The sequence below is a fragment of the Methylomonas sp. LWB genome (assembly GCF_001856095.1).
Taxonomy (GTDB): Bacteria; Pseudomonadota; Gammaproteobacteria; order Methylococcales; family Methylomonadaceae; genus Methylomonas; species Methylomonas koyamae_A.
The window spans coordinates 1-82,746 of the sequence record NZ_MKMC01000014.1 but is presented as its reverse complement, the minus strand read 5'-3'; the positions used below and the strand labels follow the sequence as shown (position 1 = coordinate 82,746).

Genomic DNA, 82,746 nt, shown 5'->3' with positions numbered 1-82,746 from the left:
GATTGGCGTGCGCAACCGATCATGGTCAACTGGCTAATCGCAATAAATTGCCGACGCCGACCAGTATCATCAAACCGGCACTGAGGTTTTCGATGCGCGGCAGCCAAACCCCCAACTGCTGACGCAAGCGTCCACCGAAGTAAGCCACGCCCAAACCGTAAACCAAGGCCGGCACCGTAATCGCGCCCAAGCCGAAACCGATTCGATTACACCAACGGCTTCCACGACGCCTCCAACATCCTTTCCGGTGTCATCGCTTCCAGAGCGATGACACCGCTTCAGGCCATGTTATTGGTCGCTATCTTCGAATTTCTCGGCCCGTTGCTGGGCGGCACCACCGTCGCCGATACCGTCGGTTCTTTGCTGGATTTGTCCGTGCCGCCGCGCCCGGTCGGCCTGACCGCCGTTCTGTCCGGATTGGCCGCGGCGGTGGCGTGGAATTTTTTCACCTGGTGGCGCGGACTACCGTCGTCATCCTCGCATGCGCTGGTAGGCGGCTTGATCGGCGCGGCCCTGGCCTCCTCCGAGCCGATCCCGATGGACTGGGGAATCGCAGCCCTCCTCCACGGCCGCATCCAAGGCTTCGCCAAGGTATTGCTGGCACTGTTTCTGTCGCCGTTCCTGGGTTTCGCGGTCGGATTCGCGCTGCAGCGCGCTACGATGTTCCTGCTGCGCGCCGCCCATCCGTCCATCAACCGCCGCCTGTGCCAAGCCCAGTGGTTGACCGCCGCAGGCTTGGCGTTCTGCCACGGCGCCAACGATGCGCAAAAAAGCATGGGCATACTGACTCTGTTGCTGCTGCTCAGCGGACAAATCGCGACCTTTCAGGTGCCGGTGTGGGTAATGGCTGCTTGCGCGACCGCGATGACGGCCGGCGCCCTAACCGGCGGCTGGCGCATCGTCCGCACCTTAGGATTTGCGATCTATAAAATTCGGCCGATACACGCCTTGAACTCGCAACTGACCGCCTGCTCGGTGATTGCGGCTTGCTCGATGCTAGGAGCGCCGGTTTCGACCACTCACGTCGTTGCGTCAGCCATTACCGGCATCGGCGCCTCGGACCGACCTAGACAGGTACGCTGGGGCAAGGCCGGCGAAATCGTGCTGGCCTGGTTGATCACGATTCCCGGCTCGGCGCTACTGGCCGCGTTGATCGGCCGGCTCGCCCAAATCTAACTCTCTAACCGACATGTCCGACTCGCAAAACCGTTTAGCCGCACGGCTGTTTCAGCGCATTTTTCCGAAAACCGCCGACTTCTACCTGTTACTGCACCAGCAATGCCAACAAGTGTGCATCACCGTGGACAATTTGGTCCGCTACATGAACGAGGAAAACCCGCAAGCCGACGAAATGTTGAAAAAGGACGAGCACGATGCCGACCGAATCCGAATGCGTAATTTGCACGAATTGAACAGTTCGTTTGCCACCCCGATAGACCGCGAAGACATTTACCGGGCCATCGCCGCGCTCGACAACATCGTGACCTATTGCAAGAGCACCTATAACGAGATGGAGGCACTGCAATTGAATCCGGACGATTATTCGAAGGCGATGGTCGCGGAATTGCAGATCGGCATCAAAGCCCTCGAGCAAGGCTTCGCGGTATTGGGCAAGCGCCCGCGCGACGCCGAAACGCACGCATTCGCCGCGCGCCATTCCGAGCGCCGGGTCGAAAAGATGTACCGCAAAGCCATTGCCGAATTGTTTCAGGGCCAGGACTACCTGGACATGTTCAAGCGCCGCGAACTATACCGCCACCTGTCCAACGCCGCCGACCGGGTCCACGCGACCGCCAACATCCTCGAAGACATCATCGTCAAGCTGGGCTAATGCCCGTCTCCGCCAGCGCCGAAGCCGGAAATTTCCTGGCCTCGACGCCCGCCCGGCGCCCTGGGGCCGCCACAATTCGCCAGGCAACCATGCTACAATTCCGGCGGTTAGAATCGTGTTCAATTAATGAGGTTCACTTCGTGGCAAACATTAGCAGCCGAAAATCCGCAATGATTCTTTTTAGCTCACAGAATTGCATCATGAGCCATTGCGCCCGCCTCGTTGTTCACGAAAAAGGCGTTCCCGCCGACATCGAATATTTCGATCCGACCGACCCGCCCGAAGACCTGCTGGAACTCAATCCGAACGGTAATGCCCCCACCTTCGTGGAGCGCGATCTGGTGCTGTACGACGCCCGCATCATCATGGAATATCTGGACGAGCGTTTTCCACACCCGGCCTTGCATCAAATGGACCCCGTCTCCCGCGCCAACGCCCGAATGCTGATCAAACGCATCGATCAGGATTGGTATCAAATGCTCGAGGAAGCGCAACTGCAAGGCGACAAACGCGCCGCCAAAGCCAAGAAAGTTCTTAGGGAAAGTCTGCTGGCGGCCGCGCCGGTTTTCGATGCCACCACTTATTTCATGGGCGAAGACTATTCGCTGATCGATTGCGCGATGGCGCCTTTTTTATGGCGCCTGGGCAGCGTCGGCATCGACATCAGCTCGCTAGGCAAGGGTATCACCGCTTACGCCAACCGGCTATTCGCGCGCAAGGCCTTTCAGGACAGCCTCAGCCACGACGAAAAAGAACTCATGCAAAGCCAAACCAAATGACGCCACTAAAACCCTACCTGATCCGCTCCATTTACGAATGGATTTTGGATAATAGTCTGACACCCCATCTATTGGTCAACGCCGAACACCCCGGCGTCGTGTTACCCACCGACTTCGTCGAGGACGGCCGCATCGTCCTGAATATTCGCCCCGAAGCCATACAAGGCTTGACCCTGGGTAACGAGGAAGTCCAGTTCAACGCCCGCTTTTCCGGCAAGGCCATGCACATTGTGGTACCCACCAAGGCGGTACTGGCGATTTACGCGAAGGAAAACGGCAAGGGTATGGTCTTCGACCCGGAAGATCAAGACGACGAAACGCCGCCCAGCGCCCCTGAACCGACACCGCCGCAGCGTCCGCAATTGCGGGTTGTGAAATAGCATCCGGCCAAGCCGCGCTCGCCGCCCCGCGTTCCAGCAACGTCCGATAGTGCCGCGCCCCCTCGGAATTCGGGCGATTCGGCTAAAGACACGCTTAACACGGTGCGATAGAATGCCGGGCTAGTTTCGACGGGGAGCTGTGATGACGCACGACACGCCCAAAGTTTTTAGCGACGCCGAAATCGTCGAGCGCTTGAGACGCGAACTGCCGCATTGGTATTACGAAAACGGCTGGATACGCCGCAAGTACAAGACCTCCGGCTGGAAAGCGACATTGATGATCGTCAACGCTGTCGGCCATTTGGCGGAAAAAGCCTGGCACCACCCGGACCTGACAGTTTCCTATGCGTTCGTGATCGTCAAACTGGTCACTCACGCCGCCAAGGGCGTTACCGACAAGGATTTCGCGCTGGCGAAAAAAATCGAGGACGTCGTGCAATGGGATGCCGCCGCCGAATCCGGCGGTATTTTCGAAGGTACGCCGGACGACCCGCGTTTCAAATACATTAAAAAAGACTGAGGACAGCACGATGACTGAAATCACCGAGGTACCCAGCCCGTTCTGCGGTATCGGCACCGACGACTTGGCGATCCGGGTGGACGGCGTTAGCTTGAAAGTGGCCGCCAACGGTTGCGCGGTCAACACGCCGGGCTTCGAACAGCCAATCACCGACACCGCGCCGCGCGTGCGGGGCCAAGCGGTCGATCTGGCAACGGCGGCGGCCAAAGCGGCCGAATTGCTGCGCGGCACCCAGCAACCGGTCATCGCCGGTTGCGCCACCGACGTCAACGGCATGCGCGCGCTGTTGGCGCTGGCCGATAAATCCGGCGCGGTAGTCGATAACGTCAATTTCCCGGCCGCCCGCCGTAACTTGTTGGCGCTGCAGGATTCCGGCTGGATGAATACCACGCTGGCCGAATTGAAAAACCGTTGTGACGTTCTGCTGATCGTCGGTACCGACCTCGAGGCGTTCGCGCCGCGCTTCTTCGAACGCTATTTGTGGAACGAACAATCCATGTTCCTCGACAACACCGCTAGCCGCGACGTGATTTACCTGGGTAAGGCACCGTCCGGCGACGCGTCGACCTCGCCCGCCGGCAAAACCGCGACCGTGCTGACTTGCGCCGACGCCGATCTTCCCGATGTCGTTGCCGTGCTGGCCGCGCTGATTAAAAAGCAACCCGTGCTCGCGCAAAACGTGGCCGGCATTGCCGTAGCCGATCTGCAAGCAGTTGCCGACAAACTGAAAACCGCCCAATACGGCGTAATACTCTGGGGCGCCGCCGCGCTAGCCTACGACCACGCCGAATTGACTGTGCAAACCCTCTGCGGCATCGTCAAGGATATCAATCTGCAAGGCACCCGCTGCTCCGGCTTTCCGCTGGGCGGCCGCGAAGGCGATCAAACCGCCAACCAAGTCTGCGGCTGGACCACCGGTTATCCGGCGCGGGTCAATTTCGCCCGCGGCTACCCGGAATACGATCCGTTTCTATACGACAGCCAAGCCATGCTCGCCAACGGCGAAGCCGACGCCTTGATCTGGGTACACGCTTTCAATGTCAACGCCAAACCGCCAAGGACCACGTTACCGACCATCGTCATCGGCCGTTCCGGCATGACCTTCGAAAAAGAACCCGATGTGTTCATCCCCGTCGGCACACCCGGCATCGACCATGCCGGCCACGCTTACCGTCTGGACAACGTGGTGGCGATTCGTCTGAAAAAACTGAGAGACTCCGGCCTGCCCAGCACCGCCGAGGTGCTGCAAGCCATTGAACAAGCCCTTTAGGATACCGACATGCTGATAAAACTCACAGGCGGCACCGTTTACGACCCGGCCAGCGGCGTAGCCGGCCAGCAACAAGACCTCTTTATTCAAGACGGCCGCATCGTCGATGCGCCAACAGACGGCCGGCCGGTCGATCAAGAATACGACTTGCGCGGCAAGGTGGTGATGTCCGGCGCGATCGACATGCACACGCACATCGGCGGCGGCAAGGGCAACATTGCCCGCACCCTGTTGCCGGAAGACCACCGCTTGGACCCGGTGCACCGCACCCCGGTCACCCGCTCCGGTAACGGTCATGCGATGCCCAGCACCTATGTCGCCGGCTACCGTTACGCCGAAATGGGTTACACCGCCTGTTTCGAACCGGCCGTGCTGCCGATCAACGCCCGCCAGGCGCACATGGAAATGGGCGACACGCCGATCGTCGATAAAGGCGGCTACGTGATGCTGGGCAGCGACGACTTTCTGCTGCGGATGCTGACCGCGAAAAAAGACCAAAAAGCCGTCAACGATTACGTGGCCTGGACCTTGAATGCGGCCAAAGGCATAGGCATCAAGGTAGTCAATGCCGGCGGCATCAACGCCTTCAAATTCAACCAGCGCAAACTGGACTTGGACGAGAAAAACAGCCACTACGACGTCACGCCACGGCAAATCCTGCAAACCCTGGCCCGTGCGGTCAAGGAACTGGGCATCACGCATCCACTGCATGTCCACGGTTGCAACTTGGGTGTACCCGGCAATCTGGAAACCACGCTGAACACCATCCAAGGCATCGAAGGCTTGCCGATGCACTTGACCCACATTCAGTTCCACAGCTACGGCACCGAAGGCGATTTCAAATTTTCGTCCGGCGCCGCGCAGATTGCCGAAGCGATCAACCAAAACAAAAACATCAGCGCCGACGTCGGTCAGATTCTGTTCGGCCAAACCGTCACCGCCTCCGGCGACAACATGCGCCAACACGCCAATCACCGCTTCGCCAGCCCCAACAAATGGGTGTGCATGGACATCGAATGCGATGCCGGCTGCGGCGTGGTGCCGTTTAAATACAAGGACCAAAACTTCGTCAATGCCCTGCAGTGGGCCATCGGTTTGGAAATTTTCCTGTTGGTCGAAGACCCGTGGCGGATATTCCTGACCACCGACCACCCCAACGGCGCACCGTTCACCAGCTACCCGCATTTGATCCGCTTGCTGATGGACCGCAGTTTCCGCAACGACATGCTGGCGACTATCCATCCGGAAGCGCAGAAAATGACCACGTTGGCTTCGATCGAACGCGAATACAGCTTGAGCGAAATCGCCATCATGACCCGCGCCGGCGCGGCCCGCATTATCGGCTTGAAAGACCGCGGCGCATTGAGCCCCGGCAACTTCGCCGACATCACCGTCTACACCGAAAACGCCGACCGCCAAGCGATGTTCACCAAGCCGGATTACGTGTTCAAGGACGGCGAATTGGTGGTCAAAGACGGCGAAGTGGTCAAAGTCACCTGGGGCACCACCCACATCGTCAAACCGGAATACGATTTGGCTATAGAAAGCGAGCTGAAACCCTATTTCGATAAATACCTGACCATGAAACTGGGCAACTTTAAAATCAGCGACGACGAAATCAGCGAAGACGGACGCGGCAGTTTGACGGCGCATCCGTTGAGAGGTGCAGCATGATCATTAATGGCGTAACCATCGACAAAACCTTCGCCGAAGCCTTCCCGATGAAGGCGACGCGAGCCATCATCACCGCCCAGAACGAGAAATGGGCGATGATTTCCGCGCAAGCCATGACCGGCTTTGCCACCTCGGTGATTGCCTGCGGCTGCGAAGCCGGTATCGAACGGGTGTTAAGCCCGGACGAAACCCCGGACGGTCGCCCTGGTGTGGCGATCATGATTTATGCGATGGGCGGTAAGGGCTTGGCCAAGCAATTGGAGACCCGTGCCGGTCAGTGCGTGCTAACTTCGCCGACATCCGCTCTGTTCGCCGGGATTGAAGGCGGCAAGCCGATTCCGTTGGGCAAAAATCTGCGCTTTTTCGGTGACGGCTTCCAGATTGCCAAGAAAATCGCCGGCAAGCGTTACTGGCGTGTACCGGTGATGGACGGCGAATTCCTGACCGAAGCCACCACCGGCATGGTCGATGCGGTCGGCGGCGGCAATTTTCTAGTATTGGCTGAATCGCAACCGCAAGCCTTGGCGGCTTGCGAAGCGGCGATCGACGCGATGAAAAAAACCCCCAACGTCATCATGCCCTTCCCCGGCGGCGTGGTGCGTTCCGGCTCCAAGGTCGGCTCCAAATACAAAGCCTTGAGTGCGTCGACCAACGATGCCTTCTGCCCGACCTTGAAGGGCGTGACCAAGACCGACCTGTCGCCGGAAATCGAGTCGGTGATGGAAATCGTCATCGACGGTTTGTCCAAAGAAGACATCGACAAGGCGATGCGGGTCGGCATTCAAGCGGTCTGCGAACTGGGCGCGGCCAACGGTATTAAGCGCATCAGCGCCGGCAACTATGGCGGCAAACTCGGCCCGTTCCACTTCCATCTACAGGAGATCATGGCATGACCACGTTGACCTTCACTCTGATAGAGACGCCACTGCCGGTGCAACGCGTAGATATGTCGCCGCTGGTCTGCCAAAAATTGGCCGGTTTGAGCCTGGACCAGATCGCCGCGATCGAATTGCCGTCCGGCAAACGCAAACTGCGGGTCGATCAATTGTTTCACATTAACGGCAGCAATCCCGACGACATCAGCATCGTCGGCAGTACCGACAAGCTGGATTTCATCGGCAAGGAACTCGCCAACGGCAGCATCAGCGTGCAAGGCGACGCGGGCGCTTATTTGGGGATGCAAATGAAGGGCGGCACGATTTCGGTGATCGGCGATGTCGGCATTTACGCGGCTTGCGAAATGAAAAACGGTTTGATCCAGATCGAAGGCAATGCCGGCGATTTCGTTGGCGGCGCATTGCCCGGCAACAAGCAAGGCATGAAGGGCGGCACGGTTTTAATCAAAGGCAACGTCGGCCAGCGTTGCGGCGACCATTTGCGCCGCGGCCAGATTCTAGTCGAAGGCGATGCCGGCGACTATTGCGGCTCCCGCATGGTGGCCGGCACGATCGCGGTGATGGGCAAGGTCGGCCGTTACGCCGGCTATGCAATGCGACGAGGCACCTTGTTGCTGTGGAATCAACCGCAATTGCCGGCCACCTTCAATGATTGCGGCTCGCATACCCTGGCATTTCTGCCCATGTTGTTCGCGTCGTTCAAAACCCTGAACTCCCGCTTTGCCGACAACGGCGTCGCTTTCAACCGGGTCAGACGCTTCGGCGGCGACATGGCGGAAACCGGACGCGGCGAAGTGTTGGTCAAGCTATAAAATCGCAGACTCCTAGCCGATTTCGTTCCTTGCCGGAGATATGGTTAGACCGCTAACCACCGCCAACCACGACCGCGACAGTGCCGGGCTAAAATACGTGTATCCGGTGATGTCGCGGCGGGCGGGTGGGCTATCGATAGGCATCAACTTCAACCCAAATAACGCTTGCAACTGGCGTTGCGTGTATTGCCAAGTCCCCAATCTTACTCGCGGTGCCGCGCCCACCCTGGATTTCGAGGTACTCGAACGGGAATTGCAGGGCTTTTTGGAGTGGGTGTTACGTGGCGACTTTTTCGATGCTTACGATGTCGCCGCCGAACAGCGCGTCGTCAAGGACATTGCGATTTCCGGCAACGGCGAGCCGACCAGTCTAAAATCCTTCGACCGAGCCATCCGCCTGATAGGGGAAATCGGCCTGGAAAGCGGCATATTGCCGACCGGCAACTTGGTATTGATCAGCAACGGCAGTCTGGTACATCAAAAACCTGTCCAAGCCGGACTGGCCGAATTGGCGAATTGCGGCGGCGAGCTTTGGTTCAAGCTGGACAGTGCCACTAGCGCTGGCCGAAACTTGCTGAACCACGCCAAATTGAGTCAAGCCAAGCTGATCGAACATCTGCAAATCGCCAGCGATTTATGCCCAACCAAATTGCAAACCTGTATTTTGCATTATCGACAGGCTTGGTCAGACGCCGAAAAAGCCGCGTATTTGGCCTTGCTGGCGGAACTAAAATCCAGAAACATTAAAATCGCGAAAATACTGTTGTACAGTCTGGCCCGACCGTCGTTGCAACCGGAGGCAGGTGAATTGAGAGGCGCAGATTTAAGTGAAATGACGCGTTTTGCCGCCGACATCGAAGCTCTGGGCTACGATGTCGGCGTCAGCCTTTAGGCCTTGACGTCGAGGAGCGCCCCGACCATTTTTTCGTGGGTCTTCAGTAATTTGACGCCTGCGGAATTCTCCAGCTCGGCTTCCTTCAAACTGACGATAGGTTTAAACAATTCGGTCGGCGCGATATCTTGCGAGCCGCCGACTTCGTCTTTTTGGACAGGCAACGTAGCGATGGTTTGAGCGGCCGTGGCCGCTTTCTGCTGAGCGTTGCTGATCAGGTTGGTGGCACTATTCAGTACATTGCTAATCATGGCGTACCTCCTGCAAATCAAGTTTGCATCATACCGCTAGTCATAGCGGCCGCCTAGGCGGAAACTTGAATTTCCGGTGGTTTATCCAATGACGATCACAAAGTCAGCTACGGGACCTATCGAACAGTTTTTTGTAAACGTCCAGTAAAACCGGCAAGCCGTGCTGATTGAACAGCCGCCAAGCGTAACCGACCAGCCGAATCAACCCGCTCATCGCGCGTTCCACCGCGCGGTCGCCACCCAGTTGCTTGAATTTGGCTTCGACAATCCTACTCCATTGCGGCTTGGGCTCGCCTTGGCTATCGACAAACACTTGGTTGTACGCCCACATTTCCAACACCGAAACCAACCACATAAACCCAAAAGAGATGGCCATGCCGGCACCGGCAAATATCACCAGCCAGGCAAACATCGGATTGAGCTTAGTCAACCACCAGGACAAGATATCCACCAGCAGAAACACATAGGGCATGCCGATCGCGATCGACTTGTATTTCAGCGTACTGGTCTCGGAAAAGCTAAAGATTAGTCCGACCAACATAAAGATAAAGCTAATGCCGAACAAGTGGATATGCGACACCCTGGTCAGCGACGTGAACGTGGCGCCTTCGTCTTCCTTGGCCAATTCCTTTAAGACGTTGAAGTCGCTAAAGTCCGGCAGCGAAGCCTCTTTGTTGTGGCACATCACACAGCGGCTCTCGATGATTTTATCGATACCGTCATCGACAAAATCATCCTTGTCGGCACCGTCCCGCACCCATTGGATGATGGCAAACCGCTCTTTCTCCGAGGCATTGTCCTTCATCGAGCCGTTCAATTTCGTCTCCAGCATCGTGCCGGACCGATTCCCGTAGTAACTATAAACGATGTCGTCTATCGACAAGCCGAACTTGCCGTCGGCCAAACCGTGCGTAAACAGAATCTGGATCAGCGCGACCAGATAACCCACCGCGACCGTTGTCAAATAACCGGTAAACAACACCTTAACGGGGATATCCAACTGCCTTAACGTAGAAAATTCGCGGGCCATGCGGTCCTCCGGGAGAAGTGAAGCTTTATTATAACTGTGTTAAAACTCGAGATTTTGAAATAGACTGTTAACGATTGACAAAAAAAAGGCCCTTGCGAACAAGAGCCTGTTTCGATTCTTCCGAAACTGAATTATTTCGGCTGAACGTTGGCGGCAGTCAGGCCTTTGGGACCGGATTCAATTTCAAATTCCACCGATTGCCCAGGGGACAGAGTCTTAAACCCTTCGCCCAAGATCACCGAATGGTGGACGAAAACATCTTCCTTACCTTCGGAAGGCTCGATAAACCCAAACCCTTTGGTGTTGTTGAACCACTTTACAGTGCCTGTTGCCATACAAAAACTCCTACGAATTAAAACCAAAATTTACCCGAACAAACCGCCGCGCTCACGGATTTCACCCGTCGAGCCACGTCATTTCGGCGAATCGAGTCTCGGCATTGTACTGTGATTTATTCGGCATGACCACTGAGCACGACCACACCGCCATCACCGGCCGGCCATTCAAAATATTAGCGATTTTTAATATATAGCCGCTTGAAATCGCTCGTCCACCGCCCCATCTCAGCGGCAACATCATTACAATCGAGGTACCTACCATGCGTATGGACAAACTCACCAGCAAATTCCAGCAAGCGCTCGGGGACGCTCAAAGCTTGGCTTTGGGCAAGGATCATCAGTTCATCGAACCGCTGCACGTCATGCTGGCCTTGCTGGACCAGGAAGGCGGCAGCATTAAACCTTTGCTGCAACAGATTGGCGTGCAGATCAATACGTTTCGCGGCGATCTGTTGAAGGAAATCGACCGGCTCGCCAGCGTTTCCGGCGCGGGCGGCGACGTGCAAATTTCCAACGAACTGTCGCGGACGCTCAACCTGACCGACAAATTGGCGCAAAAACGTAAAGACGCCTACATCTCCAGCGAATTGTTCTTGTTGGCGGCGCTGGAAGGCGGCGGCGCGCTACAAAACTTGCTGAAACGCGCCGGCGTAACCGCGCCGGCCGTCGAAAAAGCCGTCGAAAATCTGCGCGGCGGCCAAGCCGTTAACGACGCCAATGCCGAAGATCAACGCCAGGCTCTGAAAAAATACACGATCAATCTGACCGAACGCGCCGAGCAAGGCAAACTCGATCCAGTGATCGGCCGCGACGACGAAATCCGCCGCACCATCCAGGTTCTACAACGCCGTACCAAAAACAACCCGGTGCTGATCGGCGAACCCGGCGTCGGTAAGACGGCCATCGTCGAAGGCCTAGCCCAGCGCATCGTCAACGGCGAAGTGCCGGAAGGCATCAAAGGTAAGCAATTGCTGTCGTTGGACATGGCCGCGCTGATCGCCGGCGCCAAGTTTCGGGGCGAATTCGAGGAACGCCTGAAAGCGGTGCTCAACGACATCGCCAAACTCGAAGGCCAGGTGATTCTGTTCATCGACGAACTGCACACCATGGTCGGCGCCGGCAAGGCCGAGGGCGCGATGGATGCCGGCAACATGCTCAAGCCGGCCCTGGCGCGCGGCGAACTGCATTGCGTCGGCGCTACCACGCTAGACGAATACCGCCAATACATCGAAAAAGACGCCGCGCTGGAACGCCGATTCCAAAAAGTCTTGGTCGACGAACCCAACGTCGAAGACACCATCGCCATCTTGCGCGGTTTGAAGGAACGCTACGAAATCCACCACAGCGTCGACATCACCGACCCGGCCATCGTCGCGGCGGCGATGCTGTCGCACCGCTACATTTCCGACCGGCAACTGCCGGACAAGGCCATCGACTTGATAGACGAAGCCGCCAGCCGGATTCGGATGGAAATGGATTCCAAACCGGAAGCGATGGATAAACTCGACCGGCGCCTGATCCAGCTCAAGATCGAACGCGAGGCCTTGAAAAACGAAACCGACGCCGCCTCGAAAAAGCGTCTGGAGACCTTGCAGGACGAGATCGGCGAACTGGAAAAGGAATATTCCGATTTGGATGAAATCTGGAAAGCCGAAAAAGCCGCGCTGCAAGGCACCGCCACGATCAAGGAAAGACTGGAACACGCCAGACTGGAGTTGGAAGCCGCCCGCCGCGCTCAAGATTACGCGAGGATGTCCGAACTGCAGTACGGCGACATTCCCAAACTGGAAAAGGAACTGGATCTGGCGTCGCAAGCCGAGATGCAGGAAACCACGCTGTTGCGCAGCAAGGTCACCGAAGAAGAAATCGCCGAGGTTGTCTCCAAATGGACCGGCATTCCGGTTTCGAAAATGATGGAAGGCGAGCGCGAAAAGCTATTGCGGATGGAAGACGAATTGGCCAAACGCGTGATCGGTCAGACCGAAGCCCTGAAAGCGGTCAGCAACGCGATCCGCCGCTCTCGGGCAGGATTGTCCGATCCGAACCGTCCCAACGGGTCCTTTTTGTTCTTGGGACCGACCGGCGTCGGCAAAACCGAACTGTGCAAGGCCCTAGCCGAGTTCATGTTCGACACCGAAGAAGCGATGGTCCGCATCGACATGTCCGAATTCATGGAGAAACACTCGGTGGCCCGCTTGATAGGCGCCCCGCCGGGCTACGTCGGCTACGAAGAAGGCGGCTATTTGACCGAGGCGGTGCGCCGCAAGCCTTATTCGGTGATCTTGCTCGACGAAATCGAGAAAGCCCATGCCGACGTGTTCAACGTGCTGCTGCAAGTGCTGGACGACGGCCGGTTGACCGACGGCCAGGGCCGCACGGTGGATTTTAAAAACACCGTGGTGGTGATGACCTCGAACCTGGGTTCGCAGGTCATCCAAGAGCTAGTGGGCGAGGAGAACTACAGCGACATGAAAGACGCGGTCATGGACATCGTCGGCCAGCATTTTCGGCCGGAGTTCATCAACCGAGTCGATGAAGCCGTGGTATTCCATCCGCTCGGCCAGGGCCAAATTCGCGCGATCTGCAAAATTCAGATCGACTTGCTACGGAGCCGTTTGGCCGAAAAGGATATCGACCTGAACGTCAGCGAAACCGCGCTGGATTTGCTCGGCGAAGCCGGCTTCGATCCGGTTTACGGCGCGCGGCCACTGAAACGCGCGATTCAACGCCAACTGGAAAACCGACTGGCCAACGAAATTTTGTCCGGCCACTACCTGCCCGGCGACACCGTCAAGGTCGATCGCGCCGCCGACGGGCTTACCTTCGGCAAATGACGGCAGGGGCCGGTCCGGAATTCTTTCCGGCAACCGGCCCGTCCCATCCGGGTTTTCGACGATCCGCCCGGCGTTCGGCTTGACTAAATCGATGGCTTGCTCTAGCTTCAATCTGGCTTGCATATCAACTATAACAATCAAGCCCCGCCATGAATCCAAGTATCACGCTTCGTACCGCGCCACCGACCTTCGCTCCCGTCCTCCCGCTCGATACCGGAGACTCGAAACGATGAGCTTACGCGTCGGTATCGTCGGACTCGGTCGCATCGGTGGCGGTGTGCTCCGCAACAATTTTCTGAACGACCCCGCGGGTCGCTTTGACATTCGCGTGATCTGCGACGTGATGCCGATCGACCACGTTGCCTACCTGATCGCCCACGACAGTACATACGGCCGGCCGCCGTTCGCGGTGGACCACGACGGTAGCGACTTGCTGTTGGGCGACCGGCGGATACGCTATCAACGCGTCGATCGGCGCCGTCGGCCGCCGGAGAACGACAGCTACGGCATGCTGCGGCCCTTTGAACTGGACGTGTTGTTCGACGCCACCGGTACCGCGGCTATCGGCGACTTCCGCGCCTTGCTCGATCAGCGCGTCGCCAAAAAAATTCTCTGTACCTGGAACGTCGCGGGTTGCGATCTCAGTCTGGTTTACGGAGTCAACCACGACGAATATGACCCGGCACGTCACCATGTCGTCTCGGCCAGCACCTGCACCGGCAACGCGATGGCGCCGATTTGCGACATTCTCGACCGCCACATCGGCATCGACTACGCCCGTATCGTCACGATCCACCCGGAGTTGTCGGATCAAAAAGTCCTGGACGGCTACCACCCTTCCTCCCAACTCGGCCGGGCTTGCGCGGTATCCATCGTTCCTACCACGACCAACGTGGCTAAATCGACCGAACTGGTGCTACCGCAGTTGGCCGGGAAGCTGGAAGCCCTGTCCTACAGAGTACCAACCGCCATCGTCTCGGTGATCGACATCGCGGCGGTCTTGGCTAGGGACTCCAGCCAGGAAGAAGTCGCCGACCTGCTTTACGACTATTCCGAGCATCGTCTGACCGGCATTCTTTCCTGCGAATACGGCGCCTGGGGGCACCAAAAAGCCAGCATCGACTACCTGGCCAGTCCCTACTCGGCAATCGTGCTGATGAAGCATTTAAGCCTCGGCAACCGTCGTCATCTGGGTCTCGCCTTGATGCACGACAATGAATTCGGCTACTGTTGCCGGGTTCTGGATGTACTGGGCGTGATGGCCGCGAACCCGTCCAGCTGAAGCCATCGCCTCCCTCCATCAAGGCCGCGCTGGGCCGGTCCGCTACCGCGCCGGCCGATATTTTTTGTCACAAACAGGTAATATATCGCTGCTAGATTAGCTAAGTCATTGCTACCTAGCCTTTTATGGAACCTATATGCCCAACTTGAACATCCTGGTTGTCGAAGATGAAGAAGCTATCAGGGAAATGCTGGCCATGGTGCTGGAACAAGCCGAATTTCAAGTCATATCCGCCGGCAGTGCCGAGCAAGCGATGCAAGCCCTGGCCGACAACCGGGTGGATTTGATCGTGCTGGACTGGATGCTACCCGGTATTAGCGGCGTCGAACTGGCCAAGCGTCTGAAAAACGAGCCCGGTTTCAAAGAACTCCCCATCATTCTGCTCACCGCTCGCAGCGAGGAAGAAGACAAAATCCGCGGCCTGGAAATCGGCGCCGACGATTACGTCACCAAACCCTTTTCCCCGAAAGAATTGGTCGCCCGAATCAAGGCAGTGATGCGGCGAAGCGGCAAGTTGTCCGAATCCGGCCAACTCAGCGTTGGCGACCTGACGCTGGACACCGAACAACATCGTTTGATGATCGGCGGCCGCAGTCTGGAAGTCAGCCCCACCGAATTCAGACTGATGCAATTTTTCATGACCAATCCCGACAAGGTCTATAGCCGCACGCATTTGCTGGATCAGGTATGGGGACGTAGCGTTTATATCGAAGAACGCACCGTCGATGTGCACATCCGCCGTTTACGCAAAATTCTGGCGACCTACGGCCGGGAAGAACTAATCCAAACCGTGCGCGGCTTCGGCTACCGGTTTTCGATGGCGGATTGACACTCGATGCAGCGCTGGCAACGCGAACTGAATATCGTCATCGGCTTATTGATCCCCACGCTGTTGATCAGCGTGTTCTTCGGCCATCTGACCGAACTGCTGCTGGCCGTCTCGTTATTACTACTGACCAAGCAAACCATCAGCATCAACCGCCTGGAGCGCTGGCTAAGCCAGGGTGGCGTTGGCGAACGCAGCCACTTCAAAGGGATTTGGGGCGACATTTACTACCATTTGTATAAAATTCGCCGCAGTCAGAAACGCCGCAAGAAAAAGCTCGGTAAGATGCTGGACCGGTTCCGCAAATCCACCGACGCACTGCCCGATGCCGTCGTCGTGTTAGGCAGCTACGGCGAAATCGAATGGAGCAACAAGATCGCTCACGATTTTCTGGGCTTGAAAAAGTCCGATACGGGCCACCGCATTCCGAATCTGGTCCGCCACCCGCTGTTTATCCAATACCTGAAAGACCAGGATTATCGGCAGAAAATCAGCATCCCTTCTCCGGTTAACGAAAACCTGATCCTGCAAATCGGCATCGTACCCTACGGTAACGGCTTGCGTCTGCTGATGGCGCAAGACATCACCCATTTGAAGGCCATCGAGCGGATGCGCACCGACTTCGTCGCCAATGTCTCGCACGAATTACGCACCCCGCTGACGGTACTGCGCGGTTACCTGGAAACCCTGCAGGAAATGGAAAACGGTCCGAGCGTCTATACCCGCTCGTTTCAGAACATGTCGGCGCAAACCGAGCGCATGCAAATGCTGATCGACGACCTGCTGCTGCTCGCTCGTTTGGAAAGCAAGGCCAAAAAATCCGAATGTGTCCAGATAGCCGATCTGCTGGGCCAAGTCTGCCACGAAAGCGACTTGCTGGAAAAAGACGAACGCCGAGTCACGCTGAGCCTCGCGAGTACCGCCAACCTGCGCGGCGATGCGCTGGAACTGCGCGGCGCATTCAGCAATCTGCTCGGCAATGCGCTGAAGTATTCGCCGCCGCGCTCGCCGGTGCAGGTGCGCTGGGACAATCTTCCGGACGGCAGCGTGTGTCTGGAAGTCGAGGATTTCGGTCAAGGCATTGCCAGCAACGAGATCCCCAGGATTACCGAGCGCTTTTATCGCGCCGACGTCAAACGCAATCAGAAAATCGCCGGAACCGGCCTGGGTTTAGCCATCGTCAAACACGTGCTGGTGCGTCACGATGCCAAATTGGAAATCGAAAGCCAGTTAGGCAAAGGCAGTCGGTTTCGTTGCGTGTTCCCCAAACAAAGGCTGTGTTAAATGTCGATCAACCCGAATTGATTGAAGAACGCGTAGCGGCCGGCTTCGCAACGGCGTAGCGCGTGAATCGCCGAGCGCTGCAGGCCTTCGGCATCCGAGGCATCGATAGGGCTCAACGCAATTCCGATACGGCAATTCAACAAGCCGACCGCCTCCACCCCCGCATAAGGTTTAGCCAAAAGCTCGGCCAAATGGCCGGCCAGTTTGGCGATACTATCGATCTTATCCAACTCAGACAGCAAAACGGCAAACTCCGCGCCGTCCAAGCGGGCAACGATGTCGGTTTCGCGAATGCCACCGACCAAACGTTGCGCCACTTCCTGCAACACACTATCGCCCTTCGCATAGCCCAGGCTTTCGTTAAGCTCCTTGAAACGATCGAAACTGACGATCATCAACGCCAACAGGGCGCCGCTACGCTGGGATTTTTTGACTTCCTGATCCAAGCGGGCGCACAACATGCGACGATTCCCTGCACCGGTCAACGGGTCGAAATTGGCCTGCTGCCATAATTGCTCTTCGGTCAGCTTTCGGTGAGTAATATCAAAAAACACCCCGATCCGCCGCAGTTCCAATCCGTTGCGATCGAATATCGTGTTAATCGTCAACAGCTCCACATAGAGTTCGCCATTTTTCCGCCGATTCCAGATTTCGCCCCGCCATTGCCCGGTCGCTTGAATGGCCGCCCACATTGCTTGAAAAAATGCCGCATCGTGGCGCCCAGAACCGAGCATCCTGGCATTTTTTCCGATGACTTCCTCCGCGGCATAACCGGTAATATCGGCGAACGCCGGATTTACCGAGACAATTAACCCGTCGAGGTCGGTAATCATCATCGCCTCGCTGCAACCTTGGTAGAACAACATCGCCAATTGCCTATCTTCCTCGGCTAATTTGGAATCAGTCACATCCTGAACGATTCCCGCCATCCGGGCGGGGCGTCCTGGCAAATAGCAGCCGGCGATCCGAATCCAACGTTTTTCACCATCAGCGCGGCGGATTTCGCATTCCACGTCGCAATTGGCGGCCGCCCCGATCGCTTGGCGAAAACGAGCGTCGACCGCTTCGCGATGGCCCGGCAGCAGGTGATCGAGCAACATCTGATAACTCCAAACCCTGCGCATTTGCGAATACCCGAATATCCGATCATGGGTTGGCGTACGCTGCACGTCCTTGCTCTCCAAATCCAAGTCCCAAGCTCCAGCGCCGATGGTGTCCAACGCAAATCCCATTCGGGCTTCGCTCTGCCGCAAAGCCCGCGTGTATTGTTCTTTGTCGAACAGCATTAACGCTAACGGGATCCCGACCGCTGCGAAAATCAGTAGATAAAACCAGATACTCAGCAAGCCTTCCTGGACGCCGTTGCCGACAAACGGCCCAACTCCGTGCTCGAGGCCCCATAAGGATTGCACTGCGGTCATCGTAATTAACAAGGTTACGCCGTGGCCGCCAAATCGGGCCGCCGCCCAAATTACAAACATAAAAGGCCAATAGGATTTGGCGAAATCGCCGAACAAATCCGGCCACCAAGCCAAAAACACTGTTTGACCGCATACCGCGCTAAGCGCGATAAATGCGAGGGCTTCAGGCAAGCGCCTTGGCGCGAACCAATCCAAGGGCCAATCCTTCCAGATCAGCACCAACGGCGTCAGCAATGCCATGCCGAACACGTCGGCCATCCACCAATGCAGCATACTGTCGAACGCACTATCCAGCGCCACATGACCGGCGAACAGCAATATCATCGGCCCGATTAACGCGCTGAATCCGGCACTAAACACGGCGGTGATACCCAGCCAGACGAAGTCGCGCGGATGTTTCAGCGCTGGCGAAAAGCCCGAATGGCCGGATAAAAACCAGGCACCCAACCAGGATTCCAGTGTATTGCCGACAGCAATGCCGGCGGAAATGGCCAAGGAGTCGTCGACCAACAGCCCCGCCAGCAACGCGCCGACAAAAACGGCCGGGACGAAGCGCCATCCCCCCAAAATAATTGCAACCAAGCCCAATCCGGACGGAAACCAGACCAAGGTGACGCCGCCGGCATCGGAAAAAAAAGCCAGCACCAGCTTGGCCAGCGCCGCATATAGCAGGGCAACCCCGATAACCTTCAAGAATACAGTGACGCCGGATTGTGATTTCATAACGTGACACGGAAAGACACTTGCCCAGAAGTGTACAACAAGCAACCTCATTCACCAGCCAGCCTCCGGCGATTTTTTGCGAGCCGAGTCAGGAAACAAAAACTGCCGCCTGACTTCACCATACCTCTATAATTGCCGGCATTTTTGACCCTGCCAAAGAGGTGGACATGATTTCGGAAACCGTTATCGAGCTATCGCGCGGCCAATTCGCGATGACGGCTACCCAGCATTTCTTGTTCATGCCGGTAAGCCTCGGACTGTCGTTGACGCTGGCCGTGCTGGAAACGCTATCCGCCCGCGACGCCCGTTATGCCGCTCTAGCCGCATTCTGGGGTAAGCTGTTCGGCATCGGCTTTACACTCACAGCGGCAACAACGTTGATCCTGCTCTGCCAATTCGGCAGCCACTGGTCGTATTTTGCCCACTATGCCGGCGACGCGATCGGTTTGGCGCTATTGACGGCCTGCGCCGGCTTTTTCGCCACCGCCCAGGCGATCGGCCGTATGCTGTTCGGCGGCCAATATTTGCCCGGCATGCGCCGAGCCCTGCTGGCGTGGACCGCATGCCTGGGTTGCCACGTCGCTCTGCTAGGATTCGTATTGGCAAACGCCTGGATGCAATACCCGCTAGGCAGCGACTTCAATCCGCAAACCTTCCGTCTGGAATTGACCGACCCCGCCAGCTTGTTTCGCAATCCGGTGCTGACTGCAAAATTCCTGCACGCGGCGCTGGCCGGCTACGCAACCGCCGCCGGGCTGATGCTGGCGGTTAGCGCGTCGTGGCTGCGGCACGGCCGCGATCACGCGGTCGCCGCAACGGCTTACCGCTTGAGCGGAGTGATGGGCTTGACTGCTGTGTTAGCAGCAATGGCAGTCGGCGATACCAGCATTTTCCAGCCCACTAGCCCACAGGCCGGCAAATTCGCCGCCATTCACGGCCTGTCGCCCGATGAATTGATCGCCGAGCATGACCAGCGCATTCGCAACGGCGTCAACGCCTACGAAATGCTCCAAGCGATCCGCGACGACAAACGCGAACCACAATTGCTCGCCGATTTCGCCGCGGCCAAGGCCGATCTGGGCCATGCCTTATTACTAAAACGTTGGAAAGACGGCGTTAGCGGCGCCAGCGAAGCGCAGATTCAACAAACCGCGCGAGCCAGCGTACCGCCGCCCGAGCCCATCCGTTGGGGCTACCGAATCATGGTCGGCTGCGGCGTATTGCTGACTCTGAATTTTCTGGCCGGCATCGCCTTCGCATTCGGCTGGCTAGGCTCCCCGGCGATACTAAAAGCCCACCTGTACGCCCTGCCGCTACCCTGGCTGGCCAGCGGGGCCGGTTGGTTTATTGCCGAATACGGCCGCCAACCCTGGTTAGTCGCCGACGCGCTGCCGATTTGGTTGGGCGTATCGCTCGGCAACCCGAACGATTTATGGACCGGCCTAGGCCTTTACGCGCTGGCTTACGGCAGCTTATTGAGCCTAGGGCTGATCCTGGCTAACCGAGCCGTCGCCGCCGGCCTCGGTGCAATCTCAGAGGAAATTCGTCATGGTGCTTGATTATTCGATTCTTCGGTTGGCGGCCTGGGCACTGCTCAGCCTGTTTGCGATCGGCGTCAGCCTGACCGTCGCCGCCGAACTCGGCGCCGCCAGCCTGTGGCCGGCGTTGAACGCCAATGAATCGCAACGTAGAGTCTTGACCGAGCAATCGGCCGCCGTTACCGCCGGCAATCTGGCTTGGTTGGCGGCGTTGGTCGCACTATTGTTTTTCGGCTGGCCCAGCGTTTACGCGGCAGTGTTTTCCAGCTTTCAAGCCTTATTGCCCTTTTTACTGATTCCGCTAGCGCTGAGACCCTTTGCGTTATATGTCCGCTCCAGCCTACCCACCGATTGGTTGGAAAAATGGGACCGGGGCCTGTTTCTCGGCGCACTATTGCCGACTTTTCTTCTCGGCGTGATGATAGGCAATTTGATCAAAGGACTTCCGTTTCATCTGCAAAGCGACATGCGGATCGCGCTGCTCGGCAATTTGGGCGGCTTGTTCAACCCTTTTTCGATGTTGGTCGGCGCGGTTGCGACGACGGCGGCAACCAGCTTAGGCGCACTCCAGTTGCAATTGAGCGGCGACACGGAAATTTCCGCACGCGCCAAGGCCCTCGCTCTGCCGTTGGGGCTGAGCTTTTTGAGCCTGTTCGCATTGACCGGACTGTGGATCACTCATCTGGAAGGCTACCATGTCACCACCGACATCGCACCGCTGGGGCCCTCCAACCCGCTCAGCAAATTCGTCAGACGCGGCGACGGCCTTTGGCTGGACAATTACGAACACGAACCCGCGCTGATTGCGATACCCGCGCTGGTGTTTATCGCCGGTATCGCTATGCTGATCTGCTCTAGTCGCGATAAAGCGTATTGGGGCTCGCTAGCCGCCGCGGTGGCGATGGCAATGCTGGTCCTGACGGCGGGCGTATCGCTGTTTCCGTTTTTGGCGCCATCCAATATGTCTTTGAACAGCTCGCTAACGGTTTGGGACGCGAGTGCCAGCGAAACCGCGTTGCACGCGCTGTTAATTTTCGGTGGGATACTATTTCCGCTGATGGCGATTTCCAGCCGCTGGCGTTAGCGGGAACCCGCTGAGTTTGTGTCGCTCGAACAAACCTGATAAAACCTTAGTTTCCTGACAACTATAACTACAAAATGGTAGGCGCAATATGAAGAAAATCCTGAACCACACTCTGATCGGCGTACTGGCATTCATTCCGATCATGGTCATCGTCCAAATCGTGCTGTTCGTCAAGGACCGACTGGCCGATTTATTTCAATTCGTTTACGGCTATTCGGACAACTATCTGGTGACCTTTCTGCTGTTTGCCGCCAGTTTTGCGACCATCACCTACGTCGGCCACCGGGTCAGCCTGGGCCGATTTTCGATTATCGCGATGTTCGAACATCTGATCGAGCGAATTCCGCTGCTCAGCACCATTTATCGGGTTACCAAAAAACTGGTCAACATGATTGCCGGGCACCAGCTTCGGGAGCCGCGCGAAGTGGTTTACGTCGAGTATCCGAAAGAAGGCATTTGGGTACCGGCCTACGTGACCAACAAGACCGACGACCGCTACGTGTTGTTCGTACCGACCTCGCCCAACCCAACCTCCGGCTTTGCGGTGATCGTCCATGAATCGAAAGTGATTAAATCGGAAATGAGCATCGAACAAGTCACCAGCTTCATCATCAGCGTCGGCGCCGATTTCGAAAAAGTTGCCGAAATCAAAAAGCTGCCGAGTTAAACCGCTTCGCGACCACGCTTGCCGAACCTAGGGTAGACATGACCGACGACGCCGAAGCCCTCGCGGCTCGCTTGGGCGCGGCCTTGAAGCAACGGGGCTGGCGCATCGCCGTCGCCGAATCCTGCACCGGCGGCGGGATTGCCCATGCCATTACCGAGGTCGCCGGCAGCTCGGAATGGTTCGATAGAGGTTTCGTGACCTACAGCAACGCCGCCAAAGTTGAGTTGCTGGGGGTCCCGCAAACCACGCTGGACAGCGTCGGCGCGGTCAGCCCGGAAACCGCGCTTGCGATGGTGGCCGGCGCGCTAAACCGTAGCCAAGCCGACTTGGCGGTGGCGGTCACCGGCATCGCCGGTCCCGGCGGCGGCACGCCGGACAAGCCGGTCGGCTTGGTGTATATCGCGTTGCAAAGCAGCGACCAACCGGCTTGTTGCCAACGTCAACAATTTCAGGGCAGCCGCCGCGATATCCGTCGGCAAACCGTAGCTTTCGCGCTGCAATGGGCTTTACAAACCGCCGCTCCGAGTTAGATATTCCCTCGCTTTCGCGCAATTTGTAGGAATTTGCTTACAATTCCCGAGACTTCAACTGCTTAACACGCCCGAATCGCCGATCCGCACACCATGACTATCGTTCCGGTATTACAAGCCTTTTTCGGAAACGCCAGCCTTGATCGCCGGCGCTGGTGGGGACCGGTCGCGATCGGCATCGCTTACTATCTAGGCGCGGTGCTGGGCGTCAAAGCCTCGGTCATGTCCGAGGGGATAGCGATTTTCTGGCCGCCGAACGCGTTCCTGCTGGCGGGATTTTTACTGAATCCACCGCGGATGTGGCCGGCCTATGCCCTGGCAGCAGTACCGGCCGAGATTGCCGCTGATCTGCCAACCTTCCAACCGCATCAAGCCTTGTTGTTCGTCGCGGTCAACATTCTGGAAACGCTGATCGCCGCCAGCCTGATTAAGCTCACCTGCCGCTGGCCGTTCAAACTGGACACCCTTCGCCAAGTCGCAATGTTTGGCCTGTTCGCTCTGATCGTGGCCAGCGGCGTCGCCGGCCTGCTCGGCGCCGTGGTTTACGTGACGACCTCGGCCGACACGGTCTCGTTTTGGAGCGAATGGCGTATCTGGTGGTTTGGCGACAGTCTGGGACTGTTGACGATCACCCCGGTGCTGCTCGGCTGGCTGCAGGTGCAATCGAATTTGTGGGACACGCCGCCCGCCGATAGGCCGGTCGAAGCCGCCTTGTTGTTGGCGGTCACGATACTGGTCGGCTTGTGGATTTTCTCGCTGCCGGACTATCTGACGACCCGTTATCCGGCCAGCCCCATCCTGATGTTGCCGCTGACGATCTGGGCCGCAGCCCGCTTCGGACTGCGCGGCGCCGCTTCCCTGAATCTGCTGATCGCTATGATCGCTATTGCCGGCACGGTTGCCGGTCGCGGCCATTTCGTGTCAATGAATCAAGCCGACAATGTGCTCCGCTTGCAAGAATATCTGGCGGCCTTGGCGTTTTCATCGTTGGCGCTCGCTGCGCTGCTACAAGAATTGCGGCAACAAAACGTCCGGCTGCGCGCACTAAGCCGGGCCGTCGAAACCGTCCATGCCGGCATCGTCATTACCGATCCGACCAGCCCGGACAACCCGATTATTTACGTCAACAAAGGCTTCGAAGCCATCACCGGCTACCGGCGCCGCGACGCCATCGGCAGAAACCCGCGCTTCCTACAAGACCCGGAAGCCGATACGCGCAAAATTCAAGCCTTGCGTAACGCGATAGAACAAGGCCAACGCATCCGCTGCACGCTGCGCAATCGCCGTAAGAACGGCTCCTTGTTTTTTAACCGGATGACGATAGACCCGGTTTTGGACGAAACGGGGCGGGTCAGTCATTACATCGGGGTTCAACACGACATCACCGACATCGTTGTCGGGGAGCAAGCCCTGCGAAACGCCCATCGGCAATTGGAACTGATCAACCTGGATCTGGAAAATCGGATCGAACAACGCACCCGCGAATTGAAATCGGCCAACGAGCAACTGGCCAAGCTGGCCGCCACCGATCCGCTGACCGGGGCCTACAACCGCCGCCACTTCATGACGCAAGCCAACGCCGAACTCAAACAGGCGAACCGGCACGGCCGAACCCTATCGTTAATCGCGCTGGACATCGATCATTTCAAGCAGATTAACGATCATCACGGACACGGCGTTGGCGATCGCATTTTGGTCATGTTGACCGAATCGGTGATGCCGATTTTACGGCCGCGCGACCTATTCGCCCGTTTCGGCGGCGAGGAATTTTGCGTGTTATTGCCGGAAACCGGCGCCAACGAAGCCAGCGCAATCGCCGAACGTCTGCGAGGCGCGGTCGCCGAACTGAGTTTCTCGCTCGGCGATGCCGCGCCGATTCGCTTTACGGTCAGTGCCGGCGTCGCCGAATGCCAGCCCAATGCCTTCGATATCGACACGTTGCTGGAATTGGCGGACCGCGCACTGTATGCCGCCAAGCAAGCCGGTCGCAATGCCGTCAGAATTCATTCATCCTTGCAAGCCCCTCCCCGCCCGGAACCCGAACCCGCCTGAAGCCCTAGCAGCCAAAAAGCTGCCACTCCGACGCGCCGGTTGGGCTAAAATGCGGCCTCTGTTACTCCAGCGGAAGTTTCGCATGTTGAAAAAAACCCTATTCACTGCCCTCGTCGGCCTACTGAGCGCATGCGCCACCAGTCCTACCGGTAGGAGCCAATTTATTTACATGCCCGACAACCAAGTCGATCAAATAGGATTGCAAGCCTTCGACAGCATGAAGAGCAAAAACCCGATCAGCCGCAACGCCGGTTACAATCAGTTTGCGCAATGCGTTGCACTCGATCTGACCAAGCAAACCGGCGGGCAATGGGAAGTCGTGGTCTTCGACGACGAAACCCTGAACGCGTTCGCGCTGCCCGGCAACAAGATCGGTGTTCACACCGGCCTGATCAAACTGGTCGATAATCAGGACCAACTGGCGGCGGTGATAGGCCACGAAATTGGGCATGTGTTATCGCGTCACAGCAACGAGCGCCTGTCGCAGGAAACCGCGGTCAATACCGGCTTATCAATGGTTCAAGCCGTCACCCAACCGCAAACGGCACTCGGCCAGACGGCCTTGGGACTATTGGGCGTCGGCGCCCAATACGGCGTGCTGTTGCCCTACAGCCGGGTTCACGAAACCGAGGCCGATACGATAGGCCTGGATTTGATGGCTAAAGCTGGTTTCGATCCGCACCAAAGCATCAATCTGTGGAAAAAAATGGATCAAGCCTCGCAAGGTGGCCAACCTATCGAATTCATGTCCACCCACCCGTCCCACGGTAGCCGCATCGACAATTTGAACCAACACATGAACCATGCCGTCCAGCTTCAGCAACAGGCGAGAAGCCAGGGCAAACAGCCGCATTGCGCCAAGTAATGAATCCGAATTTATCGCAATTACATCCCTATCCGTTCGAAAAGCTGGCGACGCTGAAACAAAACATCGTTCCGCCGGCCGACAAGGCTCACATTGCACTGTCGATTGGCGAACCGAAGCACGCCACGCCGCATTTCATTCAGGAAGCCTTGTTACGCCACTTGCACGGCCTGACGCTCTATCCGACCACCAAAGGCTTACCTGAATTACGCCAGACGGTCGCCGACTGGACCTGCCGCCGCTTCGCTATCCCACGGGGCGGCGTCGATGCCGAGACTCAGGTGCTACCGGTCAACGGCACCCGCGAGGCGTTGTTTTCGTTTGTGCAAGCGGTTATCGATCCGGCCGACCGCCCGGTAGTGATCATGCCCAACCCGTTTTATCAGATCTACGAAGGGGCGGCTTTGTTGGCCGGTGCCGAGCCGTATTATCTGAATACCGTAGAAGCCGACGGTTATTTGCCGGATTTCGACAGCGTGCCGGAAGCGATCTGGCGGCGCTGCCAATTGATCTTCATTTGCTCGCCCGGCAATCCGACCGGCACGGTGCTGTCGCCAGCCGATCATTTGAAATTAATGGCACTGGCCGAAAAATACGACTTCGTCATTGCTTCCGACGAGTGCTACACCGAACTCTACGACGACGAAGCCAACCCGCCGCAAGGCTTGTTGCAAAGCGCTTATCAGGCCGGCAACACCGATTTCAAGCGCTGCGCGATATTTCAAAGCCTGTCCAAGCGCTCCAACGCGCCGGGCTTGCGTTCCGGCTTCGTGGCCGGCGATGCAGAGGTGTTGAAACAGTATTTCAAATACCGCACCTACCACGGTTGCCCGATGCCGGTGCCGACCCAGCACGCCAGCATCGCTGCCTGGAACGACGAGGAACACGTCAAGCACAACCGCCAGTTGTACCGCGACAAATTCACCGCGTTTATCGAGATTTTGCAGGATGTTTGCGACGTCAACCGGCCGCCGGCCAGCTTTTACATCTGGCTGAAAACGCCGGGATCGGACGACCTCCAGGGACGGAGGAAGTTCGGCGAGTTGCCGGGAGCAACCGCCGATACGGAATTTGCACAAAAATTGTTCGCCGAGCAAAACGTCACCGTGTTGCCCGGCAGCTATTTATCCCGTGACAGCGGCGGCGTCAATCCCGGTGCCAACCACGTCAGAATTGCGTTGGTCGCGCCGATCGAAGAATGTGTCGACGCCGCGCAACGGATTAAAGAATTTTTAAAATAGGTTCAAGGTTCAAGGTTCACGGTGCAAAACACCCGGCCTTGAGCCTTGGACCCTGTACCTTGAACCTTGAACCTACGAGACCCCCATGTCAAATCTGGAAACCATCATCAACGACGCCTTTGAAAACCGCGCCGAAATCAGCCCGTCCACCGTTTCCGCCGAAATCCGCGATGCGGTTGCCACCGCTCTGAATCTGCTCGACAAGGGTGAAGCCCGCGTCGCCGAGAAAAAAGACGGCGATTGGGTGACCAATCAATGGCTGAAAAAAGCCGTGTTGCTGTCGTTTCGCATCAACGAAAACAAAGTCATCGAAAGCGGCGACGTGCGTTACTACGACAAAGTGCCGACCAAATTCGGTCAATACAGCGAAGAAGATTTCGCGAAAGCCGGCGTCCGCGTCGTGCCGAATGCGGTGGCCCGTTATGGTTCCTACATCGCTCCCGGCGCGATCCTGATGCCGTCTTACGTCAACATCGGCGCCTACGTCGATAGCGGCACCATGGTCGATACCTGGGTCACCGTCGGCTCCTGCGCGCAAATCGGTAAAAATGTGCACTTGTCCGGCGGCGTCGGTATCGGCGGCGTTTTGGAGCCCTTGCAAGCCAACCCCACCATCATCGGCGACAACTGCTTCATCGGTGCCCGCTCCGAAATCGTCGAAGGCGTCATCGTCGAAGACAACTGCGTGGTATCGATGGGCGTCTACATCGGCCAAAGCACCAAAATATTCAACCGCATGACCGGAGAAGTGACTTACGGCCGCATCCCTGCCGGCTCCGTGGTCGTCTCCGGCAACCTGCCTTCCAAAGACGGCAGCCACAGCTTGTATTGCGCGGTGATCATCAAACAAGTAGACGAGAAAACCCGTAGCAAAACCGGGATTAATGAGTTGTTACGGGATTGATCGTCCTCGGTACTAAACTTTCTCCCGTGCGCCTCACGCGTTAAGATACGAAGCGCACGGACATCGATTGGGACTCCAACTGGAATACAAAGTGGGACAGCCGAATCCCAGCCATATAGACCAAACAGCATTTTTTAATCCGAATGCCAAATACTTTAAGGAATAGTCATGCGGGTAGCGATCTTAGCGAAAAACGATTTTCGTAGTCCGCGATTTTTGGCCGAAAGCCTGACCCGAATGCTAACTAAGCTGGGTGTGGAGTTTGACTACTTCCCGAATGCACTCGCGCAATTGGAAGCGATGTCTGAACGAAGCGCATCGACTCGGCATCGTTTCAAAGCAATTTGGGCGGATTTGCAAGGCATCACCCACACCTTACGTAGCTTTGACATTATCATCGTATCCGACACGATAGGAATCTTAGGCCGCCCACAAATCCTCCGCCCACTAAAACAACTCGACAAACCATTATTGTTCTACGAGGTTTTCGCTTACCAAGGCGCCCAATTTTGGCGGGACAAATTCGGGCCTACGGCACACCATATATTCGACGGATTGTTGACGGTTAGCGGCATTCACGACATCGAACCATTAACAGATCGCCCGATATTCGAAATCGGTCTGGACATCACGCCGCAAGCGACCTTCTTAGCACAGCGACCTTTGACGGCAATGATCGATTTTCCTCGAGAAGGTTACACTGCAGCGCGGCAGACCCAGCTGGAAGCACTACAAACCCTGAATATTCCGATTCTGGAATTGCGAGGTGAATACACTTTTAGCGAAATCGAAGCCATTTATGCCCAAGTCGGTGTCGCTTTCGTCGCATTTCCAGAGGCCTTTGGCTTACCGATCGTACAAATCCAATTTCAAGGTGGATATATCGCCAGCCCTGCTGCAAGTTGGGTTAAACGCCACGCCTTACTTTCGAACGGTCACGTCTATCTCGAGGACAGCGACCGGAAATCATTCACCAATAATTTTTTGATTTACGGTTCCAAAGACGAGTTGATCGAACAGCTAATCTCAATTAAAAACAATTACGACCCTTGGGCCGTCAGACAAACCATCCTAGAACAACAACCCCAATATATCCACGGCAATTTGAATGCTCTTTGCCGAGCCTTAAAATCCTGTATTTAGTATTCATTCAGCGTGATTTAAAAATAAAACTTGACAGGTTTTTCATAAAGAAGCCATTTCAAGACGGCATCGCCTGAAAGGCAAGAAATCCACTGTTTACGCGAGCATATCGCAAGTACATAGTTTAACCTTGCTTGCGCGATTGCCTAGCCATTCGTTACCGTAAGCTACATGAAAACTAACCTCGAAGGCTAAATTCGGCTTTTCAAACCGGCCTTATAATCACCGTCAATTCAACACCTGCCAGGGCTTCATCTTGACGGTCGACAACATTGCCCTGGATGCCACGGCCAAAAAAGTGCGGCAATTACTCGTCTTTCCTTTTCGCTTCCCAGCAATTAAGCGACTATTTCAGAAAACCCAATCGTTCCGCGTGAATTGTAAATGTCATCGCAAATTCCTCACCCTCGCTTAGGCTAAACGGTGCAGGTAAACCATCCGCGCCGAAACGACAACCGATAATCGGCTCGATGCAAACATACTCGGTACTTTTATCGCTCCACACGCCATACGCCAAACACAGCCCTTCCCGTAGCGGTGACAAACCACAGGTCATTGCCACGGTATAATCGGCGGTACGAATTGTTGCCGGCTCCGCCAACGATGCCGCGTGGTGAACTTGCAGTTGATCGTGCGGCATCTCCGCGATGTCGATGTGCTCGGCGCCGATGTCGATAACACTGCCCGGCGAGACCGAAAAATAGGGATGAAACCCCGGGCGGATCCAAGCAATATCGGATAACGCTCGAATACGACAGGAGACCGTTAAGACTTTTCCGCCCAATCCGGCGTGCTCCGTCCAATCGGTGATCACTTCGACGTTGCCCCAATCGGCTTCGGCCGTGCCAGCCAAAGTTTTCCGGTGCGGCAAGGTGTTATCACAAGGGGTCATTCGATATTCGCCATGTTTGATGGCAAACGGCGGCGGCAACGCTTCGAAATTCGGTATACATAAATAAACACCTCCACGTGACCCGCCATCCTGTTTATTCTGCAATGGGGCAATAACATCGGTGTCTTCCAACGGCCAATCGATTAATGTGCCTGTATCGTTAAAGTTCATAGTTAACAGCGCATCCTTTTCTAAGGTGTAATAAATTCAATCTTATAGCAATAATAAACAATGGCTCCGCCAACCCATTCGAAATGTCCGGCAAATTAAGAAATCCAAAGCCTTGCATTTTTTACGGGGTTATTTTTTATTCTCGGTGCCGCGCGAAAGAGTTAGGCAAGAGTTCCGAGATGTTCCGGTCAAGGAAAAGCGTAATTAATGCGACCAAAATGAGACACACTTTCTCAATGTCAATTTACCGGCCAGACTCATCCCGGCTCTGAAAGAATCACAATAGTAAAAACCGATTCAAACAGACCCCCATAAAATAAAACGGAATGTTACGCTCAATATCGACAGGATAAACACCAAAAACCGTGGCAACAGGTATTATTCGAGGCTGAATATTTTTCCGAATATTCCATTTACGGCATCTATGTTGAAGAGATTCTAAAACCGGCTAATATTCGCTTAATGACGACTCCGATTTATCAAGGCATCTGGAGTCAACAAGATTTCGAAAACCTCATTGCCGGAAATCTGCAACTCGACCCATCCGTGGTGTGTATGGCCGTGCAATCGAATTTATCGATAGCTCCGGAGGAGTATAGCGATCGACTTGACGACTTTATTCGACATCAACAATAAGCGGTATTCACTCGACGCTGTCGAAGACTTGCAAACGCCTGAACCCAACCGGGTTGGTCGAAAATTAGCCAACCCTAGCCAACATAGTCTCGAAATCCGCTACGCTCAACGGCTTGGCAAACCAATAGCCCTGGGCGAAATCGCAGCCGGCCGCGCTTAACAAGTCCCGCTGTTCTCGAGTTTCGACGCCCTCGGCTATCACTTGCATCCCCAAGCGGTGCGCCATCGTCACGATGGCTTCGCAGAGTACCAGATCGCTGGAGTCCGGCGCCAGATTACGGACAAACGATTGGTCGATTTTCAAGTAATCGATGTCGAACTTTTTTAAATACGACAACGACGAATAACCGGTACCGAAGTCGTCGATCGCTACTTGGATACCGGCATCGCGAAACGCCAATAGTTTGTTTGAAACCTGCTCGTCCGCATCCAGCAGCAAGCCTTCGGTGATCTCGACCACGATGCTGTGCCCGGATAAACCCAAGCCGACCAAATACCCCACCCAGTCTTCGTCACCCTTGAATTGCAGCGGCGACTTGTTCACGCTGATTTGAAAATCGGCGCCATACGCGGCTTGCCAGGCCGCGACCTGTTCGACCGCGCGCTCGAACACCCAGCCGCCTATCTCCCGGATCAAGCGGGTTTCCTCCGCCAGTGGAATGAATTCGGCCGGACTGATGAACCCGCGTTGCGGATGTTGCCAACGAATCAAGGCCTCGGCCTTGCGAATTCGCCCGGTCGCTAGCTCGACAATAGGCTGATAAACCAAATGGAATTGACCGCGGGCCAAGGCTTCGCGCAAATCGCTGGAAGTCCTGGAACGATGTTCGGCGGCGATTTGCAGGGCTGGCGTAAAATAGCGCCAGGCATTGCGCCCCTGGTTCTTGGCGGCGTACATGGCCTGATCGGCATATTTCAGCAGAGCGTCGATGCCGACGGCATCGTCCGGGAACAGGGCGATACCGATACTGGCGGACAGATAGCTGGCGGCCCCATCCAGCACGAAAGGCGCGGCCAATGTATCCAAAAACGTTTGCGCGGTTTGCTCGACGCTTACGTTGTCGGCAATGTCGGGCAAGATCAACGTGAATTCGTCGCCGCCCAACCGAGCCAATACGCTATTTTGACCGGCACAAGCCTGCAAACGCTCGCCGGCGGCCTTTAGCAGGGCGTCGCCATAGGCATGGCCAACCGTGTCGTTGACTTCCTTAAAATGATCCAGATCGATCAACAGCAACGCCAACCGGCCTCCGTTGTGGAGGGCCGCTTTGATCGCTTGTTCCAGACGGTCGTAAAAACGGTTGCGGTTCGGCAAGCCGGTCAGCGCATCGTAATTCGCTTGCCGCCAAATGATTTCATCACTACGTTTCTTGTCGCTGAGGTCGGAAAAGATGCCCAGATAGTGACCCAGCTTCCCATCTCCGCCGTTGATCGCGGTAATGCTTAGCCATTCGGGATAAACCCGGCCGTCGCGGGCTTTGTTCCAGATTTCGCCTTGCCAATAACCGTTGGCGGCCAAGCTTTGCCACATTTTTTGGTAAAACGCGGGACCGTGCCGTCCAGCCGATAGCAGCGACGGATTCTTGCCCTTGACTTGGTCGAGCGCGTATCCGGTAATGCGGGTAAATGCTCGGTTGACCGAAACGATGCGGTTGCCGGCATCGGTGATCATGATCCCTTCGGTACTGTACTCGAACACCTTACCGGCCAGATGCAGCTGTTCATTTGCTCTACGCTGCTCCAGCACGATGCCGACAATGAAAGCGCCGATTTCCAACAACTTGTGATGGAACGGGCTAGGCAGGCGATGTTCGAAGCTGGACAGCGCGAACGAACCGATCACCCGGCCGCCCTTGCCTCGTATCGGCATCGACCAACAGGCACCGATGTTGAAATTGCAGGCCAGTTGGCGAAGGTCCTGCCAACGCGGGTCGGTATGGGTATTTTCGACGAAAACCGGTTCTCGCCGAAATACCGCGTTCCCGCAAGAACCCGCACCAGGTCCAGGTCGCAAACCGTTCAGTTGGGCGACGCCCTCGACCGGAACACTGGGCGCCGCGAACACGTGCAAACGTTGGCCTTCGTCGTCCAATAACATCACCGAAGCGACCGCATTGGGCAACAACTGCTCTTCCAGCAAACAAATTTGCCGACACACTTCGACGGCATCGTAACCCAGGGCCACCAACCGCAGAATATCCTGCTGCAATTGCAAGATACGGGCTTGATCGCCGCAATCTAATGCCATGTATTCGACACCTTGATTTGTTGCCTGAAATTCGCTGCCGGGATGGGTTTGCATGCTACTGTCGAGAGACTCCTTAACCGGCCGGCCAAGCGCCACAGCCTTATACCGGGCATTTTCGCATGATTTGCAGCGTTTTTTCGATATACCTCCGAAGGGTGGCTCCAAAAACGGGCAAGCGCCGCCACCCGGAAAATGGTACTCTAGCGGCAATCTGTTCAAGGATTCTCGCCCGACGCACGGAGCGTCCCGCCAACAGCAAACATTCCTTTCCGATCAACTCAATTCGAATCTAGCCATGGCCGAAAACATCTCCAATAACGCACTCATCCTCGCCCTGCTGTCGCTGAACGGCGAAATTGCAATTCAAAAAGACTATCTGGACTCCGGCGAAATCCCGGAAGACGAAGTCGCCGACGAGGAAGAAGTCCTCGACGACCTCGAACAAGCCTTCATGGAATTCGTCGACGTCTACAAAGCTCGCGCCAAGGCCGACGAAACCCTGCCTAGCCTGGAAGAATTGCTGGCCGGAGACGCCTGACAGCCATGCTCGTGCTTTACGGAATCAAAAACTGCGATACCGTCAAGAAGGCGCGCGCCTGTCTGGACGGACGCGGCGTGAATTACCGCTTCCACGATTTCCGAGTTGACGGCTTGGATGAAGCCCTGCTGCGACGCTTTGTCGCCCACGCCGGCTGGAACACGGTGTTGAATCAGCGCAGCACCAGCTGGCGCTCGTTGAGCGACGCGCAAAAAGCCGATCTGGACGAAACCAAGGCCGTGGCGCTGATGCTGGAATTGCCGACGCTAATCAAGCGGCCGATACTCGACGACGGGCAACAATTGATCGTCGGCTTCGCCGCCGATCGTTATCCAAGCGCATCATGAGCGAAACCCTGACTTTGCTGCAGGCGTTGATTCGCCGAGCCTCGGTGACGCCCGCCGATGCCGGTTGCCAGGACGTCTTGGCCGAACGCCTGGCTCCGCTGGGCTTTAAGGACGAGCGTCTGAATTTCGGCGACACCCAAAATTTGTGGCTGCGTAAAGGCACCCAGGCACCGCTACTAGTGTTCCTCGGCCACACCGACGTGGTGCCGCCCGGCCCTCTGGAGAAGTGGGACAGTCCGCCGTTCGAGCCGACGCTACGCGACGGCAAACTCTACGGCCGCGGCAGCGCCGACATGAAGGGCAGCATCGCCGCCTTCGTCACCGCCGTCGCAGGTTTTATCGCCGAACACCCCGAGCATCGCGGCTCGATCGCGCTGTTGATGACCAGCGACGAAGAGGGGCCGGCCACCGACGGCGTGGTCAAGGTCGTCGAAGCTCTGCAAGGCCGCGGCGAAACCATGGACTGGTGCCTGGTCGGCGAACCGTCCAGCGCGGCCAAACTCGGCGACGTGATACGGGTCGGCCGGCGCGGTTCCTTGAATGCCAAACTGACAGTGTTCGGCATTCAGGGTCACGTTGCCTACCCGGAGCTGGCCGACAACCCAATTCATCGTTTCGCGCCGGCCTTGCAGGCGCTGACCGAGGAAATCTGGGACCACGGCAACGCCTTCTTCCCGCCGACCCGTTTACAAGTCTCTAATTTAAATTCCGGTACCGGCGCCGAAAACGTGATTCCTGGCGAACTGGTCGCCCAATTCAATTTGCGCTTCAGCACCGAGCTGGACGAAGCCACGATCAAGACCCGCACCGTCGAGATTCTGGACCGCTTCGGTTTACGCTATCAACTGGACTGGCGCTTATCGGGCCATCCGTTTCTGACCGCCCAAGGTGAATTGAAAGAAGCCACCCATGCGGCTATCGAACACATTTGCGGTTATGCGACCCGAGACGACACCGGCGGCGGCACTTCCGACGGCCGCTTCGTCGCGCCGACCGGCGCCCAAGTCATCGAATTGGGCCCGATCAACGCCAGCATTCACAAAATCAACGAACATATCGATCTGGCCGATCTGGAGCGCCTGAGTTCGCTCTACCGACAAATTCTGATCAATCTATTGGCCTGATCCAGTTCCGGCCGGCCGGCATTCGGCTGACCGGTCAAGCATTCAGCCACTATCCCCGAGGAGGACAGCATGCGTTGCCACGAAGTCGATTACCACATTGTCGGCCATGACATACAAATGGTCGAAATCGAACTGGACCCCAACGAAACCGTGATCGCCGAAGCCGGCGCGATGACCTACATGGAGCAGGACATCGACTTCGAAACCAAGATGGGCGACGGCTCCGGCGGCGTGATGGACAAGTTGTTCGGCCTGGGCAAGCGCATGCTGACCGGTGAATCGGTGTTCCTGACCCATTTCAGCAATCGCGGCGGTCAAAAGCGCAAGGTGGCCTTTTCCGCGCCATTTCCGGGTTCGGTGATCCCGCTGAATCTGGCCGAGCTTGGCGAGGAAGTCATCTGCCAGCGCACCGCCTTTCTGGCCGCCGCCTTCGGCACCCAGGTGGACATCGCCTTCAACAAACGCCTGGGCAGCGGCTTTTTCGGCGGCGAAGGCTTTATTCTGGAGCGCTTGCGCGGTGACGGCATGGCCTTCATTCATGCCGGCGGCACCATCGTCCGCAAGGATCTGCGCAACGAAACCCTGCGTTTGGATACCGGCTGCCTGGTGGCTTTCAGCGGCGACATCGATTACGGTATCGCGATGAGCGGCGGTTTGAAAAGCATGCTGTTCGGCGGCGAAGGCTTGTTTCTGGCGACGCTGTCCGGCACCGGCTCGGTGTGGGTGCAAAGCATGCCGTTCTCGCGTCTGGCCGAACGGGTACTCAGCCAGTCCCGACCGACTCAAGACAGCGAATAAGCCGAAACCCGGCTAGCGAAAACGCCGCAAAAACGCGTCCATTTCGCCGAAAAACCGCAAGCGATCTTCCTCGCGGGTCAGATAATGATCCGCGTCTTCCATTTCGACGTAGCGCACATCCTTAAAACCGGCACTGGCCAACGCGTCGGCCATGTCCCGCGAATGGCCGACATTGACGGTCCAGTCGCCGACCCCGTGCGCCAACAGCAGCGGCGTGTGCAAACGGGCGGCTTGCTCGACCGGAGAAGTATCCTTCAAACGCGCCCTATCGCTCCACCAATGGCCCAAGGTTTTTTCGGCCATTTCGGCGCGCAAGCGATGATCCTGCCAACGCATGTCGCCCCACTCGTCCAGCAAGCGTCGCAAATCGGTGACCGGTGCCAGACTGACCGCGCAACGGTACAGCTCCGGGGTTTTGATCGCCCCCATCAATGCGGCATAACCGCCGTAACTGGCGCCGACGATGCAGACTTTCGCCGGATCGACCAATTTTTGCTCGGTCAACCAGCGTACGCCGTCGGTAATGTCGTCCTGCATTTCCAGGCCCCAACGCCGAAATCCGGCAGTCTCGAAGTCGTTACCGTAACCGGCCGACCCCCGAAAATTCAACTGCAGCACAGTCCAGCCGCGATCGGCCAGAAATTGCGTCCACGGATTGAAGCCGTGACTGTCTCGCGACCACGGCCCGCCGTGCGGGAACACGACGGCCGGGCCGGCGGTGGCGCCGGCTTGGCGCGGCTTGGTTAAATAGCCTTCCAGCTCCAAACCGTCACGCGCCTTGAAATGCACGATTTCAGATGCCGCCAACGTTTGATTCGCGAGCAGTGGGTAGCTGTCGATCAGCCGCCCCATTTGATTGTTATGCATGTTTAACCAGTAATAGGCCGGCGCGTGCGATGGTCCCGACGACAATACGATGACTTGGTTGCCGGCGCTGCTGATCACCGCGTTATCCCGATCCGGCAAGGCTTGATCGATCTTGGCCTGTGCCAAGCGGGCATCCTCGTCCCAAAACACCGACTTCGCGGTGGCGGCCCGGTAATGCACGCCGAGCACCCGATTGCCGGCCGACGAATACATCAAACCGCCCGTCACGTCGTAGCGCGGGTCGGCGTATACCAGTTCCGGAGCGCTCTTGGGCGCGGACAAATGCATCCGAAAGATCGCCGACCTACCCTGGTGCGGGCCGCGTAAATACAGGATATCCGGGTCGGCGTCGAAGCCCAAGGGCTGCATGCCGTCTTCTTTCACCGCGTCATGCTCGAATAATGTTTGCCAATCGCCGCCCGCCGCGGAGCGATACACAATCCGCTCGGTACTGCCTCCGACCAAGCCCAGGCCGACCCGAACGTGGCCTTGCAAATCAGCCAGCCAACGCCTGACATAACCGGGGTTGCCGGCCACGGTTTCCCGCTCGCCACTGTAAACATCCAAACGATACACGTCAGGCGCGCCTTGCTGGCGTTCGTCCAGCATCAGCAAGATGTGACGCTCATCGCCGGGGATCAAGGCGTAGGCATCCTGAAATTGCGGAATATGCCGCCGACCGCCGAACACCGGATCTTGAAACCTGACCAGATCGCTCTTTAGCTCGCCGCCGTCGCGGTTAATCGCAAACAAGCGAGTCTGGGTGAATTTCAAATCGGACACCCGATCCGGATACCACATCCTGACCAGCAGCCGTTGATTGTTGACCCAGGTAAAGCCGCGTATATGGTATTTCTGGTTATCGGACGTAATCACCACCCGACTATCGCCGCCGCTACGATTTTGGGTAACCAGTGCACTATGGCCGTCGGTATTTTGAATAAAGGCCAGATAATCGCCGCTGGGCGACAGCGTCAAATCCTCGATCAGCGGCAAGGCCGCAAAGGCCTTAACCGGCAATTCGCCGGGTCTCGCGGCCGCCACCGGCAAAGGTTCGTTCGCCGGCCGGGAACCGCCGCAAGCCACCAACCCAACCAGCCACGGAATCAGCGCCACGCGGCGCGCGAATCGTCCTTTCACAGTCACTCCTACACGGTTAAACATCATCGGCCGCCAGCGCGGGCCGGCGCATTCTAACAAACCTGGCAGCCTAGTTAGGCCGTTATTTTTACCGCCGTTTAGATGCCGGCCCGGAGCGGGTTCGCAATTGTTCCAGTCCGACCTCGCCTGGCCAGAGCGGAAAACGCCAAGATTTCGCAACCTGGTCTAAGCTACTAACAATTTAACTAGGCTGCCGGCCATCCGGCAATTAACTGCCATGACTGATATCGATCCCGATTTTCCGCCACCCGAGCCGACGTCGCTACGTCTGATGTTATTACTTCTGCTGCTGGGCTTGACCGCCGGCCTAGCGCTGGCCTGGACCTTTTTACAACCCGCCTCGGCGCCGGAGCCGCCGACCCGCATCATTCAACCGATCTTGCCGCCACCCGCGCCCACCTCGACCTTGGATATCGCCACCGAAGCCGATAAATTACTGGCCGGCCGCGACATCGTTCCCACGCTGGCCGACCAAGCCGCGCAAGCCAGGCAAGCCCTGCTCGCCGGCGATTTCGCCGCCGCCGGCCGGGCATTGGAAGTCCAATTAACGCAAAGCCGCATCCAGGACTGGGGCTTTGCCCCTTTCGACCGCTTCGTCAAGCTGATGGTCGTACCCGGCAATACCGCGCTGCTGCAACGCCTGGACCAATGGTTGGCGCAAGACCAACCGCCGGCCCTAGCCTACTTGCTGCGCGCCCAATACCATTACGACACCGGCTGGCGCATCCGCGGCCACGACTACGCCGCCAAAGTCTCCATGCGGCACAGAGGCGGCTTCGAGGTCGAGAACTCGCTGGCCGCCACCGACATCGCTCAAGCCATCGCCCGCGACGACGCCAATCCCTATAGCCGCTATTTGCTGCTGGCCATACTGCAAGGCTACGGCAACTCGCTGGCGATGGACGGCGCCTTTCGTCTGGCGATCCGCCGCTTCCCGGACTACTACCCGCTCTACCGGGTGCAACTGAATACCTTGACGCCCAAATGGGGCGGCTCGGTGGCCGAGATGCTGGCGTTTACTCAGGAGCACGTCGATTCGGCCGCCGCCGTATCGCCATTGAAACTGCTGTATTTGAATCTCTACGAAGACCTGCTGGATATCGCCGGGGCGGAATGCTTCGCGCAGGCGCCGGAAAAGCGCTCCGATTGCGTCGATCAAGCCCTGCGCAACGTGGCGGAAGGACGAGACCTGCAAGCCGACATCCGCCAAGCACTGGCCTTGTATACCCCGCAAAACAGCCTGGCCATCGGCGCCGCGCTGGAACCCATTCTAACCGGCATCGCCCGCACCGAAGGCAACGAACGCCAAGCCAACAACCTGTTGCAACTGACCGCCGAAAGCATGGGCCACAACATCGAACTGGCCGCGACCGACACCAGTCGCAATCATTTCATGTTGGACCAACAGATCGGCGCGGTTTGGTACCGAGCTGGCCATTACGCCAACGCCGAAACCCTGTACCGACGGGCGCTGGCCGACCTGGACCGCACTGCGTTTCCAAACGCAACCCAGAAAAATGCGGCAACCGCCGCCATTTACGACCGCTTGGCCGGCATTTACAACGCCAATAAACAATACGAACAAGTCCTCGTCTATCAAAGCGCCGCCGAAAAGCTGGCGGGGATTTATCGCAAGGACTGGAGCCATTTGCAATGCACCGCGCTGGTCAAATTGAAGCGCTATCAAGAGGCGGTGCGCGCCTGCGGTGCGCAGATCGACCGCGGCAACGACTGGCAAGCCTTGTCCCGGCGCGGCGAAGCTTACGAGGCGCTGGGCCAGACCGACGCCGCGCTGGCCGATTATGCCGAAATCGCAAACTCCGAACATGACGGCCGCGCCTATGCCGCCATCCAGATCTCGGTGCTTTACGCCAAGCGCAACGATATGCCGAACATGCTGGCCACGTTAAACCGCTACGACTTCTTATACGACGCCGACCAAGTATCCAGACAGGACGTAGCGATCGCCTACAACAACCGCTGCTACGCCAAAATGCAATTGGGACAGAACGAAGCCGCACTGAAAGACTGCGACGCCTCGCTGGAGTACGGCAATCTGCCGGATGCCCGCGCCAAGCAACAAGACTTGCAAAAGCGCCTGTCGGCCGGCCGGGTTTAACCCAAGGTATACCAATCTTGCGGACATAAAAAAGCCCACGTAAAGTGGGCTTCGTCCGGTGTTGTTTTTTATGTTTTCTGGACGCCTACCGCCAATGCCGATAGGTTAATTGCTTGCGCTCTTATTATTATTGTACCGTTTACACGGTTGCGTTCTCCCCCCTCAAAAGACGCCGAGCTTTTGGCTCGTTTTGACCTAAGTCAAGGTTGGCGCATTCTAGTGAACTAAAACCGCTTTGTCCAGAAAAAGTGCGGCAATTTGTCGCATCTTTATTTCAAATCCTCCACAGCCCAAGTAATTCGGCCTTTCCGATCGCTAAGTCCCCGACGCCGACTGCTTTTGTTCGGCTGATGGCCGGCGATATCCGGCGCCGGGTGTACTTTTGCCCGGTGGGTATCTTGCGAAAGCCCCTGTCTGTTGGGCGGATTACCCGACTCGCGCGGCAACAACGTCTGCACTATAAACCTAGATTTATACTGCGCACCGCCATCCGCCTGGCGGCCGCCGCGATGGGCAGCGCCCGTCCGCGTCCCGCTCACGGCGGGGACAGTTACTGTTGCGAACCTCCGCTTAGACTGAATCTAAACCGGGACTCGTAGCCGACCAATTCTAAAAATCGATTGTATTCGGCGATCTTGGCAACCGGAATCTCGGCTTTTGGCATTTCCAAACGGGTATAGGCGGTCACGACTTCGCCATCCTGACGGACATGCCGATGCAACTCGCCCCAAGCCGACACGTAATCGATTTTTGGGCCTCCGCTGGCGACACGTCTTCCGGCCGGCACCCGAAAACTCAACTCGCTACGGTAATCAATCCCGTCAAAACGATAGGGATAGTGCCGATTCGAGGTTTTGGCGTCGTTTGCCAAATCGCGCAGCCACGAGTCGCTCTCCTGATAGGAAGTCAGCTGTCCGAGCGTAAACAAATTGGGGTATTCCGTCACCGAATTCAACGCGATCCCGGCTTCGGAAGTTTCGAGTCCTTGCACCGAAACGCTGGGCGCGACTTGGTCGCCCATTACCGCCCGAAAATCCTCCAATAGCCAACGCTCGGACTCGGCTTTGGATTTAGCCGCCAAGACCCGCCGCAATCCGGCGGCCCAATGCGACTCGTAGCGCCTGACCAAGGTTTCGACAACGCTGCCGGCTTCGGTCAACCGATTCTCGGCCTTTACGCTGGCCACCCACGTAAAAGGCTCGCTGGGCAGGTTGCGCGGTGCTGCGCCGTCTTGACCGACCGTCAGTGCCACCGCGCCATGCAGCGTATGCGGCAAGCGGCTGCCGGCAGTCTCGGGATCGGTCAAGTCGGTGCATTGCTCCTGGTCTTTACCGAAATTGACGCAAGCAATCATATGATTGAAATAGCTCGAAGACGGCAGTAACAATTTGTTCAGTGCTCTGCGCTTGGTTGAGGTCAACACCGGGTATGCGTCCAGACCAGCGCGGCGTGCCAGATCGACGAACAGCATGGCCTTATCCTTACAATCGCCGAAGCGACGCTCTAGCGTCGCCGAAGTGGGACGCGGGATCACGCCGCCGTGGCCGTGCTCCAGGCCAACGTAGCGTATATCCCGCGCCACGAACGCCGCAACGCGCTTGAATAATTGACGGGGATTGGCAACCCCGTTACTCAGCCGCCCGATCTCGGCGTCCAAGCGTTGGTCTTTTGCCAATGCTGAATCGGTCAACGTGCGGATCCGCGCGGAAATCGCCGGCCAATCGTCGGGCTCCGCCAGCGTCAAAACCGGCAACAGATCTTGCGGAGCGGGCATATGTTGATCGTAGGGCAGCGGCGCGACCGCGCCCAACGTCGCGCAATGCAAGGCGGCAGTCTCCTCGTGACAAGCCAGATTGCTGTCATCTGTCCTCCACGTCGGTTTGCGCGCGTCGCTGTCCCAGCTGACATCGACTTGGAAGCGTTCCACCGGGTAAAAATAGGCTGAAAATAGATTGCGCGACCAGGGCAACGGTACCTTTTTAGACGCGGTTACGATTTTATAGCGCAGCACGGCGATACTGCCTGGCTTCAGCGGAGTGAGCGGAATCGTCACGAACAGACTATCGTTGAAAATATTGGGTGAATTGTCGGTATTGATTTGCAAAAGATCCGGCTCGACGTCGGTGGAGACACCTTCCGGCTGCAACACGTAAGCGGCCTGAATTTCCGCGCGTTGCGATGCCGCATCGAACCAAAACCCCAAGTTGCCGTCGTTCTCGATGGCGCTGCTGGTTAGATACAACCACGTCTCGGTCACGGTTTCCTCGACTTGACCATTCTTCAACAGTTTGAATTGATGCTCCTCGCTCAAGGCCACACTACCATAGCCGGCGCTTTCCAAAGCGTGGACGCGATCCGGCGTTGGCGCCAACTCCCGATAGCTGGAATGACGCGCGGTTTTTAGGCAACGCAACAAGTTCGCGGAATAGCCGATTTGCCGCAATTTGCTTTCCGTTCCACCGGCCGCGCACGCTAGCGCCCAACCCAGCATCAACAACAGTCCCAGTGCTTTATTCATGATTCGTTGCCAGCCGTTGCCAAACGAAAACTTCGCACCAAGGCCCCTACGTCGGCCGCCGACTGTTTTTGGCCCTGGCCGATGACTTCGATCACCTGGTCGCGAGCAACGAGCGTTGCCACATAAAGCTCGTGGGCGCCAAACGTGAAAGGCGAGTTTTGACTATACCGAGCCAACGACATCGGTTGCAGTTCGCCAGCCCATATCAAGGTCCGGGTCTCCTCGATCTTGAAATCGCGCCAGTCCCCGGCAATCGACGCCTGACGCCGATCGACATAGTAATCCAGCGATTGCCGTTCGCTGGGTCGGACTCTGACCAAAACCCACTCGTCTTCCGCCGAAGTCAGCAGCTTCATATCGGTATCGGGGAAGCTCCCGGAATTTGCCCGTCGCCATTTTCCGCTCGGAATTGTCAAACGATAGTTTGACGCGACACCGGCGACAACTTGTTCGGCTCGCAGACGCTCCCCAGTGTAGAACGCTAGCTCGCCCCTGCCGAGGTACAATGCGAAAACCATGAACGGCAACCCCGCTAACAACACGGCGCGTTGCCGCCAACTGTAGCGATCCGGCTCCTCACGCCACGGTAACCCAGCACTGCGGCGCAACTGGTTCATCCTTTCTTGCAATATCAACCAGGGGACGGCACCGATAACGACCGTGATCGGTAACAAAAAACCTGGGGCCAGCCAGCCGAAGAGTTCTCCGGCGATCATCAACACCAACAAAGTCCCGGGCGCGGCTCCGAACCGGAAACGCTGATTTCCCGCGACGCGACTAACTCGCCGCGCCACCTGATAGAACACGTTCAAATTGTAAAGGGGCACCATCATCATCCAGGCGCAACGCGTCGGGTTTAGACGCGTTTCGCTGACTTCGGTCAAATCCTTGACGATGCGGTACATCAGGAAACAAGCGTAGAGTCCCAAACTAAAAAACAACAGCCAGAACACCCGCCCGACTGGCGTCGGCGGATAAAGCGAGGCCTCCGCGCGAGGTTTGCTCGAAGAAACAAGCATCGGCCGTCCGCCTGCAGGCGGCGAGTTGTCACTGTCCGATTCGGCAGCGTTCGGCCGCGCCTTAATTACATGTCGCTGATGTCCGAACCAAAATAAGCAGGCGGCAAGCAGCGCGAACCCTATACAAAGGCCAAGGTTGGCGAACAGCGTATCTTCCTTGCGTTGCGAATAATCCAGTAGCGGGGTCAATCCAAAACCCACGCAAAACATTAACGCCAACGTACCGCCTAGAAACACGCCGCCACCCTGGTAATTCTTGATCGCGGCCGATAGCGTCAAAAGCCCGGCCACACCGAGCGCGGCCGGTAAGGTGCCGTAGGTGCCGTAGGTGCCGTAGGCAACGGCAACCCAAAATGCCAATCCCAGGTAAACCGAACTGACACCGTATAGCATCCGCGCGGGCAATCTCCTGCGTTTTTCATTCATCCTTATAATCCATCGATATTGACTTGATGCTGTCCAAGCGGCGCATGCCCGAAGATTCCCGAGATTCGACTCGGCCGCCCTAGTCGAGTCTCGCGTCCGACTTTCCCGGCGTCATATCATATCAAGCCATGCTCGGCAAACGAATAGGGTAAGCCGTCTCCGACAATAAAATGATCCAGTACGCGTATGTCGAACAAGCCGAGGGCTTGTTTGAGCTTATCGGTGAGCAAGCGGTCGGCCTGACTGGGCTCGTTAATACCGGACGGATGATTGTGGGCGAAGATCACCGCCGCCGCCGCATGGTAGAGAGCTCGCTTGGCAACTTCGCGCGGGTAAACGCTGGCCCCGTCTATCGTGCCGCGAAACAATTCTTCCCACTGGATGACCCGATGCTGATTATCCAGAAACAGACAGGCGAACACCTCGAAATCGTAACCGCGCAATTGCGCGCTCAGATACGCGCGGGTGGCATCCGGGCTAGTCAGCGCGTCGCCGCGCTGCAACACTTCGGAAAAATGCCGACGCGCCATTTCCATGACCGCTTGCAACTGGGCGTATTTGGCATCGCCCAGGCCCTTGCTTTCGCAAAAGCGCTGGCGGTCGGCGGCCAGCAACCCCCGCAACGATCCGAAATCGCGCAACAGCTCGCGCGCCATATCCACTGCCGTCTTGCCGGCGATACCGGTACGCAGGAAAATCGCCAGCAATTCGGCATCGGACAAGGCCGCCGCGCCGCGCTGCAACAACTTCTCGCGGGGACGTTCGTCCGCCGACCAATCCTTGATGCTCATTGTCGCTCCCGGCCGGAAAAAACGGGTCAAGCATAGAAGAATCCGGGGGAGTTTGCCATAATTCCAACTCTTTACCGTTTTGGGGCAAGACGATTAACAAACGCATTTTACTGGGAGTTTGCGGCGGTATCGCGGCCTACAAGGCGGCGGAATTGGTTCGCCTGTTGCGCAAGCAGGGCTGCGACGTGCGCGTCGTCATGACCGCCGCCGCCCGCGAATTCGTCGCCCCGCTGACCTTCCAGGCGCTGAGCGGCCACGCCGTTCACCTTCAGTTATTGGACGCCGGTCAAGAACAGGCGATGGGCCACATTCATCTGGCACGCTGGGCCGACATCGTCGTCGTCGCCCCGGCCAGTGCCGATCTACTGGCAAAATTGGCGCACGGTCTGGCCGACGACTTGTTGTCCACGCTGCTGCTGGCCGCCGACTGTCCGGTCTATGTCGCACCGGCCATGAACCAAGCCATGTGGGCCAAGCCCGCCACCCAACGCAATCTCGCTACACTGGCGGCCGACGGCGCTCGCGTGTTGGGACCTGCCAGCGGCGAACAGGCTTGCGGCGAACTGGGACTGGGGCGGATGCTGGAGCCCGCCGAGCTTTGCGACTGCCTGTTGTCGGACGATCGGGACCGACCGCTACGAGGCGCGCGACTGGTGGTCAGCGCCGGCCCAACCCGCGAAGCGCTGGACCCGGTGCGCTTTATCAGCAATCGCAGTTCCGGCAAGATGGGATACGCATTGGCGGCGGCGGCGGCTCGGGCCGGTGCACAAGTCACGCTGGTCAGCGGCCCGGTCGCGTTGCCGACACCACCGGGCCTCGAACGCATCGACGTCGAAACCGCCGCCGACATGCACGCGGCGGTCATGACACGCATGAGCGAAGCCGATATCTACATCGGCGCGGCGGCGGTGGCCGATTACCGACCCAGCGAGATCGCCCCCGTCAAATTAAAAAAGGGGCGGGGCGCCTCGGTGATAGCATTAACCCAAAATCCGGACATCGTCGCCGATGTCGCCGCGTTAAAGCCCAAGCCGTTCGTGGTCGGCTTCGCCGCCGAAACCGACGACCTGGAAAATTACGCCCGAGGCAAATTGATCGCCAAAAATCTGGACATGATCGCCGCCAACTGGATTGGCCGTGAAGACGGCGGTTTCGACAGAGATCGCAATGCCCTGCAAGTCTATTGGCCTTGCGGGGCCGCGAGCTTGGCGATGACCGAAAAATCCGCCCTGGCCGAGCAACTCATCACTCTGATCGCGGAACATTTTCATGCGAAAAATTCAACTAAAAGTTCTTGATCCCCGTCTGGGCCACGACATTCCGCTGCCGGCATACGCCACCGACGGTTCGGCCGGCCTGGACCTGAGGGCCTGCCTGGACGCGCCGCTGACGCTGCAACCCGGCGCCAGCACGTTGATCCCGACCGGCCTGGCGATTCACATCGACGATCCGCATCTGGCCGCTGTATTGTTGCCGCGCTCCGGCCTAGGCCATAAACACGGCATTGTGCTCGGCAACCTGGTCGGCCTGATCGATTCGGATTATCAAGGCCAAATCTTCGTATCGTGCTGGAACCGGGGCAGCGAGACGTTTACCGTCGAAGTCGGCGAGCGCATCGCCCAAATGGTGTTCGTTCCGGTGGTCCAGGCCGAATTCGAATGCGTGGCCGAATTCGCCGACAGCCAACGCGGCGCCGGCGGCTTCGGCCACAGCGGCCGTCATTAAAATCCGGAGCCGCCGCGATGGGCCGAATATTTAGCATAGTGGCCGCGATAGCGGCTTTGATGGTGCTGGTCACCGGTGCCGCCGGCTACTGGCTGGCGGCGGCCAACGTCCGCGATACCGAGCAATCTAGCGTCACCGCGATTGCCGGCGTGATGTCGGTCGGCGTTGCCAGTCAGATCGACACCCTGCAAAAAGTGGTGGACGGTCTGGCGCAGTCGCCCGAAGTCGCCAATGCCCTGGCCGCCGGCGCAGGCCGCGCCGATTTGGACAAGCTGGCCGCCCGGCTGCAAGACGCGATACCTCAGGCCTTGCGGGTCCGCATTCTGCCGGCCACCGTCAGCGAGCCGGAACTGACGCAAACGCCGAACATGGGCTTCGCCGATCTGGAAATGGTGCGCGCCACGTTGACGGCCAAACAAAAGCCGATGGTGCAAGGCGAGGGCGAACACCGCCATCTGGCGATCACCAGCGCCGTCGTCGCCAACCAGCAGACGCTGGGGGCCATACTGGTCAGCCTGAAACCGGATCTGGTTCAGCAACTCCTGTCCAGAACCATTTTCAATGCGGGCCTGATCGAAATCAAACAGGACCAGAGCGTGATTGCCAGTGCCGGCAACCCGGCCGCCAAACTCGACGAACCGCAATCCCTGCCGTTGACCAACACCCGCTGGCAACTCGATCTCTGGATCGGTAGCGGCGACAGCGCCGGCAACACGGTATTGTTCGCCAGCATTGTCATGATTCCGGCCATGTTGGCCTGCCTGGGATTCTTTATCGGCTACCGCAAATTGCACGACTTTCTGCATCATGACCAAAGCGTGATTTTAAAAGCCGCCAAGGACATGATGGCCGGCAAGAAGGTCGGCAACTACCCGGTATTGCTCGAAGAAATGCAGCCGATCATCTCGGCTCTGGCGCAATTCAAGCGCATCTTGCAACAAGAACAGACCGCCGAGCCGACCGGCACCGGTTTCGCCGACGACCACGACTTTTTCGACGAATCCTTCGACATCGACTTCGTCGAGGAAGCGCCTCAGTCGGCGGCAAAACCGGTCGCCACCGCGCCGATTTCGCTGAATACGGCGCCGATCGCGTTGAATACCGCGCCGGTTTCGCTAGGCCAACCGGCCGACACCGAACCCGGCCTGGCCCCACACCCAGCGCCGGCCTCCAGCCCGGCGCCCAAGCCATCCGCGCCGCCGCCACGACCCGCGCGCAACGACTTCGCCGACAGTTTTCGCGGCTACGACATTCGCGGCATTGTCGGCCGCGGCCTGACCCAGGACGGCGTGCGCGACATCGGCGCCGCTTTCGCCAGTCTGGCGCTGGAACAACAAGTGCCCACCGTCGTCGTCGGCCGCGACGGCCGGCTGTCCAGTCCGGCGTTGGCCGAAGCCCTGGTGGCCGGCATCCGCTCGACCGGTTGCAACGTGCTGGACATCGGCCTGGTGCCAACGCCGCTACTGTATTTTGTCGCCCGCCATTGCGAGGGCCGCACCGGCATCATGATCACCGGCAGTCACAATCCGCCCGACTACAACGGACTGAAACTGGTACTAAACGGCGAAACCCTGGCCGGCCCGGCGATTCAGCAGCTCAAGCAGCGCACGCTGGCCCGCGACTTTCGCCAGGGCGAACTCGGCAAGGTCGAGCTGAATACCTCGTTCAGCAACGAATATATCGGCACGATCGCCGACGACGTGCATCTGGTCCGTCCTATGAAGGTCGTTGTCGATTGCGGCAACGGTGCCGCCGGTTTGCTGGCCCCGATGCTGTTGAAAACCATGGGCTGCGATATTGTCGAATTGTTTTGCGATATCGACGGGCATTTTCCCAACCACCATCCCGATCCCAGCAAGCCGGAGAATTTGGCGGACCTGATCGGCGCGGTCAAGCATTACGGCGCCGATGTCGGCGTCGCGTTCGACGGGGACGCCGACCGCTTGGGCGTGGTCGATTCGTCGGGCAAAATCATCTGGCCGGATCGGCAATTGATGTTGTTCGCCCGTGACGTGCTGGCCGGCAAGCCTGGCTCTGAAGTGATTTTCGACGTCAAATGCTCCAAGCATTTGGAAGAGCAAATCAGGAAGCGCGGCGGCCGGCCGTTGATGTGGAAGAGTGGCCATTCGATGATGAAAGCCAAACTCCACGAGACCGGCGCGGCGCTGGCCGGCGAAATGAGCGGTCATATCTTTTTCAACGACCGCTGGTTCGGCTTCGACGACGGCCTGTACGCGGCGGCGCGCTTGATCGAGATTCTGTCGGCCGACATGCGTTCCAGCAGCGACGTGTTCTCCGATCTGCCCGACAGCATCAGCACGCCGGAGTTGCTGATTCCGCTCGCCGAGGGCGAAGCGGCTGCCGTGATGACCCAATTGGCCGGCAATGCCCGCTTCCCAAACGCTAAGGTCATCGACATCGACGGACTGCGCATCGAATTCGCCGACGGCTGGGGACTGATTCGCGCGTCCAACACCACGCCGGCGCTGACCGCCCGCTTCGAGGCGGACACCAAGGATGCGCTACGCTGGATTCAAGATCAGTTCAAACAGCTGTTGCTACAAATCAAACCCGACCTAGACCTACCTTTTTAATTAAGCTCATTCATGAAAGAAAACACCCCACACCAAATCGCTCACGTTCTGATCGAAGCCCTGCCCTATATCCAAAAATTCAAGGACAAGACCGTCGTCATCAAATACGGCGGCAACGCGATGGTCGACGACGCGTTGAAACATAGCTTCGCTCGCGACATCGTGATGATGAAATTGGTCGGCATCAATCCGGTCGTCGTCCACGGCGGCGGTCCGCAAATCGGCAATCTGTTGACCCGGCTCGGCAAGACCTCGGAATTCGTCGACGGCATGCGCGTCACCGACAGCGAAACGATGGATGTCGTCGAAATGGTGCTGGGCGGCTTGGTGAATAAGGAAATCGTCAATCTGATCAATATGCACGGCGGCAAGGCCGTCGGGCTGACCGGCAAGGACGGCAATTTCATCCACGCCCGCAAGATCGCCATGACCAAGGCCGGCGCCAATGTCGACGATGCGCCGGAAATCATCGATCTAGGCCATGTCGGCGAGGTTAGCAGCATAGACCCGGCTGTCGTGGACATGCTGGTGCATAGCGACTTCATCCCGGTGATCGCGCCGATCGGCGTCGGCGCGGACGGCCATTCCTACAACATCAATGCCGATCTGGTCGCCGGCAAGGTCGCGGAAGTGCTGAAAGCGGAAAAACTGATGTTGCTGACCAACACCGCCGGCATCCTGGACAAGCAAGGCAAGCTATTGACCGGCTTGAGAATGCCGGACATTGATGCACTGATCGCCGACGGCACCATCTCCGGCGGCATGATTCCGAAAACCCGCTGCGCGACCGACGCGCTAAAAGGCGGCGTCAACAGCGTGCACATCATCGACGGCCGGGTCGATCACGCGGTGTTGCTGGAGTTGTTTACCGACCAGGGGGTTGGCACCTTATTGCTGCGCCGCTAAGCCGGATTGCAGATACGGCGCGAAGCTTTGCCGCAAACTCTTGACTTTGGCGCTGTTGCAAAGCTCGTTGCCCAAACTGGACTGACGGCAACGAATATCCAGAAATATCTGTCTGACCTTGCCCTGCTCGAGCAAGGAAGCCGACAGGCTCAAATCGTCGTCTTGTTGCGGCGCGGCCCGCATGATCAATTTTTCGGTCTCCACATCGGGCCCGGTGCTGGAATTGGCCGCGACAAACTCGCCGGCCAGTTTCCAGGCTTTTTGGCATTGTTCGGCGTCCTGGCAAACAAACAATCCCAATTCGTTGCCGGCGTTGCTGGCGGCCAGCGAAGAATTGGCGGCCTTGGCGTCGGCATTGGCCTGGGTCAGAAACTGGAAACGCGCCATGTCGGCCCGAAAGGCTTTTTCGGTATTTTGGCGCTCGCTATGGTGATCGGCCAACTCCTGATTGGACTGGCCGATTTGCTGCTTGGTCGCGGCAATCTCGTCGAGCAGTTTGCCGGGCACTTTCTGGCCGTTGCGTTCGTGTTCGGCGGCTTGCTGTTCCTGCTTCAGCAACTGGCTCTGCAATCGCTCGATATTACCTTCAATGACCTTACGTTTGGCGTCGAAGCTAGCCAATTTGTTGCCTAGGGCCTTTTCCATGTCGTCCAGACTGCGAAACGTGCTGAGCAGCACCTTGTCGTTGGCGGCCTGCTTGGCGACGATTTTTTCCTGTTCCTTGCGCAACGCGTCCAGACGCTTTTGCTGGGCCAATTCCTCGGCGGTCTTGGCTTTTTCGACAGTCTCGACGATCCTGGCTTTCTCGGTCAGAGTTTCCCGCTTATGCTGGACTTGGTCCGGCGGCACTTGGTCGGAAAAATAGACATTGCCGTTTTCATCGACCCAACGATACATCTTCTTGGCCTGAACCGATGGGACGACCAGCAATAATGCCGCGAGCGCGACCAACGTGGTGGTTTTCAACGTGCCGCGCATCGCCGCCCGCCTCGTCAGCCCAAAATCGCGATCAATTGATGCAACGGCGGCAATACCATCATCTTAGCCAGTTGCAGCAACACTAGCGCGGCCAACGGCGAAAGGTCTATGCCGCCTAAATCGGGTATCACCCGCCGGCAGACGTTCAGCAAGGGCTCGGTCAAGCTGTAAAGTATCGACGACGCACCGCTATAGTTGCCGGGCGCGAACCAGCTCAGAATCGCCGCCGCGAAAATCGCGTACACGAAAATATCGAGGATGATTTTCAGCAGATCGGCGAACGACAGCAAGGCTAGCGCGACAAAACCGACCGACAAGTCCTTGACCGCCAAAATCGCAAAGTTCGCCAACATTTGCAACAGCAAGGCCAGCACGAGCGACGAACTGTCGATGCGGCCGAATGCCGGTATGAAGCGGCGCATCACCCGCAACGGCGGATGGGTGACTTTCACCAGAAACTGCGAGACCGGATTGTAAAAATCCGCCTGCGTCCACTGCAGCAAAAACCGCAACATCACCGCCAGGATGTACAGCGAAAACAGCGTGTCGATCAGGAATACCACCGGATCGGTCATGTAATTGCTTCCCATCAATCGGCTCCCAATTGTTTGGCCATTTCAACCGATCTATCCCGCGCCGCGTGCAAAGCCTTGGACACCAGCGCCTCGAAGCCTCCCTGCTGGAAGGTTTCGACGGCGCGCTGCGTGGTGCCGCCAGGCGAGGTCACCCTGGCCCGCAACTGGGCCGGCGAATCGGCCGATTCCAGAGCAATCTTCGCCGCGCCGAGCGCGGTTTGCTGAATCAGCAAGCGGGCGCTACGTTCGTCCAGGCCCATTTGCAACGCGGCGGCTTCCATCGCTTCCATCAACAGGAAGAAATAGGCTGGACCGCTGCCGGATACCGCGGTGACCGTGTCCAATTCGGCTTCGTCATCCACCCACAACGTCAGCCCAACCGCTCGCAGGATGTTCTCCGCCAAGTCTTTTTGTTCGTCGTTGACATTGGCGTTGGCGTGCAATGCGGTGGCGCCGGTCAAAACCAAGGCCGGCGTGTTGGGCATACAGCGCACGATCGCCGTGTCGCCGCCCAGCCATAACGCCAAGCTCCGCTGTCCGATACCGGCGGCGATCGAAACCATCAACCCATGCTTGTGTTTCAGTAGTGGCGCGATTTCCAGCGCCACCTCGCGCAATACTTGCGGCTTGATCGCCAACACGACGACCTCGGCTTCGTTAACGACGGTCGCGTTATCGCGGGCGGTATTCACGTGCAGTTGATCGGCGTGGGCGTTCAACAGCTCAGCCGAAGTGTCCGATACCCAGATCTGCCGGGGCGAATGGCCGCTGGCGATCAGGCCGCGGATCAAACTGGTCGCCATGTTGCCGCCGCCGATAAAACCGATTGTTTTCGTTTTCATAGATAGTTGACTGAATTAAACGTTTATTCGACTTCGTCGAACCCCAATTATTCTACATGACTATGATGGCGCGACGGAAAAACTCAAGTCCCTCGGCCGCAAACCGCAGATCAAAAGCACCGCCGCATACACTGCGATCGCCCCGCCGACCGCCGCGCCGAGTTGCAGGCCGCGCTGGCCGGCGCCCCAGCTGAACCAGACTTCCGGCTGGACAAAGTAAATCAAAAAGCCCGACATCGTCGCGGACGCGATCACAATCCTAGCCGCGAACGCCAACCAGCCCGGCCGCGGCCGATAGGTGCCGTTCCGCAATAAGGCGTTCAGTAACAGCCCGGCATTCAGATAGGCGGCGAGCGTGGCGGCCAGCGCCACCCCGGCGTGTGCTAAAAACGGCACCAACAACAGATTCAACACCCCGTTCGCGGCGACGGCACTCATCCCGAAGCGCACTGGCGATCGGGTATCCAGGCGAGCGGTAAAACCCGGAACCAGGATTTTGATCAACATCAAAGCCAGTAAACCCAGTGCGTAGGCGGCTAGGCTTCTGCCCGTCATATGCACGTCTTCGACACCGAACTCATGGTATTGAAACAATGTGGATAATAGCGGCTCGGCCAATTGGGTCAATCCCAGGGTGGCCGGCACGCCGATCAGCACCACCAGCTTTAACCCCCAATCCAGAGCCGCCGAAAATGCGGCACGGTCGGCGGCGATATGGTTTTTCGATAGATTCGGTAAAATCACCGTCGACAACGCGACGCCGAGAATGCCGAGCGGGAACTCTACCAGACGGTCGGAATAATACAGCCAGGACACGCTACCGGCCGCCAGAAAGGAGGCGATCAACGTACCAACCAGCATGTTGATCTGGGCCACCGAGACGCCGAAAATGGCCGGCAACATCAGCTTGACGACGCGCTGTACGCCCGGATCGCGGTAAGCCCAGCGCGGCCTCGGCATCAAACCAATTCGCCAAAGCGACGGAATTTGAAACAACAGCTGCATAATCCCCGCCGCGAATACGCCCCAAGCCAATGCGGTGATCGGCCGCTCCAGATGGGGAGCCAGCCAGACCGCCGCCGCGATCATCACCAGATTCAAGATGACCGGCGTCAGTGCCGGGACCGCGAATCGGCCCTCCGCGTTCAGGATTGCCCCGGCGAACGCTACCAGCGAGATGAAAAACAGATACGGCAATGTGATTCTGAGCATCTCCGCCGCCGGCACGAAATGAGCGTGATCGGCGACGAATCCCGGCGCCACCAAGAGTATCAGCAAGGGCGCGGCCATCGTGCCCAACAACGTCATTAAAAACAACAACCCCGCCAGCGTACCGAAGGTACGATCGATGAAGCCTCGCAACGCGGAACGTTCGCCTTGCCCGCTATATTCGGCAAGTACCGGTACGAAGGCATGGGCGAACGCACCCTCGGCAAACAAACGCCGCAATAAATTCGGAATCCGAAACGCCACGAAGAAGGCATCGGTATCGGCGTTGACGCCAAACAGGTTTGCGACCAACATGTCCCGGATAAAGCCCATGACTCGCGATATCATCGTCATGCTGCCGACTATCGCCGTCGACTTATATAATTGCTTGCTCACTGCGTATCCTGTCGCCGGTCCGGAGTCAATTAAAAGTTGACAATCATAGCATCCAAAAAGATAATGCGCGGTTCCTAACCAACCCAACGACTTGATACCCCTATGGCTAATTCACCACAAGCTAAAAAGAGAGCGCGTCAGGCAGAGGAAAGCCGTATTCGCAATGCCGGACAACGCAGCAATCTCCGCACGTTCATCAAAAAAGTTATCGCCGCCGTCAAGGCCGGTGACAAAGAACAAGCGCAAGCGGCCTTCAGATCGGCCGTGCCGGTGATCGATTCCGCGGTCAATAAAGGCTTGATCCATAAAAACAAAGCCGCCCGCAGCAAAAGCAGATTGAACGATAAACTGCGCGCGATGGCTTAATACGGCCCCGCCGACCGAACCCAAGGCCGAAGCCCGAAACGCTTCGGCCTTTTTTATGCGCGGGGGTTTCTTCACGAGCTGGGCGTGCGGAACTTATGCATTGGTATTCATTCAAAAGACCGCCGCCAAGCTTCCCCGACCGCCATCCTAAACCCGACGGCTTGCGGTCGGCGGGCAAACTGCTAATCTGATCCATCAATGTCGATTCATCCGAGGCAAACACGATGAACAATCCGACCCGACTACGCTGGGGAATCCTCGGCGCCGCACGCATCAACGAACGTCTGCTGCCGGCCATCGTCGAAGCCGACAACGCCGAATTGGTGGCGATCGCCAGCCGCCGCCCCGGCGCCGGCGCCGAAACGCTAGCCAAATACGCGCCAAAGCCGACCGGAGCACAGTGTTACGACAATCTCGATGCCCTACTTAAAGACGACGACGTGCAAGCGGTGTATTTGCCGATGGCGAATCAAGAACACGCCGAATGGGCTCTGCGGGCTATCGAACACCGCAAGCACGTATTATGCGAAAAACCGATGGCGCTGACGATTGCCGATATCGATGCCATCGAAATTGCCGCCCGCCGCTACAATGTCAAAGTCATGGAAGGCTTTATGTATCGTTTCCATCCGCAGCATCAGCGGGTTCTTGAATTGATAAACGCCGGTTTGATCGGCGAGATCCGCTCGGTCAGGGCCAGTTACTCGTTCATGATGAGACCGGCCCGCCTTTATCGGCTGGCCGACGACACCGCGCACGGTGGCGGCGCGATGTGGGATATCGGCTGCTACGCAATTCACAGCCTCCGGCTATTTTTCCGGCAAGCGCCACTGGCGGTCAGCGCCGTTTCCAAATACGTCGAAAGCGGCGCCGACAGTGTCACTAGCGGCATTGTCAATTTCGGCGACGGCCGCTACGGTCACTTCGATTTCAGCTTCGAGCGGGCTCGTCGTTGCGAATACGAAATCATCGGCACCCATGGCGGCATTAAATGCCACGTCGTCTGGCAGCTGCCGGGCGACGTGCCGGCGATTTCCTGGTGGACCGAAGACGGCCGTCAAGCCGAAGAGCGTTTACCTTACAGCAACCATTTCCGGCTGGAAATCGAACATTTTTCAGATTGCGTGCTAAATAACCGCGACCCGGCATTGTCGCTGGACGACGCCCGCGCCAATTGCCGCATCATCGTCGCCGCGCTGCAAGCCGCCGCCGAAGGTCGAACCGTTAAAATTTAGCCTACGGTTTACCGGCGCGTCATCATCCGGCTCATTTGCCTCCGACGACGCGGTAACCCTTGCAGGCCGACACGTCGAGACAAACGATTCCGTAAACGGACTTAGGGAATAGGCAATGCTGTCTGCCCTTGGAAAGGCCGGACTCGTTCGCCGTGAAAATCAGGGCCAGCTCAAACATTCGCCACCTGATCCAACCCACTTACCCGCGGTAGCGTAGAATGCCCCGCCAATTTGACTAGGAGACTAAGCGCCATGCCGATAAATTCGATTTCCGCGCAGCTGGACATGCAACGGATAGTCTCGCTGAACGAACACATCAAGGAAATCTTGCGGATTTCTTCCGCGTCTTATCTGGTTGCCATCAATTCAATGCTGATCTCGAAAGCCTCCGGCCAGCGTCTACTGGGTTTCGGTGTGGTCAGTTCGGAACTAAGACAGTTCAGTCGAAAGCTGGAAACCGCGATGATTCAGCTCAGCCAGTTAACTTATGCGATGTCCAAAAAAGCCGCCATCTTTAAAAAACTCAGCCGCGAGCGTCATCTGTTGATGACGACGTTAACCAAAAGTCCGCGCGGCGAACAGACGATGAAACTCCCGCTGCAAAACAAATCGGCGGCCTTGCTGTCGGTAACCGACGAGTTTGCGGAAGACATCGAAAAACTAAACCGCTATTCAAAGCGCACGTTACAACTGTGCAAGGCCGGCAACGCCTTGGCGAGGTCGGCCAAAATCGAAGCCGCGCACGGTGGTGATATGCGTCAAGTATTGAACGAAATCGCCGAACAAATCGAGAAAACGGTGCTCAACATCATTTCGCTATTGACGACCTTACGGGCTTCGCTGGAGCACTGAACTCATGAAAAAACTCGAATTTATCTACGAACACGGTCCCCACAAATGGGTCGCCATCGCCCGCGATCCAACCAAGGCCAGCTACTTGATCGATACCAACGAATACCTGATCCTCAACGGCGAGCAGGCGATACTCACCGATCCCGGCGGCATGGAGATTTTTCCCGACGTGTTTTCGGCGATCGATACCGAATTCAACCCTAACCAAATCATAGGCCTGTTTGCATCCCACCAAGACCCGGATATCATTTCCTCGCTAGCACTATGGCTGGAATTCAACCCCAAACTGAAATGCTATCTGAGCCGGCTGTGGACTAGCTTCGTCCCTCATTTCGGCGGCAATGCCGATACGTTTATCGCGCTACCCGACGACGGTACAACCTTTCTGTTAGGCAACCTCGAACTGGAAGCAATCCCTGCGCACTACCTGCATTCCTCGGGCAACTTTCAACTCTACGACCGCAAAGCGAGCATACTGTTCTCCGGCGATGTCGGGGCAGCCTTGTTGCCGAGCGCGAACGCAGGGCTGTTCGTTGAAGACTTCGATAGCCACATCCAATACGCCGAAGGCTTTCATAGGCGCTGGATGGGTTCTGAGTCGGCCAAGCTGGACTGGTGCGAACGCGTCAGCCGCCTCAAGATCGACATGCTTTGCCCGCAACACGGCGCCATTTATCGTGGCAACGATGTCGAACGCTTTATCAACTGGCTGGCCGAATTAAAAATCGGCACCGGTATCGCCAGTCAGCGGACTTAGCTTGACTACTCCAACGACGACACATGACCAGCCGCCTGGTCCGAGCCCGTCCACCTAACCACCAACATTGACCGCCACCCTGCTCGACGCCCATAGCCGCTATCGCTTTGCGAGGCGATGCGGACCGGCGCAAAGCAACGCGCAAGCGTCGGCGTCGCGATGCGATCGGCTATAATGGCTATTCCGTTGTGGTTTTCAAAAATGTATGAACACTCTTGTTTTGGTTGCCGGCGCCTTGCTATTGGTCGGTTTGAACGGTTTTTTCGTGGCCGTCGAATTCAGCTTGGTGAAATTACGGCAAACCCGTATCAAAGCCATCGAACAAACCCACGGCTGGCGCGGCCGAATTCTCGCCAAAGTTCATAGAAAACTCGACACCTATCTATCCGCCTGCCAACTCGGCATCACCCTCGCCTCGCTGGGCTTGGGTTGGATCGGAGAACCGGCCTTCGCCGACCTATTGAAACCGATGTTCGCCGAAATGGGCGTTACCTCCGCCGAAATTATCCACAATGTGTCGTTTGCGATTGCCTTCTGCACTATTTCGTTTCTGCACATTGTCGTCGGCGAACAAGCCCCCAAATCGCTGGCGATTCGCAACCCCGAAGGCATTGGGTTGTGGAGTGCCGGACCGCTCTACGCCTTTTACTGGATCATGTATCCGGCAATCTGGTTGCTGAACGCCAGTTCTAATCTGGTGCTGCATCTGGCCGGCTTGTGCAGCGAAGGCCATCACGACAGCCATTATTCGACCGACGAAATTAAATTGATTCTGCGCTCCAGCAGCGCCGGCGGCGGCTTCACCAAGGACGAGCGCAACGTACTGGCGAAATCGCTGGATTTCGGAAAGCTAGAAGTCTCGGATTTGATGCGCCCGATCCACGAAGTGAAAGCGCTATACCGTGGTCAACCCACCGAGGAAATCCTGCAGACCATTTGCGACAGCGGCTACAGCCGCTATCCCTATTTCGACAACAATCGGATCGACCTGCTCGGCTTGGTGCATTTGAAGGATTTGTTTTTGGCCCAACAGCAAGGTCAGCCGCTGGACGACTTGCAGGCCTATCTCAGACCAATCCAGCACATTTCCGCGCATCTACCGGCGTTGGAGTTGTTCCGGCGCTTTACCAAGGGCGCGCCGCACTTGGCGGTGGTGGGCCAGAAAGGCCAAAAACCGGAAGGCTACATTACGTTGGACAATCTGCTGTCGGCCTTGGTTGGCGAGATTCGCGACGAATTTGCCCGCTCGCAAAGCGACTGGACCCGCCTGGAAGACGGCGGTTTGCTAGGCAAGGGCAGCCTGCCGATCTTCTCGCTGGAGCGGATACTGGGCGTCGACGTCGAAAACGAAGAACTGGATTTGGACGACGTCGATTCGGTGGGCGGCATGATCCTGGCACAACTGCAGGACATTCCCGACGTCGGCGAACGCATCGCCTTTAACCGCTTCGACATCGTCGTTAAGGAGATGAACGGACCGCGCATCGAATGGGTGTTGGTCTATCCCAAGGACTAAAAAGCGGGCGCGCGACCTCAGCGGCACTCCGGCAGTAAGGAACTGCGCCAATCCTGGCCTTCTTTCTCGAACAAGCGGTTGGCGTCGTCGGGCCCCCAGGAACCGGCCGAATAGGTGGCAATGTAATCGCGCTCTATCGCCCAGGTTTGCAAGATCGGATCAACGATGCGCCAAGCGTATTCGACTTCGTCGAATCGCAAAAACAGCGAACGGTCGCCCTTCATCACGTCTAATAATAAATCTTCGTAAGCATCGACCCGCCGCTCGTCGGGATGACGAAAACTGGCGTCTAGGCTGGTAGTGCGGGTTCGCATTTCTAGTCCCGGTTCCTTGACGGTCATCTCGATGCGTATACATTCATCCGGCTGGATACCCATCAATACCCAATTCGGCGTCATGCAATGCACATGGGTATCGCGGAAGAATTGCAGCGGCGGATGACGAAAGCAAATCGCGATCGACGACTGCCCCTTGGCCATGCGCTTGCCGGTACGCAAATAAAACGGCACGCCGCGCCAACGCCAGTTATCGATCAACAACTTGATCGCCGCGTAGGTTTCGGTGCTGCTGTCCGCCGGAATATTGGCCTCTTCCAAATATCCCGGCACTTTCTGGCCGCCGATATTGCCCCTGGCATATTGACCTCGAAAGGTATGAGCATGCACCGCCGACTTGGGAATCGGCCGAATCGATTTCAACACCTTGACCTTTTCGTCTCGTAGCGACTCGGCGTCCATCGAAACCGGCGGCTCCATCGCCACCAGCGTCAGCAACTGCAATAAGTGGCTTTGCAACATGTCGCGCAACGCCCCAGCGCTATCGTAATATTCGCCGCGACTACCGATACCCAAATCCTCGGCATGCGTAATCTGAATGTGATCGATGTAATTGCGGTTCCACAAAGGTTCCAGCATCACGTTGGCGAAGCGGAACACCAATACGTTCTGCACCATGCCCTTACCGAGGTAATGATCGATTCGGTAGATTTGATCCTCGCTCAAATACCGACTCAAGCGCTTTTGCAAGGCCTGGGCGCTTTCCAAATCGTAGCCGAACGGTTTTTCGATGATCACCCGCCGCCAGCCGTCGTCTTCGCTCAACAGCCCCACCCGACTCAAGGCCTCAATGACGTTACCGAAGTCGCCGGGACTAATCGCCAAATAAAACGCAATATTTTTAGAAAATTGGGGCTGGCCTTGTAAGACCTCGGCCAGGGACTGATAGCAAGCAGGATCATCCATGTCGCCGCGATGGTAGTCCAGGCGCTCGGCGAATCTGGCAAACACCGAGTCATCCAAGTCGTCCGGCACCCGCTCGCGCAACATCGCCTTCACTTCGGCCAACCAGGTCGCCCTGTCCCAGCCCCGCCGACCGACCGCGACAATCCGACAACCATCCGGCAACTTGTTCTCCAGCTCCAGATGGTAAAAGCCCGGCATCAATTTCAACCGCGCCAGATTCCCGGTCGCTCCAAAGATTACATACGTGCAAGGTTCTGTCGTCATCGCCCACGCTCCTGGCCGCTTGATTTGGTCTGACGGTCAGTGTGCCCGATTTCGCCGAACGCGTCGAGTCGCGCGCCAAATCAAACGCCATGCGCCTCCTTTCGTTTCGCCAACTCGGTTGAGCACCGGCGGTACTCGACGCCGAGTCTTTTTTGCTCGGCCGACCATCGGCGATTCCTACCCGCTGTTCCCACCAACCGGAACAGCTCAAACGACCCGGCCTGAGTACAAATCTAGGTCAGCTATGCAACGGGCCGCAACGCCCTAGGACCAGCAAGAACGTAAAAACCTCAGGTCTTTTACAACTGCAGCAACCCCCCTCACGTTTTCTTCATTCGAACTAGGATAAAGAAACCTGTCGACTTTCGCGCAAACCTAGCCGACGATAACCAACCAATCGGTCAAATAGGTCATTTTCAGCGCCATCGAAAGCCGCAAGACATCGAACATCTCGCGCGACCGCCGAATTTTGAGCCGGCCGTTGATGCGTATTTGCCGCAAATCATCATCCTTAAAATACACCGTACCGGCGTGATAGCGGTTAATTTGCCGCATCACGTTTTCCAGGGTTTCGTTTTCGTAAACCAGATACCCGTCGATCCACGACGTGGACAGAGCGGAGTTCATCGTTTGCGGCTGGCCGATGGCGTTATCGTAAACCGTGACGGCTTCCCGGTCGCGCAATACTAGCGTCTCCTTCCAACGCCGGGGCTCTGACACCTCCACCCTGCCGGACAGCACGCTGATTCTGTCGCCGTCGGTTTGGCGATCGACGAAGAAATGCGTCCCCAACACGCGCGTCGTCGAACGGTCGGCCCGCACGATAAACGGCCGATTGGGGTCGGGTTTGACGTCAAAATAAGCTTCGCCTTGCAGCAGTTCAACCATACGTTGTTCGCCGGCTATCTCAACTGCTATGGCGCTACCCGTATTCAACATCACCGTCGAACCGTCGTCGAGTTTCACGGTTTTACGTTCGCCCAATGCCGAGCTGTAATCCGCTTTCAAGGCCACGCGCAGCGGTCTCGCCACCCCCACGGCCAACACCACCAACGCAGCAACCAACACAGGATACCGCCAAGCATCAATGTAACGTTTTTTTTTGGGACTCGGCGCGATACCGTGCTTTTTGGCATTGCCGATCAAGCAGTGTAAAAAATCCGGGTCCCCCCACAGCAAACAAATTTCGTAAAACGCGCTACGATGCGTTTCGGCCTGTTCCAACCATTCCAGAAACAATGTTTCGTCTTGCCCGCTGACGTTATCGGCGCGCAACCGAACGAACCAAGCGACGGCCTGTTCGTCTATGCCATCTTCAATTTCGGATTCCAAGGCACTGTACTCATCGGATAAAAAAACCGTAAGGTCCAACGGGATTTTACACCCCGCTCAACCTTACCCCAAACGGGTCTCAACGGACGTCAAAGCTTTAATTTAAATTACATTTTAACGAATCGGGCTTGCCGCCGCCGAGTTTTGTCCCGCTGCCGGTACCGGATTAAACAGCAAGGTGTGCTCCGGTCTGCCGACTGTCAGGGCCAGCGGCAAGCCCGCCAACCAATAAGGTTGTTGATCGCGGTAATACGGCGATAACGGATGCCCGGATTGGCCGCCGGGCATATGCAAAATCGCCTCCTGAAAATGGTTGGGCGACACGATCAAACGCTCGCTGGCACCGAAGTCAGGTCCGGTGACCCTGACGCAATAGCCGCCGCAACCGGCCAGAGGCTGGCGCGGCATATCCAACAAATCCGCCAATGCGGAAACGGCCTTGGAAAACGGATGGGCGTGACCGACTACGTTTTGCCGCCCCCAAGTCAGTTCCATCAGCGGCAGACCGGGAAAACGGCTCGCAACGGCGGCGGCACTGGCCTCCAGGCGCGCCAACAGAAACGCCTCCCAACTCCGCGCGCCGGGATCGGGCAACAAAACCGCCGGGCGGGCATTCAGCAGCGCTTGCAGCGGCGTGTCGACATAACTCCATGCGTAAACAAAACTCGGATCCGCCTGCTTACAGGCGCTCAAAAACGGCGTAAATACGGTGTCGATCAATTGCTTGCGAAACTCGATCAACACCGGCAAGCCCAAACTGCCGGTATCGGCCCGACCGTTCCAGCTCAACAAATAGTCTCTCAATCCTGATAAGGCCGGTCTTTGCGCCAGAACCTCGGGCGTCAACAATTGCAGCGCCAGCTGTTGGTAGTAGGCGTAAAACTCGGTGTCGGTATCTTGTTGCAGATTAAACAGCGTCCATTCGCTAGGCTGAGTCATCTGAGCCAAACGCTGATTAATTCGGTAGGCACGAAAACCCGGTGCAAATTGATGACCGACAGGAACCGGAAAATCCGCGGCAAAACGCCGTTCGTTAGCGCTCAGTAAATAGCCTTCCGGCGGGTCAATGACCCTGGGCATCTCCCCAGGTGCCAAGTAGCCGCGCCAGCCGGTTTGAGCATCCGCCCAGGAACGGCTGACCGCGCCATCACCGCCAAAGCGGCGCGGAATCTTACCGGTGACGGTCCAGGCGATATGGCCTACATCGTCGGCCAACAGCACATTCAACTGGGGACCGCCGCCGCGGTTGGCGATATCCAGAGCCTGACTCAGCGTTTCGCTCTGCTCCAACGCCATGATCTCCAGATTGACCGCATCCGCATCCAATGCTGCCCAATGAATCGCGACCGACCGACCCAACAAATCCTGCCGGGCCACCGGGCCCCAAATCGTTTCCCTAACCGTCACGATCTTAGACTCGCCGCCCTTGACGGAAATTGTCTCGCGGCGTTCGCCGAAAGTCCGCCACTCCGCGCCAACCCTGTATTGGTCGGCATCGTCCGGATTGATTTCCAGCCGGACCAGGTCCAGAAAATCACCGGCCAGATTCGTCATGCCCCAAGCCACGTGGCGATTACTGCCAACCACCAGAATTGGCGTACCCGGCAAGTTCAATCCGGCCGCCCGCACTTTGGGATAATCGAGCTCCACCCGGTACCAAATATTGGGCACGCTGATACCCAGATGCATATCGTTGGCGAGAATCGCCCGGCCGTCGACGGTCTTGGCGCCGGCCACCACCCAGGCGTTGGAACCGGCCAGGGTTTCGGCCGGCGCCGCCGCCAACGACCCGGTTGCTGCGTCGCGGCGGGCCAGCAGCGTTTGCAGCGCCGCAACCGGCACCGGCCTCGGAGGACGTAGCGACAGAGTATGACGCATTAGGCTATCGGTATAGCGATCGCTATCCGGCGTTAAAAATTCCACAACGTCGACGGGCAAGGTTTGCGCCATAACGCTGAGCATGCGTTCGCCGCTCTCTACCCTGGCCGTCAGATTCTCGAACATTCCCAATACAATCAATAGGCTGTGCTCCGGCTTCCAGGGCTCCGGCCGATAACTCAATACATCGAACTCGAACGGCAAAACCGGATTTTGCGTCAAGTAACTATTGACGCCGTCGGCGTAAGCTTCCAGATAGTCGCGATGCGCCTGGGGCAGCTTGGTCAATACTCGCCGAGCCAGATCCGAAAATCCGTAGGTTCTCGCCTGAATGTCGCTGGGCAATGCCATAGCGCCAAAGATTTCCGCCAATAGGCCGGCATTTTTACGACGCATCAAATCCATTTGAAACAAGCGATCGCGCGCGGTGAGATACCCTAACACTCGCGCCGCGTCGACGCGGCTATCGGCGCTGATGAGCGGTATGCCGTGGCGATCGGTGACTATGCTTGCCGGCGCGACAAGCCCCGGCAAGCGCCGCTCCCCATCCAAGTCCGGCAGCGAGCGCGCCAACCACCAATACCCCAGGCCGGCGGCGACGGTCGCCAGCGCGAATACCGCTGAACCGACGTATAGCCCCCATTTGGTAACTCGCCTCATCGAATTCCCCCGTCGCTCGACGCCAATGCCTCGATAGAGGCCCCCGTCTCCGCCCCAGCCGTTTGCCGGTAGGCCTGCGGATATTCGATTGCGGTAATTCGCCCTTCTTCGAGTTTGATGCAGCGGTCGGCCAGATGAAAATATTTATCGTCGTGAGTAATTGCCAATACCGTCTTGCCTCTGGCTTTCAGAGCTGGCAATAATTCAGCGTAAAACACTTGTTTGAATTCGGGATCCTGGTCGGCCGCCCATTCGTCGAACACATAAAACGGCCGGTCCTCCAAATACGCCGCCAACAAAGCCAAGCGTTTGCGCTGACCTTGGGACAAGTTCACCGACGAAAAGGCGCCATCGACGATTTCGACCTTGTGACTCAAGTGCAGGCGCGCCAGATAATCGTCGATCAAAGCTTGCCGGTTAGCGACATCCACACCGTACAACGCGTCGAATAAATAAAAATCGGCGAAGATCGCCGAAAAATTTTGCATGTAGACATCGCGGTTACCGGCGTGAATCACGCTATCGTTCCAAATGACCGCGCCTTGCTCCGGGTGATACAAACCCAGCAACAACATCGCCAGCGTGGTCTTACCGCTGCCGTTGCCTCCCACCAGAAACACCAGCTCGCCCGGACGGAAATCCAGATCGATAGGCCCTAGCCGAAATTGGCGGTTTTCCTTCTCGCGGTGGAAGGCGTGGGTCACGCCGCGCATCGCCAACCTGTCGAAGTGCGGTCCGTCCGGCTCCGCCAAATCAATTGTTAGCGTCCCCGCCAAGCTATCGTCCAACTGTAAAACCTTGTGTAACGCAACCTTGGCCCGACTGAACGCCGGCAAGCTGCTGGTCAAAATCGTCAATGGCGACATCATGAATAAAAACACCAAAATATAGCCACTGATCACCTCCGCGCCGACCGAGCGCCAGACCGGAAATCCGTACAAAATGACGCCTATCGTTAGGAAATACAGTAGTTGTGTCCATTGATTGATCGCCAAATAGGCTGCCGCCGCCCGCAAGCTGTCGCGCCGGTACGCTTCGGCGCTAGCTGCCAGCGATCGGGCGACAAAAGCCTCGCTACGATGCCGGTGTAACTTCAATTCGCGTACGCCCTCCGTTAGTGCGCAGAAACCTTGGCTCAAACGATCGTATTCTTCTCGGGCTCCGCGCACGTAGTGGGTCGGGATGTTCTTGCAAAGCTGAAACGTGGTAATCCCAAATAAAATCACCCCTGCCAAGACCGCGGCCAATTGCCAGGACAACCAACTTAGATAAGCCATGCAACCGGCGACGATCGCGAAGTTGATGCATAAAACCGGAAACAGCTCGCTGGCGCCGGCAATAGCCGTCACGTCCTCGGTCAAATGCCCGAGCAATTGCGCTTTACCGAGCCGCTGTAAGTCGGGATAGGGAGCGTGCAAGATCAGGCGACTGATGTGCAGGCGCAAGTCACGGATTGTCTTGGTACTGAAACGGTTCAGCCAGTAATGCGATACAAATCGGCTAGTCAAAACCGTCAACGCCAAACCGGCAAACCAGACCGGATCGGCAAAGTCGGTCAGGCCGCCGGCCAGCCGGGTATTGATGAACGCCAGCAGGGCGGCGTTACTCAAACCTGCGACAATGCCCGTCAACATCACGCCTGCCATCGTGACCCAAGACGAACGCCATAAAAACTTCAGCATACTGACCCCATAAATACCGGTTGAGAAAAAGCCAAGGTCGAAAGCTAGCAATTTCCGGCTACGGCTTATATTAGAAGACGCCTATAAAACAAATCCACCCCATCCCGGTGCCGACCGGAATGAGGCATATCCAAGGGGTCACAAAATTAATCTATGTTATATGCCTATTTTTTATTAAGCCATTTCGCGCATTGACGGTCCAACTCCGACGTCGGCGATGGCTAAGCCCTTGATATTGGCTAAACTGTCAGTTGGCGTAAAACCTGCTGCTTGAGGCGGTAGCATAATATCCGGAACCGCCCCACCCCCCAACAGTCAGCCCGGCCCACACTTGGTCGCCGGCACTGCTTGCAATCGCGCGCACCCGGATTTGTCAACGCCGCCAGAGCCGCCCCGGCAATCCAACGCCAGGCAGCCCAACCGATTAGCCAGAGGGAGTTAATATGAATCTCGAGTCCGTATATTTAAATCATCAAACGGAACTACAACAGCACTTGGCGCGCATAGTCGATTGCCCGGAAATCGCCGCAGATTTGGTACAGGAATGTTTCATCATTTTTTCCAGGGAATCGCAAAAACAAGTCATCGAGCATCCGCGCGGCTTTTTATTCCGCACCGCCCGCAATCTGGCTTACGACCACATCAAGCACCGCAAGGTCACCGAGAAACACGTCTACAGCACCGAACCCACGCTGGACATCGCCGAAGAAACCCCCTCGGAAGAACACTTGGCGCTGGTCAACGAAAAGCTGGCGATTTTTTCTAGCATCGTCGACGAACTGCCCGAACGGGCCAAAACAGCATTCGTGCTGAACCGGGTATACGGCATGACCTACGCGGAAATCGCGGTGGAGTTGAACATTTCCGACAGCGCGGTCGAAAAACTGTTAGCCCGAGCGCTGCTCCACTGCCGCAAACAGTTCAAAAATCGCCAAGCCGATTTAAGCAACGACTGAGGAAAATAGCCACCAAAGTCGTCTTCTCCACGGAATCACTCCGCCTCGATGGTCGAACAAACAGCAGCGCCAATTCGCCGCAGTTACCATCGACTGACGTAGAAGCAATAACCGTTGCCGGTAAAGAACCGAGCCGTTCTAATTAACAAAACTTTTCAGGCAATGGACTTTGCGAGACCTCCTAAAACCAACCGCCTTTTCAACAGAATCCGGAGGGCCCAATGAGCTGGGACGAAGAAGAAGACACCACCACCTACCAAGTCGTCGTCAATCACGAAGAACAATATTCTATCTGGCCTGACTACAAGGAAATCCCCAACGGCTGGCGCGCCGTCGGCCCCAAAGGCCCAAAGCAGGAATGTCTGGATTACATCAAGGAAGTTTGGACCGACATGCGGCCGCTAAGCCTGCGGCAACATATGCGGGAGGCGGGGTTGGAATAAAGAAAAAAGGGCATATGGAGGTGCCCTTTTTCTAAAAACGTCCACTTTTTTGCTTACCTTGTCCGCGCTCCCACCTCTAAAAAGGCAGTTTACTGAGTAACTTAACGGCAATAATTTGTCTGGACAATGGGGTCCACTTTAGCCCGTTTGTGGCTTACACACACCAACATCATCATTGATTGGATTCATGCACATGGAATACTGCAAAAACATTGTCTGGCATCATTCTCAAGTATCACGATCACACCGGGAAACCCTGAACGGACATCGGTCGGTCATTTTGTGGTTTACGGGTTTGTCTGGGGCGGGGAAATCAACCATAGCGCACGCAGTAGAGGCACAACTTCATCAACAAGGATGCCGTACGTTTGTATTGGATGGTGATAACATCCGCCATGGACTTTCAAAAGATTTAGGCTTCGAAGACTCTGATAGAAGAGAAAATATTCGCCGGATTGCGGAAGTCGCGAAGTTAATGCTTGAAGCAGGAAATATCACCCTAACGGCTTTCATTTCGCCTTTCAGATTAGAAAGAGAACTGGCTCGACGCACCGTGGCCGAAGGGGATTTTATAGAAATTTACTGCAACTGTGATTTGACGGTCTGTGAGCAACGAGATGTTAAAGGGCTCTATCGAAAGGCGAGACTCGGCGAAATAGCGCATTTCACCGGTATTTCATCCCCCTACGAGCCACCAGAAAACCCGGAGATAGTGATTGATACTGATCAGATGAATATTGAGGAATGTTTAGCCCATATTTTCAATCATTTGCAAAAAATGGGCATTCTGTCTCCCATCCCAGCCTTACTTAAAGCCTTAAAACGGTCATCAACAAAATGACCAAGGGTCAATTTGAACATACAGTTAGTGGCGATAGAGCCATCTCACCTTAGAAACTGATGGGTACTGTTTTTTAGGTTTTGTTATTTGGAAAACGGAAGGGGCAAATGCATGTGCGCTTAAACAAGAATGTTTGGATTACATCAAAGAAGTCTGGACAGATATGCGCCCACTAAGCTTACGAAAGCACACGCAGCAAGCCGGACTGAACTAATATTTTTTTAAGAAAATGTGGCACAAGGATGTGCCGCGACTTGAGATAACAGTTTATTGCAAGCGCATTCCGAGAATGGGCAGTGATCGCACCACGCCAGCCGTTAGCTAATTTTAGATCGATCAAGCTCCAACTTTCCGGCAAACCACACGCAGTTGGTAACGATAAAAATTGACTAGCTCCGGTCAATGTAGTTCCCACAAGTGAAATATCTAGCGCTAATCATAAGCCGATTACTTTCACAAAGATTTCTTTCTTAACCCATTGTCGATAAAAAAATGCCAGTCTTTGATCGGTTGGCAAGTCTCGCCAAAAACTTCGCTCAGATTCTGAAAAACATAAGTCGAGCACACCTTCGTAATCGATCGAATCTGTCCATTTTTCGATATCAACACCAATCTCATAATTGCTACTGACACCTAACAGCAAATAGCTGTCGGAATGGGACAAATTAAAATTTAGAGTATCAGTTCTATCGCGGGCCACAAAGGGCTTGCCTTGAGATTGTGTTGCAAACACGATTTTGTCTGGCGGTAAAGACAAGTAACTTGCCAGGGTCCGCCTAAGCTTACCGTGACTGACCACAAAACGTCTGCGATCTAGTTCTCTAACAAAGTGCTGAGCTCTAGCTCGTTCGATAAAATCCAGGATATTCCAGCAATTGCAATAACAATGTTCGCAACTATTTAATGACTCAAGACAGAGCTCACCGTTAAAGCGCAGCATTCTCTGGATGCAAAATAATCAAGCGATCCGACCACAAACTCGGCAACTCTTCAAAAACCTGATTTTGCTGTCCAGCCTCAAATCCCAGATCAATCATCAACTGCTGAAGCGTGCGCAAACCATCTGCTTGTTGCAGAACTTGGTACCAAACATCCGAGAGCGGGTAACATCGCGAGGTGTCATAATTCCAGGTCAAGAAATGACTAAATCCACGCTCGGTATAACTAATATACCGATCCACCCGATTTAAAACTGCTGCTTTCGGCAAAGTGACAATTAACTTTGCCAATTGCTCATTACCCCAGTCTTTTTTTGTGACCAAATAGTCGCCAACTACAAGATAGTTCAAGCCAGAAGTCAAATAACAGACCACGGCGTCATCAATACTATCGACAATCGGTTCAGCATTATTGTTAAATGAAGTATTCAGCAGGATCGGAATACCAGTTTTACGGCCGAAAGTTTCAATCAGCTCCCAATAACGCGGATTATCCTCCTTGTTAACCGTTTGCAAGCGGGCGCTGCCATCAACATGAGTGATCGCTGGCAATTGATCCCGCCACTCTGGCCTGACATTCAGGACAAAAGACATGAACGGAAAATCTTCCTGTTTACCTGGCACCTCAAAAAAATCGCGGACACGTTCAACTAGCACTGATGGCGCAAAAGGTCGATAACTTTCGCGCATTTTGATCATCGCATTGATGGTTTCTTTATGCGAACCAATACGAGGGTCAGCAATTATGCTACGGTTACCTAAGGCGCGCGGACCGAATTCCGAGCGCCCCTGCACCCAACCGATCACCGCGCCTTCGATAATCAAATTCGACACTTGTTCGGAGCGATCGCGCAATTTTCCGATTACTACGAAATCCTGCCATGGCGCCAAGGCATCCGCAACCTCGTCGTCGTGAATCGGCGTCCCCCAATAAGCATGGGTTACTTTTTTAAACGGCAAATCGGGCTGCAGTTGGTGAGCCACATAAGCCGCCGCGCCGTAAGCGCAACCGGAATCGCCGGCAAACGACGGCACGAACACTTCTTCGAACAAGCCTGAATTCAAAATTTTGCCGTTCATGCTGCTGTTTTGCCCAACGCCGCCGCTGATCGCCAAACGGGTATGGCCGGTCAATGCTTGATAATGGCGAAGCACGTGAAAGACGATAGACTCTAACGCCTCTTGTAACGCCGCAGCAAGATCCATATGCACTTGAGAAAAAGCTTCTCCGAGTTTTCGCGGCGTTAAGACCTCGTACAATTCCAAAATACGATCGGCATGAATACAATAATCGCCGTCCGCTAACAATTCGTAAAAACAGCTAAGTTTGTCTCGATAAACCGCTGGATCTCCATAAGGCGCCAAGCCCATAACTTTATATTCATCAAAATCTTTGTAACCTAAGAACGCTATTATTTTGAGATAGAAATGACCTAGTGAATCGGCAACTGATTTTGTTTTGAGCGTATTGAATTCTTTAATATTTGCATCTATGATCATCGAAGAAACATCATCACCTTCACCGTCGATAGACAATATCAAAGACTTTTCGAAACCGGATAAATAATATGAGCTTACCGTATGAGCCAAATGATGGTGTATAAAATAAAATTTTTCTTTATCAATTAATAAGCCGAACTCTTTTTCAAGGATAAACTGAAAGAAAGACCTACAGTCAGTAAATGAATATAAATCAGGAAATAACAAACCAGACTCTTTCAGCTTCCTATTCAAAAATTTTTCGCTTGCATAGATGGCAATGGCATCCAATTGTGAAAAATTTATATGAGCTAAGTTCAAACAACGCATTAAAGCTGATGAGCATATCTTATTGGAATGTTTTATACGGCTCAATCGTTCTTCTTCAGTTCCAAAAACCACATTTACATCTTGTAGAAGCAGAGCTGATGAATCATGCCCGAGTCCGCTACTAGGTGCATAAACAATATCGAATATCCTATCGACGCCGCCTGTAATTCCTAATATATACACACCAAACTCCAATATTACGTTATAAAACAATGATCTATACAACTGAAACGTGAAGATTATTCGCCAAAAAATAGAAGCCCAAATTCAGTAGCAATAACAACATCCCCTTCTACAACAATGCATCCATTCTCGTAAGAATCGATTATAGAGGTCTCTTTTAGCACTAATTTGCAAAAAGTCTGGTATGACATAGAAACGACACAATTACTCCAAACATCCGAGCTAACTCTTTTCAGTTCTTTATCGCTTATCTCAAATGCACAAACCCCACCTTTTGAGCCGGTAACAATAACCTTACACACACCATTTAGTTGTAAACAAAATGTATTTCTTGATACCTTATTAAAAATGTTAAGCCAAAACGAGTCGAAATCGATATTTTTATTGCCCTCGTTAAAGCAATCAGTTTCATACAGCTCAGATAAGGTTTTATATCCTAATAATTTATGTAGAGCATTAACCTGCTCAACAAGCCGTGTTGGCATAGCCGCGATTGGAATTTGCATTCCGTTACCAACTGAATCCTTTCTGATCTTGGTCGAAAACTTCATCTTCGCGTCACCCGGCCCAGAATCATGCGCAACCGAATATATAGACTCGAACAGTTCTTCATCCCAATATTCATTCAAGAAAGAAAACATTTCGCCTAAAGCTGACTTCGGATATTCAATTAACGACTCATAGGTAATTCTAAACACTCTTCCAGGATATTTTTTTTCTAATAAAAGAAGCTTCTGTGTTTTTTCAATCCAATTAACCGTTATAGCCTCAACGAAATTTGTAGGATATAGCTGAACATATAATGCCAATTCAGGCATAGACCCCAATCTATTTGCATTAATACATGAATAAACAACATCTAGACAGTTTCTATATAAACAGATATACTGCCCGTCAGGAAAGATCTTATTGATAAAATCCGTATAATCCAAATTGTCTGGCGACTTCTCGCACCATCGATATTTATTCTTGCCGGAAGTATATTTCCCCATCAATTCGCATAAAATACTTCTAGTCTCGCTCATAGCCAAAACATCAGTTTCGCCATTAATTTTTACTGTCGACAATTGCCCAATAGAATAATACGCAGCCTCATATAATCCTTTACACAGACCTCCAATATTTAAATGCCCTGGACTACATATACCAGGATGAGTATCTATAATATACCTCAACATCGTAGAGCCAGACCGAACACAAGAGAAAATAAAAATAGGCGCACCGCCTTCAATGTCACTCACATATAACTCACTATAGACTTGCTACGCGCAATAACTTGCAACAAAAACCGTTAAGGAACCTCTGATTAATTCAGTTTTTCAAAACACTCGAACGCACAAGTCATTGATTTAATTGGTTATAGAATTCTGGGTTGCGAATTAATCAGAGGTTCTTTAAGCTTAACTAAAACTAAAAAAACCACTATCGCCATTCATTACCCAACTAGATATAATAAAAAATATAAATCCATATTTTTGAAAACTATCTTGCCGAAACAAGCCGCCTTACCTGGCTATAATAACCTCCACTCAACTCACATATTAAACTAATATTTTTTTTTGACAGATTGTTTGCTTTTCCAACGCTTTTGTCACTTATGGCATCTGCCAAATCGGCATTATACGACACACCAAGAAATCCAAATAAACTAGCCAATATCTTGTGTTTATCCCTAACCAGCTCATCATAATCAATAACAAAAACATTATCAGCCCCTAAATTATCTATTATTGCCAATGCCTGATTAGCTTTTGAATTATATGAATAACACGCCATCCGAATCCTATCTAGTGACCACAACCCAAGCTTATTAAACTTACTTCGATCCATATCATCCATCATAAATTGCCCACAACCAAGAAATAATTCATCAAGACAAAACCTTTCTGAAAATCTTGTTAGCGAGTAAACAACTGAGCATGGATTTCTTATCATCCAAACCATTTTATTGTCTGACCAATACTTAAAATATTCATCGTAACGTTCATTTACGTACGTAGTCTGAAAACAATATCGAACATTCTTGTCTAAGCTCAGAAAACCAGATAACGCTAATGCACTATTCAATTCTTTATCAGGCCCTGACAAGTCAGAAACCCCATCTCCACGCATGATTATATCGCTAATCATTGTGGTTCCAGACCTCTGACAACCGCCTACTAAAATAGCGCCATTATATTGATTCAGCTCCTTAAGAAACTTAATATCCTTATTTCTGACTTGTTTTGAAAATGCCTTCCATGTCTTTATATTCATAAATCACCACAACCTATAATTAAATTTTTATAAAAACCGTATCAATGCTAATAACCAGACATCATGATTGCATTTGAAAGATGCAAATACTCATAAGTACTCATGCAAAATTAACTTGGCATTTTGAGTCTTTACCATAGTTTCGAGAATTTCCTGAAGGGCATTTTGGATACTCCAAAAATGATAGATGCAGCCCATGGTAGTCATTCGAATATTACTTTCCTCCATAGAATTTCAATGGGGTTAAATTCTGACGAATAGGATGGCAAGAACCACACCCAAACACGCCCCAACAACCAAGTCGCCAGTTCTTCTCGCTCCGCTTTTAGGTGAACGGGCGCATTGTCCATGATGAGGACCGTCAATTTATCAGCAGGGCTGAGACAGAATAAAAGCCGCCATCGCTTTTGCAACAACTGATCAGAGGTGACAGTCGTTTTGACCGGGTGAAAATAGCCTGCCCCTTGGCGACTCATCAATCCGATGACATTGACGCAGCCTGGCGTATTGGCAGACAGCACAAGCGTTTTTCCTTGGGGATGCCCCGCGCAGGGGATGCAGCCATCCGTGCTAAAACCACTTTCATCCATATAAAATAAATCAATCTCGCCTGACGCTTCCTTGACTTGCAAGGCATTCAATACCCTTTGCCCTTCCTCTAAGGCGGCCGGGCCTTGTTTTGCCTTGAGACCACGCCGACAACACTTCCAAACCCAATGGCGTTCCTTTAGGCAACGCTTAATGGTTGAAATGCACCGTCAAGCCCGTGCACTCATGAAATCGCGAGGCTACCAAGCGAGCGTAATATGGCGCTTGCTCCAAATCATTTTCAAGCGCACCATTTCCTCTTCCGTAATCCGGCGAGGCCGTCCTGGATGTCAGGATCGCGCTGTCCCATCAAGCCTTCTTGCTCCCGAGCCGTTATCCAGCCAGAAACGGTATCTCGATACACCGCAAAAATATCAGTCAGTTGGTTGACACGATAACCTTTCCAGCACAAGTAAACGGCATGTGCTCACTGCCGAAATCGGGATTCCGGAGCATAGCGACCGATGTCTAGCAATGTCTTTTGCTCATCTTTTAATAGCACCTTTATCAGCTTCATAACCCACTTCCACAATTGATACCAATGCCGCCATTTTGGCAGGCTATTTATGAATCAGTACGTATCTAAAACAAAGTTAGATTAGGAAGAAATTATCTAATGCCGTTACTTTCATAGCGACCATAATTCTCGATTGTTAAGACAAACCCTTAATCGATAAATTGTTTCACTAAAACTTAAGATAGGAAAACCAATACAATTAAGAAACACCCATCTCTGAAATACCTAAAATTGAGTTAATCAGCCTCAAACCCAACTTCTCATTATCTATATTTTCGAAACGTTTCTTCATTAACCTCATCTGAATATGATAAAATGTATTATTCATTACTGTCTGGACCAAATCATTCAAATTACCAACAGAAATATTTTTAATATTCCCGCAAACACCAATCCCATGACAAACCACTCTAGCAACATTCCCTCGCTGATCGAACCCTAACGGAAATGCGATCATTGGAACCCCAAATTTAATACATTCCCTAATTGAATTCGTCCCTCCATGAGTAATCATTATATCGGCCTTTTTAAGCAAACTAATTTGAGGCGCATAATTAACTAAGACAACGTTAGTTGGCACACTTTTAAACTCATTAACGCTCAACCCATTTCCTAAAGCAATAACCCATGAATAATGCTGATAACCTGCTGCCACTGCAAGTACTATTCCAAAAAACCTAATGCGTTTTTCTCGAGAAAGATATTCTAGTGAGCCTAGTGAACAATAGACCAATTTTTTTCCTTCAGGCAACATATTCCAAGGAAATCCTGGTTCATCCCGGCCTATATGTACTGAGGCTCCAATATAATATCGGCGACTATCTTCCGATCCAAAATCAAATTCCCTAGCGCATAGAACCATTTCAGGGAACGTTAATTTTGGAGCGAGCATATCAGTAGATGTATCAACCATTGATATTGGGTAGCCATAATGCTCACATAACTTATCTATTCCGTATTTAAACCCTAATCTCGATTTTATACATCGACCATAAAACATATCCTGAAAACCACGCTGAGCAAAATAAACCCCCCATGAAAAATAAATCTTAATCTTATTAAGAGCCGAGTTATTAGGGATAATTCCAGTGGTAATTGGTGGCGCACCTGACATAAATGACCCACATAATGTATCATGCAAATAAACAGTCTTCACGCCGGACTTATACGACAACAATCCCCATATAAATGAGTCATAATGAGTTGCGACCACCAGTATTAACTCAGGTTTTATTTGATCAATCAAATCGAAAAATTGACGATCCTCTGTTTCAATAAGAGCGCTGATAAATTTTTTTATATGGTTCACAATATTTCTATCTGACTTCAGTCTTTCCAGAAAATTCAGCGACTCATTCGAATCTAATTCGACTTCATCATTTATAAACCAATTTTCAAATAGTGGAATAAACTCAAATCCATTAAGCTTAACCAATTTCTCGCTTTTCTTTGTCCCGGTAAAATATACTTGATAACCAAATTCCTTCAGGTCTTTTGCCAAGCCCAAACAAGAATTTACGGACCCAGGAATTGGATGTACACAAAACAACACATTACCCATATTTAATAAATATAAACCACTAAAACAATACGTTAATATTCAACACGCACTGAACCCATAAAATTTCTTGGCATTCCTACTTGAATATCTGAGTGATCTTGGGATGCTGGATAATAAGTTTTATCGAGAAGGTTATTAACATTCAGCTGTGCGGTTAAGGTTGACTTTCCAACTTTCCAGCCATAGCTACTTAATAAATTAACTGTGGCATATCCGGGCAATATAGCTCTACTCGGATCATTATTTGTGAATCTGGCTCCTCTGGCAATCACTCCACCACCAAATTTCAAGCCCCGCAACATACCCCATTGGAGTTCGTAGGTGGTGAATAAACTACCACCATGTTTTGGTACCCCTTGAAATCGTCTTCCAATTTGATCTTCAGCGCCAATAGTTACTTGTGCATCAGGTGTATACGCATAAGAACTTATAATGTTCCAACCAGGTAATATTTCGCCTTTCAGATCAAGTTCCAATCCGGCACTTCTAGCCTCACCAACAGCAAGAGAAAATCCTGAATGATCGGGGTCTGAGATAGCAACATTTTGTTTTGTTAAATCAAACCACGCGAGTGTTGCGAGAAACTTTTTCTGAAAAAGCTCTGTTTTGATACCCAACTCCCACTGTTGAGCACCTGTGGGAGGCAAGAATTTTCCTCCGAATCCAGTTCCATTTACACCACTGAAATTTTCGGTGTAGCTACCATAAACACTAAACTCAGGAATTGGTTGCCAAACTATACCTCCTCTTGGAACCAAGCTATCTTGTCTCGGATCTTTTGTAGGCTGTCCATTCCAACTGCTACTAGATTCGGTACTGTCATATCTCATGCCGCCAAGTATTTGAATGTTATGAGGAAGCTTTATTTGATCTTGTAAATAGAGTCCAAACCAATCCTGAATGCCAGTATATTTGTTATATTCGGCCGGATTTCCGCGCGCATTCGTAAGCGTAGGATACTGAGGATTGTAAATATTAATGCTATCGAATATAAATCCTTGGGTTGTGTTAATCGAATATCGATAATGATCACCGCCTAACAATAACGTATGGCCAAGACCGAAAGTGTCGAATTTTCCTGTCAAATTTAGGCTATTAAAGTAAACCGGCTGTTGACAGGGGGCTTGGAATTGTACAAGTCCAAAACGGTTCATATTGCCGTTAGAATCAGGATAGCCGTCTGTATCAGATGCAACACCATCTGATCCAAGCCATTGTGCATTAAAGCGATGATTGATTTTCCAGTTGTCGTTAAACGTATGAGACCAATTTACGCCTACCATCGTTCGGTCATAGTTATATGGGTACGGATTACTTGTAAATCGATTGCGCGGTAGATTTGCTGGTCGATCGCCAATTGCTGGAATACCTCTATCATAAACAACATGACCAGCGTCATATTCTATTTCAAAATTTACCTGTGTTTTTGAGCTAATGTTCCAAGTGACCACTGGTGCTAAAAAAGTACGCTCATTATTAACAAAGTCTCTAAATGAATTAGCGCTTTTGTAAGCAAGATTAAACCTATATAAAAGAGATTTGTCGTTGTTAAGTGGTCCCGTGGCATCGATTGTTGTTCGATATAGATCAAAAGAACCAAATTGCTGCTGTAATGAATAATATGGAGATGCCAAAGGTTTTTTTGTGACGTAATTTACTGTTCCTCCCGGGCTAGTTAATCCATACAATAACGATGCAGGTCCTTTCAATACTTCAACTCTTTCGGTGTTTGCTAAATCTCGACCACCGGTCACGTAACCCGCAATTGGAAATGGCATTCCATCTCGATAGTCGCCTTGGGGAAAGTTGTCAAATCCACGCCGTGTAGACGCTTCTAAAAAATCCCCCGATCCACCACTGCGGTATACACCGCTTACATAATCGAGAGCATCGTTAGGACTAATCCCTTGAATGTCTTCAATTACCTGTTTGGGTATCACCTGTATCGAATAAGGGGTTTCCATAATCGGCGTATCAGTCTTTGTTGCTGTAGAAGCATTAGGTAAACTGTAATCTGGATTATAAGGATCGAAGCTGTCGTAAATTGTCTGACCACTCACCGTTATTGTCGGCATCGTCACTTCATATGATTGAGGTAAAAGAACTCTTTCTACCGTAACGAAACCGTCTCCAGTAATTCGGTAACTCAACCCGCTACCTTTCAATAATTGTTGCAAGGCCTGCTCAACAGTGTAATTGCCCTTCAAGCCGTTCGCTTGTATATCGTTCGCCATCGTTGCCGGATAGCTGAGTTCCACACCGGCGGTTTCCGCTAATTTGTTCAATGCCGCAGACATATCACCGGCGGAGATATTGAATTTGTAGACCTCGCCGCTGCCGGCATTTTCCGCAATCGCCGCGTTCGAAGCCGCCATCGCGCACAACAGCGCAACCGCCTCCAAGGCATGCCGCTGCCTATTTCCCTTTTGTTGCCGGCTAGCCTTGAAATCGCAATGTTTTCCTGAATGACTCATTTTTTGATCCGATGGTTAAAGAATGAATTACGATGCACCAACCGAAGCCAAGGCTGTTGTATTCGCTTTACACTCGGAAGACGACTGCACAACCCGTTCTCCCCATCGTCATTCGCCGTTTTTTTCGATCTTGGCGGCGTCGATCCATCCGCTGCGTACAAAATAGTCGCGGTAACGCGCTAGCAAACTATCGTCACTGAAGTGGTAAGCCATGCCTAGTGCCGCAAGCCTGCATTGCGTTGCCGAGCAGTCGTAGCCTACGGCTTCGTCCCTATCCGTTGCCCCTTCCTGCTGCGCATCCTCGGCAAAGACCGTTAGCAACGGCGCCAACGCAAAATCGGCTATTGATTCAGAGGCGGCGAGCATTGTTGCCCGCCATTGCTGATTCGATACCTTGCGCAACGGAAAACCGGCGGCAATAAACCAATCGAACCAGGCATTTGTGGTTGGCGGATGGGGATGATTCAAGTGAAAAATGCCGCCGGCAACATCGGCTTCTTGCGCCAAGGCCATGATCGCCCCGCTGACGAAATCCACCGGCGCCATGTCCAAACGGCTGTCGACATCCGGCGCCACCCCCATCTGCATGCAGCCCTTGAAGACGCGGCATAAAAAATCGTCGGTATTCCATACGCCGTTTCGGCTGTCGCCGGCAACCGTCGCCGGCCGGTAAACGGCTACCTGAAAGCCTCGCTGGCTTGCCGCGCGCAATATCGCCTCGGCCACCCATTTGCTTTGCGCGTAACCGCCGGTCAATGCGTCGCAGAGCAAAGGCTCGTCGGTTTCGCTAAAGCCTTGCGGATTCGAGGGATTGCCGGCGAATACCGACAAGGTAGAAACGTAATGAATCGCTTTCGGCCGCTCCGTCGCCGCCAAACGCAAGACTTCGACGCTGCCGGACACGTTGGCGGCCTTCAAGGCCCGGTAGGGCTGAACGAAATTGACCAATGCACCGTTGTGGAAGATCGCATCGACGCCGGCGGCGATTTCTCGGTAACGATCTTCGCTAAGCCCCAGGCATTCGGACGCCAAATCCCCGCACACAGGAATCACTCGCCGCCAATCAATGCGCTCGAGTAAGTCATAACGTGCCAATTGCTTTTCCAGTCGGCTAAAGGCCTGCGCTTCGTCGGCGGCGCGGATCAGGCAATAAACATGGGCCTGGGTTTGTTCCAATAAATCGGCCAACAAAAATGCGCCGAGAAATCCGGTCGCTCCGGTCAGCAGCAGAGCGCGAGATTGCCCAAGCTCGGCCGGTTTGGCTGGCAAGGGCAGAATATCGCTACCCAGCCCGGCTTCGACCTGCAGATCGAGACTTTCTTCGTCAGCCTCGCCGCTTAACCAGCCGGCTTGCTCCGCTACGGTCGGTTTTTCGAACACGGCTTTGACCGGAAATGGCAGTCGCAACCTATTTTGAACGGCAAAGGCCAACTGCGTCGCCAACAACGAATGCCCGCCCAGTTCGAAAAAGTCGTCTTCGACGCCGACTTTTTCCACGCCCAACACTTCCCGCCAAATTTCGGCCAACAGGGTTTCGGTTTCTGTGCGCGGCGCGACGTATGGCTTTCTCAATTGTTCGCCGATGTCCGGGGCCGGCAGTTTTTTCCTGTCCAATTTGCCGTTGGCGGACAGTGGCATCTCGTCCAACACCACGAAGGCACTGGGCACCATGTAGTCCGGCAACGTTTGTTTGAGTTGAACTTTCAATTCATCGATGACCAAGGTTCCAAGCTGGTCTTCCACCAAATAGGCCACCAGTCGTTTGTCGCCCGGTTGATCTTCCCTCGCCAGCACCGCGGCTTCCTTGACGTCCGGGTGTTGCAGCAACCGAGCCTCGATCTCGCCCAGCTCTATCCTAAAACCGCGAATTTTGACTTGGTGATCGATGCGGCCCAAAAACTCGATCGCGCCGTCGGCCCGGTAACGGGCCAAGTCGCCGGTTTTGTACAAGCGGCCGCCGCCGGCTTGGAACGGATCGGGAATGAAGCGTTCGGCGCTCAAGGCGGGGCGGTTCAGATAACCGCGCACGATGCCGGCGCCGCCGATATATAACTCGCCGGCCACACCGACCGGCGCCGGATTTAGGTAGCTGTCGAGGATATAGAGACGGACGTTGCCGATAGGCCGGCCTATGGCCAGCGGCCGGTCGAGGTCGTCCAAACTCGCTTGATAGACGCTGCTCCACACCGTGGCTTCGGTCGGGCCGTATTCGTTGTAGAGTTTGACGGCCGGCAGAGCGGCGAAATGACGCTTGACCACCTCGGTCGCGCAGGCTTCGCCGGCAACGATGGCAGCCTTCAGGCTGTCCAATTTTTCGGACGCTTGCTCTAATAACAAAGCATACAGCGACGGCAAGGCCAACATATGCGAAACCCCATGGCGTTCAATCAAGTCCGCCAAAGCGACCGGGTCTTTGCCCGCTTCGTCCTTCGGCAGGCACAGGCAACCGCCCTGCCCCAGCGTCCAGAAGATGCCGGCCACCGAGCTGTCGAAGGCGAACGACGACAGCAACAAATAGGCCCGAACCGGATCGGCATAATAAGCAAACCGCGCTTGGGTCGAATGCAGCGCATTGCCGTGCGCCACCGCCACGCCCTTGGGCTGGCCGGTAGAGCCGGAGGTATAAATGATGTAAGCCGTATCGAGCGGATGGTTGCGTGGTGTAGGGTTATGCTCCCTACAGAAGGCCAATTGCAGCCAATCGTCATCCAGATAAACCGTCCGCCTCCGTGCAAGACCAACGGCCGTCGCCAATCCTTGCCTGGTCAACAATAAATCAACGCAAGCGTCGTCCAGCATGTAACGCAAACGCTCTTCGGGATAGCTAGGATCGAGCGGCACATAAGCCCCCCCGGCCTTCACGATGCCCAGCAGGCCGATCACCATTTCCAAGGAACGTTCGATGCAGATGCCGACCAGCACGTCGGGGCCGACGCCTTGGCTTATCAGGTAATGCGCCAGTTGGTTAGCCTTGGCGTTCAATTCGGCGTAAGTCAGGGTTTTGTCTTCGAAACACAAAGCAACGGCGGCCGGCGTGCGCTCGGCCTGGGCTTCGAATAGCTGATGTATACAGTGGCCTTGCGGATATTCAATTCCGATCGCATTCCAATCTTCCAGAATTTGCCGCTTTTCGCCATCGCTCAGCAACGGCAATTCGGAAATACGTATTTGCGGCCTTTCGAGCGCGGCTTGCAACAGGATAAAATAATGCCTAGCCAATCCTGTCACCGTCTCGGCGTCGAACAAATCGGTGTTGTATTCGAAGCTGCCGCTCAAACGCCCATCCGGCCAGTCCTGGATATGCAGGGTCAGGTCGAACTTGGCGGTTCGGGTGTCGTCTTCGAGCACGGCGACCTCCAAGTCCGGCAAGCTCAAGGCTAGGCTGTCGTGGTTTTGCAGTACGAACATGACTTGGAACAAAGGACTTCGACTTGGATCCCGTACTGGTTGCAAAGCTTCGACCAATTTTTCAAATGGCAGGTCCTGGTGGTTTTGCGCATCCAATACCGTCGCCCTGATTTGTTCCAACAGCTCGGCAAAGGTCGGATTGGCCGACAAGTCGCTACGCAACACCAGAGTGTTGACGAAGAAACCGATCAGGTCTTCGATTTCCCGACGATTGCGGTTAGCAACCGGGATGCCGACACAAAGATCGGTCTGACCACTGTATCGGCTCAACAACAGTTTAAACACAGCCAGCAGCAGCATGAATAAAGTAACGTTATATTGCTTGCTTAAAGCCCTAGCTTGTCTAGCCAACTCTAATGGAATCTCGAAACTGATATTGCTCCCTCGATAAGTCATCACCGCTGGCCTGGGTCGGTCGGTCGGCAATTCCAATACGCCGGTTGCATCAGCCAACCGCTGGCGCCAGTAGCTGAGTTGCCGATCCAGTTCCCCTCCACTCAGCCAGCGGCGTTGCCAACAGGCGAAGTCGGCGTATTGAATCGGTAACTCAGCTAGAGGTGACGGCCGGCCTTGTGAAAAAGCCCGATACAACGCAGCAAACTCGTTAATTAAAACCGCCGACGACCAACCGTCCGAAACGATGTGATGCATCGTCAGCATAAGGATGGCTTCTTGCTCGCTACCGCTGTCGACTAAGATCAATAAGCTAGCCCTAATCAACGGCCCCCGCTGCAAATCAAAGGGTTTGGCTGCTTCTTCGCGACACATCGCCTGCCAAACTGAAGCCTGATCAATTTGTTCGGCGCTCAAATCGATACGATCAACATCAAGCTTAAGATCCGGTAATATCTTCTGTACCGGCTCGCCGCCTTCGCCCATCACGAATATAGTCCGCAAAACCTCGTGACGCCGAACAATTTCCTGAAAGCTTTGTGTCAAAGCGGCGATGTCCACGCGGCCCTTCAGGTGTAAGGCCACCGGGATGTTATAAAATGGACTATTCGGTTCGAACTGATCCAAAAACCATAAGCGTTGCTGGGCA

Annotated in this window: 67 protein-coding genes and 2 pseudogenes; 41 read left to right on the top strand and 28 right to left on the bottom strand. The window is 55.0% G+C overall.

Annotated elements, in window-relative coordinates:
• Positions 1 to 25: 25 nt before the first annotated feature.
• Entirely contained in the window at positions 26 to 190 is a 165-nt protein-coding gene (locus BJL95_RS25095; protein WP_175463673.1) for a hypothetical protein, read from the bottom strand.
• Positions 191 to 225: 35 nt separating this feature from the next.
• Here BJL95_RS25095 and BJL95_RS26020 point away from each other — a divergent pair.
• From BJL95_RS26020 to BJL95_RS08985, 10 genes and pseudogenes are all read left to right on the top strand, one after another.
• Positions 226 to 1,176 (top strand): annotated as a pseudogene (locus tag BJL95_RS26020) (anion permease); the annotation flags it as partial.
• Positions 1,177 to 1,189: 13 nt separating this feature from the next.
• The gene (locus tag BJL95_RS09025) at positions 1,190 to 1,831 is read left to right on the top strand and encodes a DUF47 domain-containing protein (RefSeq protein WP_064024739.1); all 642 of its coding nucleotides are present in this window, start codon (positions 1,190 to 1,192) and stop codon (positions 1,829 to 1,831) included.
• Between the two features lie 170 nt (positions 1,832 to 2,001).
• Positions 2,002 to 2,610: a glutathione S-transferase N-terminal domain-containing protein gene (locus BJL95_RS09020; RefSeq protein WP_217631670.1), complete on the top strand. Its 609-nt coding sequence runs from the start codon at positions 2,002 to 2,004 to the stop codon at positions 2,608 to 2,610.
• Positions 2,607 to 2,990 carry a ClpXP protease specificity-enhancing factor gene (locus BJL95_RS09015; RefSeq protein WP_064024737.1) on the top strand — a complete coding sequence of 128 codons (384 nt, stop codon included), beginning with the start codon at positions 2,607 to 2,609 and terminating at the stop codon, positions 2,988 to 2,990. Before BJL95_RS09020 ends, BJL95_RS09015 begins: the two co-directional genes overlap by 4 nt.
• A 142-nt stretch (positions 2,991 to 3,132) precedes the next feature.
• Positions 3,133 to 3,510: a 4a-hydroxytetrahydrobiopterin dehydratase gene (locus BJL95_RS09010; protein ID WP_071157293.1), complete on the top strand. Its 378-nt coding sequence runs from the start codon at positions 3,133 to 3,135 to the stop codon at positions 3,508 to 3,510.
• A gap of 10 nt (positions 3,511 to 3,520) precedes the next feature.
• Complete coding sequence (locus BJL95_RS09005) at positions 3,521 to 4,780, top strand: formylmethanofuran dehydrogenase subunit B (protein ID WP_071157291.1); 1,260 nt, start codon at positions 3,521 to 3,523, stop codon at positions 4,778 to 4,780.
• Between the two features lie 9 nt (positions 4,781 to 4,789).
• Positions 4,790 to 6,454 (top strand): formylmethanofuran dehydrogenase subunit A, encoded by a 1,665-nt coding sequence (locus BJL95_RS09000; RefSeq protein WP_071157289.1) that lies wholly within the window; start codon positions 4,790 to 4,792, stop codon positions 6,452 to 6,454.
• Complete coding sequence (gene fhcD, locus BJL95_RS08995) at positions 6,451 to 7,347, top strand: formylmethanofuran--tetrahydromethanopterin N-formyltransferase (protein ID WP_071157287.1); 897 nt, start codon at positions 6,451 to 6,453, stop codon at positions 7,345 to 7,347. Before BJL95_RS09000 ends, fhcD begins: the two co-directional genes overlap by 4 nt.
• The gene (locus BJL95_RS08990; RefSeq protein ID WP_071157285.1) at positions 7,344 to 8,162 is read left to right on the top strand and encodes a formylmethanofuran dehydrogenase subunit C; all 819 of its coding nucleotides are present in this window, start codon (positions 7,344 to 7,346) and stop codon (positions 8,160 to 8,162) included. The genes fhcD and BJL95_RS08990 overlap by 4 nt, the downstream gene beginning before the upstream one ends.
• A gap of 40 nt (positions 8,163 to 8,202) precedes the next feature.
• A complete protein-coding gene (locus BJL95_RS08985) occupies positions 8,203 to 9,054 on the top strand; it encodes a radical SAM protein (protein ID WP_071157283.1) in 852 nt (283 codons plus the stop codon).
• On the opposite strand, the gene BJL95_RS08980 is transcribed toward BJL95_RS08985, so the two are convergent.
• The 3 genes from BJL95_RS08980 to BJL95_RS08970 all read right to left on the bottom strand — a co-directional run bounded on the left by BJL95_RS08980 (position 9,051) and on the right by BJL95_RS08970 (position 10,670).
• A complete protein-coding gene (locus tag BJL95_RS08980; RefSeq protein ID WP_071157281.1) occupies positions 9,051 to 9,305 on the bottom strand; it encodes a hypothetical protein in 255 nt (84 codons plus the stop codon). The two genes, BJL95_RS08985 and BJL95_RS08980, sit on opposite strands and share 4 nt — an antisense overlap.
• 103 nt (positions 9,306 to 9,408) lie before the next feature.
• Positions 9,409 to 10,335 carry a hypothetical protein gene (locus BJL95_RS08975; RefSeq protein WP_064030982.1) on the bottom strand — a complete coding sequence of 309 codons (927 nt, stop codon included), beginning with the start codon at positions 10,333 to 10,335 and terminating at the stop codon, positions 9,409 to 9,411.
• 131 nt (positions 10,336 to 10,466) lie between these two features.
• Positions 10,467 to 10,670: a cold-shock protein gene (locus BJL95_RS08970; RefSeq protein ID WP_064030983.1), complete on the bottom strand. Its 204-nt coding sequence runs from the start codon at positions 10,668 to 10,670 to the stop codon at positions 10,467 to 10,469.
• A 263-nt stretch (positions 10,671 to 10,933) separates the two neighbouring features.
• Here BJL95_RS08970 and clpB point away from each other — a divergent pair, with 263 nt between their 5' ends.
• The 4 genes from clpB to phoR all read left to right on the top strand — a co-directional run bounded on the left by clpB (position 10,934) and on the right by phoR (position 16,899).
• The gene (clpB, locus tag BJL95_RS08960; protein WP_071157276.1) at positions 10,934 to 13,507 is read left to right on the top strand and encodes an ATP-dependent chaperone ClpB; all 2,574 of its coding nucleotides are present in this window, start codon (positions 10,934 to 10,936) and stop codon (positions 13,505 to 13,507) included.
• Between the two features lie 229 nt (positions 13,508 to 13,736).
• Positions 13,737 to 14,789 (top strand): glyceraldehyde 3-phosphate dehydrogenase NAD-binding domain-containing protein, encoded by a 1,053-nt coding sequence (locus tag BJL95_RS08955; protein ID WP_071157274.1) that lies wholly within the window; start codon positions 13,737 to 13,739, stop codon positions 14,787 to 14,789.
• A 136-nt stretch (positions 14,790 to 14,925) separates the two neighbouring features.
• Positions 14,926 to 15,618, top strand: a complete 693-nt coding sequence (phoB, locus tag BJL95_RS08950) for a phosphate regulon transcriptional regulator PhoB (RefSeq protein WP_064030987.1) — start codon at positions 14,926 to 14,928, stop codon at positions 15,616 to 15,618.
• Positions 15,619 to 15,624: 6 nt separating this feature from the next.
• Entirely contained in the window at positions 15,625 to 16,899 is a 1,275-nt protein-coding gene (gene phoR, locus BJL95_RS08945) for a phosphate regulon sensor histidine kinase PhoR (protein WP_071157271.1), read from the top strand.
• Here phoR and BJL95_RS08940 read toward each other — a convergent pair.
• Complete coding sequence (locus tag BJL95_RS08940; protein WP_071157269.1) at positions 16,896 to 19,043, bottom strand: sensor domain-containing diguanylate cyclase; 2,148 nt, start codon at positions 19,041 to 19,043, stop codon at positions 16,896 to 16,898. The genes phoR and BJL95_RS08940 overlap by 4 nt on opposite strands.
• Before the next feature lie 167 nt (positions 19,044 to 19,210).
• On the opposite strand from BJL95_RS08940, the gene BJL95_RS08935 reads away from it, so the two are divergent.
• The 9 genes from BJL95_RS08935 (at position 19,211) to BJL95_RS08895 (ending at position 29,067) form a co-directional block, all read left to right on the top strand.
• Complete coding sequence (locus tag BJL95_RS08935) at positions 19,211 to 20,602, top strand: cytochrome ubiquinol oxidase subunit I (RefSeq protein ID WP_071157267.1); 1,392 nt, start codon at positions 19,211 to 19,213, stop codon at positions 20,600 to 20,602.
• Positions 20,592 to 21,665: a cytochrome d ubiquinol oxidase subunit II gene (cydB, locus tag BJL95_RS08930; RefSeq protein ID WP_071157265.1), complete on the top strand. Its 1,074-nt coding sequence runs from the start codon at positions 20,592 to 20,594 to the stop codon at positions 21,663 to 21,665. Before BJL95_RS08935 ends, cydB begins: the two co-directional genes overlap by 11 nt.
• Before the next feature lie 88 nt (positions 21,666 to 21,753).
• Positions 21,754 to 22,332 (top strand): DUF502 domain-containing protein, encoded by a 579-nt coding sequence (locus tag BJL95_RS08925; protein ID WP_071157263.1) that lies wholly within the window; start codon positions 21,754 to 21,756, stop codon positions 22,330 to 22,332.
• Between the two features lie 38 nt (positions 22,333 to 22,370).
• A complete protein-coding gene (locus tag BJL95_RS08920) occupies positions 22,371 to 22,862 on the top strand; it encodes a CinA family protein (RefSeq protein WP_071157261.1) in 492 nt (163 codons plus the stop codon).
• Positions 22,863 to 22,955: 93 nt separating this feature from the next.
• Positions 22,956 to 24,914: a diguanylate cyclase gene (locus BJL95_RS08915; protein ID WP_071157259.1), complete on the top strand. Its 1,959-nt coding sequence runs from the start codon at positions 22,956 to 22,958 to the stop codon at positions 24,912 to 24,914.
• 82 nt (positions 24,915 to 24,996) lie between these two features.
• Complete coding sequence (locus tag BJL95_RS08910) at positions 24,997 to 25,779, top strand: M48 family metallopeptidase (protein WP_071157257.1); 783 nt, start codon at positions 24,997 to 24,999, stop codon at positions 25,777 to 25,779.
• Positions 25,779 to 27,020: a succinyldiaminopimelate transaminase gene (dapC, locus tag BJL95_RS08905; protein ID WP_071157255.1), complete on the top strand. Its 1,242-nt coding sequence runs from the start codon at positions 25,779 to 25,781 to the stop codon at positions 27,018 to 27,020. The genes BJL95_RS08910 and dapC overlap by 1 nt, the downstream gene beginning before the upstream one ends.
• Before the next feature lie 85 nt (positions 27,021 to 27,105).
• On the top strand, positions 27,106 to 27,924 hold the full coding sequence (gene dapD / locus BJL95_RS08900) for a 2,3,4,5-tetrahydropyridine-2,6-dicarboxylate N-succinyltransferase (protein WP_071157253.1): 819 nt from the start codon (positions 27,106 to 27,108) through the stop codon (positions 27,922 to 27,924).
• 216 nt (positions 27,925 to 28,140) lie between these two features.
• Positions 28,141 to 29,067 carry a hypothetical protein gene (locus tag BJL95_RS08895; RefSeq protein WP_139306185.1) on the top strand — a complete coding sequence of 309 codons (927 nt, stop codon included), beginning with the start codon at positions 28,141 to 28,143 and terminating at the stop codon, positions 29,065 to 29,067.
• Positions 29,068 to 29,413: 346 nt separating this feature from the next.
• On the opposite strand, the gene BJL95_RS08890 is transcribed toward BJL95_RS08895, so the two are convergent.
• Both BJL95_RS08890 and BJL95_RS08885 read right to left on the bottom strand, forming a co-directional pair.
• On the bottom strand, positions 29,414 to 30,091 hold the full coding sequence (locus BJL95_RS08890) for a hypothetical protein (RefSeq protein ID WP_139306184.1): 678 nt from the start codon (positions 30,089 to 30,091) through the stop codon (positions 29,414 to 29,416).
• A 739-nt stretch (positions 30,092 to 30,830) separates the two neighbouring features.
• Positions 30,831 to 33,068 carry a bifunctional diguanylate cyclase/phosphodiesterase gene (locus tag BJL95_RS08885; protein WP_071157247.1) on the bottom strand — a complete coding sequence of 746 codons (2,238 nt, stop codon included), beginning with the start codon at positions 33,066 to 33,068 and terminating at the stop codon, positions 30,831 to 30,833.
• A 241-nt stretch (positions 33,069 to 33,309) separates the two neighbouring features.
• On the opposite strand from BJL95_RS08885, the gene BJL95_RS08880 reads away from it, so the two are divergent.
• From BJL95_RS08880 to BJL95_RS08865, 4 genes are all read left to right on the top strand, one after another.
• Entirely contained in the window at positions 33,310 to 33,552 is a 243-nt protein-coding gene (locus BJL95_RS08880) for a hypothetical protein (protein WP_064031000.1), read from the top strand.
• Positions 33,553 to 33,557: 5 nt separating this feature from the next.
• Positions 33,558 to 33,899, top strand: a complete 342-nt coding sequence (locus tag BJL95_RS08875; protein ID WP_064031001.1) for an ArsC family reductase — start codon at positions 33,558 to 33,560, stop codon at positions 33,897 to 33,899.
• Complete coding sequence (dapE, locus tag BJL95_RS08870) at positions 33,896 to 35,023, top strand: succinyl-diaminopimelate desuccinylase (protein ID WP_071157245.1); 1,128 nt, start codon at positions 33,896 to 33,898, stop codon at positions 35,021 to 35,023. Before BJL95_RS08875 ends, dapE begins: the two co-directional genes overlap by 4 nt.
• Before the next feature lie 69 nt (positions 35,024 to 35,092).
• On the top strand, positions 35,093 to 35,821 hold the full coding sequence (locus BJL95_RS08865; protein ID WP_071157243.1) for a TIGR00266 family protein: 729 nt from the start codon (positions 35,093 to 35,095) through the stop codon (positions 35,819 to 35,821).
• 12 nt (positions 35,822 to 35,833) lie between these two features.
• On the opposite strand, the gene BJL95_RS08860 is transcribed toward BJL95_RS08865, so the two are convergent.
• Positions 35,834 to 37,828, bottom strand: a complete 1,995-nt coding sequence (locus tag BJL95_RS08860) for a S9 family peptidase (RefSeq protein WP_071157241.1) — start codon at positions 37,826 to 37,828, stop codon at positions 35,834 to 35,836.
• A 238-nt stretch (positions 37,829 to 38,066) separates the two neighbouring features.
• Here BJL95_RS08860 and BJL95_RS08855 point away from each other — a divergent pair, with 238 nt between their 5' ends.
• Positions 38,067 to 39,968: a tetratricopeptide repeat protein gene (locus BJL95_RS08855; protein ID WP_071157239.1), complete on the top strand. Its 1,902-nt coding sequence runs from the start codon at positions 38,067 to 38,069 to the stop codon at positions 39,966 to 39,968.
• Between the two features lie 550 nt (positions 39,969 to 40,518).
• On the opposite strand, the gene BJL95_RS08850 is transcribed toward BJL95_RS08855, so the two are convergent.
• The 3 genes from BJL95_RS08850 to radC form a co-directional block, all read right to left on the bottom strand.
• Complete coding sequence (locus tag BJL95_RS08850) at positions 40,519 to 42,486, bottom strand: DUF3857 domain-containing transglutaminase family protein (protein WP_071157237.1); 1,968 nt, start codon at positions 42,484 to 42,486, stop codon at positions 40,519 to 40,521.
• Positions 42,483 to 43,931, bottom strand: coding sequence for a hypothetical protein (locus tag BJL95_RS08845; protein ID WP_139306183.1), 1,449 nt, complete (start codon positions 43,929 to 43,931; stop codon positions 42,483 to 42,485). Before BJL95_RS08845 ends, BJL95_RS08850 begins: the two co-directional genes overlap by 4 nt.
• Positions 43,932 to 44,047: 116 nt before the next feature.
• A complete protein-coding gene (radC, locus tag BJL95_RS08840) occupies positions 44,048 to 44,722 on the bottom strand; it encodes a DNA repair protein RadC (protein WP_064031008.1) in 675 nt (224 codons plus the stop codon).
• 92 nt (positions 44,723 to 44,814) lie between these two features.
• On the opposite strand from radC, the gene coaBC reads away from it, so the two are divergent.
• Genes coaBC through argB form a run of 4 tightly spaced genes read left to right on the top strand, consistent with a single transcriptional unit; the run spans position 44,815 to position 49,947 of the window.
• On the top strand, positions 44,815 to 46,020 hold the full coding sequence (gene coaBC / locus BJL95_RS08835; RefSeq protein ID WP_071157299.1) for a bifunctional phosphopantothenoylcysteine decarboxylase/phosphopantothenate--cysteine ligase CoaBC: 1,206 nt from the start codon (positions 44,815 to 44,817) through the stop codon (positions 46,018 to 46,020).
• A complete protein-coding gene (dut, locus tag BJL95_RS08830; protein WP_071157233.1) occupies positions 45,992 to 46,447 on the top strand; it encodes a dUTP diphosphatase in 456 nt (151 codons plus the stop codon). The genes coaBC and dut overlap by 29 nt, the downstream gene beginning before the upstream one ends.
• Positions 46,448 to 46,464: 17 nt before the next feature.
• The gene (locus BJL95_RS08825) at positions 46,465 to 49,041 is read left to right on the top strand and encodes a phosphomannomutase/phosphoglucomutase (protein ID WP_071157231.1); all 2,577 of its coding nucleotides are present in this window, start codon (positions 46,465 to 46,467) and stop codon (positions 49,039 to 49,041) included.
• A gap of 12 nt (positions 49,042 to 49,053) precedes the next feature.
• Entirely contained in the window at positions 49,054 to 49,947 is an 894-nt protein-coding gene (gene argB / locus BJL95_RS08820; RefSeq protein WP_071157229.1) for an acetylglutamate kinase, read from the top strand.
• On the opposite strand, the gene BJL95_RS08815 is transcribed toward argB, so the two are convergent.
• Genes BJL95_RS08815 through murJ form a run of 4 tightly spaced genes read right to left on the bottom strand, consistent with a single transcriptional unit; the run spans position 49,930 to position 53,947 of the window.
• Complete coding sequence (locus tag BJL95_RS08815) at positions 49,930 to 50,925, bottom strand: DUF4124 domain-containing protein (RefSeq protein WP_071157227.1); 996 nt, start codon at positions 50,923 to 50,925, stop codon at positions 49,930 to 49,932. The genes argB and BJL95_RS08815 overlap by 18 nt on opposite strands.
• Positions 50,926 to 50,939: 14 nt before the next feature.
• A complete protein-coding gene (locus BJL95_RS08810) occupies positions 50,940 to 51,515 on the bottom strand; it encodes a YggT family protein (protein WP_071157225.1) in 576 nt (191 codons plus the stop codon).
• Positions 51,515 to 52,342 carry a pyrroline-5-carboxylate reductase gene (proC, locus tag BJL95_RS08805; RefSeq protein WP_064025274.1) on the bottom strand — a complete coding sequence of 276 codons (828 nt, stop codon included), beginning with the start codon at positions 52,340 to 52,342 and terminating at the stop codon, positions 51,515 to 51,517. Before proC ends, BJL95_RS08810 begins: the two co-directional genes overlap by 1 nt.
• Positions 52,343 to 52,402: 60 nt before the next feature.
• Positions 52,403 to 53,947, bottom strand: coding sequence for a murein biosynthesis integral membrane protein MurJ (murJ, locus tag BJL95_RS08800; protein WP_071157223.1), 1,545 nt, complete (start codon positions 53,945 to 53,947; stop codon positions 52,403 to 52,405).
• A 102-nt stretch (positions 53,948 to 54,049) separates the two neighbouring features.
• Here murJ and rpsT point away from each other — a divergent pair, with 102 nt between their 5' ends.
• The 5 genes from rpsT (at position 54,050) to BJL95_RS08775 (ending at position 58,673) form a co-directional block, all read left to right on the top strand.
• Positions 54,050 to 54,313 (top strand): 30S ribosomal protein S20, encoded by a 264-nt coding sequence (gene rpsT / locus BJL95_RS08795; RefSeq protein ID WP_064025278.1) that lies wholly within the window; start codon positions 54,050 to 54,052, stop codon positions 54,311 to 54,313.
• 224 nt (positions 54,314 to 54,537) lie between these two features.
• Positions 54,538 to 55,548 (top strand): Gfo/Idh/MocA family protein, encoded by a 1,011-nt coding sequence (locus BJL95_RS08790; protein ID WP_071157221.1) that lies wholly within the window; start codon positions 54,538 to 54,540, stop codon positions 55,546 to 55,548.
• Positions 55,549 to 55,800: 252 nt separating this feature from the next.
• A complete protein-coding gene (locus tag BJL95_RS08785; RefSeq protein ID WP_064025282.1) occupies positions 55,801 to 56,400 on the top strand; it encodes a hypothetical protein in 600 nt (199 codons plus the stop codon).
• A gap of 4 nt (positions 56,401 to 56,404) precedes the next feature.
• Entirely contained in the window at positions 56,405 to 57,157 is a 753-nt protein-coding gene (locus tag BJL95_RS08780) for an MBL fold metallo-hydrolase (protein ID WP_071157219.1), read from the top strand.
• 205 nt (positions 57,158 to 57,362) lie between these two features.
• Positions 57,363 to 58,673, top strand: coding sequence for a hemolysin family protein (locus BJL95_RS08775; protein WP_064025286.1), 1,311 nt, complete (start codon positions 57,363 to 57,365; stop codon positions 58,671 to 58,673).
• Positions 58,674 to 58,690: 17 nt separating this feature from the next.
• Here the strand turns inward: BJL95_RS08775 and zwf are convergent, their stop codons facing one another.
• From zwf to BJL95_RS08755, 4 genes are all read right to left on the bottom strand, one after another.
• The gene (zwf, locus tag BJL95_RS08770; RefSeq protein ID WP_071157217.1) at positions 58,691 to 60,178 is read right to left on the bottom strand and encodes a glucose-6-phosphate dehydrogenase; all 1,488 of its coding nucleotides are present in this window, start codon (positions 60,176 to 60,178) and stop codon (positions 58,691 to 58,693) included.
• A 375-nt stretch (positions 60,179 to 60,553) separates the two neighbouring features.
• Complete coding sequence (locus BJL95_RS08765) at positions 60,554 to 61,510, bottom strand: FecR domain-containing protein (protein ID WP_071157215.1); 957 nt, start codon at positions 61,508 to 61,510, stop codon at positions 60,554 to 60,556.
• Between the two features lie 114 nt (positions 61,511 to 61,624).
• Complete coding sequence (locus BJL95_RS08760; RefSeq protein ID WP_071157213.1) at positions 61,625 to 64,048, bottom strand: penicillin acylase family protein; 2,424 nt, start codon at positions 64,046 to 64,048, stop codon at positions 61,625 to 61,627.
• Positions 64,045 to 65,730, bottom strand: a complete 1,686-nt coding sequence (locus tag BJL95_RS08755; protein WP_071157211.1) for a cyclic peptide export ABC transporter — start codon at positions 65,728 to 65,730, stop codon at positions 64,045 to 64,047. Before BJL95_RS08755 ends, BJL95_RS08760 begins: the two co-directional genes overlap by 4 nt.
• A gap of 443 nt (positions 65,731 to 66,173) precedes the next feature.
• Here BJL95_RS08755 and BJL95_RS08750 point away from each other — a divergent pair, with 443 nt between their 5' ends.
• The 4 genes and pseudogenes from BJL95_RS08750 to BJL95_RS25680 form a co-directional block, all read left to right on the top strand.
• Positions 66,174 to 66,686: an RNA polymerase sigma factor gene (locus BJL95_RS08750; protein WP_064025296.1), complete on the top strand. Its 513-nt coding sequence runs from the start codon at positions 66,174 to 66,176 to the stop codon at positions 66,684 to 66,686.
• 221 nt (positions 66,687 to 66,907) lie between these two features.
• On the top strand, positions 66,908 to 67,129 hold the full coding sequence (locus BJL95_RS08745) for an MbtH family protein (RefSeq protein WP_064025298.1): 222 nt from the start codon (positions 66,908 to 66,910) through the stop codon (positions 67,127 to 67,129).
• A 187-nt stretch (positions 67,130 to 67,316) separates the two neighbouring features.
• Positions 67,317 to 67,970 (top strand): adenylyl-sulfate kinase, encoded by a 654-nt coding sequence (cysC, locus tag BJL95_RS08740; protein WP_071157209.1) that lies wholly within the window; start codon positions 67,317 to 67,319, stop codon positions 67,968 to 67,970.
• Between the two features lie 118 nt (positions 67,971 to 68,088).
• Positions 68,089 to 68,184 (top strand): annotated as a pseudogene (locus tag BJL95_RS25680) (MbtH family protein); the annotation flags it as partial.
• Positions 68,185 to 68,406: 222 nt separating this feature from the next.
• Here BJL95_RS25680 and BJL95_RS25090 read toward each other — a convergent pair.
• The 9 genes from BJL95_RS25090 to BJL95_RS08710 form a co-directional block, all read right to left on the bottom strand.
• The gene (locus BJL95_RS25090; RefSeq protein ID WP_175463672.1) at positions 68,407 to 68,727 is read right to left on the bottom strand and encodes a 4'-phosphopantetheinyl transferase superfamily protein; all 321 of its coding nucleotides are present in this window, start codon (positions 68,725 to 68,727) and stop codon (positions 68,407 to 68,409) included.
• Between the two features lie 169 nt (positions 68,728 to 68,896).
• Complete coding sequence (locus tag BJL95_RS08735; RefSeq protein ID WP_071157297.1) at positions 68,897 to 70,900, bottom strand: carbamoyltransferase C-terminal domain-containing protein; 2,004 nt, start codon at positions 70,898 to 70,900, stop codon at positions 68,897 to 68,899.
• Between the two features lie 56 nt (positions 70,901 to 70,956).
• Complete coding sequence (locus BJL95_RS08730; RefSeq protein WP_139306182.1) at positions 70,957 to 72,141, bottom strand: sulfotransferase; 1,185 nt, start codon at positions 72,139 to 72,141, stop codon at positions 70,957 to 70,959.
• Positions 72,142 to 72,382: 241 nt separating this feature from the next.
• Positions 72,383 to 73,156: a sulfotransferase gene (locus BJL95_RS08725; RefSeq protein ID WP_071157205.1), complete on the bottom strand. Its 774-nt coding sequence runs from the start codon at positions 73,154 to 73,156 to the stop codon at positions 72,383 to 72,385.
• A gap of 203 nt (positions 73,157 to 73,359) precedes the next feature.
• Complete coding sequence (locus BJL95_RS08720) at positions 73,360 to 73,797, bottom strand: transposase (protein ID WP_139306181.1); 438 nt, start codon at positions 73,795 to 73,797, stop codon at positions 73,360 to 73,362.
• Between the two features lie 188 nt (positions 73,798 to 73,985).
• Positions 73,986 to 74,156 carry a hypothetical protein gene (locus tag BJL95_RS26015; protein WP_368086601.1) on the bottom strand — a complete coding sequence of 57 codons (171 nt, stop codon included), beginning with the start codon at positions 74,154 to 74,156 and terminating at the stop codon, positions 73,986 to 73,988.
• Between the two features lie 304 nt (positions 74,157 to 74,460).
• Positions 74,461 to 75,762 carry a glycosyltransferase gene (locus BJL95_RS08715; protein ID WP_175463671.1) on the bottom strand — a complete coding sequence of 434 codons (1,302 nt, stop codon included), beginning with the start codon at positions 75,760 to 75,762 and terminating at the stop codon, positions 74,461 to 74,463.
• A 92-nt stretch (positions 75,763 to 75,854) separates the two neighbouring features.
• Positions 75,855 to 78,296: a TonB-dependent receptor gene (locus tag BJL95_RS23775; protein ID WP_254786747.1), complete on the bottom strand. Its 2,442-nt coding sequence runs from the start codon at positions 78,294 to 78,296 to the stop codon at positions 75,855 to 75,857.
• A gap of 108 nt (positions 78,297 to 78,404) precedes the next feature.
• On the bottom strand, positions 78,405 to 82,746 hold a 4,342-nt coding region (locus BJL95_RS08710), incomplete at its 5' end, for a non-ribosomal peptide synthetase (protein WP_071157199.1).

Excerpts from the sequence above, each read along its gene's own strand:
- dut (WP_071157233.1), top strand. The coding sequence starts at position 45,992 with ATGCGAAAAATTCAACTAAAAGTTCTTGATCCCCGTCTGGGCCACGAC.
- proC (WP_064025274.1), bottom strand. The coding sequence starts at position 52,342 with ATGAAAACGAAAACAATCGGTTTTATCGGCGGCGGCAACATGGCGACC.
- BJL95_RS09000 (WP_071157289.1), top strand. The coding sequence starts at position 4,790 with ATGCTGATAAAACTCACAGGCGGCACCGTTTACGACCCGGCCAGCGGC.
- dapE (WP_071157245.1), top strand. The coding sequence starts at position 33,896 with ATGAGCGAAACCCTGACTTTGCTGCAGGCGTTGATTCGCCGAGCCTCG.
- BJL95_RS08750 (WP_064025296.1), top strand. The coding sequence starts at position 66,174 with ATGAATCTCGAGTCCGTATATTTAAATCATCAAACGGAACTACAACAG.
- BJL95_RS08775 (WP_064025286.1), top strand. The coding sequence starts at position 57,363 with ATGAACACTCTTGTTTTGGTTGCCGGCGCCTTGCTATTGGTCGGTTTG.
- BJL95_RS08975 (WP_064030982.1), bottom strand. The coding sequence starts at position 10,335 with ATGGCCCGCGAATTTTCTACGTTAAGGCAGTTGGATATCCCCGTTAAG.
- phoB (WP_064030987.1), top strand. The coding sequence starts at position 14,926 with ATGCCCAACTTGAACATCCTGGTTGTCGAAGATGAAGAAGCTATCAGG.
- BJL95_RS08940 (WP_071157269.1), bottom strand. The coding sequence starts at position 19,043 with ATGAAATCACAATCCGGCGTCACTGTATTCTTGAAGGTTATCGGGGTT.
- cysC (WP_071157209.1), top strand. The coding sequence starts at position 67,317 with ATGCACATGGAATACTGCAAAAACATTGTCTGGCATCATTCTCAAGTA.
- dapD (WP_071157253.1), top strand. The coding sequence starts at position 27,106 with ATGTCAAATCTGGAAACCATCATCAACGACGCCTTTGAAAACCGCGCC.
- clpB (WP_071157276.1), top strand. The coding sequence starts at position 10,934 with ATGCGTATGGACAAACTCACCAGCAAATTCCAGCAAGCGCTCGGGGAC.
- BJL95_RS08855 (WP_071157239.1), top strand. The coding sequence starts at position 38,067 with ATGACTGATATCGATCCCGATTTTCCGCCACCCGAGCCGACGTCGCTA.
- BJL95_RS08725 (WP_071157205.1), bottom strand. The coding sequence starts at position 73,156 with ATGAATATAAAGACATGGAAGGCATTTTCAAAACAAGTCAGAAATAAG.
- BJL95_RS08780 (WP_071157219.1), top strand. The coding sequence starts at position 56,405 with ATGAAAAAACTCGAATTTATCTACGAACACGGTCCCCACAAATGGGTC.
- BJL95_RS08885 (WP_071157247.1), bottom strand. The coding sequence starts at position 33,068 with ATGCAAACCCATCCCGGCAGCGAATTTCAGGCAACAAATCAAGGTGTC.
- radC (WP_064031008.1), bottom strand. The coding sequence starts at position 44,722 with ATGAGCATCAAGGATTGGTCGGCGGACGAACGTCCCCGCGAGAAGTTG.
- BJL95_RS08810 (WP_071157225.1), bottom strand. The coding sequence starts at position 51,515 with ATGGGAAGCAATTACATGACCGATCCGGTGGTATTCCTGATCGACACG.
- BJL95_RS08920 (WP_071157261.1), top strand. The coding sequence starts at position 22,371 with ATGACCGACGACGCCGAAGCCCTCGCGGCTCGCTTGGGCGCGGCCTTG.
- BJL95_RS09020 (WP_217631670.1), top strand. The coding sequence starts at position 2,002 with ATGATTCTTTTTAGCTCACAGAATTGCATCATGAGCCATTGCGCCCGC.
- BJL95_RS08980 (WP_071157281.1), bottom strand. The coding sequence starts at position 9,305 with ATGATTAGCAATGTACTGAATAGTGCCACCAACCTGATCAGCAACGCT.
- BJL95_RS08990 (WP_071157285.1), top strand. The coding sequence starts at position 7,344 with ATGACCACGTTGACCTTCACTCTGATAGAGACGCCACTGCCGGTGCAA.
- BJL95_RS08755 (WP_071157211.1), bottom strand. The coding sequence starts at position 65,730 with ATGCTGAAGTTTTTATGGCGTTCGTCTTGGGTCACGATGGCAGGCGTG.
- BJL95_RS09010 (WP_071157293.1), top strand. The coding sequence starts at position 3,133 with ATGACGCACGACACGCCCAAAGTTTTTAGCGACGCCGAAATCGTCGAG.
- zwf (WP_071157217.1), bottom strand. The coding sequence starts at position 60,178 with ATGACGACAGAACCTTGCACGTATGTAATCTTTGGAGCGACCGGGAAT.
- BJL95_RS08910 (WP_071157257.1), top strand. The coding sequence starts at position 24,997 with ATGTTGAAAAAAACCCTATTCACTGCCCTCGTCGGCCTACTGAGCGCA.
- fhcD (WP_071157287.1), top strand. The coding sequence starts at position 6,451 with ATGATCATTAATGGCGTAACCATCGACAAAACCTTCGCCGAAGCCTTC.
- BJL95_RS08880 (WP_064031000.1), top strand. The coding sequence starts at position 33,310 with ATGGCCGAAAACATCTCCAATAACGCACTCATCCTCGCCCTGCTGTCG.
- BJL95_RS08955 (WP_071157274.1), top strand. The coding sequence starts at position 13,737 with ATGAGCTTACGCGTCGGTATCGTCGGACTCGGTCGCATCGGTGGCGGT.
- BJL95_RS09015 (WP_064024737.1), top strand. The coding sequence starts at position 2,607 with ATGACGCCACTAAAACCCTACCTGATCCGCTCCATTTACGAATGGATT.
- BJL95_RS08785 (WP_064025282.1), top strand. The coding sequence starts at position 55,801 with ATGCCGATAAATTCGATTTCCGCGCAGCTGGACATGCAACGGATAGTC.
- BJL95_RS09025 (WP_064024739.1), top strand. The coding sequence starts at position 1,190 with ATGTCCGACTCGCAAAACCGTTTAGCCGCACGGCTGTTTCAGCGCATT.
- BJL95_RS08875 (WP_064031001.1), top strand. The coding sequence starts at position 33,558 with ATGCTCGTGCTTTACGGAATCAAAAACTGCGATACCGTCAAGAAGGCG.
- BJL95_RS08915 (WP_071157259.1), top strand. The coding sequence starts at position 22,956 with ATGACTATCGTTCCGGTATTACAAGCCTTTTTCGGAAACGCCAGCCTT.
- BJL95_RS09005 (WP_071157291.1), top strand. The coding sequence starts at position 3,521 with ATGACTGAAATCACCGAGGTACCCAGCCCGTTCTGCGGTATCGGCACC.
- rpsT (WP_064025278.1), top strand. The coding sequence starts at position 54,050 with ATGGCTAATTCACCACAAGCTAAAAAGAGAGCGCGTCAGGCAGAGGAA.
- BJL95_RS08825 (WP_071157231.1), top strand. The coding sequence starts at position 46,465 with ATGGGCCGAATATTTAGCATAGTGGCCGCGATAGCGGCTTTGATGGTG.
- BJL95_RS08850 (WP_071157237.1), bottom strand. The coding sequence starts at position 42,486 with ATGAATAAAGCACTGGGACTGTTGTTGATGCTGGGTTGGGCGCTAGCG.
- BJL95_RS08845 (WP_139306183.1), bottom strand. The coding sequence starts at position 43,931 with ATGAATGAAAAACGCAGGAGATTGCCCGCGCGGATGCTATACGGTGTC.
- BJL95_RS08865 (WP_071157243.1), top strand. The coding sequence starts at position 35,093 with ATGCGTTGCCACGAAGTCGATTACCACATTGTCGGCCATGACATACAA.
- BJL95_RS08925 (WP_071157263.1), top strand. The coding sequence starts at position 21,754 with ATGAAGAAAATCCTGAACCACACTCTGATCGGCGTACTGGCATTCATT.
- argB (WP_071157229.1), top strand. The coding sequence starts at position 49,054 with ATGAAAGAAAACACCCCACACCAAATCGCTCACGTTCTGATCGAAGCC.
- BJL95_RS08760 (WP_071157213.1), bottom strand. The coding sequence starts at position 64,048 with ATGAGGCGAGTTACCAAATGGGGGCTATACGTCGGTTCAGCGGTATTC.
- BJL95_RS08745 (WP_064025298.1), top strand. The coding sequence starts at position 66,908 with ATGAGCTGGGACGAAGAAGAAGACACCACCACCTACCAAGTCGTCGTC.
- phoR (WP_071157271.1), top strand. The coding sequence starts at position 15,625 with ATGCAGCGCTGGCAACGCGAACTGAATATCGTCATCGGCTTATTGATC.
- BJL95_RS08790 (WP_071157221.1), top strand. The coding sequence starts at position 54,538 with ATGAACAATCCGACCCGACTACGCTGGGGAATCCTCGGCGCCGCACGC.
- BJL95_RS08815 (WP_071157227.1), bottom strand. The coding sequence starts at position 50,925 with ATGCGCGGCACGTTGAAAACCACCACGTTGGTCGCGCTCGCGGCATTA.
- BJL95_RS08985 (WP_071157283.1), top strand. The coding sequence starts at position 8,203 with ATGGTTAGACCGCTAACCACCGCCAACCACGACCGCGACAGTGCCGGG.
- cydB (WP_071157265.1), top strand. The coding sequence starts at position 20,592 with ATGGTGCTTGATTATTCGATTCTTCGGTTGGCGGCCTGGGCACTGCTC.
- BJL95_RS08935 (WP_071157267.1), top strand. The coding sequence starts at position 19,211 with ATGATTTCGGAAACCGTTATCGAGCTATCGCGCGGCCAATTCGCGATG.
- dapC (WP_071157255.1), top strand. The coding sequence starts at position 25,779 with ATGAATCCGAATTTATCGCAATTACATCCCTATCCGTTCGAAAAGCTG.
- BJL95_RS23775 (WP_254786747.1), bottom strand. The coding sequence starts at position 78,296 with ATGAGTCATTCAGGAAAACATTGCGATTTCAAGGCTAGCCGGCAACAA.
- BJL95_RS08970 (WP_064030983.1), bottom strand. The coding sequence starts at position 10,670 with ATGGCAACAGGCACTGTAAAGTGGTTCAACAACACCAAAGGGTTTGGG.